Source organism: Peptoniphilus grossensis ph5 (genome assembly GCF_000311825.1).
GTDB classification, from domain to species: domain Bacteria; phylum Bacillota; class Clostridia; order Tissierellales; family Peptoniphilaceae; genus Peptoniphilus_A; species Peptoniphilus_A hominis.
The window spans coordinates 226,553-317,465 of sequence record NZ_HE978567.1; the positions used below are offsets into that span (position 1 = coordinate 226,553).

80 protein-coding genes and 6 pseudogenes are annotated in these 90,913 nt (G+C 32.8%); 12 read left to right on the plus strand and 74 right to left on the minus strand.

Annotated elements, in window-relative coordinates; genetic code table 11:
* Positions 1 to 724 precede the first annotated feature (724 nt).
* Positions 725 to 1,075 carry a Spx/MgsR family RNA polymerase-binding regulatory protein gene (locus HGPG_RS05375; protein WP_019125036.1) on the plus strand — a complete coding sequence of 117 codons (351 nt, stop codon included), beginning with the start codon at positions 725 to 727 and terminating at the stop codon, positions 1,073 to 1,075.
* A gap of 87 nt (positions 1,076 to 1,162) precedes the next feature.
* Here the strand turns inward: HGPG_RS05375 and HGPG_RS05380 are convergent, their stop codons facing one another.
* The 4 genes from HGPG_RS05380 to HGPG_RS05395 form a co-directional block, all read right to left on the minus strand.
* Entirely contained in the window at positions 1,163 to 2,689 is a 1,527-nt protein-coding gene (locus HGPG_RS05380; protein ID WP_019125037.1) for a chloride channel protein, read from the minus strand.
* Positions 2,679 to 3,875 (minus strand): hypothetical protein, encoded by a 1,197-nt coding sequence (locus HGPG_RS05385; protein ID WP_019125038.1) that lies wholly within the window; start codon positions 3,873 to 3,875, stop codon positions 2,679 to 2,681. Before HGPG_RS05385 ends, HGPG_RS05380 begins: the two co-directional genes overlap by 11 nt.
* Positions 3,876 to 3,961: 86 nt before the next feature.
* Positions 3,962 to 5,314 (minus strand): MATE family efflux transporter, encoded by a 1,353-nt coding sequence (locus HGPG_RS05390; RefSeq protein WP_019125039.1) that lies wholly within the window; start codon positions 5,312 to 5,314, stop codon positions 3,962 to 3,964.
* Positions 5,307 to 5,930 carry an NAD(P)H-hydrate epimerase gene (locus HGPG_RS05395; RefSeq protein ID WP_019125040.1) on the minus strand — a complete coding sequence of 208 codons (624 nt, stop codon included), beginning with the start codon at positions 5,928 to 5,930 and terminating at the stop codon, positions 5,307 to 5,309. The genes HGPG_RS05390 and HGPG_RS05395 overlap by 8 nt, the downstream gene beginning before the upstream one ends.
* A 404-nt stretch (positions 5,931 to 6,334) precedes the next feature.
* On the opposite strand from HGPG_RS05395, the gene HGPG_RS05400 reads away from it, so the two are divergent.
* The 5 genes from HGPG_RS05400 (at position 6,335) to HGPG_RS05420 (ending at position 11,077) form a co-directional block, all read left to right on the plus strand.
* Positions 6,335 to 6,967, plus strand: a complete 633-nt coding sequence (locus HGPG_RS05400; RefSeq protein WP_019125041.1) for a helix-turn-helix domain-containing protein — start codon at positions 6,335 to 6,337, stop codon at positions 6,965 to 6,967.
* A 58-nt stretch (positions 6,968 to 7,025) separates the two neighbouring features.
* Complete coding sequence (locus tag HGPG_RS05405) at positions 7,026 to 8,462, plus strand: MBOAT family O-acyltransferase (RefSeq protein WP_019125042.1); 1,437 nt, start codon at positions 7,026 to 7,028, stop codon at positions 8,460 to 8,462.
* 16 nt (positions 8,463 to 8,478) lie between these two features.
* Entirely contained in the window at positions 8,479 to 9,507 is a 1,029-nt protein-coding gene (locus HGPG_RS05410; RefSeq protein WP_019125043.1) for a hypothetical protein, read from the plus strand.
* A 173-nt stretch (positions 9,508 to 9,680) separates the two neighbouring features.
* Positions 9,681 to 10,553, plus strand: a complete 873-nt coding sequence (locus HGPG_RS05415; protein WP_019125044.1) for a LysR family transcriptional regulator — start codon at positions 9,681 to 9,683, stop codon at positions 10,551 to 10,553.
* A gap of 62 nt (positions 10,554 to 10,615) precedes the next feature.
* A complete protein-coding gene (locus HGPG_RS05420) occupies positions 10,616 to 11,077 on the plus strand; it encodes a phosphatase PAP2 family protein (RefSeq protein WP_245543887.1) in 462 nt (153 codons plus the stop codon).
* A gap of 14 nt (positions 11,078 to 11,091) precedes the next feature.
* Here HGPG_RS05420 and HGPG_RS05425 read toward each other — a convergent pair whose 3' ends face one another.
* The 13 genes from HGPG_RS05425 to HGPG_RS05485 all read right to left on the minus strand — a co-directional run bounded on the left by HGPG_RS05425 (position 11,092) and on the right by HGPG_RS05485 (position 26,942).
* Positions 11,092 to 11,793 (minus strand): hypothetical protein, encoded by a 702-nt coding sequence (locus tag HGPG_RS05425; RefSeq protein WP_019125046.1) that lies wholly within the window; start codon positions 11,791 to 11,793, stop codon positions 11,092 to 11,094.
* 46 nt (positions 11,794 to 11,839) lie between these two features.
* Positions 11,840 to 12,430, minus strand: coding sequence for a C39 family peptidase (locus tag HGPG_RS05430; protein WP_019125047.1), 591 nt, complete (start codon positions 12,428 to 12,430; stop codon positions 11,840 to 11,842).
* A 164-nt stretch (positions 12,431 to 12,594) separates the two neighbouring features.
* Positions 12,595 to 14,193: a Na/Pi cotransporter family protein gene (locus HGPG_RS05435; RefSeq protein ID WP_019125048.1), complete on the minus strand. Its 1,599-nt coding sequence runs from the start codon at positions 14,191 to 14,193 to the stop codon at positions 12,595 to 12,597.
* 134 nt (positions 14,194 to 14,327) lie between these two features.
* Positions 14,328 to 15,551: an MFS transporter gene (locus HGPG_RS05440; protein ID WP_019125049.1), complete on the minus strand. Its 1,224-nt coding sequence runs from the start codon at positions 15,549 to 15,551 to the stop codon at positions 14,328 to 14,330.
* A gap of 100 nt (positions 15,552 to 15,651) precedes the next feature.
* Positions 15,652 to 15,924 (minus strand): hypothetical protein, encoded by a 273-nt coding sequence (locus HGPG_RS05445; RefSeq protein WP_019125050.1) that lies wholly within the window; start codon positions 15,922 to 15,924, stop codon positions 15,652 to 15,654.
* A gap of 9 nt (positions 15,925 to 15,933) precedes the next feature.
* On the minus strand, positions 15,934 to 16,821 hold the full coding sequence (locus HGPG_RS05450; RefSeq protein ID WP_019125051.1) for a hypothetical protein: 888 nt from the start codon (positions 16,819 to 16,821) through the stop codon (positions 15,934 to 15,936).
* A 111-nt stretch (positions 16,822 to 16,932) separates the two neighbouring features.
* Complete coding sequence (locus HGPG_RS05455; RefSeq protein ID WP_019125052.1) at positions 16,933 to 17,415, minus strand: hotdog domain-containing protein; 483 nt, start codon at positions 17,413 to 17,415, stop codon at positions 16,933 to 16,935.
* A gap of 230 nt (positions 17,416 to 17,645) precedes the next feature.
* Positions 17,646 to 21,329, minus strand: a complete 3,684-nt coding sequence (locus HGPG_RS10095; RefSeq protein WP_019125053.1) for an S-layer homology domain-containing protein — start codon at positions 21,327 to 21,329, stop codon at positions 17,646 to 17,648.
* A 405-nt stretch (positions 21,330 to 21,734) separates the two neighbouring features.
* Positions 21,735 to 22,367 carry a PH domain-containing protein gene (locus HGPG_RS05465; RefSeq protein WP_019125054.1) on the minus strand — a complete coding sequence of 211 codons (633 nt, stop codon included), beginning with the start codon at positions 22,365 to 22,367 and terminating at the stop codon, positions 21,735 to 21,737.
* Positions 22,368 to 22,723: 356 nt separating this feature from the next.
* Entirely contained in the window at positions 22,724 to 23,329 is a 606-nt protein-coding gene (locus HGPG_RS05470) for a DUF5067 domain-containing protein (protein WP_019125055.1), read from the minus strand.
* A gap of 16 nt (positions 23,330 to 23,345) precedes the next feature.
* On the minus strand, positions 23,346 to 24,875 hold the full coding sequence (locus tag HGPG_RS05475) for a TFIIB-type zinc ribbon-containing protein (protein ID WP_019125056.1): 1,530 nt from the start codon (positions 24,873 to 24,875) through the stop codon (positions 23,346 to 23,348).
* 11 nt (positions 24,876 to 24,886) lie between these two features.
* Entirely contained in the window at positions 24,887 to 26,170 is a 1,284-nt protein-coding gene (locus tag HGPG_RS05480) for an SPFH domain-containing protein (protein ID WP_019125057.1), read from the minus strand.
* Positions 26,171 to 26,195: 25 nt separating this feature from the next.
* Positions 26,196 to 26,942 (minus strand): copper amine oxidase N-terminal domain-containing protein, encoded by a 747-nt coding sequence (locus HGPG_RS05485; protein WP_019125058.1) that lies wholly within the window; start codon positions 26,940 to 26,942, stop codon positions 26,196 to 26,198.
* Between the two features lie 356 nt (positions 26,943 to 27,298).
* Between HGPG_RS05485 and HGPG_RS05490 the strand changes: the two genes are divergently transcribed.
* The 4 genes from HGPG_RS05490 to HGPG_RS05500 are packed head-to-tail and all read left to right on the plus strand — an operon-like array spanning position 27,299 to position 30,866.
* Positions 27,299 to 28,954: a hypothetical protein gene (locus HGPG_RS05490; protein WP_019125059.1), complete on the plus strand. Its 1,656-nt coding sequence runs from the start codon at positions 27,299 to 27,301 to the stop codon at positions 28,952 to 28,954.
* On the plus strand, positions 28,951 to 29,760 hold the full coding sequence (locus HGPG_RS10475) for a hypothetical protein (RefSeq protein ID WP_245543888.1): 810 nt from the start codon (positions 28,951 to 28,953) through the stop codon (positions 29,758 to 29,760). Before HGPG_RS05490 ends, HGPG_RS10475 begins: the two co-directional genes overlap by 4 nt.
* A gap of 22 nt (positions 29,761 to 29,782) precedes the next feature.
* Complete coding sequence (locus HGPG_RS10480; RefSeq protein WP_245543889.1) at positions 29,783 to 30,250, plus strand: sensor histidine kinase; 468 nt, start codon at positions 29,783 to 29,785, stop codon at positions 30,248 to 30,250.
* Positions 30,240 to 30,866 carry a response regulator transcription factor gene (locus HGPG_RS05500; RefSeq protein WP_019125060.1) on the plus strand — a complete coding sequence of 209 codons (627 nt, stop codon included), beginning with the start codon at positions 30,240 to 30,242 and terminating at the stop codon, positions 30,864 to 30,866. The genes HGPG_RS10480 and HGPG_RS05500 overlap by 11 nt, the downstream gene beginning before the upstream one ends.
* A gap of 65 nt (positions 30,867 to 30,931) precedes the next feature.
* Here the strand turns inward: HGPG_RS05500 and HGPG_RS05505 are convergent, their stop codons facing one another.
* The 34 genes and pseudogenes from HGPG_RS05505 to HGPG_RS05650 all read right to left on the minus strand — a co-directional run bounded on the left by HGPG_RS05505 (position 30,932) and on the right by HGPG_RS05650 (position 63,309).
* Entirely contained in the window at positions 30,932 to 31,288 is a 357-nt protein-coding gene (locus HGPG_RS05505; RefSeq protein ID WP_019125061.1) for a hypothetical protein, read from the minus strand.
* A gap of 13 nt (positions 31,289 to 31,301) precedes the next feature.
* The gene (locus HGPG_RS05510; RefSeq protein WP_019125062.1) at positions 31,302 to 31,703 is read right to left on the minus strand and encodes an HIRAN domain-containing protein; all 402 of its coding nucleotides are present in this window, start codon (positions 31,701 to 31,703) and stop codon (positions 31,302 to 31,304) included.
* Positions 31,700 to 32,506, minus strand: a complete 807-nt coding sequence (locus HGPG_RS05515) for a coiled-coil domain-containing protein (protein WP_019125063.1) — start codon at positions 32,504 to 32,506, stop codon at positions 31,700 to 31,702. Before HGPG_RS05515 ends, HGPG_RS05510 begins: the two co-directional genes overlap by 4 nt.
* Before the next feature lie 275 nt (positions 32,507 to 32,781).
* Complete coding sequence (locus HGPG_RS05520) at positions 32,782 to 33,237, minus strand: type II toxin-antitoxin system death-on-curing family toxin (protein ID WP_019125064.1); 456 nt, start codon at positions 33,235 to 33,237, stop codon at positions 32,782 to 32,784.
* Positions 33,237 to 34,265, minus strand: coding sequence for a hypothetical protein (locus tag HGPG_RS05525; RefSeq protein WP_019125065.1), 1,029 nt, complete (start codon positions 34,263 to 34,265; stop codon positions 33,237 to 33,239). Before HGPG_RS05525 ends, HGPG_RS05520 begins: the two co-directional genes overlap by 1 nt.
* Before the next feature lie 45 nt (positions 34,266 to 34,310).
* Positions 34,311 to 34,529, minus strand: coding sequence for a hypothetical protein (locus HGPG_RS10250; RefSeq protein ID WP_019125066.1), 219 nt, complete (start codon positions 34,527 to 34,529; stop codon positions 34,311 to 34,313).
* On the minus strand, positions 34,504 to 34,599 hold the full coding sequence (locus HGPG_RS10695) for an SWIM zinc finger family protein (protein WP_390621707.1): 96 nt from the start codon (positions 34,597 to 34,599) through the stop codon (positions 34,504 to 34,506). Before HGPG_RS10695 ends, HGPG_RS10250 begins: the two co-directional genes overlap by 26 nt.
* 779 nt (positions 34,600 to 35,378) lie before the next feature.
* The gene (locus HGPG_RS05535; protein ID WP_019125067.1) at positions 35,379 to 36,122 is read right to left on the minus strand and encodes an EFR1 family ferrodoxin; all 744 of its coding nucleotides are present in this window, start codon (positions 36,120 to 36,122) and stop codon (positions 35,379 to 35,381) included.
* A gap of 148 nt (positions 36,123 to 36,270) precedes the next feature.
* The gene (locus HGPG_RS05540; RefSeq protein ID WP_019125068.1) at positions 36,271 to 36,492 is read right to left on the minus strand and encodes a hypothetical protein; all 222 of its coding nucleotides are present in this window, start codon (positions 36,490 to 36,492) and stop codon (positions 36,271 to 36,273) included.
* A 249-nt stretch (positions 36,493 to 36,741) separates the two neighbouring features.
* Complete coding sequence (locus HGPG_RS05545) at positions 36,742 to 36,942, minus strand: hypothetical protein (RefSeq protein WP_019125069.1); 201 nt, start codon at positions 36,940 to 36,942, stop codon at positions 36,742 to 36,744.
* A gap of 189 nt (positions 36,943 to 37,131) precedes the next feature.
* A complete protein-coding gene (locus HGPG_RS05550; protein ID WP_019125070.1) occupies positions 37,132 to 37,443 on the minus strand; it encodes a PadR family transcriptional regulator in 312 nt (103 codons plus the stop codon).
* A gap of 2 nt (positions 37,444 to 37,445) precedes the next feature.
* On the minus strand, positions 37,446 to 38,687 hold the full coding sequence (locus HGPG_RS05555; protein WP_019125071.1) for a DUF2812 domain-containing protein: 1,242 nt from the start codon (positions 38,685 to 38,687) through the stop codon (positions 37,446 to 37,448).
* Between the two features lie 311 nt (positions 38,688 to 38,998).
* Positions 38,999 to 39,675 (minus strand): annotated as a pseudogene (locus HGPG_RS10700) (MgtC/SapB family protein).
* Positions 39,676 to 40,102: 427 nt separating this feature from the next.
* Positions 40,103 to 41,944, minus strand: coding sequence for a hypothetical protein (locus tag HGPG_RS05565; RefSeq protein ID WP_019125073.1), 1,842 nt, complete (start codon positions 41,942 to 41,944; stop codon positions 40,103 to 40,105).
* A 657-nt stretch (positions 41,945 to 42,601) separates the two neighbouring features.
* Entirely contained in the window at positions 42,602 to 44,089 is a 1,488-nt protein-coding gene (locus HGPG_RS05570; RefSeq protein ID WP_019125074.1) for an Lsa family ABC-F type ribosomal protection protein, read from the minus strand.
* Positions 44,090 to 44,118: 29 nt separating this feature from the next.
* Positions 44,119 to 44,439 carry a TfoX/Sxy family protein gene (locus tag HGPG_RS05575; protein WP_019125075.1) on the minus strand — a complete coding sequence of 107 codons (321 nt, stop codon included), beginning with the start codon at positions 44,437 to 44,439 and terminating at the stop codon, positions 44,119 to 44,121.
* Between the two features lie 167 nt (positions 44,440 to 44,606).
* Positions 44,607 to 46,391, minus strand: coding sequence for a recombinase family protein (locus tag HGPG_RS05580; RefSeq protein ID WP_019125076.1), 1,785 nt, complete (start codon positions 46,389 to 46,391; stop codon positions 44,607 to 44,609).
* A gap of 56 nt (positions 46,392 to 46,447) precedes the next feature.
* Positions 46,448 to 46,585 (minus strand): hypothetical protein, encoded by a 138-nt coding sequence (locus HGPG_RS10345; protein WP_019125077.1) that lies wholly within the window; start codon positions 46,583 to 46,585, stop codon positions 46,448 to 46,450.
* Between the two features lie 388 nt (positions 46,586 to 46,973).
* Positions 46,974 to 48,365: an ABC transporter ATP-binding protein gene (locus tag HGPG_RS05585; protein ID WP_019125078.1), complete on the minus strand. Its 1,392-nt coding sequence runs from the start codon at positions 48,363 to 48,365 to the stop codon at positions 46,974 to 46,976.
* A complete protein-coding gene (locus HGPG_RS05590; protein ID WP_019125079.1) occupies positions 48,362 to 49,090 on the minus strand; it encodes an energy-coupling factor transporter transmembrane component T in 729 nt (242 codons plus the stop codon). Before HGPG_RS05590 ends, HGPG_RS05585 begins: the two co-directional genes overlap by 4 nt.
* A complete protein-coding gene (locus HGPG_RS05595; RefSeq protein ID WP_019125080.1) occupies positions 49,090 to 49,680 on the minus strand; it encodes an MptD family putative ECF transporter S component in 591 nt (196 codons plus the stop codon). Before HGPG_RS05595 ends, HGPG_RS05590 begins: the two co-directional genes overlap by 1 nt.
* A gap of 25 nt (positions 49,681 to 49,705) precedes the next feature.
* Positions 49,706 to 51,430 (minus strand): ABC transporter ATP-binding protein, encoded by a 1,725-nt coding sequence (locus HGPG_RS05600; RefSeq protein WP_019125081.1) that lies wholly within the window; start codon positions 51,428 to 51,430, stop codon positions 49,706 to 49,708.
* Positions 51,427 to 53,196 (minus strand): ABC transporter ATP-binding protein, encoded by a 1,770-nt coding sequence (locus HGPG_RS05605; RefSeq protein ID WP_019125082.1) that lies wholly within the window; start codon positions 53,194 to 53,196, stop codon positions 51,427 to 51,429. The genes HGPG_RS05600 and HGPG_RS05605 overlap by 4 nt, the downstream gene beginning before the upstream one ends.
* Before the next feature lie 107 nt (positions 53,197 to 53,303).
* Complete coding sequence (locus HGPG_RS05610; RefSeq protein WP_019125083.1) at positions 53,304 to 53,918, minus strand: TetR/AcrR family transcriptional regulator; 615 nt, start codon at positions 53,916 to 53,918, stop codon at positions 53,304 to 53,306.
* Between the two features lie 228 nt (positions 53,919 to 54,146).
* A pseudogene (locus tag HGPG_RS10495) lies at positions 54,147 to 54,311 on the minus strand (sigma-70 family RNA polymerase sigma factor); the annotation flags it as partial.
* A gap of 9 nt (positions 54,312 to 54,320) precedes the next feature.
* Positions 54,321 to 56,057, minus strand: a complete 1,737-nt coding sequence (locus tag HGPG_RS05615) for an ABC transporter ATP-binding protein (RefSeq protein WP_019125085.1) — start codon at positions 56,055 to 56,057, stop codon at positions 54,321 to 54,323.
* Positions 56,050 to 57,771, minus strand: coding sequence for an ABC transporter ATP-binding protein (locus HGPG_RS05620; protein ID WP_019125086.1), 1,722 nt, complete (start codon positions 57,769 to 57,771; stop codon positions 56,050 to 56,052). Before HGPG_RS05620 ends, HGPG_RS05615 begins: the two co-directional genes overlap by 8 nt.
* Before the next feature lie 100 nt (positions 57,772 to 57,871).
* On the minus strand, positions 57,872 to 59,506 hold the full coding sequence (locus HGPG_RS05625; protein WP_019125087.1) for an ABC transporter substrate-binding protein: 1,635 nt from the start codon (positions 59,504 to 59,506) through the stop codon (positions 57,872 to 57,874).
* Between the two features lie 2 nt (positions 59,507 to 59,508).
* Positions 59,509 to 59,994, minus strand: coding sequence for an ATP-binding cassette domain-containing protein (locus HGPG_RS10500; RefSeq protein ID WP_315969240.1), 486 nt, complete (start codon positions 59,992 to 59,994; stop codon positions 59,509 to 59,511).
* The gene (locus HGPG_RS10505; RefSeq protein WP_019125089.1) at positions 59,976 to 60,218 is read right to left on the minus strand and encodes an ATP-binding cassette domain-containing protein; all 243 of its coding nucleotides are present in this window, start codon (positions 60,216 to 60,218) and stop codon (positions 59,976 to 59,978) included. The genes HGPG_RS10500 and HGPG_RS10505 overlap by 19 nt, the downstream gene beginning before the upstream one ends.
* Positions 60,200 to 60,982, minus strand: coding sequence for an ATP-binding cassette domain-containing protein (locus HGPG_RS05635; protein WP_019125090.1), 783 nt, complete (start codon positions 60,980 to 60,982; stop codon positions 60,200 to 60,202). Before HGPG_RS05635 ends, HGPG_RS10505 begins: the two co-directional genes overlap by 19 nt.
* A gap of 4 nt (positions 60,983 to 60,986) precedes the next feature.
* Entirely contained in the window at positions 60,987 to 61,763 is a 777-nt protein-coding gene (locus HGPG_RS05640; RefSeq protein ID WP_004816322.1) for an ABC transporter permease, read from the minus strand.
* Positions 61,763 to 62,695: an ABC transporter permease gene (locus HGPG_RS05645; RefSeq protein ID WP_019125091.1), complete on the minus strand. Its 933-nt coding sequence runs from the start codon at positions 62,693 to 62,695 to the stop codon at positions 61,763 to 61,765. Before HGPG_RS05645 ends, HGPG_RS05640 begins: the two co-directional genes overlap by 1 nt.
* 20 nt (positions 62,696 to 62,715) lie before the next feature.
* Positions 62,716 to 63,309 (minus strand): TetR/AcrR family transcriptional regulator, encoded by a 594-nt coding sequence (locus tag HGPG_RS05650; RefSeq protein WP_019125092.1) that lies wholly within the window; start codon positions 63,307 to 63,309, stop codon positions 62,716 to 62,718.
* Between the two features lie 347 nt (positions 63,310 to 63,656).
* Between HGPG_RS05650 and HGPG_RS05655 the strand changes: the two genes are divergently transcribed.
* Positions 63,657 to 64,007, plus strand: coding sequence for a plasmid mobilization protein (locus HGPG_RS05655; protein WP_019125093.1), 351 nt, complete (start codon positions 63,657 to 63,659; stop codon positions 64,005 to 64,007).
* A pseudogene (locus HGPG_RS05660) lies at positions 64,003 to 64,489 on the plus strand (relaxase/mobilization nuclease domain-containing protein); the annotation flags it as partial. The gene HGPG_RS05655 and the pseudogene HGPG_RS05660, both read left to right, overlap by 5 nt.
* A 129-nt stretch (positions 64,490 to 64,618) precedes the next feature.
* On the opposite strand, the gene HGPG_RS05665 reads toward HGPG_RS05660, so the two are convergent.
* The 23 genes and pseudogenes from HGPG_RS05665 to HGPG_RS05770 all read right to left on the minus strand — a co-directional run bounded on the left by HGPG_RS05665 (position 64,619) and on the right by HGPG_RS05770 (position 90,685).
* Complete coding sequence (locus HGPG_RS05665) at positions 64,619 to 67,162, minus strand: DEAD/DEAH box helicase (RefSeq protein ID WP_019125095.1); 2,544 nt, start codon at positions 67,160 to 67,162, stop codon at positions 64,619 to 64,621.
* 40 nt (positions 67,163 to 67,202) lie between these two features.
* Positions 67,203 to 68,018 (minus strand): abortive infection family protein, encoded by an 816-nt coding sequence (locus HGPG_RS05670; RefSeq protein ID WP_019125096.1) that lies wholly within the window; start codon positions 68,016 to 68,018, stop codon positions 67,203 to 67,205.
* A gap of 36 nt (positions 68,019 to 68,054) precedes the next feature.
* Positions 68,055 to 68,267 (minus strand): helix-turn-helix domain-containing protein, encoded by a 213-nt coding sequence (locus HGPG_RS05675; RefSeq protein WP_019125097.1) that lies wholly within the window; start codon positions 68,265 to 68,267, stop codon positions 68,055 to 68,057.
* 173 nt (positions 68,268 to 68,440) lie between these two features.
* Positions 68,441 to 68,896: pseudogene (locus tag HGPG_RS05680) on the minus strand (nucleotidyl transferase AbiEii/AbiGii toxin family protein); the annotation flags it as partial.
* A gap of 75 nt (positions 68,897 to 68,971) precedes the next feature.
* Positions 68,972 to 69,820, minus strand: coding sequence for an AraC family transcriptional regulator (locus HGPG_RS05685; RefSeq protein WP_019125099.1), 849 nt, complete (start codon positions 69,818 to 69,820; stop codon positions 68,972 to 68,974).
* Between the two features lie 146 nt (positions 69,821 to 69,966).
* On the minus strand, positions 69,967 to 70,554 hold the full coding sequence (locus tag HGPG_RS05690; protein WP_019125100.1) for a type IV toxin-antitoxin system AbiEi family antitoxin domain-containing protein: 588 nt from the start codon (positions 70,552 to 70,554) through the stop codon (positions 69,967 to 69,969).
* A 108-nt stretch (positions 70,555 to 70,662) separates the two neighbouring features.
* Positions 70,663 to 70,785, minus strand: a pseudogene (locus tag HGPG_RS10645) (replication initiator protein A); the annotation flags it as partial.
* Between the two features lie 151 nt (positions 70,786 to 70,936).
* The gene (locus HGPG_RS05695; RefSeq protein ID WP_147629754.1) at positions 70,937 to 71,185 is read right to left on the minus strand and encodes a hypothetical protein; all 249 of its coding nucleotides are present in this window, start codon (positions 71,183 to 71,185) and stop codon (positions 70,937 to 70,939) included.
* A gap of 88 nt (positions 71,186 to 71,273) precedes the next feature.
* A pseudogene (locus HGPG_RS05700) lies at positions 71,274 to 71,689 on the minus strand (sigma-70 family RNA polymerase sigma factor).
* A 311-nt stretch (positions 71,690 to 72,000) separates the two neighbouring features.
* Positions 72,001 to 73,353 (minus strand): MATE family efflux transporter, encoded by a 1,353-nt coding sequence (locus HGPG_RS05705; RefSeq protein WP_019125103.1) that lies wholly within the window; start codon positions 73,351 to 73,353, stop codon positions 72,001 to 72,003.
* A gap of 26 nt (positions 73,354 to 73,379) precedes the next feature.
* Positions 73,380 to 75,125, minus strand: a complete 1,746-nt coding sequence (locus HGPG_RS05710; RefSeq protein ID WP_019125104.1) for an ABC transporter ATP-binding protein — start codon at positions 75,123 to 75,125, stop codon at positions 73,380 to 73,382.
* A complete protein-coding gene (locus HGPG_RS05715) occupies positions 75,118 to 76,908 on the minus strand; it encodes an ABC transporter ATP-binding protein (protein ID WP_019125105.1) in 1,791 nt (596 codons plus the stop codon). The genes HGPG_RS05710 and HGPG_RS05715 overlap by 8 nt, the downstream gene beginning before the upstream one ends.
* The gene (locus tag HGPG_RS05720; RefSeq protein ID WP_019125106.1) at positions 76,898 to 78,367 is read right to left on the minus strand and encodes an ABC transporter ATP-binding protein; all 1,470 of its coding nucleotides are present in this window, start codon (positions 78,365 to 78,367) and stop codon (positions 76,898 to 76,900) included. The genes HGPG_RS05715 and HGPG_RS05720 overlap by 11 nt, the downstream gene beginning before the upstream one ends.
* Complete coding sequence (locus HGPG_RS05725) at positions 78,352 to 79,122, minus strand: energy-coupling factor transporter transmembrane component T family protein (RefSeq protein WP_425357398.1); 771 nt, start codon at positions 79,120 to 79,122, stop codon at positions 78,352 to 78,354. Before HGPG_RS05725 ends, HGPG_RS05720 begins: the two co-directional genes overlap by 16 nt.
* A complete protein-coding gene (locus tag HGPG_RS05730; protein ID WP_019125108.1) occupies positions 79,055 to 79,651 on the minus strand; it encodes an MptD family putative ECF transporter S component in 597 nt (198 codons plus the stop codon). The genes HGPG_RS05725 and HGPG_RS05730 overlap by 68 nt, the downstream gene beginning before the upstream one ends.
* Before the next feature lie 122 nt (positions 79,652 to 79,773).
* Positions 79,774 to 80,412, minus strand: a complete 639-nt coding sequence (locus HGPG_RS05735) for a TetR/AcrR family transcriptional regulator (RefSeq protein WP_004835143.1) — start codon at positions 80,410 to 80,412, stop codon at positions 79,774 to 79,776.
* A gap of 71 nt (positions 80,413 to 80,483) precedes the next feature.
* Complete coding sequence (locus HGPG_RS05740; RefSeq protein ID WP_019125109.1) at positions 80,484 to 82,046, minus strand: recombinase family protein; 1,563 nt, start codon at positions 82,044 to 82,046, stop codon at positions 80,484 to 80,486.
* A complete protein-coding gene (locus HGPG_RS05745) occupies positions 82,039 to 82,455 on the minus strand; it encodes a recombinase family protein (protein ID WP_019125110.1) in 417 nt (138 codons plus the stop codon). The genes HGPG_RS05740 and HGPG_RS05745 overlap by 8 nt, the downstream gene beginning before the upstream one ends.
* The gene (locus HGPG_RS05750) at positions 82,448 to 84,010 is read right to left on the minus strand and encodes a recombinase family protein (RefSeq protein ID WP_019125111.1); all 1,563 of its coding nucleotides are present in this window, start codon (positions 84,008 to 84,010) and stop codon (positions 82,448 to 82,450) included. Before HGPG_RS05750 ends, HGPG_RS05745 begins: the two co-directional genes overlap by 8 nt.
* 59 nt (positions 84,011 to 84,069) lie before the next feature.
* Positions 84,070 to 84,279 (minus strand): SHOCT domain-containing protein, encoded by a 210-nt coding sequence (locus tag HGPG_RS05755; RefSeq protein WP_019125112.1) that lies wholly within the window; start codon positions 84,277 to 84,279, stop codon positions 84,070 to 84,072.
* A 233-nt stretch (positions 84,280 to 84,512) separates the two neighbouring features.
* Positions 84,513 to 85,178, minus strand: coding sequence for a class C sortase (locus HGPG_RS05760; protein ID WP_019125113.1), 666 nt, complete (start codon positions 85,176 to 85,178; stop codon positions 84,513 to 84,515).
* Positions 85,168 to 90,102, minus strand: coding sequence for a Cna B-type domain-containing protein (locus tag HGPG_RS10105; protein ID WP_019125114.1), 4,935 nt, complete (start codon positions 90,100 to 90,102; stop codon positions 85,168 to 85,170). Before HGPG_RS10105 ends, HGPG_RS05760 begins: the two co-directional genes overlap by 11 nt.
* Positions 90,103 to 90,268: 166 nt before the next feature.
* Positions 90,269 to 90,685, minus strand: a complete 417-nt coding sequence (locus HGPG_RS05770; protein WP_036731679.1) for an Ig-like domain-containing protein — start codon at positions 90,683 to 90,685, stop codon at positions 90,269 to 90,271.
* Between the last annotated feature and the right edge of the window lie 228 nt (positions 90,686 to 90,913).

Genomic DNA, 90,913 nt, shown 5'->3' on the forward strand with positions numbered 1-90,913 from the left:
TTTTGTCGTGGCGATTTTTTTGTGGCTTCTTACAGATTTTTATGTAAATACAAATTTTCTTGGACTTGTGAAATTTTATTTTATGAATTGTATTTAAAAAAATATAATTTATTTGTGTGACAAAAATTTTTTTCGCAATTTTTTTGTGTGGCAATTTAATTTGCAACTTATAACTTAAAAAGAACATAAAAAAAGAATGCCTTTATTTTCTAAATAAATGACATTCTTTTTAAATATCCAATTCCATCCAACTTAAACTTTTTGGTTCAATCACTACTATCACCTTTATTCTTATTTTACCAAAGCCTTATATAAAATAAATATTTCTCGCATTCCCAACTCTAAGTCTGCGTACCATTTTATATAAAAACTAAGAGTAATATCTAAACAAACTATTTACCATCAATTATTTTAAAAGTTATACTATTAAAAATTCTTTATCGTCCATAAAAAACTATTCGATTTATATAAAAGTCTTGGCATTTTAAGTCAAAACTTGTAAAATTCATAAAAATCAAAAACATTTTTACTGATCTTGGATGGAATTGTCATGTTTCGCCAAATAAGAAACTTCACAATAATTCTATTCACTTCAACAAGTTAATCTTATTTGGTACTATCATTATACCATACTAAATTAAATTGTAAACACTTTTTGCAAAAATTTTTAAAAATTTTTTATAATTTTTTGTAGTATAATGAAATTACTAAAAGGAGGCTAAAAATGAACACATTGATCGGCTACAAGAGATGTAGCACTTGCAAAAATATAGAAAAATTATTGGAAGAAAAAAATATTTCCTACGACTACAGAGAAATCGACAAGGACCTCTTGTCTGTTGAAGAGCTTAAAAAAATAAAGGACTTGGCAGAAGTTGACATCTTTAAACTATTTAACACATCTGGCGTGAGGTATAGAGAGCTTGGACTAAAGGACAAGAAGAAGGCCATGACTGAAGAAGAAATTTTTGAGCTCCTCTCTACAGATGGCATGCTAGTAAAAAGACCAATCCTTTTGACAAAGGGCAAAGCCTTTGTAGGTCCCCAAGTAAAAAAATATTTAGAGAGTCTATAAAATTAAATAAAAAATTTAAAGAGTGCAAGAAAAACTTGCACTTTTTCTATGCAAAAAAATACCAGAGCCTAAGCCCTGGCATATAATTTATTCATTTTTTAAAAATTTGTCTATCTCTAGGGCGTCTGCTGCCTTTATTAGGACTGTGATTTTGTCGCCCAAAAGGATCAAGTCGTCTGCTGTTGGAACGATTTCTGTGCCTTCTCTTTCTATTGACATTATTATTAGGTGCCTTGGGAAATTTATTTCTCTCAGGCTCTTTCCTATTATTTTTAAGTCGCCAGTGATTGTGTACTCGAAGACTGAATAGTCGCCAAGCTCTCTTTCTTTTGGACTGAGTAGGTTTTTGTCCCTTAGTTGTCTTTCGAAAAGGGTGTCATAAATTGGGGCAACTTTTAAGATTTCTGCCACATAATAGGAGACCACGACGACTATGGATAGGGCAATTAAGTGGTCAAAGGTCTTGGTCATCTCTGTTACTAAGATCACTGAAAGGATGGGACTTCTCACTACTGATGCTAGGATTCCACTCATGCCCAGTATTATGAAGTTGACATAATAGGGATCCAGGTCAAGGTTCTTTCCAAGTAGGGCGAATATTAATGTTCCGCAAGATCCACCTATGACTAGGACTGGCAAAAAGATTCCGCCTTGGACTCCTGAGCCGTAGCAAAATGTTGTGTAAAATAATTTCACAAGAAGGATTGCCAAAATATATTTTACTGCAAATTCTTCCTTTGCCATTTTTTCTAGCAGTCCATGTCCGCCGCCTGTTCCTTCAAAAAAGCTAAAGCCAATTATTATTGTCACACCCATAAGTAGGGCGTACTTTAAAATTTTTGAATCTATTTTTTTGAAGAGGTCTTGAAATTTTGTTATTAGTAAGTTATATAGTCCTCCAACTAAACCTGTGAGGATTCCAATTAGTATTGCCAGCCAAATTAAATTCATGGGTAGGGACTCTGTCACGAAGAAGGAGAAAGATGTTTCCGCCCCCATTATGACAAAGGACACATAGTTGGCTGTTATTGATGCTATAAGGGCTGGCAAGAGGACATACTTTGAATAGGTCTTGTGAAGCTCTTCTATGGCAAAGATGCAGCCTGCCATGGGGGCGTTAAAGGCTGCGGCAAGTCCTGCTGCTGCCCCTGCTGTTATCATGTATTTTATTTCGTCGGGAGGTCTTTTCAAGGTCTTGCCTATAAATTTTGCTGCTGCGCCACCCATTTGTATTGATGGACCTTCTCTTCCAAGGGAAAATCCCATGAGGTTACCCAGTCCGCCACCCACTATTTTTGATACCAAGGTTGGGACTTCATCCATATTAAATTTGCCAAGGATTTCGCCACGAATTTGTGGTATTCCACTGCCGCCTGATAGGGGCGCCCATTTTAAGAGCCTATAAATTATAAAAGATATTATTATTGCAAGGACAATTAAAATCAAAAGGGACTTTATACTAAATTCGCTGTATAAAAATTTTCTGTAAGAATCCATTTTCATTATTACAAACCTGTAGAGAACTGAAAAGAGTCCTGCGAAGGTCCCCACAATTAGGGAGTCAAATAATATTCTAAATATTAATTTGCTTTTTTGGTTAAAATCATCTTTCATTCCTTGCTCCTTTTATTAAATTATTCCAATCTTCTTCACTTAATTTTAAAATTTCTATATAATTTTTTTCTCTTTCTATTTTATTTGGGACTGTGTAAAAATTGAAGTTGACTTTTTTTATCTGGCTGCCATCTATGTCTGCTATGACCTTAAATTTTTTGGACTTGACGAGATTATATAAGCGGGCGTTTATGTGAGTTAGCTCGTCGTGATAGATGAGCTTATTATTTTTGGGATAGTAGCTCATCCTGAAGTTTCTGTCATCAATCTTGCCCTTAATAGTTTTTAGGCTTTCATTTTCTTCATGCTCAATATAAATATGCCTGTGGGGCACTTTTAATTCAAAGTCCTCCTTTATTTTTAGGCTGTACTTTTTGTCAGCTGACTGAAGTTTTAAGAGGTTTAGGTTCTGGTCAGTATCCATGTAAAATACTATGTCATCTCTATTTTTTAGGTCACCTGAAATATTTTTAAATTCTTTTTCCAGGATTTTGCTTATATAAGTGTAGGGAAAATAATTTTCTTCTCTATAAAATTCTTCCACCTTATTCATAAGTTTTTCTAGGTCCTTGGACTTCACCTTGATTTCAAATTTATTGTCTGAAATATTTTTCACATGAGTTGTCCTTATTATTTCCGTCCACTCTTTTTTACAATATTTTTTTAGCTCTGAATTTTTTTCAGAAAAGGAAACTGGTGGGAGAAATAATTTTTTGTTGTCTATGTCGTAGCCCAGATCACTTAGGACATGAGAGTCGCGAGAGAGGTTTACCATAGTGTTCCTGTCAATGTATAGGGGCAGGTGGGACAAGTCATCTCTATAGAGATAGACATCGCTATTTACAATTTTTTCGCCAACTGTCTCTATATTATTGTCTTTTTCTCTTCTCTTCATGAAATATCTGGACTTATTACTTGCGCTTTGAAAGTTTATAATATTTAATTTGTCGCCACTTATGCCTTGACTGTTTAGCCTTATGCCATAGTCGCCGGAGGTCTTCACCCTTTCGAAAATATCTGACAGACCAAAGTCTTCTATGTAATCATCGGCAAAGGCAAAAATTCTGTCGTCAATGGTGTAGAGAACTTCTGCCACGATTTTTTTGGGATAGCGTCTAAAGCTTGTCAGGCTCCAAAAAATCCCTCCAAGTAAAATTAATATTAAAAAAATGCTTTTCTTTTTCATATCATCACTGCTTTTTATATATTAAGTATAGTTTACAATAAAACTTTACTTTATTGCAATAAAAAAGGCACCTGTGGTGCCAAATTTTACATATCTATATTTTTTCTCCACTTGCCAAACTTGTAGTAAATTGCCATCAATAAGAAGTTTGCAAAGTAAGACACTGGATAGATTATACTTATTACTCTTATGGAGTTAAATATTGGCATTGCAAAGTAAACTACTACCAGCCTCAAAATGCAAATTGTAAGTAGAGAAATGATCATTGGACCCATGGCATGTCCGCTTCCTCTTATGAAGCCAGAAATGGTTTCTGAAAGTCCAAAGAACCAAATGCCAAGACTTATTATCTTAAGGAAGTCGGCACCATAGGCCACTACATCTGGGTCTGGATTAAATATTGCAATAAGTGGTTCTGCCAATGTAAAGGCAATTACCGATAGGACAGCAGAGATTCCAAAGACTATTAAAAGGGAAACTTTCAAGCCTTCTCTTAGTCTATCGAATTTTTGTGCCCCAAAATTTTGTCCTGAGAAAGTTGTTGCCGCAAGGGCTATAGCTTGAAGGGACATAAATAAAAATCCGTCAATCCTTCCTTCAGCTGCAACACCTGCAATGGCATCGGCACCAAAGTAGTTGATCTTTGCCTGGAAAATTACATTTGTAAAGGACAAGAGTGCTGTCTGCACTCCCGTAGGTATGCCCACATCAAAAATTCTCTTGGCTTCATGCTTGTGAAGTTTTATTTCTTCTTTTCTAAGCTTATAAGACCCGTCTGTCTTTAGTAGTGAATAAGTAACTAGGATTGCTGATACAACTTGTGATGCTAGTGTTGCTATGCCTGCTCCCAAGACTGACATATGAAGCCATCCTACTAAGATAAGGTCAAGGACAATATTTACTATAGCCGACACACACAAGAAGTTAAATGGTCTCTTGGAGTCCCCAGTGGCCCTTAGGATAGATGCCCCCATGTTGTAAATTAAAATTGGAACAGTGCCCATGAAGAAAACTCGCATATAAATTGTGGCATCATTAAGAATTTCTGGCGGCGTGTCCATTATTCTTAGGAAGAAGGGCGTCGTTAGATAACCAAAAATTGTTATAAAGAGTCCTGATGCCAGTCCAAGAAAGTAGGAAACACCTACAGATTTTTTTAAAGCCTCTCTGTCATTTGACCCATAGTATAGGGAGATGACCACAGATGCACCAGTGGTAAGGCCCAAGAAAAGTCCAATTAGTAAGTTGGAAACAGGTCCCGTTGCACCAACTGCTGCCATGGGATTTTTGCCAGCGAACCTACCAACTATCATAAGGTCGGCAGTGTTATAAAGCTGTTGCAAAAAGTTTGTGAGAAGTAGTGGTATTGCAAATTTTATTAGACCTTCAACTATTGAGCCTTCTGTCAAATTTATATTTCTGCTGATTTTTTTACTCATCCTTGTACCTCACAATCCCAATATATATTTTCTTAAGCTCTCCCACATTGCTATTCAAAAGCTCACCCTTTTTTATATCGGATATTGCGTAGGTAACATTACAAGCCACACAATTGCCATATTCTTCGCCAGTGTCTGCGTCCATGCCAGAAGGTATGTCCACTCCAATTATATAATTGCCGTGAATATTTATGGCATCAATTAAAGACCTATAAAATTTATTTAACTTCCTATTGAGTCCTGTGCCGAAAATTGCGTCTACAGTAATTTCATTTACTTCAATGGATTCAATTAGTTCGTCAAAATTATCATCTTCTATATATTTTACATCTGTAAGTTTTTTTATTATTTCTAAGTTTTTGGAAAATTCTTCGCTCTCCTTGTCGCCAACAACAAAGACTTCCACGATTTTTCCACTGAGAATTAAATGTCTTGCGATGACAAGACCATCGCCACCGTTATTTCCCTTACCGCAAATTATCGTAAAGGAATCGTACTGATTAATTTCGCGGAAAATTCCCATTCCTGCGTTTTCCATTAAAATAAGAGAATCAATTTTAAATTCTTCTATTGTTCTCTTCTCTAGTTCAATCATTTTGTCTCTTGAAATTGTCACAGTAATCCCTCCCTGCTCTTATTATATGCTATTTAGTAAAAATTGACACCACATTATAAAAATTTTAAAAATTATATTTGACTTCTTTCTTTTCATTTAAATTTTTAATTTAAAATTTTTGTCGCCAAGAAATTTTTTAAAAAATATATTAAAATTATTCCTCTATCAAAGTCTCTCAAATAAAATTTTTCTCGCCAATATTTTTTTGTAATTTTTCGCAAGGACAATATATTACAACAAAAAGTGTCAAAATGCAAAAATTTCACAGAAAAAATTTTTTAAAAATTTATAGAATTTATTTGTTGATATTTAATATCATTTGTCTTATAATTGGGTTAAGGATAATACTTATCAAAATTTTAATAATCACACATAAAATATAATTAAATAATAAAGGAGGACTTATGACAAATTATCTTACTATTGCCGAAAAGGCAAAGCCCGAATGCATAAATTGTGCTCACGAGATTTTTGAAAATATTTCAAAAAATTCACTTAGCAAGAGCCTTGATGAGATGAAAAAACAAATTGATGACCTAAACACCTTCCTGTATACATATTTCCTAATTACATATAACAAGGATCTAACAGATATACACGATGACTTCACCCTTAAATTAAAAAAGGCAGAAGACAAGTCAGCTCTCAAGTATATTGCCAAGGATTTAATAGAATCTTACTCCAATTCCCTTCTCGATGAAATGGATTTTTCCAGAAACGAAATAATTGACAAGGCTTTAAAAATTATAAACAGCGAATATACTTTAGGCTTAAACCTAGAAGAGCTTGCAGAAAAACTTCACCTATCAAAAAATTATCTCTGCTCACTTTTTAAAGAAGAGACAGGATACACTTTTTGCCAATATTTAAATACCCTAAAGACAAACAAGGCGAAAAAACTTCTCTTAGAGGACAAAAAAACTTTGGAATACATAAGTTATGAGTGTGGATTTTCTTCACAGCCTCATTTTACTATGACCTTCAAAAAGTACACTGGCAAAACTCCTAGAGAGTACAAGATGAGCGTCGCTCCTTAATAATCCAATATTGAAATCCTCCATCATTTGCTATAATATAAAGTGATTGGAGGATTTTATGCTTTTTAATTCACTTGAATACTTAATTTTTTTGCCAATAGTTGTAATTTTTTACAATTTATTGCCACAAAAACTTAAAAATATATTTTTGCTCTTGGCAAGCCTCACTTTTTATAGCTTTTGGAATGTGAAATACACCCTCCTCATGGTCTTCTCAATATTTGTTACCTACATGACAGGTCTTTATATTGAGAAAAATAGAGGGCAGGTTAAAAAAATGAAGCTTGCTGTCTTTTTGTGCTTTTTTATAAATTTGGGCATACTCTTTGTCTTTAAGTACTTTAATTTCTTTGCTGACCTCTTAAATAATTTTTCTGGCAAAGATTTTAACCTGGCAATTGATGTCCTCCTTCCCGTTGGGATTTCCTTTTACACCTTCCAGGCTCTGGGATACACAATTGATGTCTACAGAAAGGACATAAGGGCAGAAGAAAATTTTATTGACTACGCACTTTTTGTCTCCTTCTTTCCACAACTTGTGGCAGGGCCCATTGAAAGAAGTGTAAATTTACTTCCACAGATAAAAAAACCTAGAAAATTTTCCTACGAAAACTTAGTCAAGGGTCTTGTCCTATTTTTTTATGGAATGTTTTTGAAGTTAATTATTGCCGACAGGGCAGCAATTCTCGTCAATGAAGTTTTTGGAAATTACAATAATTTTTCTAGGGAGATCTTAATCATCTCTGGGATTTTATTTACCCTACAAATTTATTGCGACTTCTACTCCTATTCCATAATGGCTAAGGGATCTGCAAAAATCTTAGGCATTGACCTAATGGACAACTTTAAGGAGCCACTTTTATCTAAATCCATTACAGAATTTTGGAGAAGGTGGCATATTTCCCTATCCACTTGGTTTAAGGACTACCTCTACATTCCCCTTGGCGGCAACAGAAAGGGAGACCTTCGCAAATATTTTAATCTTCTTGTGGTCTTTCTCGTAAGTGGACTTTGGCATGGGGCAGAACTTTCCTTTGTCCTTTGGGGTCTCATCCACGGAGTCTTTAATGTCCTTGAAAATATTTTGGGCATCAATAAAAAGTCTAAGAGAAATATTTTATTAGACAGCTTGAGAAGAGTCCTCACCTTTATAATTGTTGTCTTTGCCTTTATTTATTTTAGGGCAGAAAATATTCATCACGGCAATGAATATCTCCTTGCAATTATAAATAATCCAAGATCTTTAAATTTAATGGAGGACCTTTCTAAGACTAAATTTGGCACAGCAAATATTTATCCCCTTCTTGTTGGCATAGCCATTTTATTTATCTTTGATGTGCTTAAGTACAAGAAGATAAATTTAAGCGAAAAAGTTTTAAAAATAATTCTCCCAATAAGGTGGATAATTTATCTTGCCTTTATCTTTGCCATAATAATTTTCGGCGTCTATGGTCCAGAATTTTCTGAATCTGCCTTTATTTACTTCCAGTTCTAGTTTTGTAGGTGATAAAATGAAAAAATTTCTAAAAATTTTAAAATCAATAATATTTATTGCCCTAATAATTTTTGGCAGCCTAGAGCTAAATAATCTCTTTATGAGAAAGTCCCTGGCAAAGCCTTGGGACATGGGAAATAAAATTGGCGGCTTTTTTAACGAAAGCGAGGATTATAATGCCATGTTTTTTGGGACAAGCCACTCCTACTGTTCCTTTGAACCCCTAGTGATTTATGAAAAGACTGGCGTGAAGTCCTATGTCCTCGCCTCACAAAGTCAGCCCTTAAGGATCACTGCCTCCTATGTAAAAGATGCTCTTAAAAGAAAAAATCCAAGTGTCATCTTTGTGGACATTCAATCAGCAATTTATAGGATCACAGAAGATTCCAGCGTGGTAAATTCTTATTCAGACTACATGCCTATGTCAAAAAATAAAATTGAAATGATTGCAAAAAAAGTTCCCAAGGGCTTTAAGACTCAGGCTCTCCTCCCTCTTGTGGCTTACCACAGCAGGTGGGATGAATTAAAGGATGAAGACTACGACTTTGACAAGGCTTCCTACGATGACTACTTAAAGGGCTATGTCCTCTTAAAGGGTCAGAGCAAAAACTTCAAAAACAATGAAGAAGCCGAGATAAATAAGTTTAGAAAGTCCGCTCTTGCCTATGATGAAAAAACTTATTTTAAGTTTAATATGGATGCCCTTGACGAAATAATTGACCTGGCAGAGAGAAATGGCGTGAAATTATTTTTCGTCAAGACTCCCATCTACGATTACGACTTGTATAGCGACAACATAAAAGTAATTGCCAAGGAAATAGAGGCTAGGGGTGCAAGCTTTATCGACTTCAACGACTTTAATGAAGAGATGAATTTATCCAAGGAAGATTTTTACGATCCCCACCACTTAAATGTAGTAGGCGCAGAAAAGTTTAATTTATTTTTTATAGACTACATGAAAAAGGAGGGCGTCTTCCAAGAAAATTTGGCTGATGATAAGGCTTGGTTTAAGGATATTAAAAGCTACGATATAAATAAATGGTGATAGACAGAAGCTTAAGGCTTTTGTCTATTTTTTTACAAATCTTTTTTATTCTTGATGAGTTCCTTTATCAACAAGAATGAAGAATCTTTACTAAAAAATAAAAATATAACCTTTTTACTATAAATCTTGATTTTTCTTAAAAATAATAATAGAATAAGTTTAAGGAGGTTAATATGACTATAAGGGATTTGGAAATATTTATCGAAGTTGTTAGGGCAAAGAATATGTCTAACGCTGCAAAAAATTTAAAAATTTCGCAGCCAACTGTCTCCCATGCAATTTCGCAAATAGAAAACGAGTACAATGTAAAATTGTTCGATAGGATTTCAAAAAAGTTATACATAACAGATGTTGGCTTAAGGCTTTATGATTTTGCCCTAAATATCTTGGAACAATTTGAAGATACTGTTGTTTTTTTGCAAAGTTCATCTACTGCTCACAACATAAATCTTGGTGTGAGTTCAAACTTTAGCTCTCAATTTTTGCTTGAAATAATCGACGATTATGAAAAGAAAAAAGAAGATGTAAGCCTAAGGGTATATGTTGATTCACGCGAAAAAATAATTGAAAAATTAAATTCTGGCGTTATAAATCTTGCCATAATAGATGGCGATGCTGGCATTTGTGATAATTCAGCTGAGTCCTTCTATGAAGATGAAATTTTTATAATTTCCTCAAAGGATTCTGACATCAAAGACAAAGAAGTCCTTGACGCAGAAGATTTGAGAAACAAAAAATTTGTCCTTGGCGATTTAGATGATAATTCTAAAAAAATGCTTTTAAATTTCCTTCGTGAAAGAGGCATACCAATTGATTTAAAATTCATCTGCCAAAACAAGGACATGGTTCTAAATATTGTAAAAAATTCTGACGCTCTTTCCATAGGCGCATCTTCATCCTTTAAGGACGAAGACCTTGTTAAACACAGACTAGAAGACCTCTCTATTAAGAGAACTTACTACATGGTCTACCACAACGACGCCTTCCTAAAAAAGGACATGAAGAATTTTGTGAACTTTGTAAAACATAAATTTAGTAAAAAGTAATAATGGAATTAAAATTTTTAGAATCGCTACAAAGTCTCCACTCTCCAATACTAAATTATATTATGATTTTTATAACTAGTCTTGGGAATGGAGGATTTATTTGGATTGTTGCTGCAATATTTTTGCTCTTTCAAAATAATAACAAATTAAAGAGAGAGGGCTTTAGCCTTGCAGTAGCTCTTATTATTTTTTCTGTCTTTGGTCTCTTGATTTTAAAGCCAATAATAGCGAGACCGAGACCCTTCACAGTAGATGATGTGGCAATCTTAATAAGGGAGCCCATGGGATATTCCTTCCCATCGGGACACACTGGCTCATCCTTTGCCGCTGCATCTGTAATTTATTATTACAACAAAAAAAGAGGAGCCCTTGCCCTAATCTTAGCAGGACTCATTGCCTTCTCCAGGATGTATCTCTTCGTGCATTATCCCAGTGATATAATCGCAGGACTGATCCTGGGCCTTATTGCAGGAAGGCTTGCAATAAAAATTACCCGTGAAATTTTAAAAAGTTCAAGAAAATAAAAAAATGCCCCGTATTAATTACGGGGTAAATATTTTTCTGCAATTTTTATATTTAATTCTTCGCCAAGACCTCCATAGATCTCTTGGTACTCTTCATAGACTCCCTTTAGCCTCTTTAGGTTAAAATCTATTGCCTCCTTGTCATCAAGCATGTCAAGTTGGTTAAGGGGAAACCTGTCAAAGATCATGGATATTTCTATTTCTAGGTCCTCTCTCATGTATTGCAAGTTTTCACTACTTATGTCAAGCTCTCTTGGTCTATCTCTCTTTAAAAATTCTAAAAGACCATCCTCGTCGCAGTTTTTAAAAAGTTCCTCTGCCCTTTCAAATTCCTCAGCTGGAAAATCATTTAGGCTTGGGCTGTAATAAAAGATAACTTCCCTAAAGATGTCCTCGATTTCCTTTCTCTTTTCATCAGAAATTACAGGACCACTATCTCTTGCGTACTTATCTTTATTTTCCTCACGAAGTTCTTTAAACTCTCTCTCAAATTCTTCTTCAGATTTTCTTTTTGCATCTTCAGGAGAAAACTTGTCCAATAATTTTATGTTCCTCCTGACTTTTCTTATATTTAAATTTAAGCTATCCACAAAATTTTCTAGGTCGCCAAAAATTTCTCCGTACCTCTCATAAGTCTTGGGGATCAAATTTATTATTGTATCTTCCTTTACAAAAAGCAGCTCTGAAACTAAAAATTTTAAATAAGATTTCTCCATAACATCACCTTTTCTCTAGACCTAAACTCTATTATATTTGACAATATTAGTCAATGTTAAAAATATTGTAAGAAAAAACTGGAAAATTCATAAAGCCCTTGAGGTCGCTGTAGTCTATGTAGGAAGGAGTCTTATTCCAACCGTCATAGACATGAAGGATTTTTATCTTCATTCCCCTGTAGTCATAAAGGGAGTAGCCAAAAATAACCAGGGAGTGATTTTTGTAGTAGCCAGTGGCAAGATTCATGAGGACTGGATGAAATTTATCTATCTCCTCTTTTACATGAGAATAAAAATTTCCCAGGTAGATGCCTCTCGCCTTTATCTTCATCTTATTTTTCTTAAAATAAGTATTGGCTATACGAGAAATAAAAAAGGGTAGGGTTCCAATTTCTTTGAAGTATCCATTTCTCCTTGCGATTTCAAAAATTTCCCCATAAATTTTAAACTTGTCCAAGTCCTTAAAATAATAATTTATAATTCTCGTAAGGCTGGCAAGGGTGCAGTTCTTTTCTCCATCTTGAAAGTCTCTCTGCAAAAAGTTTGGAATTTCTATTTCACTTGATTCCATAAAAATTGCCTTGGGATAATTTTTTTCTATATATTTATTTAAGTCTGCAATTCTATTTTTTTCCATTACTTCCTCCATCTTACATATACCCATTGTGGGAGATAAAAAATTTTTATGGCAATCTATAAGGCTCAAAAAATTTCTGCCATCTAAATTTTCAAGATCTAAAGCTTTTAAGCCTTTCCTAAAAAGACATAAAAAATCTGCCCCAAGGAGCAGATCTTAAAATATTATATGGCAAGTTTTCCTGCATTAGAAATGTAGGATGAAATTCTTTCCATGGCTGCCAGTGTCTTTTCGTAGAGAAGTCCACTTTCAGGGTCACAGATTTTTTCTCTCATTCTAAGCATGTGATTGTTTCTAAATTGTGTAGCATCCTTTTGAACTAATTCGTTTGAGGATCTCATAAAGGCAACTCTTTCGTCCTTATCTAATTCGCCAAGGGCTGAAGAAAACATCTTTTCAATTACATCATTTATTTCTTTTAATTCTTCAAAGGTTTTATCTGTAAAGGCAAGACTTTGGTCTTCCTTTAATTTTGCAACTTCAGCAATGTTTTTGGAGTGGTCTCCAATTCTTTCCATGTCCCTTGAAATTCTAAGGTAGGCTGCAAAGTTTGCAGAAGTTTGCTCGTTCATTGCAAGACCCAAGGAGTCGATTATAAAGGCGGAAATTTCTTTGTTTAAATAATTTATTACTTCTTCACGCCTAAATATTTCATCGTATTTTTCTTCGTCAAAATTTTTCAAGAGGCTAACTGAATTTTCATAGTTTTGACTTACTATTTCAAGCATTCTTCTAATTTCTGCCTTCACATCAGTAAAGGTAGCTGGTGCGTCCTTGACAATATTTTTGTTGATATATTGTAGAGACATCTCTTCTTGTTCCTTGTCGATACCAGGAATGATCTTGAAGGACAAATCTGCAAGCTTTCTTGAGAATGGGAACAAAAGTATTGATGTTGCAACGTTAAATAGGGTGTGCAAGTTGGCAATTTGTGCCGCCGGCAAGTCTCTTGAAAAACTAATTATTATTTTATCAATTGGAACTATAAAGGAAATAGTTACAAATATTATAGTACCAATAATGTTAAAGAGCACGTGGACTAGGGCTGTTCTTTTGGCATTCTTAGATGAACCAACTGATGACAAGACAGATGTAATACAAGTACCAATGTTAAATCCAAAGATTATATACATGGCTGAGTGAAGTGGCATTACACCTTGGTTGGCAATGGCCTGCAAAATACCAAGAGATGCAGAAGATGATTGGAGTATTGCAGTGATAGCTGTACCTGCAAGTACGCCAAGGATTGGGTTGTCAAACTTTGTCATTAGAGTTACAAAGCCAGGATAGTCTCTAAGAGGTTCCATGGATTCGCTCATAAATTGCATTCCCATAAACAAAAATCCAAGACCAATTACAGCTTGACCAATGTATCTTTTCTTTTTGTTTTTAGAAAATGTATTTAGCAAAAATCCTACAAAGGCAATTATAGGAGCCAGTGTAGAAATATTTAGGGCAACTAATTGTCCAGTGATAGTTGTACCAATATTGGCGCCCATTATAATTCCAACTGCTTGATAAATTGTCATCAGTCCAGCATTTACGAAACCCACAACCATTACTGTTGTGGCTGAGGATGACTGGATTATAGCAGTTACGAAAGTACCAACGAGTATTGATTTAAAAAAACTCGATGTCATTTTTTCGATTACAATACGCAGCTTGTCACCTGCAACTAGCTCAAGGCCGCTGCTCATCATTTCCATGCCGTAGAGGAAGAGAGCAAGCCCTCCCAATAGTTCGATAAAATAATTAATTGACATAAATCCTCCCAATTTTTTACTCAACTTAATCTTACAATATAATTGTCTTTTTTTAAAGGAAAAGTAAAAAAATTGTAAATTTTCCTTAAAGTTTTTTGAGAAAATTATGCAATAAAAAAAGACGGAGACCGCCTTTATTTTACTCTTGCAACCTTTAAGTATAGTGGAATGGCAAGAAGTTGCGCAGCTATAGAAATACTTATCATAGCTGGTAAGGAGATGCTATACATAACTCCCAGTAGCCAAGACCCCAAGAACCAGAAAAATCCAAAGGAACATTCAAAAATTCCGTAGCCCGTTGCCCTGTTTTTCTTTGGCACCATGGAAGTCACTGCCGCCTTTAAAATTGATTCCTGTGCACCCATGCCTATGCCCCAAAGGACAAGTCCAAAGTAAAGTGCTGGAAGGCTCTTAAAGCCAAAGATAAATAGAGAGAAGGGAGCAGAAATTATTGTGGAGATTACAAGAGCCTTCACTCCATTTTTGTCGTAAATGTGGCCGAAAACCAGTGCCGCTATGGCATCCACCAGCATGGCTCCTGCATAGAGGAGTGGAATTGAGCCAGAATTTATAATAGCAGATGTCTCCTGAAGGCTTCCCGCCACAGCCGTGTAATTTCTCGTTATGTGCATAATTATTATTGAGTAGTCAATAAAGCCAAAGGCAAAGAAGGAAATACCTGCAATATAATATATAAAGGACTTCTTCATGTGGAAGGCCTCTTCTTTTTTTGACTCAGGCTCAAAGTGCTCTGGGTTTGGAAATTTCATCTTGGTATAAAACAAGAGAAGAATGGTAATAAAACCAGGGATAGCCAAAAAGGCAAAGCAAGTTCTATAGATGTCAAAGGTGCTGCCCTCTGTCTTAAATAACATAACTAGGTAGAGCATGACTGGACCAAGAAAGGCACCAATTTGATCTAGCATCTCTTGTATTCCAAAGGACTTGCCCACGCCCTCTTGGGAGGCAGCAAAGGACATAATAGTATCCTTGGCAGGCTTCTTTATTGCCTTGCCCATTCTTTGCACCACCAAGAGAAGGGATGCCGCAAGCCAACCCTTTTCGCCAACAAGGGCAAGAGCAGGCACTGCCAAAATATCTAAGATGTAGCCAAAAATTACCATGGGCCAATATTTTTTTGTCCTGTCAGTAATTTTCCCAAAGACATACCTCATGGAGTAGCCCACAAGTTCGCCAAGACCTGATATAAAACCAATTGTCCCAGCGGATGCGCCGAGGACACTTAGGTAAGCTCCCCTAATGCTAGCTGCCCCTTCATGGGTCATGTCGGAAAATAAACTGACAATGCCAAATAAAATTATAAATAACATAGCTGTGGAAATTTCTTTCTTCTTCAAAATAAGCCTCCGAAATCCTTAGTCCTATCATTATATCATCATATTGTAAATTCTCTTTAAAATAAATAAAAAAGTCCACAAAATTTTCAAAGTTTTCACTTTACTTTATCTTAAAAAGCGTAATTCCATTTATTATTATTGAAGCAATTGTGCAAAAGAATAAACTTTCTGATATTGTAGGAACAACATCTAAAGCGCCTGCTATATCCCCTTTTGATAGAAACTCCGCTCCCATATAATAAAAAGAAAAAATTGTAAGAGATGTAAAGGCAAGGCTTAAAAATCTATACTTTTGTGGATCCTTTCCATGAGTCCAAGCTATTATATTTTTAATTGCAAAAAATATTGCAATAATACCAAGAATAAATTCCATATTTTCTCCTCATTTTTCAAAAGTTTTGCCGCCGTCCCTTGAAATATAGTGGGTCTCATTTTTATTTATGTCTGTAAACTTTAAATAAATATTTCCACTATCATCAAGACTTCCACTGACGCCTGGACTTGTTTCTTCTAATTCTGAAATAAAAGTCATGTCATCGCCCACTATTTTTACAAAAAACCAGCGACTCCTGGCTCCTGCATGGTCTACTTCAAGAAGTCCATAGTCTGAATTTTCTATTTTTATGGCGTCTTCTGCTGTGAAATTTTTTAAAAATTCATTTTTATCTTCTGCTGAATTTTTTTCTTCAGGTTTATCTTCTACTTTATGATTTCCTTTGGAGTTTTCCTTTGCATGGTGATTTTCCTCTTCTTTTTCTTCCTTTGTAAAATTTTCCCTTCCATAAATTAAAAAGCTTAAAATTTCTCTCTGGTCCTCATCTTTAACTTTACTCAAATCAGAGAAGACCTGACCAAGCCTTTCTTCATCTAGCTTATCCATGGTGATGAATTTTTTTCTGTAGACTTCATAAAGAGGATCCATCCAGCCCACATTTAAAATATAATATTTTTCGCCATCATAAATTAAACTTCGATTCTCTTTTCCAGAAAAGACAGAGGCTAGAAAAATATAAAAGGCAAAAATTCCTCCAAGAATTAAAATTAGGATGAAGATAAAAATTTTACCCTGCTTATTAATTTTAAATTTCGTAAACTTGTAGAGTGAAAAAATTTGTAGACCAATAAAAAGTAAAAAACCAAATCCTAGGAGGAGATTGTTTATTAGTGGGATAAATTCAATTTTATTAACTAAGACTAAAATTCCAAAGCTTATAGCAAAGGAGGCAAGATAAAGAAAAATATATGCAATTTTTTTATTTTTTAAATTCATAAAAGCCCCTATTAAAATTTCAATTTATTTTCTCTTTATTTTATCATTTTTTGCCGGGAAAATTATAAAAATTAATATAAAAAAAGAGACCTCTAAAGTCTCTTTAAAAATTTACATATTGTCCTTTACACCAACGGCAACCATCTTTGCCTTGGCACGAACTTCACCATCAGCTTCCATTACCATTTTTACGATAACTTTTCTCTCGCCAATTTCTTCAGCAGTGGCAGTAATTGTAATTTCAGTGTCCATTGGAGTTGGCTTTTTAAAATCAACTTCTAGCCTTGCAGTGATGAAGCGACCGATTACTGTGTCTTCAGTTAGGTCAAGACCTAGGTCCTGGTGTTTAAACCAGGCAGCAGATGCAGTTCCATGGCAGTCGAAAAGCATGGCAATCATTCCGCCAAAGAGATTCTTAGGAACGCCACCAGTGTAAACTGAATCTGGAGTCACCTTTGCTATACACTCACTTCCATCCTCTGATGGATAAGATTTTAAATGCATTCCCTCGTGATTTTTAGGACCACAGCCCCAACAATATTGAAATCTTTCGCCATAAGTTTCTTGAATGGCGATTTTTTTATTTTCTGACATAATATCCCCCTTATAGTTTATAAAAATATTTTATCACATTTATAATTTCTTTTCCCTATACTCTTTTATTTATATCCTTTAAGCCCATAAAAAAACAAAACTAATTAAAAGAAAAGGCCTTTGCCATTATTCCTTCTTAAAGAATCAAAATATTATCCAAGTCCTTTGTAGCTTGAGCAAATAAAATTAGGCGTAAAAAATTGCCCCCCTAGGGAGGCAATTAATTTATCTTATTTTACGAGGTCTTCAATTATACGAATCCAGTTTTCTACAAGTCCACCACTTCTTCTCACATACTCATGAGAGTTTGCCGCTTCGGTGATTTCATAATAAGCCCAATAACCTTCACTTAAATCTTTAAAATGTTTTAAGTTTTCTATATTTTCTACATTCTTAAGACTTTCTGAGTCAGCTTTTCTGTCATAAAAATTATTTAGAATAGTCACAATTTCTGCCCTTGTAATTTTTGCATCAGGACGGAAAGTTCCATCTGGATAGCCCTTTATCCTATCATTGCCATAGGCCTTGTTTATTGCATCTTCATATACATGACTTTTAACATCGGCAAAAGGTGCTACTTTTGAATTGTCCTTGTCAATAAAACTAATAAGTTTTGCAAATTCTGCTCTGGTAATTGCTTGGTCAGGTCTGAAGTCTTCTCCTTCTTTTTCTACTAGGATTTCATGTTCAAAGGCTGCGTTAATATATTTATTGTACCAAGCTCCCTCCTTCATGTCTTTAAATACTTTGGCACTGTCGTCCTTAAAGCTGTAACCTTCAAGACGAGTTACTACTGCAAGAGCTTCTGCCCTTGTCATATTGCCTTCAGGTCTAATAGTCTTGTCAGGATATCCAAATAAATAGCTCATGTGAAGGTAGCTTTCCTTGTCAGGCACCTTTGCAATTACTGAAATTGTGTCTACATATTCATGTCTTCTTGGTTCAACTTCTGGTTTAGGTTCTGGCTTTGGTTCTGGAGTTGGAGGTGTAGTTGGTGTGTCATCTTTTTCCCATTGAGCAATGAAGATATAGTTGGAATCTAATTTAAACTTATCTCCAGCTTTAAATATTTTGCCTTCATTTAGTTTTTCGATTAATTCTTTTGGCAATTCTTTTAATATATCATCAGGGATGTTCATTGAACACTTCCAACCTAAGAATTTGTATCCATCTCTCTTTGGAGCATCTAATAATGTAATTTCTGCATCTTTTTTATCAGTTAAAACTCTTATATCTTTTGGATTAGCTCCCTCTGTAAATTCTCCACCCTTAGGATCAAAGAAGGCACTTAACTTTTTATTCTTGTAGTTGACATCGTAGTTGTTTAAAAGTGATTTAGCAACATCTTTATCTGGAAGCACATCTGTAAAAGAGTTTGATTTAAAAGCTAGATTAGTATACTTAGCATAATTTTCTGGTGGATCAACAAAACCTGATAGGGCAACATTGTCTTTAAAAATTGTATCAGCTGCTGTTGTTAAGTTTTTATATGCTTCTTTCCTAAGTATAGCTTCAGGTACAGCAGTTTCATAGCCTTCTATATCATATATATAAGGAATTGTATAAATAGCTCCACCTTGTCCAACTCCACATGTATTTTTTATAAATTTAGTTCCTTCAGAAATTTCTACCTTTACATTAGGTTTTATTGTTGCTATATTTTTATCTTCATCTCTAGTAACACCACTAATAGCTATAGCACCGCCTGAACCTTGGGCGACATTTTCTTCAAATGTTGAGCCCTTGATAACAGTTTTATTATTTATAACATCAACAGCTCCTCCTGTACCTGAATCATGTGGATTTGTTTGGTCATCTTGTGGATGAATTATAGCTGTATTTTTGTTAAAGGTACAATTATTTATTTCTGTTGGGAATGCCGTACATATTCCAGCTCCCATAAGAGATAAATTATCTGTAAACTCGCTAGAATCTACTTTTATATTAGTTAATTTTGTATCTACTTCCACACTAGAATTAATATAAGATGAAATACCAGCTCCGTAAGCAGCTTGATTTTTTGAAAATTTAGATCCACTTACTTCTAATTTTCCTTCAATTCCTAAAAAGATTCCTCCACCATAGGCCTTAGATGCGTTTTCAGTAAATCTTGTACCGGAGATTTTAGTAGTTCCCTTGTTATAATGGTTTATATATATAGCGCCGCCACTATTTAAAGATTGATTTTTTGCAAAGGAAGTATTTTTTATTTCACTTTCTCCCTTTGATATATAAATAGCTCCGCCTTTATTTGCTTTGTTTTCTACTAAAGAACTTTTTTCTACTGTTATGCCTTCACCAGTATAAATAGCTCCACCAGTACTTATGGCTATATTGTTGTTAAAAGTAGATGCTATTATGCTTGACTTAGAATAATTAGCTATTGCTCCTCCCCATTTAGCTTTATTCTCACTAAATGTTGTGTTTGTAATTTTAGCTGGAGCTTCTTTCGGAACATAAATTGCTCCACCTGATTTTTCTGAACTATTATTAGTAAACTCAGAATTTTTTACTGTGAAGGCTATAGTTGAATAAATCGCTCCACCATTTGATTCTGCTGAATTGTTTTTAAAATCAGTGGATTCAACATTTAATTTTGACCTGGAATAAATTGCTCCACCAATCACAGGATCTGAACCAATAGCTACAGCATGATTATTATCAAAAGTAACACCGTTTATATCAATAGTGGTCTCTCCATTCAATGAGCATATAGCTCCCCCAAGATTCGAAACGTTATTAATAAATTTAGAGCCATTTATTTTTAATTTAACATTTTCCCATGCATTTATAGCTCCGCCTCTTTTAGCTTTACAATTTTTAAATATTGTGTCAGCGTCGGTGCTAATTTCACATCCGTCTTGAGCTGTTATTGCGCCGCCAGAATTAGCCTGCTTTATAAATCCATTAATTAGTTGTACAGCTTTTAAATCTAATATTGTGTTCCTATATAATAGGATTCCCATATATTTATTGGCACCATCTATAATAAGATTATTAAGACTTATTTTACTTTTATCACCTTCAGCATTTCCAGCACCAATACAAAAAATTTCTTGGGAATCATCATCTTCTCTGTAGACTCTATGGCCATTGCCATTTACTTCAACATTGTAATCTATATATATAGACCTAGATTTAGTACTTCCATTAGTAAAACCTGGAGTGGTTTTTATAACCCAGTCCTTATTTAATTCTATATACCAATCTACACCTTTTTGTTCTTGTACTCTCCTTGCAGGAGAGAAATTGCCTACTATTGTAGATTCGTATACCATGTGGTCTCTAAGCTTTAGCTCTGTAAAAATCGCATCGCCAACGCTAGATGTTGGTGTTTTTTCTCTTATATCTCCATGACTTATCTTAGAATCATATACTTTAAAAGGTTTTCCATCTTTTCTTTTAAAGGTCATTAAAAATTTTTGAGACAGTTCATTATAATCTTCTTCGTCTATTTTGTAAAAGTACTTAGTAAGTACATCATCATAAGTGTTTCCATAGTCTTTAACCGCATAGCAATTTCCTTCAGCATCTTTTGCAAGTGTGTTGATTTTACTTAAATCAAAACCTTCAGGAGCGCCTACTGGTCCAGGTACTTTTTCTTCACCCAATTCAATAGCATCTTCTGAGTCTTGTGCTTTAAGTTCTTTTGCCTTTTCATGTTCTTGAACTTTTTCTACTTTTTTCTCAGGCTCTACTGGCTCTTTAACTATCTCTTCTTCCTGTGGATCTTCTGTTTTTTCTGCATCAATTTCCTTTTCTTCATCCATTACTTCTGCACTTGCAAATTTATTTTCAACTGCTGACTCTTTTGCGCCCCTAGATTCTTCTGCATAGACTGCAAAGGAACTTGTGCAGATTGATAATAGCATTACAAATGCCAATAAAAATCCTATAATATTTTTCTTGCGCATTATGCACCTCCATATTTTTTTAAATCTTCCTCTCACATTTTCTAAAACTTAAAACTTCCTATAAAATCACCTCATTTTATCCATAAAAAAGGGCAAAAATATACACCTGTCAAAAAGATGATACTTTTGCCATAATAATACTTATAAAAAAAGACAGAATTATTCTGTCTGTCTGTCTGTCTGTCTGTCTGTCTGTCTGTCTGTCTGTCTAAAAATTGTATTAAAATTTCTCACAGCTTGTCAACTCTCTCTCATAACTTACTAGTTATCCTTATCTATTAAATAGTATCATAAAAAATGCTTTATTAAAATGAAATATTACAGAAACTTTCCTAATTAAACAAAAGTCACCGAAAAAATTCTGACATGAAAATTTTCTCAGTGATCATTTTGTTGCCTTTTAACTTATCTTTTATATTTTGTATTGTAGCCAGTGTTTTCTTCAGGTCTATAGGCATTGGGATAGGCTTGGTCTGTTGTAACATCGAGAGATACTTTTTTAAGCAGCTTGTAAACATCGTAGGGATCTTCAATGGAAATAAATTTATTGTTATCAGCCTTAAAGCTGTAAGCTGAATTTCCCTCTTCGCCCTTATAAGCTAGGATAATTGTGCCAAGTCCCTTGATGTTTTCCATAAAATTTACATCTACTTTCAAATTTGTAAGCTCTCTGTGCTCATAATTATTTACATCTCTTCCAAAAACGCCCTGGCTGATGTAAACTCTCTTGTCTGTAATTGCATATTCTATAGTTCCATAATTAAAAATCCTGTAAATGGGCATTAAAATTGCAAACCAGACAGGGAAAAGATGAAACATAAAGAAAATTATAAAAAATCCATTCATAAAGCTAAATTCTCTAAAAAATCCATTCATAAAGCTAAATTCTCTAAAAAAATTAGCAATAAAAAAGAAGTCAAAGATTCCCCAAATTAATGCAATCAAATAAATGCTTGGCTTGCCTAGAATATAAAGAAAGGCATTGGGCCTTCCTCGCCACAATATATTTTCATTGTCGTCAATAATTTTTTCAATCATAATTTCCTCCATTGCTTTCTCTTTATTAAGATAAAGTATCCTTGTCTAATATTTTATCATAAATGTCCTTGCGAAAAAATATTTGAATAATTGAATTTCCCCTCTATTCTGTAAATTTCTCTTTACATTTTTTAATTTAATTTTTTAAAGACCTATAAAATTAAAAAGTAAAACTTTCAATTTGAAATATTTCACCATGACAACAATAAAAACCCCTCTACTGGAAATTTTCCAATAAAGGGGTTAGGAAGAAATAAGAATTTGTACTCTAGTTTATATTTTTATTCCTTATTTTCTACTCTTAGGCTTAATTTTTTCTAAGCAAAAGTTTTTTGAGCCAATAGAATTTCTAGATTTTACTCTGGCACATCTAATCCGTCAACTGTTACTGTTTCCATATCAGCAAGAGGCACTTGGATTTTACTTTCATCTGATCCATCTATGTCAGAAATTTTTATAGTCACTGGGCTTTCTTTGTCCTTTAGCTTATAGGAAGTGAAAAATACTTTGCTTTGTCCCGGCTCTACATTTTCAAAGGAGTAGTCTGCCAACTGGTCTGTAGAACCTTCTTTAATGAAAATTGAGCCCGGTGTATCCATGTCTTGGTCCTTTTGCATAAAAGTTATATAGACATTTAGGGCAGCTGATGTTGCTTTCTTTGTGTTGTTTGTAAATTTCCAAGTGTTTACAAGGTCTGTGTCGCCATCGGAATCTTCTATTAGGTTACTTTCTAGGAGCTCAAATTTATTGCCTGCAAGCTCAAAAATCCTTTGGTCTGAAATTTTTTCTTCCCTATTTTCTTTTTCCCTTTCAATTTTTTCTTTTTTCATAAATTCTTTTTCAGCAACATCATCTGGCCCTCCAGTTTCACCACCAGTTTCATTGCCACAAGCTCCTAAAGTCATGGTCATTAAAATTAATGCCAAAAGTAAGGACAGAATTTTAATTTTTGATTTTTTCATAGTCCACCTCTAAATTTTACTCATCCTTTTCTTCTAGTTTCTTTTGATTTTCAAGTGCTTCATCTAGGACGCCCTTATCCATTGCTTTTTTAAGCACCTTGTCCTTACTTAGATCCAGCTTATTTCCCTTTAGTTCATCTGTGTTGTCTCCCCAGATTTGGCTGTTTCTCACTGAGTAAATACTTGTCACAAAGTTATCTTCACAGACTAGGTTTGAAATTGCGTGCTTAGTCTCAAGCTCGTAGTGGTGTCTGGCATTGGCGTTTCTGTAACGCAAGTACATGGTTACAAAAAATACAAAGCCTGAAAGCAAGAGGAGCCAAGCGTAATTTCTGTAGTCTTGAAAATCTGTGCCATTAAATTTTTCCATGGCAGCAAAAGTTGTGATGATAAATGCCAATATTCCTCCAAAAATTTCTATTAAAATTGAAACGGTATAAAGCTTGGTGAAATTAATTGGGACGCTACCCATTGTCTCCAAGGTCCTGGCATTTACTGCTACATAGTGAAGGAGATTCTTCTTGCCCTTGGTTTGCATGTAGCTGTAGAGCCAGACTGGCAAGTAGGCTGACTTCCATGAGTCGCCCTTGACTTCAAAGTCTTCTTCCTCCCACCTTACTCCCCTGTCGTAATCTGAAATGGTATTCTTGGCTTCAAGCCTTGCCACATCTGAACTTTGTGCATGAACTACTTCTTGGAGAAGGTCTATGTTTGTGTCCCTCTTTTCTGATGTGTAGCCTGTCAAATAATTTGAGTTGAAGTTTACGCAATTTTCTGTGTCAAAGGGCATGATAGAATTTATTATGTTGTTGGTCTTACTTTTTGATGAGTAATCTAGTTTGTCACTGGATGATTCTATGGAAAGGTCGTCTATAAATATGTCAAAATCTCTTATTACATCATAGACATCTGCGTCGTATTCGTAATGCTCCTTGTCCTCTTCTCCAACTTTCCTGCAAGCTGTTTCGATTTCGCCTTCGCCCTCAAGCCTCATGTGGGCGTTGACATCTATTAACATGTAAGGAATGTAAACTCCGCAAATATTTTCTGTGGAAAATTCTCTGGTGAAGCTTGGGTGAGCGAAAAACTTTCTCGCCTTTACAAAGTCTGCAATTTCTTTTTTCGCATCTTCCTTAGAAACCTTGAAAGGAAGTATTACATCGGGCACTGCGCCATTTGGTATTTGATTGTTAATAGACAAGGTGTTGCGGCACCAGTGGCATCTCGCCTGAGTTGAAGTTCTCGTATCTATGACAACTTCTGCGCCACAGGACTCACATTTTAGGGTGATTATATCCTTGCTGTCTTCTTCTATGTCCTTTGCGCCAGACCTTATTTTTCTTCCCTCTAGAGTACTTATATCTTCGTCTTCTTCTGCAAGGTCCAGTTCAAATTCGTGCCTGCAGAAGTTACATCTTAGTTTCCCTGTCTTGGTGTTTGTGGCAATATCAGTTGAGCCACACTTTGGACATTTCACCTGACCATCTTTTTCTTTTTCTTCGCCTTCTATTATTTTTACATCTTCTCTTGACTTGTCATCTGTCATAAGATCACCTCTTATATGCCTAGCAAATCTGACTTCATCTTGGCAAATTCTTCTTCAGTGATAACTCCTGCGTCCAGAAGTTTTTTCATCTTAATTAATTTTTCTGTTGGGTCTTCTTGGTCTTGGCTTGGGCTTTGACTAGCTTGGACTTGGTTATAGCCTTGATTTTGTCCTTGATTATAATTTTGGTTTTGTCCTTGGTTGTAAGCTTGGTTTTGATTAACTTGTCCAGCCCCAAAATTTGGTTGGTAAGAATTTCCAACATCTGGTTGTTTTACTCCGCCCATCATATTTCCAGCTGCGTTCATGCCCATGCCCATAAATGCCATGTTTGCTCCGCCTCCATTTTCACCAGCAGACTGCATACCTCTTGCTGCTGCTTGTTGGAAGAAGGAGTTGCCACGGCTGCCAGCAAGGGCATCTGCCTTTTTGACATCGGACATAAGCGCCTTAGTATCTTCGTCATATTCAATGGCAAGTATGGCAGTCTTTGCAATTTGAAGTCCCCTTGAAGTCTTCCATTGATAGCCATCTTCCACTGCTTGGGCAAGAGCTTGGGCAAAGCCAATTTGGTCGCCTTGGATCCTGCTCATGCGGTTGCCCCTACTTGGGTCATTGGTATAATTTGAAAAGGCAGCTGAAAGACTACCCACAACTTCGTTAAATAGTTGCTCTGCTGCGTCATTGTCCATGTCGGATAAGTCAAAAATTTCTGCATCGGCTATTAAATATTTTACTGGCACGAAGTTTTTTATAAATAAAATGGGGTCGATTATGTTAAGGGTGTAAGTGCCACGAGTTATGGCGCCAACTTGTGTGCCAAAAAAGGCATCGTCCCAATAAATTTCTGACTGTGTGCCGAACCTGTTGTTTGGAATTTCCTTTAAGTTCACATAGAAAAGCAGTTGGCTAGTGGCAGGTATGCCCCCAAATTTAAACTTTTCCCATGAGGACTTAACTATTGAGTCCACAAAGCCGTCGCCTGCAAATATTGACTTGGAGTTGGGGTCCTCAGTGTTGTATTCGTAACCGCCAACTTCAGTAATAATATTTGTAATGGCTCCATCTTGAATAGTTATAAGGGCTGTGCCTTCAGGTACGATTACCTTTGTGCCATTAGTAATTACATTTTCGTTGCCCTTGTAGTTTGCTCCCCTCTTGTTATTTACTCCCATAGGTATTCCAGGAAAGACTGCTGCTGTTGCAGGCACTCCTGGCATTGGTCCATAAAAATCCTTCCATTGATCTGCTAGTGTTCCACCTAAAGAACCCATAAAAGCTTGTATAAATCCCATTATTTCCTCCTTATATCCTTATCTTTTAATTAACTCCAATTAAGAGCTTAAAACTATCATTGACAACATCATATTCCATGAGAAGGGTCCCCTTCTTGTTGATGAAGTATTGTCCCATCATTTCCGTCAAATTCTCATCAATAGGGTTGTCCTTCCTAATTGTAACTAAATAGCCCTCATAACTTCCGCCATCTAGTTTCATTTCATAGTCATCTACCTCAAAATAAACTTTTTCATTTTTAAAAATTCCAAGTTTACTTAATCTTTCAAGGACTTCTTCTAATGCATTATCTCTATTAATGTAGTCAGGCAAATAAGACTTTTCCTTTATGTAAACAGCTCTCTTGGCTCCATCCCAATCAACCTGCATGCCAAATAATTCTGAAATAGATCTTAGTGGCAAGTAGGTCCTATCATTTCTCAAAAAGGCTGGCGCATCTAAGATAGCAGGTCTTGTCTCCACATCACTTGAAATCCTAGCAATATCATCACCAATTGTCAGTAAAATATTTGTCTTGTCTCTTCTTATTGTCACAATTCTATCTTTATTGTCGTAGTCAACTGTTGCACCAAGATCTTCTGCAATTACCCTAATTGGTACGAAAGTCCTGTTATCTATAAGAAGTGGCGGTTGATCTGACTCTACGACTTGCCCATTAATATAAATTTTTATTGGCTTTTGAATCTTATATCCACTAAAAATAAAGGATGATAAAATTAAAAGCAGTAACAAAATTTTTGAAATCACATTTCTCTTTTTCATTTTTTTCATGTCGTCACCTTCCTATCCTTTTGTAAACTCTATCCTAATATTCTCTTTGCCCTTCCTAAAACTTTTCATAGACATCTCCTCTCTTTCTAAAATATTTCTTCCTAATTCTAATTTTTTCCAACTTTTTATCTTTATAATTTCATTCTACTAAAATTTAAAATTTTCACATCACCCAAAAGGGTGATTTTTTATAAATTTTTAAAAAATTTTTTATTTTTTCTCCCTTGCAAGTCTTTTGCTTTTTATCCAAGGGCTGAAATCAAATAGCTTAAAGGACTTTTTTTGATATAATTAAAAAAACTTTAAGTAATTAAATCTCTATCTAAATAAAATCTTTGAAGAAGGGAGGAAGACTCGTGTATCGCAAAGAAATAATCAGCTATTTACTTTCAATTTTTTTAGTTTTTGTGGCAGGCATCCTTCACACATTGGATTATTTTTCTCTAATAAATTTTCCTGTACATATAATAATTTTTTGCCTCTACACAACAATAATTTTCTTGTGGCTTAGAAATATGAATAACAGAGTTTTAAGGGCATCAGTTGTCAGAAGATTTAAAACTATTGGCATCCTCTTAATTTTTTATTTGGCATTTAGAACTCTTAAGTACGAAATATTATTAGAAAGTCCCTTGGCTGTTAGATACATCAGATATTTTTATTATGTCTTCCCCATAGTCCTCATCCAGCTTGTCTTTTTGACATCCCTCTTTGTTGGAAAGTCTGAAAGGGAAAATATTAGCGACTTTTGGAAACTCCTTTGGGTCCCAACGGGAGTTTTAGTTATCCTCATCTTGACTAACGACATCCACGGACTTGTCTTTTCCTTAGACGCAAGCTCAAGGGGCTTAAACCAATATGGACCGATCTTTTATTTTGGAATTATTTATATAGGCATCCTGTCTCTTTTGACCCTCTTTTTTACAATGATTCCCTACATAACAAGAGGTCCCATCTCCACCATAGTCCCTTCCATTTCAATTTTATTACTTTGGGCGCTTTACACTTTTTTATATATGCTTGGCTGGCAGCCCTTTGAATATTTTAAAATGGTCTTTAAAAGTGCCGAGTTCAATATTTTAATGGTGATTTTATTTATTGAGTCCCTAGTTTTTAAAAGGCTCATACCTTCCAACAGGGGCTACGAATCTTTTTTAAAGATGTCTTCACTTAACATTGGCATAATGGACTTAGCTGAAAATATTATTTTCACGCCCAAAAATTATCCCAACATCGAGCCTAAGCTCATTAACAAGGCTTACAAGAAGCCTGTCCTCTTAAATGAGAACACCCTTCTTGAAAGTGCCAGCATCAAGGGCGGCAAATCTTTTTGGTTCGTTGACCTAACTGATTTTAACAAGCTCAAGAAAAAATTGATGCAGCTAAATGAAGAAATGCTTAGTGAAAATGAACTTTTAAAGGCCAACAACAAGCTAAAGAAAAATATGGTAAAGGTAGAGGAGCAAAAGGAAATAAGAGAGCACATCCAATTAAAGCTGGAACCTCAATTTGAAAAGCTAAAATACATTATGAAAAACCTGCCAGAAGATGAAGAAGAGTTTGAAAATACCTTAAAATATGCCTGCATCTTAGATGTCTACATAAAAAGATATTCAAACTTATTTTTGCTCACAAAAAATAAAAAAAATTTAGACCTTTCAGAGTTAAGGCTTGCCTTCTCTGAGTCCCTAGATTATTTAGAATTGAGCCAGGTGAGAACTGATTTAGATTGGAGAATTAATAGGAGCTTTGATGCAAAAATTTGCCTAAAATTATATGAAATTTTCCAAAATATTTTGGAGACCTACCAGCCTCACATGTCTTCCATTAGCCTTATCTTTGCCGACAAGAGAAGGCGTCCTGAATTAAAAATAAAAGTCATATCTTCAAAAACTTTTTCTATCTTTAAGGAGCTAGAAAAAAATTATAGGAAAGAGGGCATCTTAATCCACGAAAACTTTAGTGGATATCAAATAAATTGGACTATTTCTATTGAAAGGGGTGCCCTATGAAACTAATGGACTTAAACACCTTTAGGTTGACCTACCTCTTTGTGGTAAACCTAGTGATTTTAGTTGTAAGCCTAAAATTTGTCGTTGCAGCCTCAAACAGTAAAAGAGAGTTCCCAATTTTTGCCTTCAGCTTAGGGATTTTCATCTTGAGTTTTTTGCCCTTGCAAGTTTTAGCAGAAATTGGCAGTGGAAAAATTAATATGAGCAGATTGTTTTTATCCTTGCCTGCCTATATTTTTATTTACTACGACCTCTTCCTTTGCTCCTTGGAATATTTATTTTTCAGCAAATTTTTTAAGACTCAAAACACAAGTATTGGCAAGAACTCCATTAAGGAAAGCATGGATAATCTTCCCGATGGCATTTGCTTTTCAAAAGCAGATGGGACGCCTCTACTGGTAAATAGGCAGATGCAAGAAATTTCCTACCAAGTCTTTGGCAGGATGCTAGTAAATGATGTAGTTTGTGCTGAAGATGTGAGAAATAACAAAATCAAGGCTCCCACAAAAATTTTGCAAAGGGACCCCCTTGTCATTGAATCCAAGGGCAAGGTTTGGCTCATAAAAATTATTCTTCACGAAAATTTTAGAGAGACCTTGGCTTATAACATCACTCTTGAATGGGCAATGTATAAGGAAATCGAGAGTAAGACTTCGCAAATTCAAAGAATAAATGAAAGTCTAAAGGACTACCAAAAAAATGTGGTGGAATACACTAGGCAAAAGGAAATTTTGCAGGCGAAGATAAAAATTCACGACAAAATCGGTCAGTCCCTCATATATTTTAGGCGCTACTTGAAAAAATAAAAAGACCAAGGAAGACCGCCACATGCTCATAAAGCTTTGGATGGAAAGTCTCTTGATCTTAGATGAAAAAATAGATGAAAAAAATGACTTCACAGAAGAAAAGCCTGACACTTCAAAAAATAAGTTGCTCTTTGAAAAACTAATTTCAGCAGCAAAGGATATTGGCGTAAAAGTTCATCTTCATGGAAAAACTCCTGACAATGAAAGGGACTGGATCCTTTTAGTTGACATAGTCCACGAAGCCCTAAACAATGCCCTTAGACATGGCGAGGCAAAAAATATTTGGATCTACCTAAGTGAAGACGATCTTAACAAGTTCTTAAAAATAGAAAATGATGGACTGCCAGCTCATGAACCCATAAGGGAAAAGGGCGGTCTAAAAAATATTCGCCAGCACATAGAAAGTTATGGTGGTAGAATGGAGATAAAGGCAAGCCCAAAATTTCAGCTAAACTTGTCTTGGCCTAAAGGAGAAAATTATGACTTATAAAATAATGATTGTAGACGACCAGTTTGTTTCCCGCGAGATGTTTAAACTTTATATAGACCAATGCCCCAATTACGAAGTTGTCTACTGCATTGACACAGCCATGTTTGCCGACACCTATGTCCTAAAGGATGACTTAGACCTTATTATTATGGACATACTCATGGAAGATGGGTCTAACGGGCTTGATGCTGCAGAGAAGATAAAAAAATTAAAGCCAAACATAAAAATAATCGCCGTGACAAGTATGCCCGAAATTTCTTGGATGGACAGGGCGAAAAAAATTGGCATAGATAGTTTTTGGTACAAGGAAGTTTCTGAAAAGACAATTTTGGAAATCATCGAGAGGACCCTGGCAGGCGAATCAATTTATCCCGAAGAAACCCCAGAGGTAAAGCTTGGTTTGACAAAATCAACAGAGCTTACGCCTAGAGAAATTCAAGTCCTTCGCCTCTTGACTACAGGTGTGGGAAATGACGAGATAGCAGAAAGGCTTAACATATCACAAAACACAGTGAAGACTCACATCAAACACCTCTTAGATAAAACTGGATTTAACACTAGGACCCAGCTTGCCATACAAGCCCGCATAACAGGCTTTGTCATAGAAGACGATTAAATCTATATAAGAAAACCCTTTGTCAGAAAATTCCAACAAAGGGTTCTTTTTTTGCTCCCGCAAAATCATTGGGCCTTCACAGTATTTTTTATGTAAAAACCAAAAATTATCCCCAAAGAAAGAGGAAAGTAAAAAAAATATTTGCTACTTAAAAAGTATATCCAAAATAAATGTGGAATGAATAAGAAAATTAGAAGGTAAGAAAAATATCCTCGCCTTTTAAATAAGCTTGGCAAAAAAATTAAAAGTCCCAACAAAAAGGGCATGACAAGCCTTATGTTTATAACTGCCACAGCCATATAAACTTTTGGCATTTCGCCAATACTTAAAAATAAAATGCCGCTAAAAAAATAAATCAAAAATAAAATAATAGCCTTGTCTTTGTCCTTTTTGTCATAAAATTTTATTAGTTTTTCTTTCATTTTTACTCCTTTTCTAGCTTTCGTGAAGGTAGATTTTAATTTTTATCTTGAGCCACTTGCCTCGCATTTCCTTTTCTACAACTTTGGCAAAGAGGACCTTGCCAGCATCCATTAGTCGTGAAAAGATGACATTATCTTGGCGAGGGACATAACCGATTTTTTCTTTCTCCAAGGTTTCTATGCGAATGGCTTGGGGGTCGTGTTCATTTTCTGGCTCACGATAAAAAACTAAGCGGTCGTCATCTTTGAGGCTTTCCCCAATTTTTTCAATGCCTTCAATGTGTGTCGTGCCGGCAACATAGGTGTCAAAAAGATAAATGTCCCTCTCAAAGGGTTTGGGCAAGTCAAGACCACTTCCAGTCTTCATGAGATATTCAATTAAATCGCCATTATCTATTTTTACTAAGTCATTCATGTCTCATCCCTCATCAGTTCATTAATGCACTCTTCTTGCGTGTCTATTGCATCTTCAAAACTCTTTAAATCTCTCTCTAAGTCCCTTAACTTCTCTGCCTTTTTCTTCTCGTCCTCTACATAAATGCTTAAGCTATAGGGTGGCGTGGACCTTATTAAATCAATGGCTCTTTGAACTTGATCCACCAAATCCTCCAGCCTTTTTACTTCATCTTCTAGGGACTTACCAGTAAGGTCTCCTCCATCTTTATCATCGCCACTGCAAACTATGTCGTAAATAATTTGAAGACTTGCAAGGTCGCCATCCTTGTAGGCTTCAGTTGCATTGTAAAATAATTCCTTTTCTGTATCCGTAATCAAAGGATTGATGTCTGGGTGTAGCCTCTTGACGATATTTTTGTAAAGTTTTTTAAGGAGCTTAGTATCTTCCTCAGACAGCAATTCAACTTTTGAACGCTCAAGGGCATGGTTGATCTCATCAATTTTTTCATCTAACTTCTTTTTGTAGTCGGCAAATTCTTCATCAAGCTTCTTGTCAATAACTTCCATCTTAATTTTTTCTTGACGGTTCTTTTTCGCCTGAATCATGTCTCTTTTTCTCTTCAAGTGAAGATACTTGCAATAGGCCTTGTAAAGCCTGTACTCCAGGCTGCCAAAGCTTAGCATATATGCAGTCTTAATATTTTCACAAATAGCAAACTTAAGATTGTCCCTTTCAAAAACAAGGTCCTCCAAAGTTTTTTTAAGCTCTTGGATCCTCTCCCTTGACCTTTTGTCATCCGGAAACTCAATAATTTGTCCCATGCCACGCCTCCTTCCTCAATCATCATATTTTAATATATCAAGACCCATTTTTACAGTATCAACATAAGTCTCGTTTACTTATTTCTATATCCTGACCATCAAAATTATACATTCTGCGTGGCTCGTTGGTAACGCCGAGGGGATATGAAGATTTGCTACAACAGGTAACTACGTCGTGGTTCTTGTTTAAATTAGGAACTTATTAACCAAGCAAAACAAGATCATAATCCGCTTGTTTTCTGACATTTTTTACTTTTTCTTGGTTAATTGCTCTGTTAATAGAATTCATCTACTACAGATATCGCATTAAATATATCCAGTTTTAATTCTTCATCTGTATCATATGTATAATTTAAAATAGCATCTAATATCCTTCTGAGTAATTTCTCATCAATATGTCCGGCCGCAACATGGTAGCTTATATTTTCCATCTCCCTAAAATATACATTTGCGACCGCCATATAACCATTTTTCAATAAAAACATTGCGGTGAGAGTGATTGCTATTCTTTTATTCCCATCTGCAAAGCAATGAAACTTACATGCACAGAAAAATAGATGCTCTAGCTTATCTAAAAAGGTTGGATAATAATCATCATTCTGTATATGAAACAAAACACTTTCTAACTTTTCTGTATCAAGTTGACCATAGTCTCCACCACCACTATTTTCTATGGTAACTTGGTGAATAGCTTTAGCTTCTTCAATAGTAATATAATTGATTTCTGCCATTAGCTACGCTCCTTTAATCGTTTTAATACATCACTATTCTCTTGCATCAACTTTTCAAGCTCATCACCAGCTACACCCAAGAATTTTTCATATTCTTCTGTATCTAATGGTTTGATATATTCTTCCAATTGATAATGAAAAGCATCTCTTAGCGCCATATCTCGACTAGCCATTTTCGTTCTCGCTCTAATTATTAAAGGTTTCCATAACGGCAACGTTTCAAATGATGTAAAAATGTCAGACAATTCCCAGTTATTAAGTTTCCTTCCCAATTGTTCCGATTGATCTTTTATCATTGAAGCCAAACCACATTCATAGGATGCAATCAAATCTAAAACTTCTGAATACATAGTATCCCTTGCATTATCTTTTTTGGTCAAATGAAGTATATGCTTATATTCTTGTGCCTTTTCCTTGAATATACTCTGATATATTTTATCCGTATATATCGCATATTTACTATTTCCCATATCAACATAATCCCTTAATGCATCAGTAAATTCTCTGCGATAATTCTCCTCTTGAAGAAAAGCACTTATAAAGTCTTGATCTCTTTGATTGATGTACTTTGTAGAACCACCGGTTCTTTGATTAACAAAATCAATGACAATGTCTAACATTATTTGCCTAAGAACTTTTGCATTTTCACTTTCTGCCAATAACATTGCCATATTTAGAAAGGCTTTAAAATCAAATATTGCTATTTGCGGAGTTCTATTGCTAATGTTCCCGACATTTATGTCGGGAACATCCTGCGCTAATACACAATCCATGAATTCTTTGAGCTTTTTACCCTTTAGAATCTCATATCCATTTGAAGCAATTTCCTCAGAATTCTCGCTAACATATCTCTCGATTGTTCTCACATCAACATCAAAATATGTTGCCACCATTGATTTTGTTAATCTTAATCGTCCATCAAACATAATACCTTGAATACCTGTCTGATTTTGAATTTCATTAACTGCTAAATCATTATTCAAAATATTTTGTCTAGCGATTTGAGACGTAGTTAAATCTTTTGCCATTCTCATACTTCCTTTTTACTATATATTTACAGAATATAAGAAAAATTATTTCCCGTACTTTTCTTTTAACCTATATTCATCTAATTCAACCATAAGTTCCACATATGCTTCTCTCAATTCTACTGGTGACATAGTATTTGCAAATCCCATATACTTATCATATTTCTTAGTCCTGCGCTCCTCTTCCTCTGATTCATACATTGTCTTTTCATTCTTAAAACAATCTGCCTCTGACTCATCAAGGCAAAAATAAACGAGCGACAATATGTTTGCATATTATTTTCTTTCCATTTGCTAAAGGACAATCGCAAGTGGATTTTCGTGGATGCTCCATATCTACATGAACATGATAATCCTCATCGCCACTACCTGCTACTAAATCTTCGCAGGTTCCATCTTCATTCACAGTATACGAAAGAACTTTATTCTATTTATAATAATCCATTCCACGCCATATAGATTTACTGCTGGCAATATCTATTAATCCCATAAAGAACCTCCGCAAAATACTCTTTCAATCTAAATCCGTTAATAATATTGGATATCATCGTTTTCTAAAATTCCAAGCAATAAAAGTAAATAAGCTTACCCTAGCAAAATCATTTGATCTTCACAGCCTTTTTTATATAAAAACCAAAAATTAGTCCCATGCCCTGCCTCCTTCTTACTTTTATTTTAATACTTTTAATTTAGAAAATTAAAGGGGAAAACTAAAAATTCAGGCACCGTTTTATAAGACCCGTCCCTAGCCACTATTCCATACCTCTTATAGGAGTAAAGAATTGCTCGGTAGGAAACCACAACTCCCTATTCTGAGCTGCCAACAACGGGAAAGAACAAGACTATAACAAGTAGCAAAATAAACAGCTTTTTCCTTTTCTTTTTATCTCTCTTTCTTTTTCTAATAAATACTCCCCCTTAAATTATTGCAAATTAATGCTATCTTCTTTTTCTATGACAATAAAAGTAAGATACATTAATTGATGTCTTAACTTTGTTAGGGCTTTAAAAATTATTATTAAAGATTTTTATTGTTATGGCATGCCAGTCTCTTCTAATTAGAAATGTTTCCCTTATGGAATTATTTCTAATTAGACATATTATTAAAAATTGTTACACCCTCACGTGAGGATTGGTGTATTGACCATGTTTTTTTGTGTGTTTCCCATATTGAATAGAAAACTTTGGACATCTGTGCAGACAGCCAAGACAGGCAATGCACTTTTCTTTTACCCAGACAGGTCTTTCATTTACTAATTTTATTGCGGCAATAGGACACTTTCTTTGGCACAGCCCGCATCCAATACAGGTATCTTCAACATGAAAATTAGATGTCTTTCTAGTCCAAGAATTATAAAGTGGTTGTGCGAATAAATCTACTAAGAAAGATGGCATTCTAGGACTCATCTTTTCATTTTCTTCTCTATTTCTAATTCTCTCAATAAGAGAATCTATTTCTTTTTCAGTATTTTTCGTGAACTTCTCAACTTTTTCCTCAGTAGAAAGATCAAAAATAGGAGTCCAGGTATCTGCCATCTTGACAGAATAAAAGGCATTGATTTTTATACCTGACAGAGCCCTCTTCGCCATTACATCTGACGCACCTGGCGTCGTTCCGTATGTAGAAATAAAATAAAGATACTTGGCTCTTACATCTATTTTTTCCAAAAAATCTTTTACAAGGCTTGGGAGTCCCCAATTATAAGTTGGTGAAATGATTCCAATTTCATCATCTTGAAAATCAAATTTAGCTTCTCTCATGAAGTCCACCATAGAAAAAATTTCTTGATTAAATTCTTTTCCTATTCTAGTGGCTAGGTACTTGCAATTTCCCGTAGCCGAAAAATAAATTATCATCTTTTCTCCTTTTATTAATTCATTTTCAAAATATCTACTTCTTCTCAAAAATAGTGGTTACCTTAAAATATCTTGTGTCCATATAAAAGATAATTATATTAATCCCTTTATGTCCTCCAACTTTATCATTACTTTTATTTTAATCCTTTTAATTTAAAAAATTAAAGGGGAAAATTAAAAACTCCTTAGCTGTAAAATATGACTCATCCTCTTCCATCCTGTGGTACTTGGTGTAGGAATATAAAATAGCCTTATAAGAAACAGTGCCACCATCCTTGTAGCGATAAGTTATGGGACAGAGCAAAACTAAAAGAAGTAGCAAAATAAATAGCTTTTTCCTTTTCTTTTTATCCCTCTTTCTTTTTATCATAAATTATCCCCCTTAAAATTTTACAAATGTACTTTAAGTCTACATTTAATACTTCCTCTAAATAGATAATATCATTTTTTTACAATCTTTTTCTAAGTAATTTAATACTTTTTCTAATTATTGCAATTTTATTTGTCCTTTTACCTTTATAATACAAGATACAAAAAAACGACTAAGATTTTTTCTTAATCGTCTTTCCCTTTTCCACTATCTAAATTTTTTAATTTAAAATTTTTTGTAATTAATAATTTATTTTTTACTTCTAAAAAATTTTACGAGACAAGCAAGCATTCCTATTACATATATAAGATAAAAAATATGTAGGACAGCAACTGGCATCCTAATACTCGCTTCTGGATGCCTTAAGGCGTAGCTTAAAAAAATAATCATAAGAACAAACATTATTATAAAGCAGATTAAATATTTTCTCTTACCTCGTCCATTTAACATTTTATACCTCCCTTTGGAAGTGAATCCTCTTAACCCCCTCCTAGATAAGGAGGTCTTTACTTTTTCCCTTTTTTAATTTTTATTATGTCTTAATTTATTTCATATATTTTTTAATAAGGCTAGTCTTTTTCTCTGATAGCCAAAATAATTTCCATCAATTAGTAGGCTTCCCCGAATTATTTATAACCATCAGCCATGAAAATGATTTTCGTAGTTATCTATTAAAAGTCTAAGTCTCTTCACTTCTTCTTCTAGAAGCTCTCTGCCCTCACCTGTTATTTCATAATATTTTCCCTTTTTATCCACTTCAACTCTTGTAATCAAATCATTTTCTAAAAACTGTGCCAAAAGGGCGTAAAGGGTTCCTGGTGCAAGCCTTATTCTTCCTCTTGTGATTTCACTTACCCAAGAGGTGATCTCTGCCCCATTTCTCACTTGACCTAGTGCCAAGAGGGTGAAGTACATGGGCTCTGTTAGGGTTTGGAATTGGTCTCTTGCCATGTCTACACCTCCAAGATCCTTGCAATATCCTTTTGGACCTCTTCATCTTCAAGATTTCCACTTACTTCTAAGACCACATTCTTGTATAAAATCAAATAGTCTTCTTGATCTGATAAGATATATATCCTGTCATAGGGATAGGCTTCAGAGATGTCCTTAACAAATTCAGCCCTATAAGGGTGCTTCATAGTATCTTTTAAAATTCTTTCAAATAAATTGCATGCAAGGTCCTGTGACTTTACAACAGTCTTTATTATGCCAAGCTTATTTTTTTCTGATGAATAATAATCGCAGCTTTCTGTCAAAAAGCTTCTCCTTTCCCTAGTCTTAATAAAATCTCTCACAACTTGGCTTTCAATCTCATTAGCCGTAGATAATTTATCGATTAAGGTAAAAGTAAAAATATTTGTAATTAAAGAAATTAAAACTATCATTGAGATTAAAATAAATTTTTTCTCCTTTCTTTTTATGTTCATGGCTTTAATTTTTTTGCGATAGAAATAAATAAATGAAAACATAATAATTGATGGTAAGAGACTTATGATCATATTTGCCCCAGTAGAGTCGCCACTAGGAAGTAAAAAGTCTGATGTAAGTGCAACCACTATTAAAATAATTGCAATATAAAATAATATGATAAAGGACTTAGAAAAGGTAAGTCGCGAAAACTTTATTTCATTTACATCTTTAGCGTCTCTGTTTCTATTTTTAAAAAATATATAATCTCCCAGAGCCAAGGCATCCAAAAGAAGAAATAAAAGGCAAGCTGGACCCATAAATATTGTGTAGTTGGAGTAAAATATGTTACTGGATAAAAATTGAGAAATTAAAAAGAAAGATAGGAAGGCAAAAACAATGAAATTTATGCTAAGAGAAATTATTTCACCCCTGACGCCCTTCTTTAAAATTTCAATTTCTTCACTCCCATCGTTATAAAGAGAGTCTTGGCTTCCTTCTTCTAACTTGTAAATGTTCATGTTGAAGGTCCTGTATACAAGATGCCAACCAAAATCTCCTGCCATATCATCAAAGTCCCTTAGTTCATCCTTGGAGAAGGCAGAAAAGGATCCTTCATTAGGAGCCATGGAAATTTTGTATCTGGCATCTTCTGGTTCAGTTTTTTTAAACTTGTGGATAAAGGGCAAAATTATTTTTTCAATTTGCCAGCCCTTTTTTGCCATGTCTTCATACCATTTTTCAACAAGTCCAAAGTTTGTATAAGCTAAATATTTTGTCTTTAACATAATCTTGCCTCCTTTAGTATCGACTATCGATAATTAAATTATATATCGATACACGATAGATTGCAATAAGCTTTAAAATATTTTTTAGCGTTTTTCTTAACTTCTCTTTCAAATTTTATTTTTATCTTTCTCAAAAAATTTTTTATAAATAAGGCCCCTAAGATATAAATCCTAGGGACCTCTAATTTATTTTTCACTTGTTATTATCTCTTTTGACCAAATATTTATGGGAAATATCTTTATTTTACTTTAAAAATTATCATTAATATTTTCAATTATTCTCCATAAATTCTTTGAGACTTTTATCGAAATCAGTCTTTATCTTTTTCTTTACTTAATTTTACTAAACTCATTTGATAATCTGATTTTAGTTTCTTGAAAAATTTACCAATATTATAATTCCTATTAAAGGATAAGGTTGAATTAATCATTGATTTATCATTTATATCTTCATCAATTATATCTAATTTTCTAACTTCCACGCCCTCTTTTGATGCAAAATCTAGAAAGCTTTCTTCATTAAAATTGTCAGTATCAAATACCATTATATAAGACTTTGTTGTCATATCGTTTATAAAATCACTAACGCCCTTTAAGGATACAAAGGTTACTAGACAAATTATAGTTGCAATTACTGCTCCTTCATAAAATCCAATTCCCACTGCAAGTCCAATTGCTGCAGATAACCATAGGGTCGCAGCTGTTGTAAGACCCGATACACCTTCTTTTTTTGAAGTATAGTACCTGCACCTAAAAAACCAATTACACTTACAACTTGGCCCGCAATCCTCGCCGTATCTCGTCCAACATCATCAGATATTTTGCCAATTCCATCTATTCCTATAAGCATAATTAAACAGGCGCCAACACTAACAATAATATGCGTTCTAAAACCAGCAGCTCTATTTTTCATTTCTCTTTCTACACCAATAATGGCCCCCAAAAAGGCTGCTAACAATATTCTAAGTGTCACTAAAAATATATCCATCTTTCCCTCCTTTACATAGTACTTAATAATATTTTAAATAAGTCCTTTAGTGAAAATTTAATTTTTATATTTTTACTTATTTTCTTTTTGGAAATCTTATTAAATATATTTTAATTAATAAGAAAATTAAAATCTTCCCTGCAATTTTTCTTTATTTTTATTCAAAAATAAGTTTGAAGTACAAGTACTATCAAACCTACTTTTTGAGAAGAGTAATACATTCTGCGTGAAACAAGTGAACACTAAGTATGTCAAGTGAACCTGTCTGTATGTTGGAACATATCGACTAAACTATTTAACGATAGCATAAGGTTATCGTTAAATAGTATCAGACTATAATGTCCCATACATAGAATACTTTTTGAGACATGTTTTAATGAATCTGAGTCTGTTTGTGAAAATATATCTTAAGAACTATTCAAGTAAATTATTTTATACTATTAAATTCATCTTCTTGTTTACAGTACCTTTCTATTCTTCTATCATATGTGTCTTTGTTGAAATTTTGCCGTGTAATATACAATTTATATCTTTTAAAAATTTTCTCTTTTAAAAAAATTTTTTCTATTGCACAACATGGGCTAATTTCATAATTATTGTTATTTCTAAGAAAATCAATAAATGTATTTGCTTTTTTATTTCTAAACAATTCTGGAGATAACATCCCTATTCGGAAATATTCCTTATTTTTATTATCAAAATAATGTACCACGGGCTGATTGGCAGTTATAAAATTGTATAACTTTGTATCATTTAAAATATATATTCCCTCTCTTTCAACAAAAGAGTAAGAAATATTTGTTAATAAAATCGGGACTACATTTACATTATCTATATTGCAATTAATAGCCTTAAGTCTTGAATTAATGCTTTTCTTTCCATTTTTATCCTTGGTAAAATATTTTAAATTGCGTTTAAATTTATCAATGTAATAATCTAACTCCTGAATATTACGACAATATCCTCTCACATTCTCATGCTGAAATTGAGTTTTGCACTCAATGACAAACAGTGTATCATCTATATATAGTAAAATATCTAATTCATAACTCTCGCCATTACTACTTGTTTTAACATTCTTAATTGCACTAAGATTGTATCTCAATAATAAATTATGTATGTTTTCTTCATATTTTGAACCCTTTTTCGATATTTCATTATTATTAGTAAAAAGAACCATTACACTTTTTAGTGGTTCAATCATTTTTATTAATGACGGAAATAAAAGTATAAAATTGTTGTATTCAATTAAAAATGATGAGAATAAATCATTTTTGCTTTGACCAAATACCAGATGCTTAAAAATAACCTTTATTTCAGCTTCACTAAATTTATTTTGAAGTAAATCATTTTTTAATTTTTCTATTTCTATTTTTAGTACGTTTTTCTCATTAATAGCTAGTTTATAGAAATAAGTGTAGATGGAAACCCATCTTTCCAGTTTTATGTCTAGGTATTCTTCAGTTAAGTCTTCGCTATAAAAGAATTCTTTTAATTTTTCTCTAAAGGAATTCGAATATTTAATTATCTCATTTCCATTATCAAAATCTTTCAAATTTTTAGCATTATTTAAATTATAGTACTCTAAAAATGAAAATATTCTATCCGTAATTATTCCATGATTTTCTCTAATATATAATTTATTAAATAATCCAGTATTTACTTCCACATCTCCGAACATCCAATTAACAATTATATCATTTACTAAATTGAGTAACTGAATTAAAACTAGGATATCATTTGAATTTTTATCATCAGTATTTTGAAAACACGTCGACTTGTTATTTTTAAATCCATCTCTAAGCAATGTTCCTAATCCTAAAACGATATTTTCGCTAGAAACTAAATATTGTTCTTGCTCATACTCAGATGAAGCTTCACTTAATTTATCTAAATTCATAGATATTTGATCATTAAACCTTTCCACCAAGTCTAAATATGAACACTTCATCAGCTCAGTTTTAAATATATCTTCTTTAATTTGATTTCTTTTTTTATTTAGTTTATTACCCTCTTTAGATAATCGTCTAAATTTCTTATAACTATTATCTGAAAGGTTATCTTTAACCCAATTTTTTATTAGACATTTAGTATCGTTACTAAATAATTTTTCGTTTCTATCTGTAACAAAATAACCAGAATATTTTAAAACTTTTAATACTTCTTCCTCATTTTTATTTTTATTAATATGATCCAAATAGTCTAAAGCATTATTCTTTATATTTCTTTCAATTGAATTTATTCTCACATCATTGTATTTCTTACTCATATGAATACTCCTTATTATTTTGCCAACGTTTATCAATTTCTATTTCTTAAGTATTTTAAAAGCATAATTATTGTTTTTACAATATATAAATTTTTACATCTATCCCATCAACTGCACCTGTCCGCTGTGATTTTGTAAACTCAACCATACTACAATTTCTTGATGTATGACTTCTGATAAAACAATAACAAGAAGAATACTGAAATCAAACTCATCTGCTTAAACTCTCCGATGTCTTAGATTTCGAGATTTTTCTAGCCTTTAGAATCTGCACTTTTGACAGCAATACCACGCACTCCCCGGTCAATCGCCATGCCGCTTTGCTCCTAGCTCTTGGACAGCTGTCGCGCGGGCAGTGTCATCTACTCACGATAACTTTTAGTCTTGTTATTGAGAGCATATCTATACTTGCAGTAGCACGCAGCCAATCAAACTTCACCTTGCTCGTTTTCTTGGGCGTGCCTTGCATAGGACGTACATCTGCTTCTACTTCGCTACTTCGTAGCTCGTACAAGCAGTGTTACGCGCTCCTTATGAAACGAATGAACACCAAGTATGTCAAGTAGTCGCGTTCGTATGTGGGAACATATCCACATACTTTTTAACGATAGCATAATGGTATCGTTAACAGGTATTACCTCGACAAACCGGGAGTTATTATTTAGTTTGTAATCGTATTATTTTATTAGCTATGTCTTCTACAAATCTCTTATCATGTTCCACAAATATAAGTGTAGGTTTTGCTTCTTTTATAATTTCCTCAATCTGTATTCTTGATATTACATCTATATAATTCAGTGGTTCGTCCCAAACAAATATATGAGCTGGCTTTGATAAACTAACAGCAATTAAAACTTTCCTTTTTTGTCCATCGCTATAATTCTTCATATCTATTTCAAATAATTCTCTTGCAAAATCTAATTTTCTAAGAATTGTTTTGCACAATGTTTCATCCACACCTTGGTTGTCAATATACTCGTTTAGGCTACCTGTTAAATTGGATGTATCTTGAGGAATATATGATATTTTTAAATTACTTGCTAATTTTACATCACCTGAATACTCGTGATTTAAACCTAATAAAATTTTAATCAAGGTTGATTTTCCGCTACCATTACCCCCGCATATAGCCACTATATCACCTTGCTTTATATCAAAACTTACATCGCTTAATATCTGTCTTTCTCCATAACATGATGATAAATTTCTAACCAATATTAGAGGATTTTTGTGATGATGTAATGGATGCAATAATAGAAGTTCCTTTGTTTCAATATCTTTTAGTAAATTTTGTTTTTCTTCTATTGCCTTATTTTGTCTATTCTCCAAATTCTTGGATTTTTTCATCATCTTAGCTGACTGATGACCTATATGTCCCTTATCTGGTTTTACGCCTGATACTTTCACACCATTTTTAGTATTTTCGACTTTATCAGACCAAATTTGACTTTGTCTTGCAGCTTCTTTTAATCGTTTAATATCTTTTCTTAATTTCTCATTTTGATTAATTTCAAATTGGTCTTTCCTCAATTTATTTTCATACCATGATGTAAAATTTCCTGATTTGACATCAATAGAATTCCTGTTAATAGAAATAACATGATTGATACAACCATCTAAAAAATCTCTATCATGAGATATAAGCAAAAAACCTTTTTTTCTTTTCAGATATTCACTGACAACTTTTCTTCCGTCCATATCTAAATGGTTTGTTGGTTCATCTATAAGTAAAAAACCCTCTTCTCTTGTAAACAAAATAGCTAAGAGGATTTTTGTCTGTTCTCCTTTAGAAAGCGTTTCAAACTTTCTGTAAACAAGACTCTCATCTACATTTAGCAAATTAAGTTCTCTAAATAATTTCCATTCTTCCTCATCTGATATTAGTTCTTTATATGACTCAATCCCTAATTTTGAAGTATCAATTATATTTGGTCGAAATTTAATAAATTCAACATCCTTGCTTATTTTACCTTGATAAGTTTCTTGATTTAAAAGTAACTTAAATAGAGTTGATTTACCGATTCCATTTCTTCCTATCAATCCCGTTTTCCAGTTTGTATCAAAAGAAAACGATACATTTTTAAATATGGGTTTTACATATCCATAATATGAGAAAGTGGGGTTTTCAATTTTAATTGTTGACACAAAAACACCCCCTACAACTTCTAATGTGATTATTTCTTTTTCTTTGGTTTGGGTGCAGGTAATCCATCATACATTGAATTAAGTAAGACAGTTAAAAATTCTTTGTTGTCAACATCATCTACCAATAGCATTTCCTTTGCTCCATCATATGGTAACTCGTACTTTGCATTTGGCATGTATGCTATTGCAGATTTAACAGGCTTCACTAAAAACCTTTCATCATAAATTCCACCAATAATTTTTCCACGATAATAAATTATATATTCACCCATCATTGACCTATATGATATTTCTTCCAAATCGGATAGTTGTTCTAAAATAAAATCTAAATATTCTTTACTTGAAGCCATACCCTTCACCTCCAAAAATTTCAATTTGTCTACACCATTTTAATAATTATATTAGATCTATATGTCGGTACTTCAGTTTGCAGTAGCACGCAGCCAATCAAACTTTACCTTGCTCGTTTTCTTGGGAGCGCATTGCATAGGACATACATCTGCTTCTACTACACTACTTAGCAACTCGTACAAGCAGTGCTACCGTCTCCACATGCGTTGTCTTTTGCTTGGGAACATAATTTTTTATCCTCGTCATTCTTGTAGGAGCACAATTTATTAATGTAATTGTCTTTGGCATTTTTTCTTTTATCTTTGAAATTATTAGAATCTTGACTATCTTTAGCTCCTGTTTTGAAATAGAATGTCAAGTCATATGGATGGACTGTTCCGTCTTTGTCGATTCTGCCCACCACAACTTTATCAACTATGATTTCAAATACTGTTCTGTTAAATCCCTCTATAATTTCTTTGTTTTCTAAGAGCTTTTTAAATTGCTTTAGTCTTTCTTTAATAGAGTTTTCATCTTTTATTGTTAGCTCTAGGGTTTTCTTTTCATCAAGTAATTCTTCTTTTTGTTTTGTAAGTTTTTTATACTTTTTAGCATAAACTTCTTCGTCTATACTATCTTCTAAATGAAGATCAACTAACTTTCTTTCTTGACTAATGATTCTGTTTAATTGGTTATCTAACTTTTTCAAATCTTTGACTAAAGTATTATCATTTATTTCTTCTTCTACAATTTTTAAAAAGTCATCTATTACTGTTGAATCTGCATGACATAATTGCCTATAGCTTTCAACAAAAGCTTTTTCTATTGCTGTTTCTTGTATTCCTTTTGAATGAGGGCAATATTTTTTACCTTTTTTTGTTGACCTTACACATTGCCAGTTAATTTTTTTGTAAATTGAACTTGTGTGCCAAGTTCTTCTTGAAAGTATTTCTCCACAAAATCCACATTCCAGCAAACTTGAAAAAGCGTATTGTCTTGATAGTTTTTCTCTCTTTCTATCCTTGTTAGCAATGGTGTTTCTATTTTGTGCTCTCCTGAGTCTAATCTCTTGTGCCTTTTCAAAGTCTTCTCTTGATATAATTGGCTCGTGATGATTTTCAATGTGATATTTATCAGATTCACCAAAGTTTGCTAGTCTTCTTTTTGTTATGGGATCAACTGTAAAAGCTTTTCCCATTAGTATATCTCCAATATACTTTTCATTTTTAATTATTCCTAACACTGTAGTATCAGACCATTTTGTTTTACCTCTAGGGGTGAGATATCCTTGTTCTTCTAGTTCCCTACCAATGACCGAACCACCATTGCCTTCTAAATATCTTTTAAAGATATATCTAACAATTTTGGCTTCTTCTTCATTTATAGAGATGCTTTTTGTTGTAGGGTCATAATCGTAGCCAAGGCAACCTTGAAAACCAATAAGCTCCCCCTTTTCCATTTTCATTTTCAGTCCTTTTTTTACATGGGCTGAGGTATTTTCTACTTCTTGTTGAGCTACTGAACTTAATATTGTTAATAATAGCTCTCCATCCATTGTCAAAGTATCTATATTTTCTTCTTCAAATACTACACCAACATTGTTTTCCTTTAATAGCCTTACATACTTTAAGGTATCTAATGTATTTCTTGCAAATCTTGATATAGATTTAGTAATTATCATGTCTATATCTCCATTTTGGCAATCACTTATTAGCCTCATGAAATCTGCTCTTTTAGTAGCAGTTGTTCCTGTGGTTGCTTCATCTGCATATATACCAGCCAGAGTCCAGTTCTTATTATTTTTTATTAGATTTGTATAATAATCAACTTGCGATTTATATGATTCAAGTTGATCTTTACTATCTGTACTTACTCGACAATATGCTGCAACACATTTTAGATCTAAATGTAGTGCATTCCTATTTCTTGCTCCTGTATTTGAAGCTTTTATTACTTTTACTTTAGTATTCATTTTACCTCCTTCCCATTTTTTATCTTTCTACAGTGTAGATTATATCACAAGATTAACTACTTTCTATCCATCTTCTTATAATCATTTTCTAACCTATTCTTAATTTTTGTATATTCCTTATCATTAATTAATCTAAGATCATAAAGCCTACATAACATAGCAACTCTCATACTATAAATCTTTATTGCTTGCATTTTAACCTCCTATGTAAGTTATTTTTTTACCTTGATAAGTGGATTAAATTTGAAATATACTAATCTCACATAATCAATTTCAAGAATCTTCACACTTCAAAGTATTTGGATTTTTATAGAAAGATGACAAAATACCCCTCACTTTATATAGTGAAATTTGCCCTCTTTGGTAACCAAAGTTTTTATTTTTTATAGTATTTTTGAGTTTTAATGATTAATTTGAGCATAAAAAAAAGAGGACTTATGCTGTTAGGCATAAATCCTCTAACACGAAAAAATATTATAAAATTTATTTTATGGAATATTATAAAAAATACTATTTACAACTTCTCGTTTTTTTTGCGTTTTTATCATATGTCCCTCTTGTAATTCACTAATGTATACTTTTTTATAAATAAGTAAAATCAATCACTTTATCACAAACTGACTCTAAAAACTCAACATCATGGGATATTATTAAGATTAGCTTATCTTCTTCCTTTACTTTTTTTATGTTTTTAGCTACTATTTTCATATTTCTATAGTCCAATCCACTGGTTGGCTCATCAAAAAATAGAATTTTCTTGTCGGATAGTAAAGCGGATAAGATAATTACTCTCTGTTTTTGTCCTCCCGACAAGGTGTGAGGATTCCTATCACTGATATTTTTTAACTCCATATCTTTTAGCCAAGTATCTAAAGCATTATCATCTTTAATGTTTGATGTTAATACTATTTCATCTTTAACACTGTCTGTGAATAACTGACAGTTCACTTCCTGCATAATAAGCAGACTCTCATTTAACCTGCTTTTTGTTTTGAAATTCTCATCCTCTTTTAAAATTTTCCCTTTATTTTCTTTGTATAAGCCACATATGATTTTTGCTAGCGTAGACTTTCCAATTCCATTTTCTCCAACTATTCCAATAATATTCCCATAGCAAAATTTAAGATCCATGATGGACAAAATTGTTCTGGTATTTCTTTTGAATATCAGATTTTTTAATTCTAATAAAGCCCCTTTATTTAAATTTTCAAAATCATCAAATCCTTCAATAGCTTTATAATCAGAATGCCTAAGTCCCGTTCTCATTCGTTCATCTTCACTTAGATTTTCAATTTCGTCCATACTATATTCTCTGATGATTTTTCCATCCTCTAAGTATATTGCTCTATCAACAAGGTCTTTTAAATACCATAATCTGTGTTCTGCAATAATGATAGTTTTTCCTAAAGATTTAAGCTTTTTTATTGTGAGTGATAGTTCTTCCATTGACTTTATATCTAAGCTTGAAGACGGTTCGTCAAGAATAAATATCTCAGGGTTTAATGCGTAAATGCTTGCTATAGCAATCTTCTGCTTTTCTCCTCCAGAAAGATTGAATATATTTTTATTCATCAAGTTTTCAAGATGAAGCTCTTTTTCAACTTCTTCAATCCTTTTGTTAATTACTTCTCTTTCTATTCCATAATTTTCTAAACCAAAAGCGATTTCATCGGTTGTATTGGTTGTATAAAATTGTGTTTTAGGATTTTGAAAAACCGAGCCTACATTATTAGATAATTTATAAATTGGTGTGGTAAATGTATTCATACCATTGACCATAACACTGCCAGAAATGTCCCCATCATAAAACTCAGGTATTATACCGTTCATAAGCTTTAATAGAGTCGACTTTCCGCAACCGCTCCTACCACATAGAAGAATGCATTCCCCTTTTTTTATATTTAAATTAATTCCTTTTAATGAGTAATTAGCTCCTCCCTTGTATTTAAAACTTAATTCTCTAATTTCAATCATAAGTCCCACCCTGATACTTTCATAAATAATACTATTGATAAAATTAAAATCATAAGAATTAGAACACCAATATCATTTTTTCTAAACTTAATTAGGTGTCTACTTGTTTTTTGAACAGGAGCATCAAGTCCCCTTATAATGGCTGATTGGGACAGCTCATCCCCAATTTCTATCACACTTACGAACAATGGCACAAAAAAATATTCCATAATTAATGTTGGTCTTCTTGTTAAATTGATTAAGTTAAAATTAATTCCTCGAGTTTTCATCGCCATATTTATATGACTCCATTCGTCTTTAATAGTAGGCAAACATCTAAATATTACAGAAATCATTATGAGTGAGTCTTTTGAAAGTTTTAATTTTTGTAAAGTTGCTACTGCACTGGAAACTGATGTAGAATTTAAAATCCATTTACCCACGATAATACATGGCAAAAATTTTCTTCCAATTGCCAACATAAATAAAATTAAATTCAAAAGAAAATTCATACTAAAATAGGCTAAAGATTTTTCCAATACTACACTTATTACAAAAAATAAAATATACCTTATAGCGGATTTTTTATAACCATCGCTAATAATAATGACAAGGAAAAATAATGTAATAAGGCTTTGATAGATCCAATCAAACCCTAAAAAAATTAAAATATTCGCACCTATAAGCAAGATAAGTTTTGTTCTGAGGTCATATTTTAACCCCAGAACAAACTTTGAATTTTCCATTATAAAACTCCTGCTGATTCCAACTTTTTATTTAGTATTTTTTTTGTAAAATAAGAACCAATCAAAGAGAATATAAATGTTCCTATAATCATAACTGGTAACATCCATATTGGTGTCCATGCTCTTACTGTGTTACAAAAGCTTTGATCTAAGCCACCTTTTATTACACTTTCAAAAAATGCTTCTCTCATAAGCCAAATTGGTAAGAATCCTCCAAATAAGTTTAGAGAAAAAAACATATGACTAATTGTATTTTTCTTAAAGTCTGTATAATTTCCACCTTTTGCTATGAACATAGCAATTATTCCAGCAGGCACTGCCACTAATGGCGCAATTGGAATATGTCCAGTTGCAACTAATAAAATACTTGGTAATATAGCTGCGATTATAATAGCAGTAGCTGACTTTGTCTTTGCAAGAAGCATATGATAGGTTGGTGCAGCAAGTAGTGCTACAAGCATAGGCATTAGTAAAAATAAAACAGGGACAGGCATAGATATTGCCCCAATTACTAAATATGTTACAAAGTAAAGTGCAATTAAAACACCGGCTGTAACTGCGTTTTTTGATGATTTCTTTTGTGTTTTCATAAGTTTCCTCCTTTAAAATTGAGTGTTATTGTACAATCTTCCATTCTTTAGACTTTTCTTGATAATTCCATAAGTCTTTATATAGTCCTTCATTTTTTATAAGTTCTTCATGCTTCCCAACTTCCTCTACCTTTCCTTTGTTTAAAACAACAATTTTATCAGCTCCCATTACGCTCCTTAATTTATGAGCTACAACCACAACTGTTTTATTTTTAATTAAATTTGATATTGCTTCCTGTATAATAAGTTCATTTTCAGGATCAAGTGAAGATGTTGCTTCATCAAGTAGTATTATTGGTGCATTTTTTAATATTGCTCTCGCTATTGATATTCTTTGTTTCTCACCTCCAGACAGAGTCGCTCCTCCTTGTCCAATCATAGTGTCAAATCCATCATCTTTTTTGACTATAAAGTCATAAGCTCCTGCCATTTTTGCAGCATTCATGATTTCATCTTTACTTGCATCTTCATTTCCAAATTTTATATTGTTATAAATTGTGTCTTTAAAAAGATACACATCTTGAAAAACAACAGAAAATTTATCCATTAATTTATCAGGGTCGGCTGTTAGCAAATCTACTCCACCAATTTTAATTGTCCCTTCATTAGGATCATAAAATCTGGAAATTAATTTAATTAGTGTAGATTTTCCAGAGCCAGAGTAACCAACAAAAGCAGTTAATTCATTTTCATTAATGTCTAATGAAACATTATCGATAACCTTAGATTCCTTGTAAGAAAATGAAACATCGTGGATTTCAATTTTGTTGCTTTCGTTTACATCGGAATTTCCTGACATAGGTTTAGCGTTAAGTAAGTTAATGATTCTCTCTCCTGAAACTGATGCCATTTGTAGACCTGTATAATTTACAAGTGCAAGCTCCAAGGGGTCAAAAATCCTTGTGCCTACAAATAAGAACATTAAAAATGTATCAATTTCCAAAGATCCATTTATAAATAAATAGGAACCAACTAAACTCATCAAAGGAAGTCCTATTCTTAAAATCATACTTGCTATGGTAGTTAATGAACCAAATCCTTTCTCACTCTTAATATTTGCATCTCTCGAGTCATCTATATCTTCTTCAAGCTTTGTTAATGTATCATCTAAGCTGTTATAAGCTTTCAGAGTCTTAATAGCATCCAAATATTCGTTTATATCTTCTTCCTCTTTTATCCTCATTTTCTTTGTTTTCAAATAAATTTTTTTCTGAAAGTTTTGCATGAGTGTAAGAAGTAGAACAGAAATCGGCAATCCAATAAGTGTTGCTATTCCCATTTTTACATTAATTATCAAAAATAATATTGAGCAAAGAACCGCTACACATATTCCACTGAAAAATTGAGGTAATTGATGAGTTACTGCCGTTTCAACTTTGAAAAAATCATTCATTAATGTATCTAAGATTTCTGCTGAGCTTTTCCCTGAAATATAACCTATCGGCAGTTTTCTTATGTGGTCTGCAAGCTCTATTCTTCCATCTGCACTTGTCTTGTATCCAAGTTCATAGGTATATTTTGTGGCTAAATTTTCCAATAAGAATGTTATTAAGAAAAATATTGCCATTATCCCAAAATACTTCCATAATAGGCTCGTATTTATACTATCTGCACTTCTATTCAAAAATAGTATTTCTACAATTTTTGCCAAAGCAATAAATGGTATAAGGTTTGAAATAGATGCCAAAACATTTAAGATAATGGATTTTCTTATATTATTCATCTTTCCTAAAGTAATATTTCTTATCATTCATTCTCACTCCCTTCTATATCCATTTGCCAAACATTAGTCTTCTTAAAAATATCAAAAAGTCGCTTATATATTCCTTCTGCAACGATTAAATCTTCATGCTTACCTCTTTCTGCAATTTTTCCATCAGATATTACTAAAATTTGATTTGCATGCTCTATGGTATTTAACCTATGAGCAATCATGATAACTGTCTTATCTTTAACCAATTCAGACAAAGCTTCCTGCATAAGATATTCATTTTCAGAATCAGCAAAACTTGTTGCTTCGTCTAATACTAATATTGGTGCGTCCTTTAAAATCGCTCTTGCTACGGCAATACGTTGTTTCTCTCCTCCAGATAAATAAGTCCCTTTACCCAAAACAGTGTCATATCCATTAGGAAGTTTTTCAATAAAATCATGACATCTTGCTTTTTTACAGGCTTTTATAACATCTTCTTTTGTAGAACCTGTCTTTGCCATAGCAACATTATTGAAGACTGTATCTGTGATAAGATCACTGTCTTGAAAAACAAATGCTATCCTCTCCATTAAGGCGTTCATCGGAATGTTTTTTATGTTAACTCCACCAATTTTAATAGAGCCTTCTGAAGGATCGTAAAATCTGGGTATTAGCGTTCCAATGGTAGATTTGCCTGCTCCCGAATAGCCAACTAATGCTGTAACTTCTCCTTGTTTAGCACAGAAGCTTATATTCTTTAAAACCTCTTCATTTCCATAAGAAAAGCTTACACTCTCAAATTCAAGATCATGACCTTTTATCTCTTCCTCACTATTTTCAATTGCCAATTCTTTTTCATCTATAATTTCATAGATCCTCAAAACAACTTCATTTAGTAAATTCATCCCTTCTGCAAAATCTCTGAGTTTTAATGCAGGTACACTAATAGCAGGTGCAAGAATCAAATAGAAAATAAATACTGTAGCAAAATCCAAATTATTATTTCGTGACATTAAAAGTATTCCTACTGGAACTATGAATGTAGCAACAGATAGAATAAACATTCTAAATGAGACAAATCCCGGTCTTATCATTGATGTCATCGAACTTGTAAAGTCTCTATATTCTCCTACTGACTCTGAAAAAGTTTTAAATGATTTTGCTCCTGTTCCAAAGATTTTCACTTCCGGCATACCTTTAACATATTCAGTAGTTGCTGAATTAATTTGATCCAGAATCGCAAAGTTTTTCTCAAGTCCACCCGACTTTATAATCTTTGCCATGATTGCAATCTGAATTCCTAAACCAACAAATATAATTAACACAGTCGTAAGACCTAATATTAAATTTATCTTCAACATAACAATTATCATTGCTAAAATTAGTGCTAAAGTTGAAATTAAATTTGGTAATTGATGAGAAAAATATCCCTCAATTTGATTCATGTCCGATCCTAATACTTGCCTTATTTTTGACTTGTTGTCTCCGGTAAAAAACCCTAAAGGAAGATTCCCAATATGAAATAATATCTTCTTTTTTAAGTTAGCTATTAAAACATATGAAAACTTATGGCATAAAATACCGCCAATGTAAGTTAAGCAATATGACAATACCACTGCTGCAAGTCCATAGATGCAAAACTGTATTGTACTTTGTTCTAATTTCCCATATAAAAATAGGGATTTTATAACTTTGTATATCACCAAAATTGGACAAATACTTAATAGCATACCAAGACTAACAAATAATATCCCTCCTACAAGTTGTCCTTTTTTTATTTCACTGTAGGAAATAATATCTTTGATTGATTTCTTCTTTTTCATCTAAAACATACCTCCTTACCGAACGAGTTCGTTCATTTGCCTTAAAACTAATACAAGGAAAACACCATTGATGTTTCCCTTGTAAAATACTTATATTTTATTTTTCTCTACTGAGGTCTTTGAAATAGTTCGCTTATTATTCCAAAGGCTTCACTTGAATTTGTTTTGTTTTCTCCCTTAATAATATAGTCATTATATATTGTTCCAACAGCTCCGTATAAAATAAAAGCTGCAAAACTTCTCACATTTTCTCTGTTTATTCCCATATTATTTTCTATTTTTTTATTTTCAATTCCTTCAATTATAAACTCTGAATAGACATCTATAAATTTTCCAATGTAATGAATTAATTCCCATAGCCTGTAAGAGTTATCTGTAATTGAATTCTCTTTCGAAAAATTATATCTTGTTGTAAATTGACCGATATCTTTTACTATAAGTTCTCTTACAATTTTTATTCTTTCTTCGTAATCCATTTCCTTATTTTGAAGTATATCCAACTTATTTTTTAGTTTTTCTTCAAAATATGTTTCCATACAAGCCAAAAAAATATCTTCTTTTGATTTGAAGTAATAATAAAACATTCCAGGTGCACCGTTAACTTCTGCGAGAATATCTCGCACAGAAACTTTTTCATACCCATACTTTTCAAAAAGTCTGGATGCTATATTTATAAGCTCCTGTTTTCTTTCTTCTGGATCTTTTACATTTCTCTTTGCCAAAATCTCACCACCTATTGACCGACACTCGTTCTTTAATAAAGATTATCATTTTCTTATACTTTTGTCAATAGTGCCCTGAAATTATATTCTGAGTATGGTATAATTTTATTTACTATAAATAAGCACGCTTAACGCTTATAGTCTTAATTACACAATAACAGGGTCTGTAAATAATTTTGTGTATCAACCTAAATCCTGTTTAAAGGGTAATGGTTGATACATTTTTTATGCTTCAATCATCATTGGTGTAGCTACAACTTTTTCTACATCAACATTTTTATCTTCTAGATTATCTTCAAAATTCCCATATTGATTTAGGAACGAAAAAAAGAGCAAGTGGTTTTTCTTGTCCACCTGCTCTAAATATTTTTCATGTTCAGAGACTTTAAATATTTCTTCCTATCAATTATTTAATTTCCATGATTCCGCCTTAGTTTTTGCATTTATAAGGTCAGAATAAAGTCCATTATTTTTAATCAGTTCTTCATGATTACCACGTTCTACTATTTCTCCATCTTTTAAGACTAAAATCTGGTCAGCATTTCTAATTGTCTTTAGTCTATGAGCAATCATTATTACTGTCTTATTTTTTGTTAATGATTCTATTGCTTCTTTAAGCTTATCTTCATTTTCCGGGTCTATATTTGCTGTTGCTTCATCAAAGATTATGATGTCCGCGTCTTTTAACATAGCTCTTGCAATTGAGATTCTTTGTTTTTCTCCACCAGATAGGCTTGCTCCACCTTCCCCAATGATAGTGTCATATCCTTCTGGTAAAGCTTCTATAAATTCATGGCACCTCGCCTTCTTTGCAGCTTCTACAACCTCTTCATGGCTTGCATTTTGTTTTCCAAATTTTATATTGTTTTCAATAGTGTCTTCGAAGAGATAGACGTCTTGAAATACCATGGAAATTGAATTCATAAGGTTTTCTATCTTATAGTCCTTAATATTCTTTCCACCTATTAAAATTTCTCCAGAATTTACATCCCAAAATCTTGCTATTAGATTACAAAATGTTGTTTTACCAGATCCAGATGGTCCAACAATAGCAGTCATAGTATTTTCTTTTATCTCTGCTGATACATTTTTTAAAATTGGTCTATCATCATAGGAAAATGATACATTTTTAAAGACTATGTTGTGATTTTTTATTGGCTCTGTAATACTTCCTTCTCTCATATCAGGCATAGAGTCGATAAAACCTACAGAATCTATGGCATTTTCGCAAGCTCTTAGGATTGCCATGTTTGATCCTGCCCCGATTAAGCCTTCAAAGATAATAAAGGATGCCATAATCATAAGAATTGTTTCAGCAAGTGGAAGTTCACCTGATAAATTTAATTTTAATGATACATAGACCATAGCTACTGTTGTTATTCCCATTACAATTCTTTGGATAACTGTGTAAGGTGCTACAGATATTTCTAAATCTAAAAGTATATTTGATGTATCTTTTATAGACTTTCTTAAAGCCCTGTTATTTTCTCCACCAAGATTATAGGATTTTATAACCTGCATTCCTTGTAAAGTTGCTAATACTTCTTTTGTAAGTCTTGTTTGTGTTTCTGTCATTTTGTCTGCATTAGCTGATGATTTTTTCTCCATCATTGATGTAACGATGAAAAATACTACCACACCTGCTACAGCAACCAGTCCTACCTTTACGTTAAAAATTAAAGTTCCAAGGACAAAGACTAAAGTATTTAAAACTCCACCAAGTACAAGAACCAAAAGCATAGGCACCCACATTTCTGCTTGGGAAAGTGAAGATGTAGCAATAGTAGTTAATCTTCCTAGTGAAAAGCTTGAAAAGAAACCCATAGGAACTCTTTTTATTTTTTCTCCTATTTCAATCCTCTTATGAGCTGCCATAAAATATCCAGCGTGTGTTTGTGCCATTTGTGATGATTTTTGTGTCATTATCTTTCCAACAAGGGATATAACTAATATTCCAAGACAAATAAAGATAGCCTTATAGTCTAAAGTTTTAGAGAATATATTTACTAGCATATAGTAAATTGCACCAAACTCAAGGGCATTAAATACTGCGTGCAAAAATCCAGCGAGAATGGATTTCTTAATATATACCTGTTCTTCTTTTGAAAAATTCCATATCTTTTTAAACACATTAAGCATTTTCATCACCCCTTAAATTTGCAGCATACATTTCCTTATAAAGTTCTGATGACTTTAATAGTTCTTCATGAGTACCATAAGAATTTAATTTTCCATCTTTAATAACAAATATCCTATCTGCATCAACAATTGTCTTTAACCTATGAGCGATTATGATTAAAGTTTTACCCTTAACTAGATTTGCCAAGGCGTTTTGTATGAGAGCTTCATTTTCAGGATCTATATAAGAAGTTGCTTCATCTAAAATTACGATTGGTGCATTCTTTAGCATGGCACGAGCAATAGATATTCTTTGTCTTTCTCCTCCAGATAGATGACCTCCACCTTCACCAACTCTTGTATCATAACCATTAGATAGATTCATAATAAAATCATTGCAGGCAGATTTTTTACATACATCTATAATTTCTTCGTCAGAGGCATTCTTATTTCCAAGCCTAATATTTTCCTTTATAGTCATATCAAAGAGGAAATTATCTTGGGATACAAAAGAAATAAGTGAAGACAAGTTTTCGAGCGACACATCTTTTGTTTCTACTCCGCCAATTTTAATAGATCCCTTATCTACATTCCAAAATCCAGCAATGAGTTTTGCTATTGTGGACTTGCCTGACCCAGAAGGACCAACGAGTGCTGAAACATTAGATTCTCTTATTTCCATAGAAAGATTATCAATGACTTTCTTTTTTCCATCGTAAGAAAAGTCTACATCTTGAAGTTCTATATTATAGGATTCTATTTTTTCTCCCTTGTCAATATTTTCTAACTCTCTTGAATCTAAAATCTTTCCTATTTCAGAAGTTATAGTTGATATTCTTGACATATCATCCATATAGTTCATGATTTTTAAAATGCTAGAAACCGTAGCAAAGGATAAGACGATTAAGGTAATTAAATTTCCTAAATCAATACTTCCCTTTATATAAAATAAAATCCCAAAGGGTATGATTGTAATAATTCCCATAGGAGAAAGTAATCTACCTATGGCAACCCTATTCATAGATTCACCCATCCAGTTATAATAAAAGCTTGCATTGTCATAAACTGCATCAGCATATTTTTTATAAGATGATTCGCTTTGATTAAATGTCTTTATTACTTCTATCCCATTTATATACTCAACAATAGAATTATTCATGTGTTGACCAATGGCAACTGACTTTCCAAACATTTCCTTATAATGAGCATTCATAACAGACATCATAATAGACATTCCTACCACAAATGGAATTAGTGATAGCAAGGTCAATCGCCAATCTAAGGTAAACATATAAATAAATAATAGAAGAGGTCCTACTAAGTTTGCCGTAAATTCCGGCACTAGGTGGGCAAGTGAAGTTTCCATAGAATCAACTTGCTCAACTATAATATTTTTTAATTCTCCTGAAGATCTTGAAAGAACATCTCCCAGTGGCATCTTAAAAAGTTTTTTAGAAATATCATTTCTGATTTCTCCTAATGAGTTAAAAGTTGCGGTATGGGAAATACTTGTTGATATTCCTGCTGCCACTTCTTTAATAACAAATGTTATGAAAATACTTATACAAAGTGGAGTGTATAAGCTCATATCCCTTATGCCATTAATCAAATTCACAATAATTTTCGCCATAAAAATATAAGAAAAAAGACCAGCCACTACTCCAATTATTGCCAGTAAGATTGACATAAAATATGAGCCTTTTCTCTTTTTTACATATTGTTTTATTAGATCCATCAAATCCCCTCCTTAATAAAACTTCGTAATAATAAGATAGGTCTATCCATTCACTACTTTATAGATAGACCTGCCTTAAATTCAATTTATTAACCTATTCTCATTTAGCTTTTACACTATAAATATTGAAAAATTGTGGTGTACTTGTAAAATCATATCCACCAATTTTGTCATTCCTATACAAAATCATTTCTTTTGAATAAGAAAGAGGCAAATCCATAGCGTTTTCGTTTGAATATACTATAGCTTTTTGTATATTATCTTTAATCTCCCCTTCGTTTGTAGAAGTGGAAGCCTTCTTTATTGCATCAATATATATGTTTGAATCAGAAAGTGCTTTTAACGGCATCAAATGTGGATCCATTTCAGTGATTGATTCTTGTAAGAACTTATGAGGTTCAGTATAAGAACCCTCTGTATTCCAGGTTGTCAAATGGAATTCTCCCTTTATACCATCTGTCCACCATGACATTTGATCTTTTTCAACTAGGTCAACATCTATACCTACTTCTTTTAATTGCGTCTTTATTGCAAGTGCAGTTTCCTTAGCAAGTACTAAATCTGACCAGTAAACATATTGAAGCTTTAATGGACTTCCGTCCTTTTCTCTAATTCCTGTATCTTTATTGAGTTTCCAACCCGCTTCATCTAACAAGCTATTTGCTTTTTCAGGAGCATAACTATAATTAGTTGGATAATTTGCATCACAATAAGCTACATCTTTAGGGAATAAAGTTTCAGCTACATCTTCATATGAGTATGTTAAACTATCGACAATGTCTTTTTTGTTAATTGCATAATTAATTGCTTGGCGAACTTTTAAATCTTCTAATTCTTTTTTACTTGGATTTAAAATTAGATTCTTAGTCAAAGTCCTATTTTTATTGACTTCTCCAGTAACATCCTTAATTTCAGAACCTTTTTTGAAGTCATCATAATTTATTAAATCTGCTCCATAAATTAAATCTATTTCGCCCTTATTTAAGGCTTGAAGTCTTGAGGAAGCATCGGGAATATATTTGACAATAACTTCATCATAATAAGGTTTTTCCCCATGATAATTTTCATTTCTAACAAATTTTGTATATTCTCCAGATTTAAATTCTTCATATACATAAGGACCTGTTCCTATATTTTTGTTAAATGTCTCAAAGTTTCCCTCAGTAAATGACTTTGGAGATGGCATCCCCAATACATTTTGGAAACAAAAACCACTTATATAAAATTTAGACGGATTTTCATAGTGAATAGCAATCGTATTATCATCAATAACTTCTGTTGATTTTATCTCTGCAACAGCCCTAATGCCTGCAAAATTAGGGTTTGACTTATCAAAATCTAATATCTTTTTTACTGCATCAGCATTAAAATCTTCACCATCTGAAAACTTTACCCCGTCCTTTAATTTAAAGACTAAAGTTTTGCCATCATCTTTATATTCAAAGCTTTCAGCAAGTTTTGGTACAATTTCACCGTTTTCATAAGCTACTAGGGTTTCATAAATTAAACCACAAGCCATATTATTTTCCTTATTCATTGTTAAAGTCGTAAGGTTTGTCAGTTCTTTAGCAGTACATAAGGTTAAAACCTTCTTGCTTTCATCTTTTGTGTTTTCACTTGCTACATTTGAATTTTCTTGTGCTTTTTCTTGATTCTTTTGGCAACCTCCTAGTAAAATTGAAAAACTAAATACAAGTGCCAATAAAACCATCATATTTTTTCTAAGTTTGATCATTTCTATCTCCTTTGCAATTTTCCTTCTCTAAATATTTTTCCTTTCTTTATTTCTATGATATAATCTGAAATCTGTTTTGCTTGATTTGTATCATGAGTGATAAAAATATAAGAAATACTATACTTAGATTGATAATAAAAAAGTAAGTTTAATACTTTTTCAATCGTCAGTAAGTCAAGCCCAGCTGTAACCTCATCTAGTATTAAAAAATCAGGATTAACCATAAGGGCTCTTATAAGCGACAATCTTCTTTGCTCACCTCCAGATAGTTGGTGAACGGGCACATCTAATATTTCCTTTTTTAAATGTAAATCCTCGCAAAATAATAACACCTTTTCCTTTCTTTCCTTTTTCGACAAGTTTGTTAAATTAATAAGCCCTTCTTCCAAATTTTTAAAAGTGCTTATACCAGGATTTAAAGTACCAGATGTATCCTGGAAAACAGACTGGATATTTTTTCTATATTTCCTTATTTTTTTAATTTTAATTTTGAGATATCTACAGAATCATATAGTATAGATCCTTCATCTATTCTTTCTAATCCTATCAATGCTTTTGCAATGGTACTTTTACCAGATCCGCTTTCACCAATTAAACTTAAGTTATCTCCCCTTTTTAGTGAAAAGGAAATTTGATCTAGAGCTTTAAATGTCCCTTTTACTGTTTCAAAAGAAAGGCTAACATTACTCATAGCTATTTCGTCCATTTCCATTCACCTCCAGAATCTAATATTTTCTGACTACAGATAACAAATTTTCTTGTCCATTCTTCTTTAGGGCTTTCAAATATATCTTCACTACTCCCCTTTTCTATAAGGCATCCATTTTCTATCACATAGATGTAATCGCTATATTTTTTAAGAATATCAGCCTCGTGTGTTATTAACAAAATTCCTTTGCCTTTGAAATTTGCTTTAATCAATTCAAAAAATAATGATGAGTTATAATTGTCTAAGGCTGATGTTGGTTCATCAGCAATTATATAATCAGTATTTAGTCCCATAGATATCGCTAAAATAACACGCTGAATCATGCCTCCAGAGAGTTCAGTTGGATATGAATCTAAAACTCTTTCATATTCAAGATTGACGCTTTTGAGCTTATCTTTTGCTATACTTAATGCTTCTGATTTATTTATATTAAGATTAGCAATATATATTTCAACCATTTGACTTTTTATCTTTTTTCTTTTGTCAAAAGAAATCATGGGAAGTTGAGGAATAAAAGCGATGTTTCTATTGTTGCTATTGATATTGTCTTTTCCCAATATATCGAAATCATCTATAGTAATAGTTCCAGAACTTACTTTTAAATCCTCTGATAAAATCCCAAGTATTGTGTTTACTAATGTAGTCTTCCCAGCACCACTGGGTCCAGTGAGACCAATAATTTTTCCCATAGGGATTCTAAGAGAAATATTATTTAAAAGATTGTTTCCTTTTTTATCTGTAACTTGTAATTGATTAACCAAAATCATATCTTCACCTTCTATTCGCTTCTTTTGCAATAATATTAAAAGACATTGTAGTAATAAAAACTGCAAAAATCGGGTAAATTATGAGTTCTGGCTTAATAAATATTGAATCTCTCGCTTCTAAAATCATAGAACCCCACTCCACAACATTTTCTCCAAGTCCAATTCCTATAAATGAAAAACCAGTAATTGCTAAAATCATATCCGCACAGGACAAACAAATATAATGAACTAAATCTAATAATATATTTGGTAGTATATGAACTAGAACCAACCTAGTCTTTGAAGCACCTAGTGAAATCATACAAGTGCAATAAGCTTTATCATATTCAATATTTATTTGAGTTCTAACAAGTCTTAAAAATCTCAATATATATGAAACAACCAAAGCGATTAATGTAGTTTTTATTCCATTTCCCCAAGATGCTATAAATATGATTAAATAAGCAATTGGTGGTATAGCCGTTACAGCATTAATAATCGAATCTACTATTACATTCTTTTTCATGGTAACTTTTGACGTTAGTGTTCCCAAAAGCAAACCTAAAGTAAAAACAATAATTGATGCCGTCATAACCATAAATAATGTAGTTTTCCCCCCGTACAGTATTCTCGATAAAACGCACCTACCCATGCTATCATTTCCCAAAAGATACTTAGAACTTGGATTTGCAAATCGAAGGGGAAGATTAACTTCTAAGGGATCATTAGGGGCAAAAAAACTTCCAAAAAATATAAATAAAATCACTAGGAAAGGAAATAATGTCCTTTTGTTTATTTTCATTAATCTCCCCTTTCCTTTATCAAAAGATCGTTTATCAAATCTGATATTATATTAGCAAGTGCAATAAATAATGCTAGAAAGAAAACCAACCCATGAATCATAGTTGCATCACGATTTATTACAGAATTTACAATCAAATATCCAAATCCTGGAATAGAAAAAACTCCCTCAACTATTGCCACATTTGCAATCATAAGTCCAATACTCTGAAAGAAATTTGGAATTAACTTTACTATTGAGTTTGGCAATATATATTTCACGAACAAAGTAAATTCCTTTAGACCATTTGCTCTAAAAAACATAATATAATATTCACCATTCTCTTTGTCTAAAGCATCTTTAAATAGTGGATAATAAAAAGAAGCCCCAAATATCCCTAAAGTTATTGCAGGAAGTAGATAGTTTGTAATGCCAATATTACCTGCTACTGATAGCAAATCCCACTTTACTGCAAATATATCAAGTAAGATAATAGCAATATAAAAGCTAGGAATTGAAACACCAATAAGGCATAAAAGATTTATAAGCTTATTGATTATCTTGCTCTTCCATAAGAAAGTAATACATCCCAAAGATAAAACCAAAATTACCTGCAATATTGCGGAAAAGAAAACAACAGATAAAGTTTTTGGCAACGCCAACATTATATTATCCCAGACTGGTTTACCATTGCTTAAAGACTGTCCTAAGTCTAGAGAAAAAAGATTTTTAATCCAGTTAAAATATTGCTTATATACAGGTTTGTCAAAACCAAATCTTATTCTTACTTCTTCAATTTGCTCAGGTGATGGACTTCCGATATGTCTTTTAGCATATGCAGTGGCTGGATCGACGGGAGATAATTTCATTAAAACAAATGATAAAACACTAACAATTAATAATGTAATTATTAGCTCATAAAATTTTTTTAAAAATGTCTTTTTTGTATTCATCTTTATACCATAATTTAAGATCAGCCTAATAATTCAGGAAATTTATTTTTCAAATATTCTTCTAACATCTTTTTGATTGTTTCTTTATTTTCAATAAAAATTTCTTTTTGATTTAAACTTTCATATCCTAAAATCAAAGTATTTACAAAGGTCACTAAAAACTCATCTTCAAAAATAGATGAGAGCTTATCGTTTGGAGGAAATGCAGACGATAAAATTTCTGTGTTTGTTTCTTTTAAATTTTCAAACATTTCACACAATCTTTTATCTTCATTTTGTAGTTTCAAAAAAATTGCATATATGCTTTTAAATTCATTTTCATCATAAATTCTTTCCATCATCATCTCAGTAATTGCGTCTAAACTCGTTAACTTAGATGTATCGATAGTTTTGCTTTTCTCTCCTCTATATTTGATGCCTAATTTCATAAAATCATAAATCATTTCGTAGGTTGATCCATAATGATAGTAAACACCACCTTTACTTAAACTTACTTTTTCTATAACATCTTCCATAGTTGTATTTTGGAAACCCTTATCTAAGAAACATTTCTTTGCCGCTTCCAGAATTTCTAACTTCCTTTTTTCTCCAACTTTCAATTTTTTATCATTCAAAACTTTATCTCCTGTCAATAAATAATTCCGACGCTATCGTCAGTTTTATTGTAGCTCATTTGATAATTAATTTCAATACATGGATTATTTTAAATTTTAGTAATCTTATTTAAGATATTTGCTTGAATGCCCTTTATACTTCTTTATTAATTTCTTTAAATGCGGTATAATTAACAGAACTTAATAAACGCTTAACGCTTATAACTTTAATAGCAAGCACAGTAAGTGTACGGACACTTACGAAAAAATTAATGGAGCAGACCTTTACGGAATGCTCCATTTTTTAATTTTTACCTTGTTAGGGAGAACCCTAAGACCCCGAAATACACCTAAAGGAGGAAATACCTATGGCAAATAGAATACGAAATGAACGACTTGAAATTAAATTAACTGAAGAAGAAAAGACTCTTTTTGAAGAAAAACGAAAACTTGCGAAGTGCAGAAATATGAGCCATTTTATCCGCAAGTGCGTTTTAGAAAAAGAGATTTATCAAGTTGATTTAGAGCCTTTCAGAGATCTACAAGGCTTGCTTTCCAATGCCACAAACAACATAAATCAGATTGCAAAGCAAGTTAATTCGACAGGCATAATCTATAAAGAGGACATCAATGACATGAAAAAAGAGATTGAACATTTCTCAAAAGAACTGTGGCAAATTCATTCTCTACTCCTTAACAGAACTTCCGGAGGTGATTAGTTTTTATGGCTATTACAAAATACATCCCATAAAATCGACTCTTAATCTTGCTATCGACTACATTGTAAATGGAGATAAAACAGATGAGCAGATTTTAGTCAGCACTCATAAATGCCATCAAGAAACTGCCCATACACAATTTTTAAGGACACGAAATGATGCAGGAACAAAGGGAAATGTTCTTGCAAGGCATCTTATTCAATACTTTTTATCGGGAGAAACCACGCCTGAAATAGCACATCAGATTGGTATGAAACTCTGTAAAAAATATTAAGAAATGAGTACGAATTTGTCTTATCTACTCACATAGACAAAGGACATATTCACATTCACATCATTTTCAACAATGTAAATATGGTAACGGCGGATGCTACCTGTCTAATAAGAAAAGCTATCATCAAATCCGTTATTAGAGCGATAAACTATGCAAAGAAAACAACCTATCTGTCATTGATGAGTTTTACGAAAGTTACAAGAAAAAAATACCATCATGCAAAAGTATTCTTACTCCAAATCTACTATGGACGAGCTTTATAAAATACGAAAGAACTATGGTATTTACATGGGTAAAGAGATGGAGAGATATCGTCTCTCCATCTCTATTAACTATTTTATTTTTTTAAATGATATATATCTTCAATATAATTTCCTGGAAAATCCTCAATGTTTAATTTGTACATATTTAAATACTCTTGAATTTTGTCATCAGATAATGAATCTAATTCGTATTTTCTGATTTCTTTTACAAACTTTTTTAGATTATCTTTTAGCTTTTTTAAACCATTCCTTCTCATCACGAAAACTTTCTCATTAAAATCCGCATCATGTGCTAACTGTTTAGTAGGAATTATCATTATACGCAAAACATCTACAAGTTCCCCATACTCTTCCTTAAACCATCCACAATGATTATTAAATTGGCCTACTTCAGATTTTTTTATAGCACTTCGATTTTCGTTCACTTCATTTTTACACTCAAAAAAAACATATTTTTTATTTGAAACGCACCATAAATTATCCGGACCCTTTCTAATTTCTTTATCTGGGCGTTGACTAACATAGCCTAAAATTTCGCCTAAGTTTTTTAATGCAGATTCAAATTTTTCAGCCGCAATGCCAAAAGAAAGATTTTCTATCAGTTCATTTATATAAAGATTAAATTCATCAAAACTGTCATATTTTCCAATATATCTTTTGAATCTATTTATTCTATTTTCATTCAGAAAAGAGATTTTTGAATATGCTATTCCCTCTTTAGGCTTTAATAATTGAGGATTCTTTTTAAATGCGGACTTTTGAAGTATTTTTGATTTTTCCTCTGAGTACATATATGCATATCTTGCCATCTGCTCTAAATACCAGCCTTTTTCTAAATCATCATTGATAAACTTATCAATGAATTTTTGTGTCCTGTCTACAGCAAGTTCATATTCTCCTTGTGAAAATAACTTTTCTAATTCATTTTCTTCTGAGTATCTGTTATAAATTTTATTTTCTACGTTATCTTGAATAATTGCATTCATTTCACCAGTGTAATACTCTTTCCACCCTTCATCCCTTTTGAGAATTTGATTTATTAGTGAAACAATCTGCTTCATAGGCTGATCTTCTTCACTAATTTCTTCTTTTGCCATTTTTGCGACTTCAAACCCAATCTCTATTTGTTTCTGTGTCTGGGCAGAAAAATATTTTCTTGTTAACACTCCTCTCATAAATTTTTCTATATCAGATCCTATTACAAGAATAGCACAATAATCTTTTTCTCCTCGAACAGCCCTTCCTAATCCTTGTTCAATCTTTTGTGCTATTTTTTTATTTATAATTTCACTATTAGGGCAACATTTTTCTTCATATCTATCAGAGAAGTTGTCTAGAAATGGCATTGAATCCATTATCAAAACTCTGCAGCTTTCATCTGGCAAATCAATCCCATCATATCTATTATTTATCACAACGGTTTTTTCAAAATTATTTTTTCTTAGATCATCTATCACAGAAAATAATTCTTGATTATTTTGTGGAAGTTTTGAACCTAATTTACTGTAATAGATAGCTCTTTTTGTATTAGGAACTATAGCGACGATACCAAACTTCTTAACATTTATTGATGCAAATTTAGTTGCAACTAAGTCTCTATCACAGGTTTCATCTATTAATGATGGCATCAATATCATCTTTTCACCAGACCATCTTAATTGTGGATACACAATCGGATTAGCCACTGCATCAGTTGAAAAATTCAAACCCTTGACAAAAAAAATATCTTCTTGAGTCGTTGCAGACATTAAAATTCTTCTCTTAGCTTTTGAAAATGTCCCAAATTGTTCTACGTTAATGTTATATGGAGCAATATCAATCTTACTTCCTGAAATAAAACAAGAATATTCTATTATTTTATCCTTCATCAATGGCCACACAAACTTAATTTCATCCATATTGGTAAATTCAGATAGAATAGATAAAAGTTCAGTCCTTTTACTATTCCATGCCCAGTATGGAACCATCATGAAAGTTTCGTATTCTCCAGATTTAATATCTAAATAGCTACCCTCACCTTGCTCTATTAAATCATCTGAAAACAAAGTGAGTATCCTACCGTAAATATCCTCGTTTCCATTTTTATTTCTATTAATGGTTAAAGTAAATGAATTCTTTATGACATCTATACACGCATGGGAATCATCTAGAATTATTGTATTTGTCTTTGTGAAGTTATTTCCTAATCCAAAAATTGATTTTCCATTAAAAATTTTATGAGCATGTGTAATTAAAATTTTTTCACCTGATAAAAACTCATTAGGGATTTCATTATTATTATCAATTTCACAAAATGGAATACCGAATTTTTCAGCTTCCCAACAAACCTGTTTGACTAAATAAATATTAGGACAAACATATATACATGGCCCCTCTCCTAAATTAAGTGCTGATTGTAGTATTAGTAAACCAATTAAAGTTTTCCCTTCTCCAGTATGAAGCTTTACAATAAGATCTCTTTCATCTTTTCTATTGTTATACCACTCTTCCAAAGCATATTTTTGAACGGGTCTCAAAGGACCTGCAATACTCTTTCTATCAAGCGTATTATATAAATCAATAGGATTGGTAATTTTCGCCTTACTTTTTAAAGCAATTTTTTTCTTAAAATCTACCATTTTTAGTACCTCCATTTAATTTTATCATTTTCATTTATTTTCATTTATTTTCATTTATTAATAAAAATGTATCCCACAAATAGCGAACAAGAGTTATACTTGCTCCAACAGATAATTCTGCATGTCGTTTTGTTAATCCATTAAATTTTGCAGAACGACCATGCCCACTTCCATAATGATTTCTTAATTCAATTATTCCACTACTTAAACCATTAAGACTCCCTGTAATTTGTTTCACAATTTTTTCTTCTTCTAAATCCATCGCCACGCCTTTATTGGGAATATTCAATGAACTTAGAGTTTGTTTTACAAGTTGTCCCATATTTATTGAATCTTTTATAATTTCACCATTGCTTTCAATGATTGTTTTACAACAACTTTCTAGTAATTCTTTTGACTTTCCTATTGCTTCTGTCGGATTTTCATCACACATTGCTACCATCAAATCTATTTGCTGATTCATATATTTACTAGAAAATTTTTTCTTTAACTCTTCTGATACTTTAGAAAATTTCTTAGAATGTTTCTTTTCTCTTTCAATAATTTCCTTACACTTATTATAAAGAGATTTGTATGTGCTTCCGTTATAAGCTTTATCATCTGATTCTATTTCTAAGGAATATCGCACTTCATAATATTCCAATAAATCATCTAATAATTTTACTACCTTATCATCATCTCCTTCATTTATAAATTCATTTAACGACTTACCCTTTGATAAATTATATGTCTCACATAAAGCTATTCCTACACTATGCAATGTGAATTCGTCAAATCTATATGTAGAAAAATCTAAAACATACCCACCTCTATTTAACAAATCATTAAAGTATGTTCTTTCAATATAACTAATCATAAATTCCTCCAGTTTATTAAATTGTTCCAAGTTATATTAAGAATCGAACTTAATACACTCTACTATTTCCTCAATATCACAATCCAAAGCATTGCAAATTCTAAGCAAAACATCTGTAGTTACATTTTGCCCATTCTTCATTTTGTAAAATGTACTTTTACTAACTTTTGCTTTTTTCATCAATTCATTATTTGTCATGTCTAAATCTATCAGTTTTTTAAATAATCTTTTATAACTAAAAGTTCTCACTATACCCTCCGTAGAAAAATTATATTTATTATATTATACCATTAAATGTTTTTTAAAGAACGAAAATAGTCTCTTTTTAAGTAATATTTGAATTATAAAAAAGAAGCAGAATAATTCCACTTCTCATACTTAATATTTTCTTGTCTGTAATATTCCAAACAGTGTTTGGAATATTACATCTCATTTATTCTATTTGAAATAATTCTCACTACATCAACAACCTTATCAAAGGTCAGATCTCCAATATAATTATTTTCACTCAGATATACTTCCCACAAGGATCTTTGGTATGAATCTTCTTTTATGTCCTAGATTATTTCCTCATAGTCTTTGATTATCTCCTGACTTCCTCTTTTGTCGGAAGTTCTTTCTATTGCTTCTTTTAAAATTTTATAATCTATCTCATCTTTTTTTAATTTGTAGAGGGTGTATAGGTCATAAAAGTCTCTCATTCGTGTTGTTGTTATATTTCTTCTGATTATGGTTTCGTATTTTTCAGCTAAAATTGTTTCTAATTGGTACGCCATTATTTTTATATATTCTTGGCTAAAGATACAGGGATAGGTGTATTCTATTTTCCTTGGTGTAATTGCATCTCCTGTTGTAATGTCAGGTTTCATTGGATTTTTTACTCATTCCTATTTTTACTAATAGACATCAAAAGAGCACCTACCATTTGATAGATGCCGTTAAACAAATTTAAATTACTCTTTTACTATAGGAACCCATAATTCCATTTGATAATCTTCTGAATTAGGGTCTCCATCTCCATATACTTCAAAATCAGGACTTTCATCATGTCTATATCCTTCTTTAGGGAAGAAATATGAAATAATATACTTCCATCCTTCGTGAATGCACTTTGGTATAGGACCTTCTAAGCTTACAATGGCATACTCTTTTTCAGGAATGCTGAGTATGTCTAACCCTAACTCCTCAGCTTTTACTTCATCCGTTAAATCAAAACCAGCTAAGTATATAAATGAATCTTCTTCGTCCATTATATAGTCATATCCTACGCCATAGATTTGACCATTACCAAACTCTTCAAATTTTTCTCTTGGTACTTTTTCAACCAGTCTATCCCAAACTTTTGGGAAATTTGAACTTTTAGTTACATCCGATTTAATACCAGCTACTTTAAACGCTTTCTTTTTCTCAATCTTAATATCCATTTGATTTCCTCCTTGAACTGAAATTGAAAAGTAGATTCTTGGGAAATATTGATACTTTTCTCCTTTTTTTACTTGACCTGGAGTTAGCTTATGAAAACTTTTAAAAGCTAAGGCAAAAGAATCCTGAGAATTATAACCATATTTTATTGCGATGTCTATAATTCTTTTATCTGAATTTTTTAAATCAATTGCAGCATTTGTCATCTTTCTTAACCTTATATATTCAGATAATGAATATCCTGATATGATTGAAAATATTCTTGAAAACATTGGAAATGAATATCCTGTTATCCGTGTTATTTCTTTTTCATCAAGTTCATCAGTTAAGTTATCTTCAATATAGTCTATTGCTAAGTTAAAAGATTTCATTATATCCATATTTCTACCACCTTTCATTTAAATTGTACAAGGATTTATTAAATTATACCCGATAATGCTAATACAAATATTATAGCATCACATGTTTATACTATTTTTCTTCTCTGCCAGACTTCTTATCTTGCTCTTTATACTCTCGATATTAATCATGATAATACCTCCATATATTTTCTAACCTCATCTTCTATTTTAAATAGTCTACTGTATTTTATGAGTCGTCTTAGATTTTTATTTTGTGATTTAAAGTATCTTTTTATAGCTTCTGTGAAAATCTGTTTATCTATTTTTTCTCTGTCGATTATGATGTCGCAAATTGTTCGATCTATATCATAAACTGGTATGAGATTGCCTTGCGGTGATTTTATTTCTGTTTTTCCAAGTTCGTATAAATCTTTTTTTACATAATGAACTTGTAGATCCTCATATCTCTTTTTAATATGGCTTGCATTATAGCCTTGGGGGACAGATATATGAAATACATTTGGGGTCCTGTCGGTTAAGTCGTGGAGATATAGGGCTGTTTGATGGGAAAATATAATTCGATTACTATTAGATGATATTAAAATAAAATCGTCTATTACTTTTCCTTTTAATTGATATAGACCTGGTCTTAATCTTTCTAATTGTCCGATTTTGGTTAATTCTGATAGATTATGCCTAGTATATCCAAGTTCTTCTGCTTCTTTGTTAGTTATTACTAAATTTTCTTGTATATATTCTTTAAGTGTATTCATAGTCCGCCTCCTCTCGTCTTCGCTTTTATTGTGTGTTATAAAAGCGAATATGTAAAGTTATCTTGTGAGTGTTTTCCATTTTTAAAAAAGGATGTAACGAATCCTTACTCCCTTTCTAAAATTATTCTTTCTTAACTCAATATTACTAATATTATTATAGTTACTCTCCGATTTTCGGATTTCTAGAAATCTGTTATTCGGAGTTCTTGAATTCCGATTTTCGGAAGTCTGGACTTCTGCTTATCGGAAATCAGATTTTGTATTATTAGTTATATTTAAAATTTATATATACTCACTTCCTGAAAAAAAGAGCAGCCTTTTAAGCTACTCTTATAGAAAGTACAAAATGAGTTTATCTTATTAATTTTTTCTTTGTGTTTCCTCATACTAGTCTTAAAACAACTCTTACATCCATGTAGTTTTTTTGAGTCTTTTTGACGTATCCTTCTTCATCTTTATCAAAGACAAAATGCTTATAAAACTGCTTAAAATGGAGGATTTCTAAATTTACATCTTTTGTATCAACGCTATAGTCTCCACGTGGCTTGAGTGGTCTGTATGGATAAAATTTGAGATTTTTCAAAAGCCTCGTATGTGGGAATATATCTATGATATAAATTCCTTCTCTCATTACATAATATACTATTAATAAGCAAAGAAAAATAGCCCTATATCACCTTTACTTTATAATGGAAAATCTGCCCTTATCTACAAGTCGATTATCTTAAAAAATCTTCTAATAACAACTTCAGTTTTTTCAATATATTATTCTTACGCCATTGTATAGCTTGATAACTCACTTTCTTTATTCTTGTAATACTCGAAAGAATTTCATCCTGAAAGTACAAACGCTCAATGATGCCCCTTTCTTCTGCATTGAGTCTTGAAATTGTATTTCTGACTGCTTCAATCATCATCTGTGTTTCAACAATCTTTTCTACATCAACACTTTCATCAACAATATTATCTACAAAATGTCCGTCATGATCCAATGATGAAAAAAGAGCAAGTGGTTTTTTCTTTCCACCTGCTCCAAATACTTTTCGTGTTCTCTTTCTCGCCAGTAGACTTTATAAATATCTTCACTGACTTTGACCTTTTGTCCGTTGATATAAAGGTAATATTTTTTTGGCATATATGCTTCCTCCATTTCTTTTTGTCTGCGTTTTAAAACAAAAAAAGGAGGACTCCTGCACCTTGGCATAAGAAGTCCTCTAAAACGAAAGAAACTTGTTCTTCCTTTAATTATATTTAATTGTTTAGACGAGCATATGGAAAGACAAACAGCTATAAAGCTTATAGGAAAAAGGACTATTTTTATTGTGGTTTATTCTTTCAAATAAATATATAGACTTTTCCATTTCTATCCCTCCATTTTATAGCTAACTATTTTCCATAAATTAAGTCCTTCTAATGTTTCAAATTCTAAACACCTAATAAGAAATTTTACGCTTGAACTTTTTCTTTCCCCATTTTATTCAGTTCCCCAATCATCATGAAAACGCCAACAACAATCATAATGAAATCAACAAGTGGCTGTGTAAACCAAACAGCTTTTACTCCAAATATCATTGGCAATAAAATCATGGCAGGAACAAACAAAAACAGTTGTCTAAGCATTACGATTATCCCAGCTTTCTTTCCGTTTCCGATTGATTGGAAGAAAGTAACAGTCATAACCATTACTCCATACAAAATAAATACGGAATAGAACAATCTAAAGTTTCCAACACCCTGTGCAATGATGTTTGCTTCTACACCGAATAAAGATAGTATTTGACTTGAAAGCAATAAAGACGGAATCCAAAAGATTGCTGCAAGAACTAAACCGCCAATAGAAAAGACCTTCATAGCCTGTCTTACTCTGTCATACTGCTTTGCTCCAAAGTTTGTTCCAACAACAGGTTGTAAGCCTTGACTCATTCCCCAAAGAGGAATAAATGAAAAGGCATATACACGAAGTGATGCCGCCATCAAAATTCCATTGGTATCTCCGCCATACTTAAATGCCATTTTATAGAGCATAGTCTGTTGAATCATAAACAAAAGCTGCATCATCATAGCGGATGAACCGACAGAAAACATTTCTTTTTTAATTCCCGCATCAGACTTTATCTTATGGATTTTAACAACTTTACTCTTTTTCAAGAAATAATGTAGTGTTGCCACTGCCTGAACAAATTGTGCTGTGATGGTTGCAAGGGCAGCACCTTCAATCGCATATTCACCCATAACTGTCATTAAAATCGGATCAAGAATGATATTCAGTAATGCTCCAAGTCCCATAATCGTCATAGCTTTTTTCATCAGTCCTTCGCCACGCATAACCATGTTTGCGGACTGTGTGAAGTTTACAAATAGAGAACCTATAAAAATTACTCTAAGGTATCTAATACCATAGGCTTTGATTTCACCCGTTGCACCGACCATATCTAAAAAATGCGGAGCAAGAAGTATTCCTCCAACTGTAATAATTACAGAGAAGAAAATCACCCAATAGATTAGGTTACCCATAATTTTATCTACAGTTTTTTGATCCCCTTTACCGATTGCTCTTGAAAGTACAGATGCAGAACCTACACCAAGTAAAGTTGAAACACCGCTGTTGAAAAAGGTAAGTGGCATTGCGACACCACAGGCAGTCATTGCTGTCTGTCCTATAATTTTCCCTGCAAATATTCCGTCCATTAACGGATACAGACCGATAACAATCATTCCGATAACTGCCGGAATAGATAACTGAAAGAGTAAATCTATCGGTCTTTTTGTTAATAATTGTTCTTTCATATCTTGTTTCATTGCCTTCTCCTCTCTTAGACCAATTTTTATATAATTTTTAGTCCTTTATTTTTTTCTTGGAGCTCTACCATATTTTTATAAATCCCATTTAAAGCAATTAGCTCATTATGGGTTCCTTGTTCTGCAATATTCCCTTCCTTGATTACAATAATACTATCGGCATCTCTAATAGTATTTAATCTATGGGCGATAACTAATAATGTTTTATTCTTTACCAATTCACTGATTGCTTCCTGTATATAGCTTTCATTGTCCACATCAACACTTGCTGTTGCCTCGTCAAGAATTACAATAGGAGCATCTTTTAATATGCAGCGAGCAATAGAAATTCTTTGTTTTTCACCACCGGATAGAGTTGCTCCGCCTTCTCCAATCATTGTGTCAAATCCATCAGGAAGTGCCATAATAAAATCATAGCATCTTGCTTTTTTTGCAGCTTCTATAACTTCTTCTTTCGTCGCATTTTCTTTCCCCATGGCAATATTGTTAAAAATCGTATCTTGAAACAAATACACTCTCTGGAAAACCATACTAATTTCCGACATCAATTCAGATAGCGAAACATCCTTTATATTCACCCCTCTAATCAAAATTTCACCGGAGTCTACATCCCAAAATCTTGCCAAAAGATTTGCTACTGTAGATTTTCCTCCTCCGGACTGTCCAACTAAAGCTGTCATTGTATTCTTTTTCATTTCAAAATTCATATCATGCAAAACCTCTTTTTCTCCATAAGAAAATTTCACATGATTAAAACTAATTTCCGGCTCACCAAACTTAGCCTTTAAGAGATGTTTTTTACCTGTATCCTGTAGTTCTGTTTCATTTAATACTTCTTCAATACGATCTAAAGCAGCATTCATAACTGTTAGCCTGCTTGCTTCTCCATAAAGAGTTTTTAATGGACTGAAAAAGTCAAATACAAATAGTATCAGTCCTAACACATAAGGAAGTTTCAACATTCCTTGTAAATGAAGATACAAAGCAAGTGCCAAAATAAAAGTAATTCCGATACCATAAATAATGTTCAATCCGCTTGTCCAAGGTGTCATCTTCTTTTCAAACTTTATAGAAGTGTCTCTTGATGAAGCAAAGCTATCTGTAAGAGCCTTTGAATTGTCTCCTAAAAGGTTATAGCTTTTGATTACACTAATTCCTTCTGCAAATGACAAAACTGCATCTGTTAGCTTCTCTCCTTGCTCTTGCCTGATAACAGCTTCAGATAAAGACATTTTATTCATTCTGCTTGCAAGTAATGTTGCTATTAGAGTTACACACACAGACACAAGACCTATTCTATAATCTAAAACAAACATGAATATAGTAAGCACAACGGTTGAAAGCACATAACTCATCATATTAGCTATGGTGCTCATGGATACTTCCTCAATGAATGACATATCTGAACTTAAAACAGAATTGATTTTTCCTAAATTTCCTGATGTGAAATATCCCATAGGAAGTTTTCTAAGGTGATTTCCAAGCTCCATCCTTTTATCTGCAAAAATCAGAAAGCCAGCAGCACTTTGCAATTTATCGCTTAAAAAATGAACCAATGCCTGTACCAACACTACCAAACCAAGTCCTATTCCTACATACAAGAATGTTTTCGGTGATATTGTCTTTTCATAAAATCCTATCAATACAGTAAATGCAATAAAAATAGGCATTTTACTTAAAACAGATTCAATAAAGGCAAAAACAAATGCCCCTTTAATTCTATTTTTATACTTTCCTGACAAGTTTAAAATTCTTGATATTAGTTTAAACATTCATTTCACCTTCCTTTCTGCTGATTTTCCAATCTTTACTAAATAGTGTCGCATCCCATAATTTACGGTAGTCTGCTGATGATTCTAACAAGTCATTATGTTTTCCATTTGCAACTAAACGACCATGATTCATTACCAATATTTGGTCTGCATCTACAATTGCCGGAAGTTTATGAGCAATTACAATCAATGTTTTTCCTTTTACAAGTTCACGAATAGCTGCTTCCATTTTTTCTTCATTTTCCGGATCTGCGTAGGCTGTTGCCTCATCAAGTACAACAATCGGAGCATTTTTCAAAATAGCTCTCGCTAATGATATTCTTTGCCTTTCTCCACCTGATAACATCTTTCCTGCCTCGCCAGCCAAAGAGTAAATACCATTTGGGAGCTTATCTAAAAATTCCATACACTGAGCTTTCTTTGCAGCTTCTATCACTTCTTCATCGGTAGCTGACAAATTTCCGATACGAATATTTTCTAAGAGTGAAGTATTAAATAAATATTGGTCTTGAGACACATAAGAAATCTCTTTATTCAGTGCCTTAAGACTCATATCCTGTAAATTTTGTCCTCCAATGCTAATACTTCCCTCTAAAACATCATAGTAATGAATTAAGAGTTTCGCTAAGGTGCTTTTACCTGAGCCTGATTCTCCAACAATGGCTGTCTTTTCTCCAACTTTTGCTGTAAAGCTCACATTATGAATCACATTTTTAATGTATGTTTCAGGTTGTCCATTCTCTCCCATCTTGCTTAGTTGATAACCAAATGTAACATTGTCATAGGAAATAGTATGATCTATACCTTTAAACTTGTTTTCACCTTGTTTTAATGGTTCTATATTTAAAGCATCTTCCAATGCAGATATTTTATAATTAAGCTGTGGCATCGTTGGTAAAAATCCCAAAGCCTTTAAGAGTGGTAAGCCAATACTCAAAGATAGGCATAATACCAATATCAAATCAGAAAGACTAACATAGCCCATGTAAGCAAAGTAACCTCCAAGCGGCAATGTTAATATAATCGTGCATGGAAGTAAGGCACTGTATAATGCCATCCATGGCCATGCAGTCTTATACCAAGCGAGTGCATAATCTCTATAATCTCCAACATCTTTAGAAAATCTTTTATATGATTCCGTTTGCTTGTTAAACACTTTTACTACTTCCATACCATTCACATATTCAATAATGGTATTATTCATTTTTCCACTCGCCATATAATATGGTCCCATTTTTTTCATTCCTGCGGAATACATAATCATCATAGCGACAATGCTTAGTGGAATGGATGCCAAAGACATAAGTGCCAGTCTCCAATCAACGAAAAACATTGCAATATATACCATTACAGGCACAATTAAATTGGCAATTCCTTCAGGCAATGAGTGTGCCAAAAGAACTTCCAAACTACCAATATCATCTACAAACATCTTTTTAATAGCACCTGTTCCCTTTTCTTCAATAGCTCCTAAGGGAAGATTCTCCATCTTTTTTTGTAGAGATGTTCTAAGTCCAAATAATGTGTTATATGCTGCCTTATGGGACATATTAAGACCCAAACCACCTAATAATGCTTGCAAAACCAAACATATCAAAATACCGGCAAGCAAAATAACTAACCTTGTGAATTCCAAATTTTGTCCTAAAATCAAGGGATTTATAATCTGATAAGCAAATAGAAATGGCACAACTCCCATAATGACACTTAATAGCATAATAAAACTCGCTAAATGTATTGTTTTCTTATGCGAACCAGCATACTCAAAAACCTTATTTAACATCATTCTCCTCCTTCAATAAATTTCCTTTTTTATCCATAAAATTCATGATTAACGCTTCATTTCCCTTTACAGATATTTTTTTATAACCATTATCACCGAGCATTAAGACGGAATGACAGGTTTTAAATAACAGTTCTAAATCATGAGTAATTATTATAATTGGAATCTCCTTTGCTTTTTCTGTAATTAAATCGGACATAATTTTCATACTTTTATAATCAAGTCCCGATGTTGGTTCATCCAAAATTATCAGCTTACGACCGGATAAAAATGAAGTAATAATTGCCAGTCGTTGTTTTTGTCCACCGGATAGTTTCTGCGGATGATTGGTTTTTTTATGCCACAGGTTTGTATCTTTCAGATATTCTCGTATCTTTTCTAAATCATTTTCCGAGTTTTTATCTTTACAAAATATCAACTCATTTTCTACTGTGTCTAAAAAAATCTGAGCATCTACATCTTGTAACACGCAATATGAATTTCTAAGTCTTTCTCTTTGTTTCTGTCCATAGCTGACATCCAAATATTTTTCAGATAAACCACATAATGCTTTTGCCAAAGTACTTTTCCCAATACCATTAGAACCAATCACTCCCATTATTTCGCTTTCTCCAAGCTCAAAAGTTAATTCTTCTATCAAAGTTCTTTTGCCTTGATGAATGCAGGCTTTATTTACTTTGATACAGCTTTTAGCCACAATAGGTTCTTTTTCTGATATCAATTCTCTTTCATTAAGTGTCCTTAACTCAAGTTCCTTACATTTATCATTACTAAGACTACCATTCGGAAAAACATCACATATTGTACCGTCTTTTATATAAATCAATCTGCTAAAAATCTCTTTTAAATAATAGAGCCTATGTTCCGCTATAATTATTGTCTTTCCCATCGTCTTCAATCTGATAAGTATTTCACTGAAATGTTTTATACTATCGTAATCAAGGCTACTTGAAGGTTCATCGAAAAAGATAATGTCTGTATCATAAATAAGTGTTCCTGCTATCGCCACCTTTTGCCTTTCTCCCCCTGATAATTCAAAAATGGATTTTTTGCTAATATGATTTATTCCTAACAAGTCCATTGCTTTTTCAACTTTTTCTTTTAGGGTGTCCCTGTCTAATCCCAAATTTTCACCTACTAAAGCAATTTCATCTTCAACTACATCACAAAAAAATTGATCCTTAGGATTTTGAAATACATTGCCAATATATTTAGCTAACTCTCCCTTTTTATAAGTAGTTATATCCTTCCCTAAAATCTTAATTTCGCCGTCCAAATCACCGTCATAAAATGACGGAATAAGCCCGTTTAGTAGTCTTAAAAGTGTCGTTTTTCCGCATCCTGAAAGACCTGTTAAGACTATAATTTCGCCTTTCTTTACAGACATTTTTAAATCTTTCAAAATCAAATCTTCTCCATAATGAAAGGATTTGATTTCTGCCTCTAAAATATTTTCCATAAACTCGCCCCCAACAAAATCATTCCTCCGATCATCATTGCTATATCAATAAATGTAAATCTCACCTCATGAAAACTTGTTTTTTGTCCATCATATTCAATACCTTTTGATATGATTGAACAAGTTAAGGTATCGCTTATATCTATGCACTTATACATAAGAGGAACAAAATATAATTCAAATGTTTTAATTGGTTTGAAAATACTTGCTTTAAATCCTCTAATTTTCATGCCATTGTTTATTTCCTTCATCCTAATAGAGATTTCCGGAATAAAACGAAAGAATACTGTAATTCCTATCCCTATTCCACCATCAATTCCAATTTTTCTAAATGCAGCCATTAGATGCGAAGAACTATATGAGGACAGAACTTTTCCCAAAATGAAAAGTGGAGCAAATTTCAACACTATAAGTAGCATTGTATATATAGAACCAACCAAAACATTTCCTAAGTGTGGTTTCAGCAAATAAATAAGCCCCCATACTATAAGCAATGAACATATCGTTCTAAATGCCTTTCTTATAGAAAATAAGAATAATAGTCCTAAGACAAAAATAAGGGAAAATAAATATTGTGATTGCTCTCCAACAGTTAGAATAACTGAAAATAGTAAAATCAACCCAACTATAGCAAGCGGGTTGATTTTATCTGATAGTTGGTATTCGTTTATATTATTTTTTTCACCTTTACAAAACACTTTTTTTCTTCCTGTTGCTAAAGAATTTGTTGTAAATATATGTTCCAAAATTAGCACCAATAATTGATGCAACGATTGCGATCACTACGCAAATTGCAATGTTTTTAGGGGTGTAAAAATTATAAAGAAATGTTGCATAGTCTGTTGTAAACATCTTAGGGAATTGTTTTGTAAGACCTTCTACACCAAATACGAATGTGAAATACATCGCATGAAGCGAATATATAAACATACCAGCACCAAAACCAAGACCTACTTTCATAGTTTTGTCTGAGTAATTTTCCTTTTTACCAATCACAAGCTCTGCTAATATTCCTGCAATTGCACAAACTACTATTACAGGCCACATTCCCATAAGAGCATAGAACACGCCGAGTAATAAGAAATATAAGAATGCTGTTCCTCTTTGTGCGACTTGTTTACACATTATTACAAAAACTGGCGCGGCAATTATTGTTGGAAGTGCCGATGATAAATACAAACTCGGAATCATTCCAAACGATCCTGTCAAAAGTCCCAATCCCATTGTTAATACAAAACCAATAACAGAAAATACTGCTATTTTTACAATACTTTTTAAATTCATTTTTCTCCTCCTTGAATACATATAATATTTTTTATCTGCTTATAAAACAGCATGTTGCCAATTTATATAAAATTAAATCTTTAATATAACTAAGTTATATTTGATGCAAAAATTTTTCCATTTTACAAACCTCGTATTTTGCCCCATCCTTCATTAAAGAATTTTGAAATTAGTTTGGCATTTAATTCTACTTCTTCTCTGCTTTTAGAATGAACAGCAACTTCAGATAAAGCATAATAATATGCATGGTTAATTAAGTGAATTCCCATATCGGTTATTACACTACCGACACCATCTTCACCATAAATCATGCTTAATATTTTGATGTGATTTTTATCTTCTATTTCCACGAGTTCATCTAAAAAATTACTGTATTTTGTTCCATAAGAACCAAACACTAATAACTCAAATGCATCTTTATTTTCAAAAAAATACAAGACCATCTTAACAGCACCATGTGCTTTAGAGTCTAAAATTTTATAAATGGTTTCTTTCCCAAGTGGAACTTCCTTTTTATATGTCTCAAAACTCTCATCCTCATACATAGCATAGTATTTTCGTATTTGGCTTACAATCGGCTCAACTAACTCAGAAAAAAGTGCTTCCTTATCCTCAAAATGACCATAAAACGCCCCAGTAGTAACACCTGCTTCTTTGCAAATAGCTCTTAAATTTGCCTTTTCAAATCCTTGTTCTTTGAAAATTTTCTTACCGCTATTAAGAATCCTATTATGAGTTACTTCATAATCTCCGTTTGCCACGATTTGCCCTCCTTTCTTCAAATATAACTTAGTTATATTGTAGCACATGTTATATTTGAAAGTCAATATATTTATACACATACATTGACTTCAACTCCTGACTTGAGCACTATCTTTAGTTCCTCATCATATAAAACTACCTTATCTACAAGTTTCCTTACCAAGTCTTCATCGTAGCTTTCTATTTCCAATTCCTGATTATCTAAAAACTCTTCTAATTCCTTTAGCCTGCTTTGTTCATTCTTCTCTTCCGCTAAATCTAGAAGTATCTTTTCTTTTTCATTCCTTAATTCTTCCACTCTGCCTGCAAGGTCTGTGTAGTCTTTCTTGGCATTGGCAACTTTTAAAAGTTCTTCTTGCACTTTCAACATTTCTTTGTCTATTTCTTCTATTCCACTACTTCCATCACCTGTGATGGCTTTTTCTATATTCTCTTTTATTATTTCTTTTAATTCACTACTTTCCGATATAAGTTGGTTGATGGCTTCTACGACTGCCTCTTGTAGGTCTTCCTCTTTTATTGTTCTTGCATGGCAGGCATCTGGTCCATGGGTTACTCTTGTACAACACCTCCAAACGGTGTACTTTTTCCCTCTGTTGTTCCATGCTATTCTCCTGTAAATATCTCCGCATTTAGAGCAATAGACAATACTTGAAAGGGCGTATTTGCTGGAATAAATTCTTCTTTTCCCTTTGCCACTTACCATATTAGCTCGTCTATCAATTTCTTCTTGGACTCGCATGAAGATTTCTTTTGGTATGATGGCTTCATGGCTATTTTCTACATAATATTGAGGTGCAATTCCATCATTTTTTACTCTCTTCTTATTCAGGAAATCCACTGTATAAGTCTTTTGTAAGAGGGCATCCCCCATGTATTTCTCATTAGTTAATATTTGATTGAGATTTGATACATGCCATTTCTTATTTCCTGCTCCATTTAGTATCTTATCTTTTTCAAGTCCTTCTTTTATATCTCGTAGGCTTGCTCCTTCCAAGTATTCTCTGTAGATCCTTTTTATAATTTTTGCTTCTTCAGGAACGATGACAAGTTTTCCCGCTTCGTCTTTTGTGTAGCCTAAGAACCTATTATGGTTTACCTGGACTTGCCCTTGTTGAAATCTATATTGAAAGCCTAACTTCACATTTTGTGATAAAGACTGACTTTCCTGTTGAGCAAGAGATGCCATAATGGTAAGGAGGACTTCTCCCTTGGCATCCATGGTATTGATGTTTTCTTTTTCAAAGTAAACTGGTATGTTGTTTTCTTTTAGCTTACGAATGTACTTTAAGCAGTCAAGTGTGTTTCTGGCAAACCTCGATATGGACTTTGTAATGATGTAGTCGATATTTCCTTTCATGGCTTCTTCAATCATTTTATTAAAGCCAGCTCTTTTCTTGGTATATGTTCCACTGATTCCTTCATCAGAAAAAACTCCCACAAATTCCCAGTCTGGATTTTTCTTAATATAATTTGTGTAATGGTCTACTTGAGTGTCATAAGAAGTTGCCTGTTCATCGCTATCTGTTGATACCCTCGCATAAGCTGCCACTCTCAGTTTCTTCTTTTCTGATTCCTTGATGGAATTTCCTTTTTTCTTCTTCGCTGGTATGACTATAACCTTGCTATTCATCATCTATCACCTCGATTAACCTATACTTATAACTTGCTCTCTCAAAAGGATCTAGAGGCAAAGTCTCTTCTTTCTTATATCTAAACTTGCAGGGAACTCTAATGATCTCTTCTTCTTTTTCCCAAACTCGTCCCATAGCTACTGCCCTTTCCTTTAACATTTGTCCTGCCTTTTCAAAACTTTCTCTATCTATTATCTTGGGATAGATTTCGTTTCCTAAATATTTTTCATTAGTCAACATTCTTTTGACACTGGAGCTGTTTTTCTTTAAGCCTGCAAGGTCTGCTGACTTTATAAGGGCATTGCCAGCAAGATAGTTTTTAAAGATTTTTCTTATATTCTCGGCTTCTGTTTCTTGAACTTCTAATCTTCCGTCTCTTATCGTATAGCCATAGCATAACCTAGACATCTTCTTTCACTTCCTCTCTTAATACAAGTCCACACTTTAAATGAAAATCAAGAGTCACTCTATTGACAACCTGTATGTGGGCAATGATTTCTTCAAACAAGTCATCTTCAAAGCGATCTATCATTTCACTTTTTCCTAAGATTCCTATTAGTTTTTCAAGCTCTCTTATTTCTTCGTCATTTCCAAGGATGACTTTCTTACTTCTTTCCTTTTCCCTGAGTAGATAACTTTCTTCACTTGAAATTTCACTGCTTTCTTTTGCGTAAATACTTGCATCTAAAACTCCCGAAGTTATTAGTTTGCTTAGAACCTCTTTTCTTTCCTTTAGTTTTTCTAAGCTTTCTTCTATTTTTTCTATCTTCTCTACTTCTTCCTTACTGTCCACTCTCTTTAAGGATTCTAAGAGTGGTGTAAAAATACTATCTTTTCCGAAGATTAGTTTGTTTACTAAAGTCACAAAAGCTAGTTTTATGTCCTTGTCTTTAATAAACTTCATAGAACATTTATTAATATCTTTAAGGTGTTCACTACAAGTCCAGGCTATATATTTATCTTTGCCATTATAGTGATGTCTTCTCTTAAAGCTTGAACCACACTCGCCACACTTGATTTTCCCCGATAGGCTATATCTATTTTGATATCTTTTAGTGTCTTTTCCGTTTCCTTTTGCTATAGCCCTTATCTTTATTAGGTCTTGAACTTTCTCAAAGTCCTCTCTACTTACAATGGCTTCATGGTTGTCTATTATTTTATACTGGTCTTCTTCTCCCTTATTTTTATGCCTCTTGTAAGTATCGTCTGTATAGGTCTTTTGGTAGATGACATCGCCTATATATTTTTCATTTTTTAAGATTCCATTTATAGTCGACCCATGCCAGTTTGATCCTTTTTGCCCTTTAATCTTTCTTTTATTTAAGTCTTCTGCTATTTTGTGCGTTCCCTTACCTGAAAGATACTTTTCAAATATTTCTTTTATTATTTTTCCTTCTTCTTCATTCACTACCATCTTTCCATCTATATTCTCATAGCCATAGGGTGGGCTTGATATAATAAAAGTTCCATTTTGAAATCTTTTCTTTATGGACCATTTGTTATTTTCTGAAATAGACCTGGACTCACTTTCTGCAAGGGATGAAAGTATGGATAACATCAACTCACTTTCCATGGTTCTTGTATCAATGTTTTCTTTTTCAAAATAGATACCAATGTTTAAGTCAAGGAGTCTTCTTACGATTTCCAAACAATCTGTCGTGTTTCTTGCAAGCCTTGAGATGGATTTAGTTAGGATAAAGTCTATTTTTCCGTCTTCACAGTCATTTAACATTTTTAGAAGTCCATCCCTGCATTCTTTCTTTGTTCCAGTGATGCCTTCGTCAAAATATAAACCTGCAAAAGCATATGACTTGTTCTCAGATATAATCTTTTCGTAGTGTGCTTTTTGTGTTTTAAGGCTTACAAGCTGAGCTTCCTCATCTGTCGATACTCTTGCATAGGCAGCAACTCTTAATATGGATCCTTCTTTTTGATTCGCTTCTATTTTTGTTATCTTTTTCATTGTCTCACCTCTCTTTCTCTTAGTGCTATATTCCCGTACAAATGAGTATATATCAAGTCTTATAGCAATAATTCTGAAAGAATAGGTTTGAATTTTTTAATGTTTTCTCTCCTAATTTTTCTATATTCTTCAAGGCTAATTTCATCTAAAAGAAAAAGATCCTGGATAAACTTATCCGATAGATAAAAGTTAAGCTCTGCCTTTAAATCTCTTTCAGTGTATTCAGTTTTTATAACTTCTTTTTCACCTTCAAACTTTTCTACTCTCATGCTCCACCTCCTATATCACAGGCAAAGAAATTAAGGCTATTTTTAACCTAATTTTCTTTCCTCTATATTCCTTAGGACATAGGGAGTGTTTTTGAGTAAAATTTATAGCTAATAGTATCCATGCTTTTGTTACTTCATAATTTGCCTCTCAATTTATGAGTCTATGTTTTAAATAGCAACAAAAAACTATCCAGAGAAATAAATTTCAATGGATAGTTTTTTATATTGCTAATTTAATTGTTTATCTCTTCATCATTTTTGATTAGCTCAGCTTTTACTAAAAGCCTTTTATCGTTTTTGGGATAGGGGTGACATGCCATTAAAAAGAGTTTGGTCTTTCCTTCTTCTCGTGTAAATTTACTCCAATCTGTAGGTTCAATTACTTCTTTATCAACTACTTTGTAATAGAGTTCTTCTTCCCGAGTAGTAATCTTTAGCTCATCACCTTTTTCCAACTTGTCAATATTTAGAAAGGATTGTGTTTCATTTATCCCTCCTCTGTGCCCTGCAAGAACAGTTATAGTATTTTCCTCTGAAGTCGGTATATCTGTATCTTCAACAATACCTGAACCTTCTAATAAAGATTTTTCACTTGTATTATCACTAATAGGGGTAATTACTCCTATTTTATCAATTCTAAGAACGCCTATAGCTGTATCTTTTATAGAGTCTTTTGATGCAACAGTTTGTTCTATCTCTCCAGGTTTATTCTCCTGTTCGTAATTTTCAAAAGGAGGTAATTCTTGTTTTATTTGTTTTTCCAGATTAATGGATTCTTCTTTCTTTAATTCCAACCTTTTATGGTTTAGGAATAGAAAAGCAATAGAAAAAACAATGAATATTAACCCGACTGCAAGAAGAAATTTACTTAAATGATCTTTTTTTTGCTTATTTGACATTTTTCTTTCTTCTTGATTTTATTCTCTTTTTTCTTTGAATTCCAGCAAAAGTAGAAAGATTACCAAGTCCTAGTAAAATCCAAGCATAGGTTGATGGATTTAATCCGTTTCCTGTTTTAGGTAGAGGCTTACCTGGTAAAGGAGCCTTAGGAGTATTTGGTTTAACTGGTGTTCCAGGGTTATTTGGTTTTTCTGGCTCTTTTGGAGTTTCAGGCGTATTTGGTTCTTGTGGGTCATTAGGTTTATTTGGTGTATTTGGTTCTTCTGGCTTACCTGGCTCCGTTGGTTTTTCTTCTTTATTTACAATTGTAAAACCATCTTTCATATTACCAAGATAATTGACATCAAACCATCTTCCATCTAGTTTTATTGTATTTCCAGATTCGCCAATTTCTTTTATCGTATAGTGGTAGTCATGCGTTGAATTTGCACCTTTCTTAACATCTAAGTTCTTGAATTCTCCACTCCAATTATTGGCTTTGTTTAACTCAAGAATTTTCCCTGTAGCTTTTCCATCTCTATATAGTTCAACCATGATTTTATCTACTGGTTTATTTCCATATAAAGTCCAGTCTTTCTTAACTTTAATAGTTATAGTATCTGGTTCAGATGGTGTTGGTGGTGTAGGCGGTGTTTTTGGTTCTTCTTTATTTGTTATTGTGAAGCCATCTTTCATAGACCCACTGTAATTTACTTTGTACCAATGCCCATTCAGCTTAATTGAACCAGTTTCTTCTCCAACTTCTTTTACTGAGTATTTATAGGCTTCTTTTGAGTCTAGTTTTTCTACTACGTCTAAGTCTTTAAATTCTCCACTCCACTTGTTGGCTTTGTTTAGTTCTAGCTTTTTGCCTGTAGCTTTTCCATCTCTGTAGAGTTCTACTTCGATTTTTTCTACTGGTGCGGATATCTCTTTTCCATCTTTTCCTTGCCAAATCTTTTCAACCTTGATGTCTTCTTTTGATGGAGTTATTGGTGTCCATGGACTTGATGTTTCTTCTAACTTGTTTGTTATTTTAAAGCCTTCTTTTGTTTCTTCGTAGCTTACTTTGTATTTGCTATCTGATAGTTTGATGTTTCCTTCTTTTTCACCAACTTCTTTTACAGTATATTCATAGGCTTTTTCTGAGTCTACTTTTTCTACTACATCTAAGTCTTTAAACTCTACTTTCCAGTTGTTTTCTGCATTTAGTGTTAACTTCTTATCTGTAGCTTTTCCGTCTCTATAGAGTTCTACCTCTATTTTTTCTACTGGGGCCGCTGTTTCTTTTCCATCTTTATCTTGCCAAATTTTTTCTACTTTGATGTCTGTCTTTGATGGTGTTATTGGTGTCCATGGATTTGATGTTTCTTCTAACTTGTTTGTTATTTTAAAGCCTTCTTCCATAGATCCTGTGTAGCTTACTCTAAACTTTTTATTTTCTAGTTCATATAGACCTTTTTCTTCGCCTACTTCTTTTACTGTGTATTCGTAGGCTTTTTCGGAGTCTAGTTTTTCTACTACATCTAAGTCTTTAAAGACTACAGTCCAATTGTTGTCTTTGTTTAGTTCTAACTTCTTATCTGTCTTGTCTCCATCTCTGTATAATTCTACTACTATACTGTCTACTGGAGCTTCTATTTTTTCTCCATCTTTTCCTTGCCAGATTTTTTGTACTTTTACATCTGTCTTTGGTGGGTCTAATGGAGTCAATGTACTTGGTTCTTTATTTGTGATCTTAAAACCATCTTCCTTTGTTCTCGTATATGAAACATCATACCATTTATCTCCAAACTTGATTGAGCCGTCTTTTTCTCCGACTTCTTTTATCGTATATATGTCGGATTTATCTTCTAATTTTAAGTTTTTGAATTCTGCTTTCCAGTTGTTGGCTTTATTTAATTCTAGTTTCTTTCCTGTGGCTTGCTCATCTTTATATAGTTCTACTTCTATTTTGCCTGTTGGAGCGTCTATAACTTTGCCATCTTTATCTTGCCAAATCTTTTCGACTTTGATATCTTCTTTTTTCATTAATCTATTCGTAACAGAATTAGATTCTCCGAAATTTCCATTATCTGCATATCTTACAAAGAAGCTGTTCGTTGCGACTTTATCATTAAGAACATTGCTGCCAGGATATTCTGGAGCTTTCATTTGAAGTCTGATATCTAAGGTTTCATATTGTGTTAATACTGGGTCATAATTACCGATTATCTTTACAGCGGTAACATCTTCGTATGATGTCGGACTTTTAACCCAATTTTGGCTTTTTACAGCTTTTACTGGGTCTTCTGAAGGATTCTCATCTGTTGTATAAAAAATATTAAAATCCTTTGTTATATCTTTGCCAGCTTTATAGATTTTTATTTCATCGACAAGTTTATTCCTGTATTTATTATTTCCATCAGTAAAACTTGGTAGTACATCATATATTTCCAGTTTATTTAAATACTCATCTTTATAGTTATTTACTCTCAGCTGATATTCAAACCTACCTAATTTATCATTGGCTTTATCAGCATAATTAGTAACTGTATCTAATGAAAATGCCCTGTCATATACAAGGTCCCCATTTTCTTCTGCTGGTTCTACACTTCTTATTCTTTTAATACTTTTTACACTTTGTGCCAAAGTAGAGGTTACCTTTGACTTCGCCATTAGGATAGAGTCATGTGTCTTCCCATTTCTATTGATATCCAGCTTATCAACAACTACTGTAGATGACATAGGGTCACCAACCTTAGGGTTTAACACAGATTGGTCATCATTGAAGTAAGAATAGACTATATTGTCATTATTAATCTTGTCTGTAATAGCCCTTTCTGGGACAATATTCTCATTAATTCTTCCTCCAAAACTAAATTCTAATTTCTTACCATGAACATTCCTAAATTCGCCCACTAAAAAGTTGTCATATTTTAAAATAAAAGCGTCTCTACCAGTATTATTGTAATTCTTTACCAGCTCATATTTATAATTAAATCCACTTCCGACATCAGCCCTCAACCCTAATTCTTTTGAATCTACAGTTATACCTTCAGGTAAAAGATCTACAAATGTTAAGTTTGAGAGTTCTCTTTGGTCAGACAATCCTCTAAAATCATATTCTATTCTAAATCTAATCTGATCTCCAACCTTAGGTGTAGGATTACGTAAGTAATCGGTGCTTTTATAGAGCTTAACAGACTCTTCTATTGGTATGAGGTATTTATCTGCTGATGCTGTAAAATTATATTCATCCTCTCCGGATTTTAAATTTACCTCTGCTGTATTATTAAGGGCTCTATCTGGTTCAAATTTAACCTTAAAAGGATCCTTGTACTTCATTTTTACATCTAATCTAAGCGTAGTACCTACTGGCAGTTCATAATTTTTAAAATGTATCTCTACTCTATCATACTCTGGATTTACAGCTGGAGCATTTTCTCTTTCTATCTTTCCATCAAGAACTTGCCTTCTTATCTTTTTTGCTTCTTCCTGAGCAAGTTTATTTAACGGATACTCTTCATATCCAAATAACTTTCCAGTTATAATATCATAAGTCCCATCTGACTTAATCCCCCTTATCTCATACTGACTTGAATCCACAAATTTTTTCCCAGGTGAGAATTCTGATGGCGCAAGCATACCTGACACATAAAATCTGGAATCAAAGTTCTTAGCATCTTCAATGATGACGATGTCTTTCATAGGCTCAGATATTCTGTTTTTTAAATAAACACTATAGTTTACTTCTGCCGTAGCCATTCCTGTTGGATCATAATAAGTCTTGGCTGGCGTTTCTGGATAGAATACGCCGTCATCATATCCGTTATTCTTCCAAAATACGCCACTTCCATCTAATGGATCGGATGTCAATTGAAAGCTTAAATTAGCTGAAGCCTTGTAAACTTCCCCTTCAGCTGGGTTATATGGTCTTGCTTCTATGTCAACACTATTGTCATAATATACTCTATCATCTTTTGGAGTGTCCTTTGAATTGGCTTCTGCACCTGGAAAGCGTAATTTTAGCTGAACTCCCTCTTCATATAGGTCGCCTTCAGCACCACCACATAAAAAGTCTCCATCCTTATTACTATGTCTTTTTCTTTCATTAAGATTATAAGTTACCGTCTTTCCATCTGCAGAAAGCACCCATCCTGGGTTTTCTTCCGCTCTAAATTCAGCTGTCCTTTCCTTTCCATCTGCATCCGTATAAGTTGGTAGGGTGTCTGTGATTACATAAGATTTAAGAGCTCTTGCTTTGCTTCCATTGTAACCACGATCTTTAACTTCTAACCTGAATTGAAAGTTTACAGGTCTTGTGTCATTTTCTGCTATTCTTCGAGGATCCTTTTTATCTTCACTTCCGCCATAATTCATTTGGTCTTTTTCACTAGACAGGTTAACTAGTTTTCTTCCCCTAAAGTCATCATATTTAATAGAATATTCTTTGTCTTTTACTTCTTTTATAAGACATCCACTTGCGTCATAAAGCTTAACTTCTGGTTGGAATTTATAATCTGGTGGTGTAATATTATCTTTAAAACTAAAAGTATAAGGTATTTTTAAAGTAGTAGTAGAATCTATGGTTTTTAAATAAACTCTATAGATGGTCTTCCCATCTTCTACTCTCTTTTCCACCCTATCAATCATAGGATACTCTTGAATAGTAGCTGAAGAATCTATATACTTTCCTTGGTTATTTGGGTCTTCCCATCTTGTCACATCAACGGGATCCCTGTTTCCATCGTTTCTTATTGGAAACTCTTCAGAAGGGAGAATAACATCATAATATAAGCCTTCAACTTGACCTTCAATTCCCTTACCATCAATTACAACTTTACTTTGAATTAAATCTGTTCCATAATATTCTGTTTGTTCGTGTGATTCTATATCTAAGCTAAGATCAATATTTGAGCATTTTTCATCTGTTGAATTATTTTCATTATTTTGAGCAAACATCGTTTTTTCAGTCGATGTTTCGTCTTTTTTTATTTCTGATTCTTTTTCTTCGATTGTTTTATCGATTGATGCTTCGTCTTCTTTAATTTCTGATTCTTTTTCTTCAGGAGGATTGTTTGTATTTAGTAGGCTGCCTTCGATAGCAATACTACCTTTTACATCTGTTTCATCCTCTACAAGGCTTGTAAATACTACCTTTAGAGTACCCCCCCCCCGATTCAGAATTTAGGTCATTTACTTGTGCTTTTGCAACTTGCACTCCATCAAGAGCATGTACTGCAAAGTTGCTTTTTGATGCCTTAAAACCTTTAGGAAGAGTGACATTAAAATAGTCTCCTTCTTTAATATCTGCTCCATATTCACTGGCATCCCAGTCTATTTCTAGTCTACAGTCCTTATCTTCCTCAATTTTCTCATTAAGATCAATGGTATTACCTTTTCGATCTTTGACCTCTATCCTACTAATTCTTGTTTTTGACAAATGATTTGCACCTTGCGCAAATGCCTCTCCAATTGGCACAATTGTACCTAACAGCATTAAACAAGCTAAAAAAAATGCTGTTATCTTTTTACATTTCAACATTATTTCCTCCTTTTCTTCTTTTTTCTACAGGAACATCCCATATACAATGAAATTTATTCCGATGAAAAAGAATCTATACACTCTAATAATACCACTTTTCAAGATTTTTTGCCACTTTTTGTACGTTTTTACATCAATTTCACCCGGCACTATTTTTAGTTTACATATTAGAAGAGTTGGCTATAATACTTTGTGATGTCTTAAGCCATTAGATTAGATTAACTAAAT

Excerpts from the sequence above, each read along its gene's own strand:
- HGPG_RS05375 (WP_019125036.1), top strand. The coding sequence starts at position 725 with ATGAACACATTGATCGGCTACAAGAGATGTAGCACTTGCAAAAATATA.
- HGPG_RS05380 (WP_019125037.1), bottom strand. The coding sequence starts at position 2,689 with ATGAAAGATGATTTTAACCAAAAAAGCAAATTAATATTTAGAATATTA.
- HGPG_RS05385 (WP_019125038.1), bottom strand. The coding sequence starts at position 3,875 with ATGAAAAAGAAAAGCATTTTTTTAATATTAATTTTACTTGGAGGGATT.
- HGPG_RS05390 (WP_019125039.1), bottom strand. The coding sequence starts at position 5,314 with ATGAGTAAAAAAATCAGCAGAAATATAAATTTGACAGAAGGCTCAATA.
- HGPG_RS05400 (WP_019125041.1), top strand. The coding sequence starts at position 6,335 with ATGACAAATTATCTTACTATTGCCGAAAAGGCAAAGCCCGAATGCATA.
- HGPG_RS05405 (WP_019125042.1), top strand. The coding sequence starts at position 7,026 with ATGCTTTTTAATTCACTTGAATACTTAATTTTTTTGCCAATAGTTGTA.
- HGPG_RS05410 (WP_019125043.1), top strand. The coding sequence starts at position 8,479 with ATGAAAAAATTTCTAAAAATTTTAAAATCAATAATATTTATTGCCCTA.
- HGPG_RS05415 (WP_019125044.1), top strand. The coding sequence starts at position 9,681 with ATGACTATAAGGGATTTGGAAATATTTATCGAAGTTGTTAGGGCAAAG.
- HGPG_RS05420 (WP_245543887.1), top strand. The coding sequence starts at position 10,616 with ATGATTTTTATAACTAGTCTTGGGAATGGAGGATTTATTTGGATTGTT.
- HGPG_RS05425 (WP_019125046.1), bottom strand. The coding sequence starts at position 11,793 with ATGGAGAAATCTTATTTAAAATTTTTAGTTTCAGAGCTGCTTTTTGTA.
- HGPG_RS05430 (WP_019125047.1), bottom strand. The coding sequence starts at position 12,430 with ATGGAAAAAAATAGAATTGCAGACTTAAATAAATATATAGAAAAAAAT.
- HGPG_RS05435 (WP_019125048.1), bottom strand. The coding sequence starts at position 14,193 with ATGTCAATTAATTATTTTATCGAACTATTGGGAGGGCTTGCTCTCTTC.
- HGPG_RS05445 (WP_019125050.1), bottom strand. The coding sequence starts at position 15,924 with ATGGAATTTATTCTTGGTATTATTGCAATATTTTTTGCAATTAAAAAT.
- HGPG_RS05450 (WP_019125051.1), bottom strand. The coding sequence starts at position 16,821 with ATGAATTTAAAAAATAAAAAAATTGCATATATTTTTCTTTATCTTGCC.
- HGPG_RS05455 (WP_019125052.1), bottom strand. The coding sequence starts at position 17,415 with ATGTCAGAAAATAAAAAAATCGCCATTCAAGAAACTTATGGCGAAAGA.
- HGPG_RS10095 (WP_019125053.1), bottom strand. The coding sequence starts at position 21,329 with ATGCGCAAGAAAAATATTATAGGATTTTTATTGGCATTTGTAATGCTA.
- HGPG_RS05465 (WP_019125054.1), bottom strand. The coding sequence starts at position 22,367 with ATGATTGAAAAAATTATTGACGACAATGAAAATATATTGTGGCGAGGA.
- HGPG_RS05470 (WP_019125055.1), bottom strand. The coding sequence starts at position 23,329 with ATGAAAAAATCAAAAATTAAAATTCTGTCCTTACTTTTGGCATTAATT.
- HGPG_RS05475 (WP_019125056.1), bottom strand. The coding sequence starts at position 24,875 with ATGACAGATGACAAGTCAAGAGAAGATGTAAAAATAATAGAAGGCGAA.
- HGPG_RS05480 (WP_019125057.1), bottom strand. The coding sequence starts at position 26,170 with ATGGGATTTATACAAGCTTTTATGGGTTCTTTAGGTGGAACACTAGCA.
- HGPG_RS05485 (WP_019125058.1), bottom strand. The coding sequence starts at position 26,942 with ATGAAAAAAATGAAAAAGAGAAATGTGATTTCAAAAATTTTGTTACTG.
- HGPG_RS10475 (WP_245543888.1), top strand. The coding sequence starts at position 28,951 with ATGAAACTAATGGACTTAAACACCTTTAGGTTGACCTACCTCTTTGTG.
- HGPG_RS10480 (WP_245543889.1), top strand. The coding sequence starts at position 29,783 with ATGCTCATAAAGCTTTGGATGGAAAGTCTCTTGATCTTAGATGAAAAA.
- HGPG_RS05500 (WP_019125060.1), top strand. The coding sequence starts at position 30,240 with ATGACTTATAAAATAATGATTGTAGACGACCAGTTTGTTTCCCGCGAG.
- HGPG_RS05505 (WP_019125061.1), bottom strand. The coding sequence starts at position 31,288 with ATGAAAGAAAAACTAATAAAATTTTATGACAAAAAGGACAAAGACAAG.
- HGPG_RS05510 (WP_019125062.1), bottom strand. The coding sequence starts at position 31,703 with ATGAATGACTTAGTAAAAATAGATAATGGCGATTTAATTGAATATCTC.
- HGPG_RS05515 (WP_019125063.1), bottom strand. The coding sequence starts at position 32,506 with ATGGGACAAATTATTGAGTTTCCGGATGACAAAAGGTCAAGGGAGAGG.
- HGPG_RS05520 (WP_019125064.1), bottom strand. The coding sequence starts at position 33,237 with ATGGCAGAAATCAATTATATTACTATTGAAGAAGCTAAAGCTATTCAC.
- HGPG_RS05525 (WP_019125065.1), bottom strand. The coding sequence starts at position 34,265 with ATGGCAAAAGATTTAACTACGTCTCAAATCGCTAGACAAAATATTTTG.
- HGPG_RS10695 (WP_390621707.1), bottom strand. The coding sequence starts at position 34,599 with ATGGAGCATCCACGAAAATCCACTTGCGATTGTCCTTTAGCAAATGGA.
- HGPG_RS05535 (WP_019125067.1), bottom strand. The coding sequence starts at position 36,122 with ATGATAATTTATTTTTCGGCTACGGGAAATTGCAAGTACCTAGCCACT.
- HGPG_RS05540 (WP_019125068.1), bottom strand. The coding sequence starts at position 36,492 with ATGATAAAAAGAAAGAGGGATAAAAAGAAAAGGAAAAAGCTATTTATT.
- HGPG_RS05545 (WP_019125069.1), bottom strand. The coding sequence starts at position 36,942 with ATGTTAAATGGACGAGGTAAGAGAAAATATTTAATCTGCTTTATAATA.
- HGPG_RS05550 (WP_019125070.1), bottom strand. The coding sequence starts at position 37,443 with ATGGCAAGAGACCAATTCCAAACCCTAACAGAGCCCATGTACTTCACC.
- HGPG_RS05555 (WP_019125071.1), bottom strand. The coding sequence starts at position 38,687 with ATGTTAAAGACAAAATATTTAGCTTATACAAACTTTGGACTTGTTGAA.
- HGPG_RS05565 (WP_019125073.1), bottom strand. The coding sequence starts at position 41,944 with ATGAGTAAGAAATACAATGATGTGAGAATAAATTCAATTGAAAGAAAT.
- HGPG_RS05575 (WP_019125075.1), bottom strand. The coding sequence starts at position 44,439 with ATGGCTTCAAGTAAAGAATATTTAGATTTTATTTTAGAACAACTATCC.
- HGPG_RS05580 (WP_019125076.1), bottom strand. The coding sequence starts at position 46,391 with ATGAATACTAAAGTAAAAGTAATAAAAGCTTCAAATACAGGAGCAAGA.
- HGPG_RS10345 (WP_019125077.1), bottom strand. The coding sequence starts at position 46,585 with ATGCAAGCAATAAAGATTTATAGTATGAGAGTTGCTATGTTATGTAGG.
- HGPG_RS05585 (WP_019125078.1), bottom strand. The coding sequence starts at position 48,365 with ATGATTGAAATTAGAGAATTAAGTTTTAAATACAAGGGAGGAGCTAAT.
- HGPG_RS05590 (WP_019125079.1), bottom strand. The coding sequence starts at position 49,090 with ATGGAAAATTCAAAGTTTGTTCTGGGGTTAAAATATGACCTCAGAACA.
- HGPG_RS05595 (WP_019125080.1), bottom strand. The coding sequence starts at position 49,680 with ATGAAAACACAAAAGAAATCATCAAAAAACGCAGTTACAGCCGGTGTT.
- HGPG_RS05600 (WP_019125081.1), bottom strand. The coding sequence starts at position 51,430 with ATGATAAGAAATATTACTTTAGGAAAGATGAATAATATAAGAAAATCC.
- HGPG_RS05605 (WP_019125082.1), bottom strand. The coding sequence starts at position 53,196 with ATGAAAAAGAAGAAATCAATCAAAGATATTATTTCCTACAGTGAAATA.
- HGPG_RS05615 (WP_019125085.1), bottom strand. The coding sequence starts at position 56,057 with ATGCTTAATGTGTTTAAAAAGATATGGAATTTTTCAAAAGAAGAACAG.
- HGPG_RS05620 (WP_019125086.1), bottom strand. The coding sequence starts at position 57,771 with ATGGATCTAATAAAACAATATGTAAAAAAGAGAAAAGGCTCATATTTT.
- HGPG_RS05625 (WP_019125087.1), bottom strand. The coding sequence starts at position 59,506 with ATGATCAAACTTAGAAAAAATATGATGGTTTTATTGGCACTTGTATTT.
- HGPG_RS10505 (WP_019125089.1), bottom strand. The coding sequence starts at position 60,218 with ATGGAAATGGACGAAATAGCTATGAGTAATGTTAGCCTTTCTTTTGAA.
- HGPG_RS05635 (WP_019125090.1), bottom strand. The coding sequence starts at position 60,982 with ATGATTTTGGTTAATCAATTACAAGTTACAGATAAAAAAGGAAACAAT.
- HGPG_RS05640 (WP_004816322.1), bottom strand. The coding sequence starts at position 61,763 with ATGAAAATAAACAAAAGGACATTATTTCCTTTCCTAGTGATTTTATTT.
- HGPG_RS05645 (WP_019125091.1), bottom strand. The coding sequence starts at position 62,695 with ATGAATACAAAAAAGACATTTTTAAAAAAATTTTATGAGCTAATAATT.
- HGPG_RS05655 (WP_019125093.1), top strand. The coding sequence starts at position 63,657 with ATGGCAAATAGAATACGAAATGAACGACTTGAAATTAAATTAACTGAA.
- HGPG_RS05665 (WP_019125095.1), bottom strand. The coding sequence starts at position 67,162 with ATGGTAGATTTTAAGAAAAAAATTGCTTTAAAAAGTAAGGCGAAAATT.
- HGPG_RS05670 (WP_019125096.1), bottom strand. The coding sequence starts at position 68,018 with ATGATTAGTTATATTGAAAGAACATACTTTAATGATTTGTTAAATAGA.
- HGPG_RS05685 (WP_019125099.1), bottom strand. The coding sequence starts at position 69,820 with ATGGATATAATGAAATCTTTTAACTTAGCAATAGACTATATTGAAGAT.
- HGPG_RS05690 (WP_019125100.1), bottom strand. The coding sequence starts at position 70,554 with ATGAATACACTTAAAGAATATATACAAGAAAATTTAGTAATAACTAAC.
- HGPG_RS05695 (WP_147629754.1), bottom strand. The coding sequence starts at position 71,185 with ATGAGAGAAGGAATTTATATCATAGATATATTCCCACATACGAGGCTT.
- HGPG_RS05705 (WP_019125103.1), bottom strand. The coding sequence starts at position 73,353 with ATGAAACAAGATATGAAAGAACAATTATTAACAAAAAGACCGATAGAT.
- HGPG_RS05710 (WP_019125104.1), bottom strand. The coding sequence starts at position 75,125 with ATGTTTAAACTAATATCAAGAATTTTAAACTTGTCAGGAAAGTATAAA.
- HGPG_RS05715 (WP_019125105.1), bottom strand. The coding sequence starts at position 76,908 with ATGTTAAATAAGGTTTTTGAGTATGCTGGTTCGCATAAGAAAACAATA.
- HGPG_RS05720 (WP_019125106.1), bottom strand. The coding sequence starts at position 78,367 with ATGGAAAATATTTTAGAGGCAGAAATCAAATCCTTTCATTATGGAGAA.
- HGPG_RS05730 (WP_019125108.1), bottom strand. The coding sequence starts at position 79,651 with ATGAATTTAAAAAGTATTGTAAAAATAGCAGTATTTTCTGTTATTGGT.
- HGPG_RS05740 (WP_019125109.1), bottom strand. The coding sequence starts at position 82,046 with ATGAATAGCAAGGTTATAGTCATACCAGCGAAGAAGAAAAAAGGAAAT.
- HGPG_RS05745 (WP_019125110.1), bottom strand. The coding sequence starts at position 82,455 with ATGTCTAGGTTATGCTATGGCTATACGATAAGAGACGGAAGATTAGAA.
- HGPG_RS05750 (WP_019125111.1), bottom strand. The coding sequence starts at position 84,010 with ATGAAAAAGATAACAAAAATAGAAGCGAATCAAAAAGAAGGATCCATA.
- HGPG_RS05755 (WP_019125112.1), bottom strand. The coding sequence starts at position 84,279 with ATGAGAGTAGAAAAGTTTGAAGGTGAAAAAGAAGTTATAAAAACTGAA.
- HGPG_RS05760 (WP_019125113.1), bottom strand. The coding sequence starts at position 85,178 with ATGTCAAATAAGCAAAAAAAAGATCATTTAAGTAAATTTCTTCTTGCA.
- HGPG_RS10105 (WP_019125114.1), bottom strand. The coding sequence starts at position 90,102 with ATGTTTGCTCAAAATAATGAAAATAATTCAACAGATGAAAAATGCTCA.
- HGPG_RS05770 (WP_036731679.1), bottom strand. The coding sequence starts at position 90,685 with ATGTTGAAATGTAAAAAGATAACAGCATTTTTTTTAGCTTGTTTAATG.